117 protein-coding genes are annotated in these 108544 nt (G+C 71.0%); 49 read left to right on the top strand and 68 right to left on the bottom strand.

Annotated elements, in window-relative coordinates; genetic code table 11:
• Positions 1-92: 92 nt before the first annotated feature.
• From AB0M73_RS25305 to AB0M73_RS25355, 11 genes are all read right to left on the bottom strand, one after another.
• Positions 93-884 carry an ESX secretion-associated protein EspG gene (locus tag AB0M73_RS25305; RefSeq protein ID WP_363894828.1) on the bottom strand — a complete coding sequence of 264 codons (792 nt, stop codon included), beginning with the start codon at positions 882-884 and terminating at the stop codon, positions 93-95.
• 7 nt (positions 885-891) lie between these two features.
• Positions 892-2373 (bottom strand): PPE domain-containing protein, encoded by a 1482-nt coding sequence (locus AB0M73_RS25310; RefSeq protein WP_363894831.1) that lies wholly within the window; start codon positions 2371-2373, stop codon positions 892-894.
• A 19-nt stretch (positions 2374-2392) separates the two neighbouring features.
• Positions 2393-2932 carry a DUF3558 family protein gene (locus AB0M73_RS25315; RefSeq protein WP_084580006.1) on the bottom strand — a complete coding sequence of 180 codons (540 nt, stop codon included), beginning with the start codon at positions 2930-2932 and terminating at the stop codon, positions 2393-2395.
• Positions 2933-2934: 2 nt separating this feature from the next.
• Positions 2935-3366: a hypothetical protein gene (locus AB0M73_RS25320; RefSeq protein ID WP_363894835.1), complete on the bottom strand. Its 432-nt coding sequence runs from the start codon at positions 3364-3366 to the stop codon at positions 2935-2937.
• 194 nt (positions 3367-3560) lie between these two features.
• Positions 3561-5042: an amino acid permease gene (locus AB0M73_RS25325; RefSeq protein WP_363894838.1), complete on the bottom strand. Its 1482-nt coding sequence runs from the start codon at positions 5040-5042 to the stop codon at positions 3561-3563.
• A 47-nt stretch (positions 5043-5089) separates the two neighbouring features.
• On the bottom strand, positions 5090-6004 hold the full coding sequence (locus tag AB0M73_RS25330; RefSeq protein ID WP_363894841.1) for a cation diffusion facilitator family transporter: 915 nt from the start codon (positions 6002-6004) through the stop codon (positions 5090-5092).
• 11 nt (positions 6005-6015) lie between these two features.
• The gene (gene manA / locus AB0M73_RS25335; protein ID WP_363894844.1) at positions 6016-7248 is read right to left on the bottom strand and encodes a mannose-6-phosphate isomerase, class I; all 1233 of its coding nucleotides are present in this window, start codon (positions 7246-7248) and stop codon (positions 6016-6018) included.
• A gap of 14 nt (positions 7249-7262) precedes the next feature.
• A complete protein-coding gene (locus AB0M73_RS25340) occupies positions 7263-8339 on the bottom strand; it encodes a hypothetical protein (protein WP_363894847.1) in 1077 nt (358 codons plus the stop codon).
• A gap of 6 nt (positions 8340-8345) precedes the next feature.
• On the bottom strand, positions 8346-8552 hold the full coding sequence (locus AB0M73_RS25345; protein WP_363894850.1) for a Trm112 family protein: 207 nt from the start codon (positions 8550-8552) through the stop codon (positions 8346-8348).
• A 25-nt stretch (positions 8553-8577) separates the two neighbouring features.
• A complete protein-coding gene (locus AB0M73_RS25350) occupies positions 8578-9927 on the bottom strand; it encodes a phosphomannomutase/phosphoglucomutase (protein WP_363894853.1) in 1350 nt (449 codons plus the stop codon).
• Positions 9928-9976: 49 nt separating this feature from the next.
• Positions 9977-10348: a DUF3499 domain-containing protein gene (locus AB0M73_RS25355; RefSeq protein ID WP_363894856.1), complete on the bottom strand. Its 372-nt coding sequence runs from the start codon at positions 10346-10348 to the stop codon at positions 9977-9979.
• Positions 10349-10433: 85 nt separating this feature from the next.
• On the opposite strand from AB0M73_RS25355, the gene AB0M73_RS25360 reads away from it, so the two are divergent.
• Positions 10434-10901 (top strand): metallopeptidase family protein, encoded by a 468-nt coding sequence (locus AB0M73_RS25360; RefSeq protein WP_363895103.1) that lies wholly within the window; start codon positions 10434-10436, stop codon positions 10899-10901.
• A gap of 53 nt (positions 10902-10954) precedes the next feature.
• Here AB0M73_RS25360 and AB0M73_RS25365 read toward each other — a convergent pair whose 3' ends face one another.
• Both AB0M73_RS25365 and AB0M73_RS25370 read right to left on the bottom strand, forming a co-directional pair.
• The gene (locus tag AB0M73_RS25365) at positions 10955-14254 is read right to left on the bottom strand and encodes a glycosyltransferase (RefSeq protein WP_363894859.1); all 3300 of its coding nucleotides are present in this window, start codon (positions 14252-14254) and stop codon (positions 10955-10957) included.
• Positions 14255-14332: 78 nt separating this feature from the next.
• Positions 14333-14581: a WhiB family transcriptional regulator gene (locus AB0M73_RS25370; protein ID WP_198047821.1), complete on the bottom strand. Its 249-nt coding sequence runs from the start codon at positions 14579-14581 to the stop codon at positions 14333-14335.
• 321 nt (positions 14582-14902) lie between these two features.
• Between AB0M73_RS25370 and AB0M73_RS25375 the strand changes: the two genes are divergently transcribed.
• The gene (locus AB0M73_RS25375) at positions 14903-15676 is read left to right on the top strand and encodes a site-2 protease family protein (protein ID WP_157494890.1); all 774 of its coding nucleotides are present in this window, start codon (positions 14903-14905) and stop codon (positions 15674-15676) included.
• A gap of 34 nt (positions 15677-15710) precedes the next feature.
• Positions 15711-16676, top strand: a complete 966-nt coding sequence (cofD, locus tag AB0M73_RS25380; protein ID WP_363894863.1) for a 2-phospho-L-lactate transferase — start codon at positions 15711-15713, stop codon at positions 16674-16676.
• A gap of 59 nt (positions 16677-16735) precedes the next feature.
• Here the strand turns inward: cofD and AB0M73_RS25385 are convergent, their stop codons facing one another.
• Together AB0M73_RS25385 and AB0M73_RS25390 are read right to left on the bottom strand one after the other, a co-directional pair.
• Positions 16736-17593: a heme-binding protein gene (locus tag AB0M73_RS25385; RefSeq protein WP_363894866.1), complete on the bottom strand. Its 858-nt coding sequence runs from the start codon at positions 17591-17593 to the stop codon at positions 16736-16738.
• Positions 17594-17596: 3 nt separating this feature from the next.
• On the bottom strand, positions 17597-18079 hold the full coding sequence (locus tag AB0M73_RS25390; RefSeq protein WP_363894869.1) for a hypothetical protein: 483 nt from the start codon (positions 18077-18079) through the stop codon (positions 17597-17599).
• 247 nt (positions 18080-18326) lie between these two features.
• Between AB0M73_RS25390 and AB0M73_RS25395 the strand changes: the two genes are divergently transcribed.
• Both AB0M73_RS25395 and AB0M73_RS25400 read left to right on the top strand, forming a co-directional pair.
• A complete protein-coding gene (locus tag AB0M73_RS25395; RefSeq protein ID WP_363894872.1) occupies positions 18327-19667 on the top strand; it encodes a coenzyme F420-0:L-glutamate ligase in 1341 nt (446 codons plus the stop codon).
• Positions 19668-19740: 73 nt separating this feature from the next.
• The gene (locus tag AB0M73_RS25400; protein ID WP_363894875.1) at positions 19741-20280 is read left to right on the top strand and encodes an NUDIX hydrolase; all 540 of its coding nucleotides are present in this window, start codon (positions 19741-19743) and stop codon (positions 20278-20280) included.
• Here the strand turns inward: AB0M73_RS25400 and AB0M73_RS25405 are convergent.
• From AB0M73_RS25405 to AB0M73_RS25420, 4 genes are read right to left on the bottom strand one after another with little or no spacing between them, the layout of a single operon-like run.
• Entirely contained in the window at positions 20277-21158 is an 882-nt protein-coding gene (locus tag AB0M73_RS25405) for a DNA-3-methyladenine glycosylase 2 family protein (RefSeq protein ID WP_363894878.1), read from the bottom strand. The two genes, AB0M73_RS25400 and AB0M73_RS25405, sit on opposite strands and share 4 nt — an antisense overlap.
• Positions 21146-21742 carry a DUF4276 family protein gene (locus AB0M73_RS25410; RefSeq protein ID WP_363894881.1) on the bottom strand — a complete coding sequence of 199 codons (597 nt, stop codon included), beginning with the start codon at positions 21740-21742 and terminating at the stop codon, positions 21146-21148. Before AB0M73_RS25410 ends, AB0M73_RS25405 begins: the two co-directional genes overlap by 13 nt.
• The gene (locus AB0M73_RS25415; protein WP_363894884.1) at positions 21739-22824 is read right to left on the bottom strand and encodes an AAA family ATPase; all 1086 of its coding nucleotides are present in this window, start codon (positions 22822-22824) and stop codon (positions 21739-21741) included. Before AB0M73_RS25415 ends, AB0M73_RS25410 begins: the two co-directional genes overlap by 4 nt.
• Before the next feature lie 2 nt (positions 22825-22826).
• The gene (locus tag AB0M73_RS25420; protein WP_363894887.1) at positions 22827-23921 is read right to left on the bottom strand and encodes an NDP-sugar synthase; all 1095 of its coding nucleotides are present in this window, start codon (positions 23919-23921) and stop codon (positions 22827-22829) included.
• Between the two features lie 117 nt (positions 23922-24038).
• On the opposite strand from AB0M73_RS25420, the gene AB0M73_RS25425 reads away from it, so the two are divergent.
• On the top strand, positions 24039-24644 hold the full coding sequence (locus tag AB0M73_RS25425; protein ID WP_363894890.1) for a hypothetical protein: 606 nt from the start codon (positions 24039-24041) through the stop codon (positions 24642-24644).
• Here the strand turns inward: AB0M73_RS25425 and AB0M73_RS25430 are convergent.
• The 3 genes from AB0M73_RS25430 to AB0M73_RS25440 all read right to left on the bottom strand — a co-directional run bounded on the left by AB0M73_RS25430 (position 24610) and on the right by AB0M73_RS25440 (position 27821).
• Positions 24610-25503 carry a glycosyltransferase family 2 protein gene (locus AB0M73_RS25430; protein WP_363894893.1) on the bottom strand — a complete coding sequence of 298 codons (894 nt, stop codon included), beginning with the start codon at positions 25501-25503 and terminating at the stop codon, positions 24610-24612. The two genes, AB0M73_RS25425 and AB0M73_RS25430, sit on opposite strands and share 35 nt — an antisense overlap.
• An 11-nt stretch (positions 25504-25514) precedes the next feature.
• Complete coding sequence (locus AB0M73_RS25435) at positions 25515-26648, bottom strand: glycosyltransferase family 1 protein (protein ID WP_363895106.1); 1134 nt, start codon at positions 26646-26648, stop codon at positions 25515-25517.
• A 66-nt stretch (positions 26649-26714) separates the two neighbouring features.
• A complete protein-coding gene (locus tag AB0M73_RS25440; protein WP_363894896.1) occupies positions 26715-27821 on the bottom strand; it encodes a glycosyltransferase family 1 protein in 1107 nt (368 codons plus the stop codon).
• Between the two features lie 30 nt (positions 27822-27851).
• Between AB0M73_RS25440 and AB0M73_RS25445 the strand changes: the two genes are divergently transcribed.
• The gene (locus tag AB0M73_RS25445; RefSeq protein WP_363894899.1) at positions 27852-28757 is read left to right on the top strand and encodes a glycosyltransferase family 2 protein; all 906 of its coding nucleotides are present in this window, start codon (positions 27852-27854) and stop codon (positions 28755-28757) included.
• Here AB0M73_RS25445 and AB0M73_RS25450 read toward each other — a convergent pair.
• Together AB0M73_RS25450 and AB0M73_RS25455 are read right to left on the bottom strand one after the other, a co-directional pair.
• A complete protein-coding gene (locus tag AB0M73_RS25450; RefSeq protein ID WP_363894902.1) occupies positions 28754-29665 on the bottom strand; it encodes an alpha/beta hydrolase in 912 nt (303 codons plus the stop codon). The two genes, AB0M73_RS25445 and AB0M73_RS25450, sit on opposite strands and share 4 nt — an antisense overlap.
• Positions 29662-30075 carry a hypothetical protein gene (locus AB0M73_RS25455; RefSeq protein ID WP_363894905.1) on the bottom strand — a complete coding sequence of 138 codons (414 nt, stop codon included), beginning with the start codon at positions 30073-30075 and terminating at the stop codon, positions 29662-29664. Before AB0M73_RS25455 ends, AB0M73_RS25450 begins: the two co-directional genes overlap by 4 nt.
• Before the next feature lie 151 nt (positions 30076-30226).
• On the opposite strand from AB0M73_RS25455, the gene AB0M73_RS25460 reads away from it, so the two are divergent.
• On the top strand, positions 30227-32716 hold the full coding sequence (locus tag AB0M73_RS25460; protein WP_363894908.1) for a glycosyltransferase: 2490 nt from the start codon (positions 30227-30229) through the stop codon (positions 32714-32716).
• Entirely contained in the window at positions 32709-33794 is a 1086-nt protein-coding gene (locus AB0M73_RS25465; RefSeq protein WP_363894911.1) for a glycosyltransferase family 1 protein, read from the top strand. The genes AB0M73_RS25460 and AB0M73_RS25465 overlap by 8 nt, the downstream gene beginning before the upstream one ends.
• Positions 33795-33868: 74 nt before the next feature.
• Here the strand turns inward: AB0M73_RS25465 and rfbD are convergent, their stop codons facing one another.
• Positions 33869-34777: a dTDP-4-dehydrorhamnose reductase gene (gene rfbD, locus AB0M73_RS25470; RefSeq protein WP_363894914.1), complete on the bottom strand. Its 909-nt coding sequence runs from the start codon at positions 34775-34777 to the stop codon at positions 33869-33871.
• Between the two features lie 4 nt (positions 34778-34781).
• On the bottom strand, positions 34782-35774 hold the full coding sequence (rfbB, locus tag AB0M73_RS25475; RefSeq protein ID WP_043721929.1) for a dTDP-glucose 4,6-dehydratase: 993 nt from the start codon (positions 35772-35774) through the stop codon (positions 34782-34784).
• A gap of 160 nt (positions 35775-35934) precedes the next feature.
• Here rfbB and AB0M73_RS25480 point away from each other — a divergent pair, with 160 nt between their 5' ends.
• The 3 genes from AB0M73_RS25480 to AB0M73_RS25490 are packed head-to-tail and all read left to right on the top strand — an operon-like array spanning position 35935 to position 39346.
• Positions 35935-37464: an LCP family protein gene (locus AB0M73_RS25480; RefSeq protein ID WP_363894918.1), complete on the top strand. Its 1530-nt coding sequence runs from the start codon at positions 35935-35937 to the stop codon at positions 37462-37464.
• Between the two features lie 9 nt (positions 37465-37473).
• A complete protein-coding gene (locus AB0M73_RS25485; protein ID WP_363894920.1) occupies positions 37474-38625 on the top strand; it encodes an LCP family protein in 1152 nt (383 codons plus the stop codon).
• 10 nt (positions 38626-38635) lie between these two features.
• Positions 38636-39346, top strand: coding sequence for a TIGR03089 family protein (locus tag AB0M73_RS25490; protein WP_363894923.1), 711 nt, complete (start codon positions 38636-38638; stop codon positions 39344-39346).
• A 7-nt stretch (positions 39347-39353) separates the two neighbouring features.
• On the opposite strand, the gene AB0M73_RS25495 is transcribed toward AB0M73_RS25490, so the two are convergent.
• A complete protein-coding gene (locus AB0M73_RS25495) occupies positions 39354-39785 on the bottom strand; it encodes a DoxX family protein (protein WP_363894926.1) in 432 nt (143 codons plus the stop codon).
• A gap of 179 nt (positions 39786-39964) precedes the next feature.
• Between AB0M73_RS25495 and AB0M73_RS25500 the strand changes: the two genes are divergently transcribed.
• Entirely contained in the window at positions 39965-40648 is a 684-nt protein-coding gene (locus AB0M73_RS25500; protein WP_363894929.1) for a hypothetical protein, read from the top strand.
• Positions 40649-40832: 184 nt separating this feature from the next.
• On the opposite strand, the gene AB0M73_RS25505 is transcribed toward AB0M73_RS25500, so the two are convergent.
• The 8 genes from AB0M73_RS25505 to AB0M73_RS25540 all read right to left on the bottom strand — a co-directional run bounded on the left by AB0M73_RS25505 (position 40833) and on the right by AB0M73_RS25540 (position 47582).
• Positions 40833-41996 carry an acyl-CoA dehydrogenase gene (locus AB0M73_RS25505; RefSeq protein ID WP_043721923.1) on the bottom strand — a complete coding sequence of 388 codons (1164 nt, stop codon included), beginning with the start codon at positions 41994-41996 and terminating at the stop codon, positions 40833-40835.
• Between the two features lie 54 nt (positions 41997-42050).
• Positions 42051-42536 (bottom strand): 5-(carboxyamino)imidazole ribonucleotide mutase, encoded by a 486-nt coding sequence (gene purE / locus AB0M73_RS25510; protein WP_043731280.1) that lies wholly within the window; start codon positions 42534-42536, stop codon positions 42051-42053.
• Positions 42537-42559: 23 nt separating this feature from the next.
• Entirely contained in the window at positions 42560-43753 is a 1194-nt protein-coding gene (locus tag AB0M73_RS25515) for a 5-(carboxyamino)imidazole ribonucleotide synthase (RefSeq protein WP_363894932.1), read from the bottom strand.
• Between the two features lie 7 nt (positions 43754-43760).
• A complete protein-coding gene (locus AB0M73_RS25520) occupies positions 43761-44672 on the bottom strand; it encodes a hypothetical protein (protein WP_363894935.1) in 912 nt (303 codons plus the stop codon).
• Entirely contained in the window at positions 44669-45529 is an 861-nt protein-coding gene (locus AB0M73_RS25525) for a hypothetical protein (RefSeq protein ID WP_363894938.1), read from the bottom strand. Before AB0M73_RS25525 ends, AB0M73_RS25520 begins: the two co-directional genes overlap by 4 nt.
• Positions 45526-46362, bottom strand: a complete 837-nt coding sequence (locus tag AB0M73_RS25530) for an ABC transporter ATP-binding protein (protein ID WP_363894941.1) — start codon at positions 46360-46362, stop codon at positions 45526-45528. Before AB0M73_RS25530 ends, AB0M73_RS25525 begins: the two co-directional genes overlap by 4 nt.
• On the bottom strand, positions 46359-46745 hold the full coding sequence (locus AB0M73_RS25535) for a GntR family transcriptional regulator (protein WP_363894944.1): 387 nt from the start codon (positions 46743-46745) through the stop codon (positions 46359-46361). Before AB0M73_RS25535 ends, AB0M73_RS25530 begins: the two co-directional genes overlap by 4 nt.
• 165 nt (positions 46746-46910) lie before the next feature.
• Positions 46911-47582: a GGDEF domain-containing protein gene (locus AB0M73_RS25540; protein ID WP_363894947.1), complete on the bottom strand. Its 672-nt coding sequence runs from the start codon at positions 47580-47582 to the stop codon at positions 46911-46913.
• Between the two features lie 321 nt (positions 47583-47903).
• Between AB0M73_RS25540 and AB0M73_RS25545 the strand changes: the two genes are divergently transcribed.
• From AB0M73_RS25545 to AB0M73_RS25555, 3 genes are all read left to right on the top strand, one after another.
• Positions 47904-50078 (top strand): sigma-70 family RNA polymerase sigma factor, encoded by a 2175-nt coding sequence (locus tag AB0M73_RS25545; RefSeq protein WP_363894949.1) that lies wholly within the window; start codon positions 47904-47906, stop codon positions 50076-50078.
• Positions 50079-50257: 179 nt separating this feature from the next.
• Positions 50258-50752, top strand: coding sequence for a GtrA family protein (locus AB0M73_RS25550; RefSeq protein WP_363895109.1), 495 nt, complete (start codon positions 50258-50260; stop codon positions 50750-50752).
• 48 nt (positions 50753-50800) lie between these two features.
• Positions 50801-51310, top strand: coding sequence for a GtrA family protein (locus tag AB0M73_RS25555; RefSeq protein WP_052395621.1), 510 nt, complete (start codon positions 50801-50803; stop codon positions 51308-51310).
• A gap of 94 nt (positions 51311-51404) precedes the next feature.
• Here the strand turns inward: AB0M73_RS25555 and AB0M73_RS25560 are convergent, their stop codons facing one another.
• The 3 genes from AB0M73_RS25560 to AB0M73_RS25570 form a co-directional block, all read right to left on the bottom strand.
• The gene (locus AB0M73_RS25560) at positions 51405-51995 is read right to left on the bottom strand and encodes a hypothetical protein (RefSeq protein ID WP_363894953.1); all 591 of its coding nucleotides are present in this window, start codon (positions 51993-51995) and stop codon (positions 51405-51407) included.
• A gap of 107 nt (positions 51996-52102) precedes the next feature.
• Positions 52103-53383 (bottom strand): ATP-binding protein, encoded by a 1281-nt coding sequence (locus AB0M73_RS25565; RefSeq protein WP_363894956.1) that lies wholly within the window; start codon positions 53381-53383, stop codon positions 52103-52105.
• A 4-nt stretch (positions 53384-53387) separates the two neighbouring features.
• Complete coding sequence (locus AB0M73_RS25570) at positions 53388-54062, bottom strand: response regulator transcription factor (RefSeq protein WP_043721904.1); 675 nt, start codon at positions 54060-54062, stop codon at positions 53388-53390.
• A gap of 32 nt (positions 54063-54094) precedes the next feature.
• On the opposite strand from AB0M73_RS25570, the gene hisN reads away from it, so the two are divergent.
• Complete coding sequence (gene hisN / locus AB0M73_RS25575) at positions 54095-54877, top strand: histidinol-phosphatase (RefSeq protein WP_363894960.1); 783 nt, start codon at positions 54095-54097, stop codon at positions 54875-54877.
• On the opposite strand, the gene AB0M73_RS25580 is transcribed toward hisN, so the two are convergent.
• The 4 genes from AB0M73_RS25580 to AB0M73_RS25595 are packed head-to-tail and all read right to left on the bottom strand — an operon-like array spanning position 54874 to position 58124.
• Complete coding sequence (locus tag AB0M73_RS25580) at positions 54874-55197, bottom strand: hypothetical protein (protein WP_363894963.1); 324 nt, start codon at positions 55195-55197, stop codon at positions 54874-54876. The two genes, hisN and AB0M73_RS25580, sit on opposite strands and share 4 nt — an antisense overlap.
• Positions 55194-57350, bottom strand: a complete 2157-nt coding sequence (locus AB0M73_RS25585; protein WP_363894966.1) for a glycohydrolase toxin TNT-related protein — start codon at positions 57348-57350, stop codon at positions 55194-55196. The genes AB0M73_RS25580 and AB0M73_RS25585 overlap by 4 nt, the downstream gene beginning before the upstream one ends.
• 16 nt (positions 57351-57366) lie before the next feature.
• Positions 57367-57678 carry a hypothetical protein gene (locus tag AB0M73_RS25590; RefSeq protein ID WP_052395618.1) on the bottom strand — a complete coding sequence of 104 codons (312 nt, stop codon included), beginning with the start codon at positions 57676-57678 and terminating at the stop codon, positions 57367-57369.
• A complete protein-coding gene (locus AB0M73_RS25595) occupies positions 57675-58124 on the bottom strand; it encodes a YbaB/EbfC family nucleoid-associated protein (RefSeq protein ID WP_363894969.1) in 450 nt (149 codons plus the stop codon). Before AB0M73_RS25595 ends, AB0M73_RS25590 begins: the two co-directional genes overlap by 4 nt.
• 87 nt (positions 58125-58211) lie before the next feature.
• On the opposite strand from AB0M73_RS25595, the gene AB0M73_RS25600 reads away from it, so the two are divergent.
• Both AB0M73_RS25600 and AB0M73_RS25605 read left to right on the top strand, forming a co-directional pair.
• Complete coding sequence (locus tag AB0M73_RS25600; protein ID WP_043721894.1) at positions 58212-58649, top strand: MaoC family dehydratase; 438 nt, start codon at positions 58212-58214, stop codon at positions 58647-58649.
• An 85-nt stretch (positions 58650-58734) separates the two neighbouring features.
• Positions 58735-59910 carry a serine hydrolase domain-containing protein gene (locus AB0M73_RS25605; RefSeq protein ID WP_363894973.1) on the top strand — a complete coding sequence of 392 codons (1176 nt, stop codon included), beginning with the start codon at positions 58735-58737 and terminating at the stop codon, positions 59908-59910.
• Here AB0M73_RS25605 and AB0M73_RS25610 read toward each other — a convergent pair.
• The 7 genes from AB0M73_RS25610 to AB0M73_RS25640 form a co-directional block, all read right to left on the bottom strand.
• Positions 59891-60487 (bottom strand): adenosylcobinamide amidohydrolase, encoded by a 597-nt coding sequence (locus AB0M73_RS25610; protein WP_363894976.1) that lies wholly within the window; start codon positions 60485-60487, stop codon positions 59891-59893. The genes AB0M73_RS25605 and AB0M73_RS25610 overlap by 20 nt on opposite strands.
• Complete coding sequence (locus AB0M73_RS25615; RefSeq protein WP_363894979.1) at positions 60484-61080, bottom strand: GNAT family N-acetyltransferase; 597 nt, start codon at positions 61078-61080, stop codon at positions 60484-60486. The genes AB0M73_RS25610 and AB0M73_RS25615 overlap by 4 nt, the downstream gene beginning before the upstream one ends.
• Positions 61077-62006 carry a hydroxymethylglutaryl-CoA lyase gene (locus AB0M73_RS25620; RefSeq protein WP_363894982.1) on the bottom strand — a complete coding sequence of 310 codons (930 nt, stop codon included), beginning with the start codon at positions 62004-62006 and terminating at the stop codon, positions 61077-61079. The genes AB0M73_RS25615 and AB0M73_RS25620 overlap by 4 nt, the downstream gene beginning before the upstream one ends.
• Positions 62003-62527: a PH domain-containing protein gene (locus AB0M73_RS25625; protein ID WP_363894985.1), complete on the bottom strand. Its 525-nt coding sequence runs from the start codon at positions 62525-62527 to the stop codon at positions 62003-62005. The genes AB0M73_RS25620 and AB0M73_RS25625 overlap by 4 nt, the downstream gene beginning before the upstream one ends.
• Positions 62528-62571: 44 nt before the next feature.
• Complete coding sequence (locus AB0M73_RS25630) at positions 62572-63378, bottom strand: biotin--[acetyl-CoA-carboxylase] ligase (RefSeq protein ID WP_363894988.1); 807 nt, start codon at positions 63376-63378, stop codon at positions 62572-62574.
• Between the two features lie 73 nt (positions 63379-63451).
• On the bottom strand, positions 63452-63913 hold the full coding sequence (locus AB0M73_RS25635) for a hypothetical protein (RefSeq protein WP_363894991.1): 462 nt from the start codon (positions 63911-63913) through the stop codon (positions 63452-63454).
• Between the two features lie 27 nt (positions 63914-63940).
• Complete coding sequence (locus AB0M73_RS25640) at positions 63941-64564, bottom strand: hypothetical protein (RefSeq protein WP_043721879.1); 624 nt, start codon at positions 64562-64564, stop codon at positions 63941-63943.
• 187 nt (positions 64565-64751) lie between these two features.
• Between AB0M73_RS25640 and AB0M73_RS25645 the strand changes: the two genes are divergently transcribed.
• From AB0M73_RS25645 to AB0M73_RS25665, 5 genes are read left to right on the top strand one after another with little or no spacing between them, the layout of a single operon-like run.
• Positions 64752-65159 (top strand): hypothetical protein, encoded by a 408-nt coding sequence (locus tag AB0M73_RS25645; RefSeq protein ID WP_363894995.1) that lies wholly within the window; start codon positions 64752-64754, stop codon positions 65157-65159.
• Between the two features lie 54 nt (positions 65160-65213).
• Positions 65214-66851, top strand: coding sequence for an acyl-CoA carboxylase subunit beta (locus tag AB0M73_RS25650; RefSeq protein ID WP_363894998.1), 1638 nt, complete (start codon positions 65214-65216; stop codon positions 66849-66851).
• Entirely contained in the window at positions 66848-67051 is a 204-nt protein-coding gene (locus AB0M73_RS25655) for an acyl-CoA carboxylase subunit epsilon (protein ID WP_363895001.1), read from the top strand. Before AB0M73_RS25650 ends, AB0M73_RS25655 begins: the two co-directional genes overlap by 4 nt.
• 59 nt (positions 67052-67110) lie before the next feature.
• Positions 67111-68940 (top strand): Xaa-Pro dipeptidyl-peptidase, encoded by a 1830-nt coding sequence (locus AB0M73_RS25660; protein ID WP_363895004.1) that lies wholly within the window; start codon positions 67111-67113, stop codon positions 68938-68940.
• 53 nt (positions 68941-68993) lie between these two features.
• Positions 68994-69626, top strand: coding sequence for a nucleoside triphosphate pyrophosphatase (locus AB0M73_RS25665; protein ID WP_363895007.1), 633 nt, complete (start codon positions 68994-68996; stop codon positions 69624-69626).
• On the opposite strand, the gene AB0M73_RS25670 is transcribed toward AB0M73_RS25665, so the two are convergent.
• On the bottom strand, positions 69621-70322 hold the full coding sequence (locus AB0M73_RS25670; RefSeq protein WP_363895010.1) for a hypothetical protein: 702 nt from the start codon (positions 70320-70322) through the stop codon (positions 69621-69623). The genes AB0M73_RS25665 and AB0M73_RS25670 overlap by 6 nt on opposite strands.
• Positions 70323-70490: 168 nt before the next feature.
• Here AB0M73_RS25670 and AB0M73_RS25675 point away from each other — a divergent pair, with 168 nt between their 5' ends.
• The 9 genes from AB0M73_RS25675 to AB0M73_RS25715 all read left to right on the top strand — a co-directional run bounded on the left by AB0M73_RS25675 (position 70491) and on the right by AB0M73_RS25715 (position 76221).
• Positions 70491-72278 carry an acetyl/propionyl/methylcrotonyl-CoA carboxylase subunit alpha gene (locus tag AB0M73_RS25675; RefSeq protein ID WP_363895013.1) on the top strand — a complete coding sequence of 596 codons (1788 nt, stop codon included), beginning with the start codon at positions 70491-70493 and terminating at the stop codon, positions 72276-72278.
• Positions 72279-72328: 50 nt separating this feature from the next.
• Positions 72329-72862 (top strand): DUF1707 domain-containing protein, encoded by a 534-nt coding sequence (locus AB0M73_RS25680; RefSeq protein WP_043721865.1) that lies wholly within the window; start codon positions 72329-72331, stop codon positions 72860-72862.
• A gap of 16 nt (positions 72863-72878) precedes the next feature.
• A complete protein-coding gene (locus tag AB0M73_RS25685) occupies positions 72879-73118 on the top strand; it encodes a hypothetical protein (RefSeq protein ID WP_043731262.1) in 240 nt (79 codons plus the stop codon).
• A 10-nt stretch (positions 73119-73128) separates the two neighbouring features.
• Complete coding sequence (locus tag AB0M73_RS25690; RefSeq protein WP_363895016.1) at positions 73129-73650, top strand: GNAT family N-acetyltransferase; 522 nt, start codon at positions 73129-73131, stop codon at positions 73648-73650.
• Between the two features lie 6 nt (positions 73651-73656).
• Positions 73657-74241 carry a DUF3558 domain-containing protein gene (locus tag AB0M73_RS25695; RefSeq protein WP_363895019.1) on the top strand — a complete coding sequence of 195 codons (585 nt, stop codon included), beginning with the start codon at positions 73657-73659 and terminating at the stop codon, positions 74239-74241.
• Between the two features lie 121 nt (positions 74242-74362).
• Positions 74363-74725, top strand: coding sequence for a hypothetical protein (locus AB0M73_RS25700; RefSeq protein WP_043721864.1), 363 nt, complete (start codon positions 74363-74365; stop codon positions 74723-74725).
• A complete protein-coding gene (locus tag AB0M73_RS25705; RefSeq protein ID WP_052395613.1) occupies positions 74725-75288 on the top strand; it encodes a PPE domain-containing protein in 564 nt (187 codons plus the stop codon). The genes AB0M73_RS25700 and AB0M73_RS25705 overlap by 1 nt, the downstream gene beginning before the upstream one ends.
• A gap of 2 nt (positions 75289-75290) precedes the next feature.
• Entirely contained in the window at positions 75291-76064 is a 774-nt protein-coding gene (locus AB0M73_RS25710) for an ESX secretion-associated protein EspG (protein WP_363895023.1), read from the top strand.
• Between the two features lie 16 nt (positions 76065-76080).
• Positions 76081-76221 (top strand): type II toxin-antitoxin system Phd/YefM family antitoxin, encoded by a 141-nt coding sequence (locus tag AB0M73_RS25715; protein ID WP_363895026.1) that lies wholly within the window; start codon positions 76081-76083, stop codon positions 76219-76221.
• 200 nt (positions 76222-76421) lie between these two features.
• Here AB0M73_RS25715 and AB0M73_RS25720 read toward each other — a convergent pair whose 3' ends face one another.
• Positions 76422-78110 carry a glycerol-3-phosphate dehydrogenase/oxidase gene (locus tag AB0M73_RS25720; RefSeq protein ID WP_363895112.1) on the bottom strand — a complete coding sequence of 563 codons (1689 nt, stop codon included), beginning with the start codon at positions 78108-78110 and terminating at the stop codon, positions 76422-76424.
• A 239-nt stretch (positions 78111-78349) separates the two neighbouring features.
• Here AB0M73_RS25720 and AB0M73_RS25725 point away from each other — a divergent pair, with 239 nt between their 5' ends.
• Entirely contained in the window at positions 78350-79096 is a 747-nt protein-coding gene (locus tag AB0M73_RS25725; RefSeq protein ID WP_363895029.1) for an MIP/aquaporin family protein, read from the top strand.
• Between the two features lie 31 nt (positions 79097-79127).
• Complete coding sequence (glpK, locus tag AB0M73_RS25730; protein ID WP_363895032.1) at positions 79128-80630, top strand: glycerol kinase GlpK; 1503 nt, start codon at positions 79128-79130, stop codon at positions 80628-80630.
• Positions 80631-80679: 49 nt separating this feature from the next.
• Here the strand turns inward: glpK and AB0M73_RS25735 are convergent, their stop codons facing one another.
• From AB0M73_RS25735 to AB0M73_RS25745, 3 genes are all read right to left on the bottom strand, one after another.
• The gene (locus tag AB0M73_RS25735; protein ID WP_363895034.1) at positions 80680-81285 is read right to left on the bottom strand and encodes a class F sortase; all 606 of its coding nucleotides are present in this window, start codon (positions 81283-81285) and stop codon (positions 80680-80682) included.
• A 156-nt stretch (positions 81286-81441) separates the two neighbouring features.
• Positions 81442-82194 (bottom strand): hypothetical protein, encoded by a 753-nt coding sequence (locus AB0M73_RS25740; RefSeq protein WP_363895037.1) that lies wholly within the window; start codon positions 82192-82194, stop codon positions 81442-81444.
• A gap of 109 nt (positions 82195-82303) precedes the next feature.
• Positions 82304-83707, bottom strand: a complete 1404-nt coding sequence (locus tag AB0M73_RS25745; protein ID WP_363895040.1) for an NAD(P)H-quinone dehydrogenase — start codon at positions 83705-83707, stop codon at positions 82304-82306.
• A gap of 108 nt (positions 83708-83815) precedes the next feature.
• Here AB0M73_RS25745 and AB0M73_RS25750 point away from each other — a divergent pair, with 108 nt between their 5' ends.
• Positions 83816-84265, top strand: a complete 450-nt coding sequence (locus tag AB0M73_RS25750) for a gamma-glutamylcyclotransferase family protein (RefSeq protein WP_043721856.1) — start codon at positions 83816-83818, stop codon at positions 84263-84265.
• A gap of 43 nt (positions 84266-84308) precedes the next feature.
• Here the strand turns inward: AB0M73_RS25750 and AB0M73_RS25755 are convergent, their stop codons facing one another.
• From AB0M73_RS25755 to AB0M73_RS25780, 6 genes are all read right to left on the bottom strand, one after another.
• Positions 84309-85208, bottom strand: coding sequence for a DUF559 domain-containing protein (locus tag AB0M73_RS25755; protein ID WP_363895044.1), 900 nt, complete (start codon positions 85206-85208; stop codon positions 84309-84311).
• Between the two features lie 127 nt (positions 85209-85335).
• Positions 85336-86628, bottom strand: coding sequence for a M20 family metallopeptidase (locus AB0M73_RS25760; protein ID WP_363895047.1), 1293 nt, complete (start codon positions 86626-86628; stop codon positions 85336-85338).
• A complete protein-coding gene (locus AB0M73_RS25765) occupies positions 86625-87818 on the bottom strand; it encodes a M20 family metallopeptidase (protein WP_363895050.1) in 1194 nt (397 codons plus the stop codon). Before AB0M73_RS25765 ends, AB0M73_RS25760 begins: the two co-directional genes overlap by 4 nt.
• 189 nt (positions 87819-88007) lie before the next feature.
• The gene (locus tag AB0M73_RS25770) at positions 88008-88241 is read right to left on the bottom strand and encodes a hypothetical protein (protein ID WP_363895053.1); all 234 of its coding nucleotides are present in this window, start codon (positions 88239-88241) and stop codon (positions 88008-88010) included.
• A gap of 20 nt (positions 88242-88261) precedes the next feature.
• Positions 88262-89665, bottom strand: a complete 1404-nt coding sequence (gene xylB, locus AB0M73_RS25775) for a xylulokinase (RefSeq protein WP_363895056.1) — start codon at positions 89663-89665, stop codon at positions 88262-88264.
• Between the two features lie 40 nt (positions 89666-89705).
• On the bottom strand, positions 89706-90359 hold the full coding sequence (locus tag AB0M73_RS25780; RefSeq protein WP_363895059.1) for a GPP34 family phosphoprotein: 654 nt from the start codon (positions 90357-90359) through the stop codon (positions 89706-89708).
• Between the two features lie 89 nt (positions 90360-90448).
• Here AB0M73_RS25780 and AB0M73_RS25785 point away from each other — a divergent pair, with 89 nt between their 5' ends.
• The 5 genes from AB0M73_RS25785 to AB0M73_RS25805 all read left to right on the top strand — a co-directional run bounded on the left by AB0M73_RS25785 (position 90449) and on the right by AB0M73_RS25805 (position 96820).
• Positions 90449-91891 carry an APC family permease gene (locus AB0M73_RS25785; RefSeq protein WP_363895062.1) on the top strand — a complete coding sequence of 481 codons (1443 nt, stop codon included), beginning with the start codon at positions 90449-90451 and terminating at the stop codon, positions 91889-91891.
• On the top strand, positions 91891-92475 hold the full coding sequence (locus AB0M73_RS25790; RefSeq protein ID WP_363895065.1) for a GNAT family N-acetyltransferase: 585 nt from the start codon (positions 91891-91893) through the stop codon (positions 92473-92475). Before AB0M73_RS25785 ends, AB0M73_RS25790 begins: the two co-directional genes overlap by 1 nt.
• Positions 92476-92544: 69 nt before the next feature.
• A complete protein-coding gene (locus AB0M73_RS25795; RefSeq protein ID WP_363895067.1) occupies positions 92545-94260 on the top strand; it encodes a serine/threonine-protein kinase in 1716 nt (571 codons plus the stop codon).
• Positions 94261-94281: 21 nt separating this feature from the next.
• Positions 94282-95097 (top strand): purine-nucleoside phosphorylase, encoded by an 816-nt coding sequence (locus tag AB0M73_RS25800; protein ID WP_363895070.1) that lies wholly within the window; start codon positions 94282-94284, stop codon positions 95095-95097.
• Positions 95098-95170: 73 nt separating this feature from the next.
• A complete protein-coding gene (locus tag AB0M73_RS25805) occupies positions 95171-96820 on the top strand; it encodes a phospho-sugar mutase (protein ID WP_363895072.1) in 1650 nt (549 codons plus the stop codon).
• A 37-nt stretch (positions 96821-96857) separates the two neighbouring features.
• Here the strand turns inward: AB0M73_RS25805 and AB0M73_RS25810 are convergent, their stop codons facing one another.
• A complete protein-coding gene (locus tag AB0M73_RS25810; protein ID WP_043721837.1) occupies positions 96858-97190 on the bottom strand; it encodes a hypothetical protein in 333 nt (110 codons plus the stop codon).
• A 236-nt stretch (positions 97191-97426) separates the two neighbouring features.
• Between AB0M73_RS25810 and AB0M73_RS25815 the strand changes: the two genes are divergently transcribed.
• The gene (locus AB0M73_RS25815) at positions 97427-97879 is read left to right on the top strand and encodes an NAD(P)H-dependent oxidoreductase (protein ID WP_363895075.1); all 453 of its coding nucleotides are present in this window, start codon (positions 97427-97429) and stop codon (positions 97877-97879) included.
• Between the two features lie 42 nt (positions 97880-97921).
• Here AB0M73_RS25815 and AB0M73_RS25820 read toward each other — a convergent pair whose 3' ends face one another.
• From AB0M73_RS25820 to AB0M73_RS25830, 3 genes are read right to left on the bottom strand one after another with little or no spacing between them, the layout of a single operon-like run.
• Positions 97922-98905: an aldo/keto reductase gene (locus tag AB0M73_RS25820; RefSeq protein ID WP_363895078.1), complete on the bottom strand. Its 984-nt coding sequence runs from the start codon at positions 98903-98905 to the stop codon at positions 97922-97924.
• Positions 98906-98916: 11 nt separating this feature from the next.
• Positions 98917-99834 carry an aldo/keto reductase gene (locus tag AB0M73_RS25825; RefSeq protein WP_363895115.1) on the bottom strand — a complete coding sequence of 306 codons (918 nt, stop codon included), beginning with the start codon at positions 99832-99834 and terminating at the stop codon, positions 98917-98919.
• 44 nt (positions 99835-99878) lie between these two features.
• A complete protein-coding gene (locus AB0M73_RS25830) occupies positions 99879-100277 on the bottom strand; it encodes a MerR family transcriptional regulator (protein ID WP_043721829.1) in 399 nt (132 codons plus the stop codon).
• A 100-nt stretch (positions 100278-100377) separates the two neighbouring features.
• On the opposite strand from AB0M73_RS25830, the gene AB0M73_RS25835 reads away from it, so the two are divergent.
• Positions 100378-100959 (top strand): DinB family protein, encoded by a 582-nt coding sequence (locus AB0M73_RS25835; RefSeq protein ID WP_363895081.1) that lies wholly within the window; start codon positions 100378-100380, stop codon positions 100957-100959.
• Here the strand turns inward: AB0M73_RS25835 and AB0M73_RS25840 are convergent.
• The 3 genes from AB0M73_RS25840 to AB0M73_RS25850 are packed head-to-tail and all read right to left on the bottom strand — an operon-like array spanning position 100922 to position 102013.
• Positions 100922-101302, bottom strand: a complete 381-nt coding sequence (locus tag AB0M73_RS25840) for a Fic family protein (RefSeq protein WP_043721825.1) — start codon at positions 101300-101302, stop codon at positions 100922-100924. The genes AB0M73_RS25835 and AB0M73_RS25840 overlap by 38 nt on opposite strands.
• Before the next feature lies 1 nt (position 101303).
• Positions 101304-101504, bottom strand: coding sequence for a CopG family transcriptional regulator (locus AB0M73_RS25845; protein ID WP_232241498.1), 201 nt, complete (start codon positions 101502-101504; stop codon positions 101304-101306).
• Between the two features lie 29 nt (positions 101505-101533).
• Entirely contained in the window at positions 101534-102013 is a 480-nt protein-coding gene (locus AB0M73_RS25850; RefSeq protein ID WP_363895085.1) for a DUF4188 domain-containing protein, read from the bottom strand.
• Between the two features lie 63 nt (positions 102014-102076).
• Between AB0M73_RS25850 and AB0M73_RS25855 the strand changes: the two genes are divergently transcribed.
• Positions 102077-102712 carry a TetR-like C-terminal domain-containing protein gene (locus AB0M73_RS25855; protein WP_052395609.1) on the top strand — a complete coding sequence of 212 codons (636 nt, stop codon included), beginning with the start codon at positions 102077-102079 and terminating at the stop codon, positions 102710-102712.
• Between the two features lie 122 nt (positions 102713-102834).
• Here AB0M73_RS25855 and upp read toward each other — a convergent pair whose 3' ends face one another.
• A complete protein-coding gene (gene upp, locus AB0M73_RS25860) occupies positions 102835-103458 on the bottom strand; it encodes a uracil phosphoribosyltransferase (RefSeq protein ID WP_363895088.1) in 624 nt (207 codons plus the stop codon).
• A 131-nt stretch (positions 103459-103589) separates the two neighbouring features.
• Between upp and efeU the strand changes: the two genes are divergently transcribed.
• From efeU to AB0M73_RS25885, 5 genes are all read left to right on the top strand, one after another.
• Positions 103590-104426: an iron uptake transporter permease EfeU gene (efeU, locus tag AB0M73_RS25865; RefSeq protein ID WP_052395608.1), complete on the top strand. Its 837-nt coding sequence runs from the start codon at positions 103590-103592 to the stop codon at positions 104424-104426.
• Complete coding sequence (efeO, locus tag AB0M73_RS25870) at positions 104423-105580, top strand: iron uptake system protein EfeO (RefSeq protein WP_363895092.1); 1158 nt, start codon at positions 104423-104425, stop codon at positions 105578-105580. The genes efeU and efeO overlap by 4 nt, the downstream gene beginning before the upstream one ends.
• The gene (gene efeB, locus AB0M73_RS25875; RefSeq protein WP_363895095.1) at positions 105577-106776 is read left to right on the top strand and encodes an iron uptake transporter deferrochelatase/peroxidase subunit; all 1200 of its coding nucleotides are present in this window, start codon (positions 105577-105579) and stop codon (positions 106774-106776) included. Before efeO ends, efeB begins: the two co-directional genes overlap by 4 nt.
• Before the next feature lie 194 nt (positions 106777-106970).
• The gene (locus AB0M73_RS25880; RefSeq protein ID WP_363895098.1) at positions 106971-107594 is read left to right on the top strand and encodes a DUF1707 domain-containing protein; all 624 of its coding nucleotides are present in this window, start codon (positions 106971-106973) and stop codon (positions 107592-107594) included.
• Between the two features lie 218 nt (positions 107595-107812).
• Positions 107813-108088, top strand: a complete 276-nt coding sequence (locus AB0M73_RS25885) for a CU044_2847 family protein (RefSeq protein WP_363895101.1) — start codon at positions 107813-107815, stop codon at positions 108086-108088.
• The last annotated feature ends 456 nt before the right edge of the window (positions 108089-108544 follow it).

Consider the following 108544-nt stretch of genomic DNA (forward strand, 5'->3'; position numbering starts at 1 on the left):
CGCGTTCGTCGTCAGTGAGCACGATCGGGACCGCTACCGGGTAAGGCATAGATCTCGTGTACCCACTGACAACGAACTAACAACTCAGGACACTAACGCAGGTTGTGCAGCCGCTGGCCGATGGCGTTCGCGTCGGCCGGCTGCACGACCACGCGCTCGCCCCCGTAGTCCTGCTCGTGCACCATCAGGTACCGGCCGTCGTCCACGTTGTCGAACCAGCGCAGCACGCCCGAACGGACCTTGCGGCCCTGCTGGTCGCGGAACATCGCGCCCAGCTCGCCCGCGCGCAGGTGCCGGGCCTGGGTCAGCTGCTCCACCGCCTGCCGCTCACGGCCCGCACGGTCGTAGCCCTGATGCGACGCCACCATCACCCCACCGTCGTAGTCGTCCTGGCGGGGCTGGTCGCGCTGCGCCACCGGCACCGACAGCGCCGGATGGCGGCCCGGCGGCGCCGGCGGGAGCTCCGCCACCACCGCCGGCACCATCGCCTCCGACGGGATGTCCGCCAGCAGCACGTCTCCGCCCGTGTGCTCGCTGTCCCCCGGCAGCTGCACCGCCAGCGTCGCCCGATGCCCCGTGCGGGCCGCGATCGTGCGCACCGGCGACACCGCCGCCGGCTCCAGCGGCAGCCACACCGAGTCCAGCAGATAGTCGTTGCGCACCAACGCCGTCAGCGCGTCCGCGAGCTCCGGGTCCAGGTCGTCGCCCCTGGTCATGCCCATCTGCCTCAGCTCCTGCGCCGCCCGGCGGCGCAGGTGCGAGCGTTCCACGTCATCCTGGCCGTGCGAGCGGACCTGGAAGGGGAACGGCAGTTCGCCCACGCCCAGGCCTTCCCACACGAAGTCGAACTGCAGCGGCGTCAGCCGCCAGCGCACGCTCTGCATCGGTCCGTCAGCCGCCGATCACCGGCGGGACCGTCGGCGGCAGGTCGCCCACGATGTCGTTCGCGTTGTCGTCGTTGACCAGGTAGGCGGCGGACTTGTGTTCCTTGTCCTCCTCCTTCTTGCCTCCCCGGCCTCCGCCGCCCATGCCGCCCGCTCCCGACGCGCCCGCGGCCCCAGGCCGTCCGCCCATGGCCCCGCCGCGCATCGCGCCTTCTTCCTCCGCGCCGAAGCCCGAGGTCGCTCCCGCGCCCGCCCGCGCACCGGCGCCCGACGTCGCCCCGGAGCCGAAGCCCTTCGCGCCGCCCGAGCCGAAGCCTCCGCCCGCGCCGCCTCCGCCGTAGCCGCTTCCACCGCCGCCACCGAAGCCCGAGCCCATCGGCGGCGTGAATCCCCCGCCGCCGCCTCCTTGGCCTCCGCCGCGGCCGCCCCCGCCCTGCCCCGGATAGCCCGGGTAGTTCGGCACGTTGCCGTCCCCGTCCGTGCCCACCGGCCAGTTCGAGCTCTGCGTCGTCGTGCCCGTCGGCGGCCGGTGGTAGTTCGGGTTGTTCGGATCTTGCGTCGGGTCGTACGTCGGCGGCCGATCCGGCGGCAGCTGCGGCGGGTTCTGCTGCTGGCTGTTCTGGTGGTTCGGATTCCCCACCTGGTTCGGGTTGTACTGCGTGTGCCCCACGGGCGGCGGATGTCCCCCCGGCGGCGGTGGCGGCGGCTTCGGCGGCCACTCCGAGATCGGCGGCGGGGGCGGCGGGGGCGGCGGCTGCGTCGGATCCGTCGGCCCGGTGAAGGCCGGCATCGAGTTCGCCGCGTTCATGTAGTTCGGCGAATACACCGAACTCATCACCCGAACCGCCTGCTCCTTCGCCTCCTGCTGCTCCTGATGCTGCGCATAGGCGCTGGCCCCGGCCCCGAACGGCCCGCCCAGGATCCCGCTCACAGCGGCCTTGCCCCAGCTGAAGTCCTTCGGCGGCGGCACGGTCGACTTCACCTGGTCCGCCGTCGCCGACACCGACTGCGCCTGCGCCCCGGTGGCCTGCATCTGGTTCCCGAAGTCCTTGCTCCAGTCCACGATGCCCTTCGGCGCCGCCAGTGCCGCATCACCCGCAGCACCCGTCCAGTTCCCGTTCAGGGCGCTGTTGATCGCCGTGTTGAACGTGTCGGTGCTGGTCTGCAGATCCTTGCCCAGCTGGATCCAGTCGTTCCCGTGGGTGCCGATGGCCGCCGGATCAAGACCGTCCGAGACCTTCTTGATCTGGTCGTGGCCCATCGAGTTCCAGTTGGTCTGCTTGGTGATCCCGGCCGGGTCGTAGCCACCACCGGCCTGCTGCTCCAACTGCGAGGCGCGCCGGTTGTACTCGTTGCGCTGCTGGCTCCCCCGCTGGTTGGCCTGGTCACGCTTCTGCTGGTCGGACTCGCTCTGCGACGGCCCGTCGATGCCCAGCACCGACGCGCCCGCGTCCTCGACCTTGTTCCAGGCGTCCCCGATCCAACTCATGTCCCCGCTCCCCCTACTACTACTTCGGCAGCTTCGGCTCGACAACCTGAGCGATCTTCAGCACGTCCCCGCACGGATCCCCGGACTTGTCATTGATCACACCGACACGGACGGTCCCGGACCCCACCGCCATGACCTGCGAGCACTCGGTGTTGGACGTGGAGATCTGCGTCTGGGCGCCCTTGCGACCGTTCACGCTGTTCTTGGTGAACTTGACAAAGGTGTCGGCACGCTCCGCGAAGGAGTCGACGGAGTCCTTGGACTTCCCGACATTGATACCCCGCGTCAGACTGTCCGGATACCCAAGATAAGCACATCCGGTTTCATCAGACGTGTTGTTCGGTGCGCCCTGCGTCTCCACGTTGTACTGCTTCAACTGGTCCGTCGTCAGCAACGTGCACGGGTCAACCTTGTCCAACGCGGCACTGGATCCAGCGCCTTGAGAGGAACTGGCGCCGGTCGGCTCGGCCTGTCCCTGTGTCGGCTGCCCGTTGCACGCGGACAGTGACACCACAGCAAGAAGCACGATTCCGAGACCGGAAACGCCACGAACGAGCATTGTCACATCTTTCCCTTGAACGCCTGCGCGTTGGACTGATCAGTCTCGTGATACATCTTGCCCGCGGCCTCGTACGTCTGGGCCATGTTTTCCATTATCTCGGCGGCCTTGCCGAACAGGTCGTATGCCGAGTTCTGCCCGCCCTGCGCCTTTTCACTGAAGGTGGTCCGCAGCGCGGACCCCTCGACGCAATCACCCGTCTTCATGCTCCGCGCGTATTGAGAGAGCACCTGGGCTCGGTTCTGGAGCAGCCCGAACTTGTTCTTCTGGTCGCGGCAGGCCTTGGCGGCGTTGGTCGCGGCGTCGGGCGTGATCGAGACCTGGCCGGAGTCGACGGCGCCCTTCAGGTTCACGTAGTTCTGCTCCATCGCGGCGATACCGACGGCCGCACCCGCGAAGCCCTCGGCCCCTCCGCCACCCTCCGGCGCCAGCATGGCCCACCCTCCCGCTCGTCAGACTTCAACCCAGCACGGTACCTGAGACGGTAGGACCGAGCGACCGGTTCCGATCAGTCGGTCGGGCCCGTTGTCGATCACCCGAACGGCCCTGGTTCGCCCGGGCGTCCGGGCCCGGGACGCAGCCGTCGAAGGGGGAATTCCAGTACCCAATTCGAGGCGGAATGGGGGAGTCAGACCTTGGAGGAGGGGGCGAGGGTGGATTTCCGGATGCCGTAGGCGAAGTAGATGGCAACGCCGATGGCCATCCAGATGACGAAGCGGAGCCAGGTGAAGACGGCGAGGTTGAGCATGAGCCAGATGCAGGCGAGGACGGCCAGGACAGGGACCACGGGAACGAGGGGGGTGCGGAAGCCGCGGGGGAGGTCGGGGCGGGTGCGGCGCAGGACGATGACGCCGAGGGAGACGAGGACGAAGGCGAAGAGGGTGCCCACGTTGACCATCTCCTCCAGGTCGCCGGAGGGGAAGAAGCCGCCGGTGATGACCACGGCGATGACGACGAGGACGGTGGAGCGGACGGGAGTGCCGTTGCGGCCGGTCCTGGCGAGGCCCCGGGGGATGAGACCGTCGCGGGACATGGCGAACAGGACGCGGGTCTGGCCGAGGAGCAGGACCATGACGACGGTGGTGAGACCGGCCAGGGCGCCGATGGCGATGATGGCGGCGGCCCAGTGCACACCGTTGTCGGCGAAGGCGGTGGCGAGGGTCTTCTTGACGCCGTCGGCGCCGGTGGCGAGCTTGGCGTACGGCTCCATGCCGGTGACGACGAGGGACACGGCGACGTAGAGGACCGTGACGATGGCGAGGGAGCCGAGGATGCCTCGGGGGACGTCCCGCTGGGGGTTGCGGGTCTCCTCCGCGGTGGTGGCGACGATGTCGAAGCCGATGAAGGCGAAGAACAGCACGGAGGCGGCGGCCAACAGGCCGAAGACGCCGAAGGAGCTGGATCCGCCGCCGGCGATCAGGGAGAAGAGGGACTGGTTCAGGGAGCCGGAGGAGGACTGCTGCGAGGGCGGCACGAAGGGCGTGTAGTTGGCGGTGTTGATGTAGCCGATGCCGACGATGATCACCAGCAGCACGACGGCGACCTTGACGGCGGTGATGACCTGGCTGAACCGGGACGACAGCTTGGTGCCGACGGCCAGCAGGGTGCCCAGCACGAGCACGATCAACACGGTGCCCCAGTCGAAGTCGACGGGACCCAACGACACGACGGTCGGCACGGTGAGGCCGAGCAGCCCGAGAACCTGGGCCAGGTAGGCGGACCAGCCCTTGGCGACGACGGCGGCGGCGAGGGCGAACTCGAGGACGAGGTCCCAGCCGATGATCCACGCGACGAACTCGCCGAAGGTGGCGTAGGAGAAGGTGTAGGCGGACCCGGCCACGGGCACGGTCGAGGCGAACTCGGCGTAGCAGAGGGCGGCCAGGCCGCACGCGATGGCGGCGATGATGAACGACAGCACCACGGACGGCCCGGCGACGTTGCCGGCGGTGCTGGCGGTCACGGTGAAGATGCCGGCGCCGATCACCACGGCCACGCCGAACACGGTCAGGTCCCAAGCGGTGAGATCCTTGCGGAGCTTGGTGTCCGGCTCGTCGGTGTCGGCGATCGACTGCTCGATCGACTTGGTCCGCCACAGGCCGTTGCCCGCCATACGCCCTCCCAGTGCGTCGACGCCGTCGTCGATGAACCAGACAAACCCTACCGAGGTGTGCGGTCCAGGTCGGGTTCCAGATAGATGAGTCGGGCCGCGGGGACGGCGGATCGCACCCGGATCTCGGCCTCGTCGATGGAACGGGCGACCTCGACCAGCGACTCGGTGCCGGAGAAGGCGATCTTGGCGGCGACCAGGATCTCCTCCGGCCCCAGGTACTGGGTGCGGATGTGGATCACCCGCTCCACGTTGCCGGCCTCCAGCTGCCGCACGATGGTCCTCAGCGTCTCCGGCGAGGCGCCCTCGCCGATGAGCAGGCTCTTCATCTCGATGATCAGCACGATGGCGATGAGCCCGAGCAGCGCGCCGATGGCGATGGTGGCGATGCCGTCCCACACGGGATCGCCGGTCACGAGCGACAGCACGACGCCGAGCAGGGCGAAGACCAGGCCGAACAGGGCGCCGGTGTCCTCCAGCAGCACGATGGGCAGTTCGGGCACCTTGGCCTGCCGGATGAACTGCCACCAGCTGGCACTGCCGCGCAGCTCCCGCGACTCGGCCATGGCGGTGCGGAAGCTGTAGCCCTCCAGCAGCACGGCCAGCGCGAGGATGACGATCGCGACGATCGGGTTGTCCAGCGGTTCGGGGGCCTCCACCTTGTGGATGCCCTCGTACATCGCGAACAGGGCGCCGAGGGTGAACAGCAGCAGCGCCACGACGAACGAGTAGAAGTACCGGTCACGGCCGTAGCCGAACGGGTGCTCGGCGTCGGCCTTGCGCTGCGAGGTGCGCTTGCCGAGCAGCAGCAGCCCCTGGTTGGCGGTGTCGGCGACCGAGTGCACGCCCTCGGCGAGCATCGACGACGACCCCGTCACGGCGAATCCGACGAACTTCGCGACCGCGATGCCGGCGTTGGCGCTCAGCGCGGCGACAATGGCCTTGGTACCGCCCCCTGCTGACATGGGACAAAACCCTAGTTGTTGGGCGAATCGACCCCGGCAGTGGCCCGGAACACCGAGGCCGGCCGGTCCAGCGGCGCGACCTCGACGGCCGGGTCGGCGGCGGCCAGCCAGGCGGACTCGCCCCGCCGCAGCGGCAGCTCGACGCCGTCGGCTCGGCGAAGCGTGACGGCCCCCTCGACGCAGATCAGCACCTGGGGACCGTCGTGGTCGATCCGCACCGGGGCATCGCCAGAGGCCCACTGGAGCCGGGACAGCTCGAACTCGGCCGCGGGCGTCGGGTAGACGAAAAGGTGCGGGGCGACCTCGTCCCCTGTCTGCACCGGCATCTGCCCGTACGAGAAGTCCAGCACCCGCAGCAGCTCGGGCACGTCGACGTGCTTGGGGGTGAGCCCACAGCGCAGCACGTTGTCGGAGTTGGCCAGGATCTCGATGCCGGTGCCCCGCAGGTAGGCGTGCGGGTTTCCGGCCGGCAGGTAGATCGCCTCGCCCGGCTGGAGCACGATCCGGTTGAGCAGCACGGCGGCCAGCACACCGGCGTCGCCCGGGTAGGCCTCGCCGAGCTCCAGCACGGTCCGGCACTCCAGGTCGAACTCGCCGTGCTCCTTGACCTGCCGGACGCACGAGTCGAACAGCTGCGGCAGCAGCTGGTCCAGGGCCTGCTGGGGCAGCGTGATCCACGTGGTGAACAGCGCGCGCAGGCCGTCGGCGTCGGGCTGCCCGGCCAGCAGCTCGGTGTAGTGGGTCAGCCCCGGCGTATCGAGGCTGCGCAGGAGCCGCACGGTGCGGTCGGGGTCGGCGAAGCCGGCCAGCGCGTGGAACTCGGTCAGCGCGCAGATGAGCTCGGGCTTGGCCGTGGGGTCCGGGTAGTTGCGGTTCTTGGCGTCGCGGGGGATGCCGGCGGCCTCCTCGCGGGCATAGCCCTCGGCGGCCTGCTCGGCGGAGGGATGGGCCTGCAGGCTCAGCGGCTCGTCGGCGGCCAGCACCTTGAGCAGGAACGGCAGCCGGCCACCCCAGCGCGCGGCTAGCGCGGGCCCGAGCTGGCCGTCCGGGTCGACGGCGAGCACGTCGAGCAGGGAACGCTCGTCACCGTCCGGCTCGACCAGCCGCGACGGCCCGCCGGGGTGTGCTCCCATCCACAGCTCGGCCTCGGGGTGCGGCGCCGGGACGGGCTTTCCGAGCAGCTCGGCGATCGCGGTGCGCGAGCCCCAGGCGTAGGGACGCACCGCGTTGTGCAGCAACTCCACTCGTCGTCACTCCCTCATACGGCGGCCGAGGCGAAATAGCCGGGGCCACCGATGGTGCCGGCCGCGAGCCCCAGGTAGAGGGCGGCCAGCTCGAAACGCAGGGCAAGCACGGCGGCGCAGGTGGCGTCGCCACCAGTGACCTCGTCGAGCCGGATCACGTCGGCGCCGGCGAGGGTCGCCTCGGCCGCGCGGCGGGTCGCCTCGGCGGCGTCACCACGGCCGACGGCCAGCAGCAGCACCCGAGGTTGGGTGGGCTGCTCGTCGTCCGGGTCGGCGAACAGGTCGTTCCCGGAGCTGGACTGCACGGCGGCGCGATGCAGGGCCGCACGGCCGATGGCCTGCTGGTAGCCGGCCACGTCGCTGACCACGCCGGCGTGGCTGGCCAGCACGAACGCGGCGTGCCAGGCGACGGCGGTGGCCGCCGGGTCCAGGCCCCACAGCAGCGGGGTGCGGTCGGCGACGCGTAGCGCCAGGCTCTTGGCCGGGTTGACGAAGGACTCGTGCATGGGGTGGTCACGCTCGGCCTCGCGGTCGAGCTCGTCGGCCAGCTCCGGGATGTCGGTCCGCAGCAGTCCCAGCGCCCCGACGACCACCAGGCCGGCGGTCAGGGCCCGGGCGAAGCCGAACCCGGTCGGCACGGGCACCCGCGGCGGCAGCAGCACGCCGCGACCGGCGGCCGCCGCGGCCACGGGACCGTCCGGCGGGGCCGTCACGATCACGCGCGCGCCGCGCCGGGTCGCCCGGTCGAGGGACTCGGCCAGCACCACGTCGCCGGGATCGTCGGTGTGGGCGATGACCAGGTCGAGGGCGCCGATCCAGCTCGGCACGGCCTCGGCCAGCACCACGGGCACCGGGCAGGCCGTGGTCAGCAGCGCCGCCAGCAGCTGGGACGCGGCCACGCCGATGCCCGGTCGGGTCACCAGCACCAGGGCTCGCGGCCGGTCCTCGGCCAGCCGCCCGACGCCCGCTTCCTCGGCGGCCTCGGCGATCGCGCGCACCTGCGCGCCGGCCATCGCCGAGGCGCGCAGCAGGCCGCCGGTGTCGGTGTCGGCCAGCCGCGACGGGTCGTCGAGCAGGGTGTCGTCGAGCACGTCAGCTCACCCGGCCAGGCCGCCCGGCGGCGGCACCGCCTCGTCCAGCAGCAGCACCGGGATGCCGTCCTGGACGGGGTAGCCGCGTCCGCACTCGGTGCAGGTCAGCATGTCCGCGTCGGCGTCGTCCGGGGTGCCGGTGCGCAGCGGCGCGTGGTCGGGCGACGGGCAGCGCAGGATCTCCAGCAGCTGCGGGTCGAGCTGGACGGCCATCGGGTTCCTCCCTAGCGAAGAAGTCTCAGCGCCGGACGATGGCCAGCACCTCGTCGCGCAGCGCGGCGACCGCGCCCGCGTCGGGTGCCTCCACGTTCAACCGCAGCAGCGGCTCCGTGTTGGAGGCGCGCAGGTTGAACCAGCGGCCGTCGCCGAGGTCGACGGTCATGCCGTCCAGCTCGTCGAAGGTCACGCCGTCGCGGCCGGCATAGGCGGCGCGCACCGCCTCGGTGGACGCGGCCTGATCGGCCACGGTCGAGTTGATCTCGCCGGACGCCGCGTACCGGCTGAACTGCGCGGTCAGCTCGGCCAGCGGCCGGTCCTGCTCGCCCAGCGCGGCCAGCACGTGCATCGCGGCCAGCATGCCGGTGTCGGCCCGCCAGAAGTCGCGGAAGTAGTAGTGGGCGGAGTGCTCGCCGCCGAAGATGGCGTCGGTCTCGGCCATGCGCTGCTTGATGAACGAGTGCCCGACGCGGGTGCGCACCGGCTTGCCGCCGTGCTCCTCGACGATCTCCGGCACGCAGCGCGAGGTGATCAGGTTGTGGATGATCGTGGCGCCCGGGTCCTTGGCCAGCTCGCGGGTGGCGACCAGCGCCGTCACCGCGCTCGGCGAGACCGGGTCGCCGGCGGCGTCCACCACGAAGCAGCGGTCGGCGTCGCCGTCGAAGGCCAGCCCGGCGTCCGCGCCCACCTCGACGACCTTGCGCTGCAGATCGACCAGGTTGGCCGGGTCCAGCGGGTTGGCCTCGTGGTTGGGGAAGTTGCCGTCCAGCTCGAAGTACATCGGGACGACCTCGATCGGCAGCCCGGCGAACACCTCGGGCACCGTGTAGCCGCCCATGCCGTTGCCGGCGTCCACGGCGATCTTCAGCGGCCGGATGCCGCTCAGGTCGACCAGTCCGCGCAGGTAGTCGGCGTAGTCGGCGAGCATGTTGCGCTCGCTCACGCTGCCGTGGCGGCCGTCCACCGGCGGCACGCCCTGCTGGGCCCACTCGCGGATCTCGGCCAGGCCGCTGTCCTGCCCGACCGGCGCCGCGCCGGCCCGGCACAGCTTGATGCCGTTGTACTTGGCCGGGTTGTGGCTGGCGGTGAACATCGCGCCGGGCAGCTGGAGCTTGCCGGAGGCGAAGTAGAGCATGTCGGTGCTGGCCAGGCCGATGGACACCACGTCGACGCCCTGGCTGGTGACACCGGCGGCGAAGGCCGCGGACAGCTCGGGCGAGGAGTCGCGCATGTCGTGCCCGATCACCACGGACGGGCCGCCGACGAGCTTGGCGAACGCCGCGCCCAGCGCACGGGTGACGGCGGCGTCCAGCTGCTCGCCGACCACCCCACGGATGTCGTAGGCCTTGACGATCGCAGACAGGTCGGGCACGCCTTCTCCCGGGTAGCTCGGATGGGTCGATGCCAGCCTACCGGCGCGTTCAGTCCTCGATCGGGTCGGGCAACACCCGCAGGTGGCCCCGTCGATGGGCCCCCATCGGGTCGATCCGGGTCGGGTCGACCTGGTCCACCGGTCGGTCGGCCCGGCCGGCCTCCCGCACCGCCTCCGCCAGGGCCGTCAGGTCGTCGACCGACGGCTCGGGAGCGGCGAACTCACCCTCATGCCTGACGACCTCCCAGCCGCGGGGCACCGTGAGCCGCATGGCGTGCTCCTCGCACAGGTCGTAACTGTGCGGTTCGGAGTAGGTGGCCAGGGGTCCGACGACCGCGGTGGAGTCCGCATAGGCGTAGGTGAGCGTGGCGACTGCCGGGTTCGTACACCCGGTTCGCGAGCACCGCCTCACGCTCCGCACGATCGCTGACGATAGCGCTTCCCACACTTGGCGGCGTGCAGGCACGCGGGTGACACGCCTCCGCGTACGCTGACTGGCCGTGGTGATGGCCAAAGGATCCAGGCGTCAGGGACGCCGCAGTCGCGACCGGCACGGCCGTGGCCTGCGCGGACCGCTCTATCCGGCGACGCTCCCGGCGGCGCGCAGCCGGGCCGAGCGGTTCGACGCGCTCGTGATCGAGGCGCTCGAGCCGATCGAGGCGCGCTGGCGGACCGAGTTGACCCAGTTGGATGTCGCGGTCGACGACGTGCCGGAGGTGCATGTCGGCCCGGACGACGAGCTGAGCTGGGAGGACGGGGTCGTCGACGACGGCAACGTGCCGCTGGCCCGGCTGGTGCCGGCCGGGGTGGACCGACGCGGAGTGCCCACCCGGGCCCGCATCGTGCTGTACCGCCGACCGCTGGAGGCGCGGGCCAAGGACGGGGCGGATCTCGCCGATCTTGTGCACGATGTGCTGGTCGAGCAGATCGCCAGCTACCTGGGCCTCGACCCGGACGTCATCGACGGGGATTAAGAACTTCCTGAATTCGCGGCCCGGTGTGCCTGAAACCGTGTTTCGGTGTGCCGCTAAGCGGGACTCGCGGGGGTTGATTTGCGGCTGGGGAGGGCGGTGAGGGCTGTGAACAGGAGGAAGGCGGCCTGGACGAGGAGTAGGAAGCTGCGCAGGGTGCCGGACTGGTCGACGGTGACGTCGGAGGCGGTGGTGGGCACGGGCACGGCGATCAGGTGCCCCCAGGCCCGCACGGCGGCCACCTGACGGCCGTCGACGGTGGCCCGCCAGCCGGGCTCGTCCTCGGCGGCCAGCACCAGCAGCCGCCCGCTGGGCCCGTCGGAGACGCGGACGGCGACGTCGGGCGGCGAGGCGTCGACCGGCGCGAGGCCGGGCGCTCCGAGCTCGGTCGGCGGCGTGCCGCCGGTGACGGCCTTCTGGGCCTGCTGCGGAGCCAGCAGCACCACGTGGCTGTTGGCCAGCTGCACGCGCACGACCGGCCGGCCGTCGGACATCGGCGGCGACGCGGAGGCCAGGTCGCCGACGGCGTCGTGCAGCCGCCCGGCGGCCTCGGCGTCGGGAAGCACGACGTAGCTGACGCCGTCGACCGCGAGCTGGGCGACGGCGGCCTTGGCGGCGTCGTGATCGGAACCGATCAGCTCGTTGCCGATCCTGGCCAGCCGCTCGGCCGCCCCGGGCACCGGCACGAGGTCGTCGTCGCCGAAGCCGGCGAGGCCGCCGGCGGTCAGCCGGGTGGGTCGTCCGCCATTGGCCAGTTCCAGCACCGTCTCGCCGGTCGTGGCCAGCTCGTGGGAGATCGCCGGCACGAACCGCGGATCGCCCCCGGCCCGCAGCGGACCCTGGCGGCCGGCGATCAGCGCGCTGGCGGCCAGCAGCCCGACCACCATCACGGCGGCGCTGATCGACGCGAACCGCAGGTGCGGGATCACCCACACCACCGGGGCCGGCACGCAGGCGCCGAGCACGATCAGCAGCAGGCCGGCGCCGAGCACGAGCATCGGCGCGCCGGTCCAGATCTGGTGGCTCCACAGGAACCCGACCACAACCATGCCGCCGAGGGCGACCGTCATCCCGGGCAGCACGTTTCGGTTCGCGCGCAGCACCGCCGCGCTCACGGCGGCCACCACGACGAACACCCCGACCACCGGCAGGGCCCCTGGGCCACCCGGGTCAAGGGTGACGATCCGGGTCAGCGCCTCCGGGGCGTCCGGCAGCCGCGCGCCGATGCCGTGCAGCAGAACATCGGGGTGCTGCAACACAACCGCCGGCCACGGCAGCAGCAAAGCCAAGGGCAGCAACACGATTCCGAACAGCGCGAGCACCCGGCGGTGGCCCGGCACCGCCACGAAGCCGATCAGGATTCCCACCAGGACCAGCAGATGGGTCAGCGGCGAGAAGGCGCCGACCACCGCGAGACCGATGGAGGTGCTGGCCACGGTGGCCACCCACGTGCCGGGGGCGTTGCCCCGCAACAAAGTTGCCGCGCCGGCCAGCACGAGTGGCAGCAGCAGGTGCACCATCACGACGTCCAGCCGGCCCTGCGACACCGCGGTCGCGGCGGCCGGCAGCAGGGCGTACGTGGCGGCGACGAGCGCGCGAATCGGCCTGGCGACACGCATCCGCCGCGTCGCCAGGTACGCCGAGACGCCGGCCAGCGGGAGGTCGCCGAACAGCAGCACGGCCACCGCGGCCTTCGGACCGCCGAGCACCGCGCCGAGACTTCCCAGCACTGCCAACGCGGCCGGGGCCGGGGCGGCGGTACCGCCGGCGACCGGATGCCATGTCGCGAGGTACGCCGACCAGGTCGCCGCGAGGTCGCGCACCGGCAGCAGCCGGCCGCCGACCAGATCCGTGCCGAGCCGTCCCGCGTTGACGACCACGCCGAGCAGCGAGAGCGCGACGAGCATCCACAGCGCCGGCGACAGCAGCAGCTGCCGGATGACCTCGCCGCGATCGACCTCGACGATCATGAGGTGGGCCAGCGGGTTCGGCTCCTCCTCGTCGCGACGGCGCGGCGACGGCCGTGGGCGCGGGCTCGGTCGCAGCCCCGCCGGCGCCTGGGCCGCGACCGGCACGACCACCGCCGCCGGGCGCCGCAGACCGGCCGGGCCACGCTGCGCGCCACGCAGGGCGCCGGCCGGCAGGCCCTGTGGTCCGACGGGAAGCTTGGCGTTGCGGGCGTCCTCGGGATCCAGCCACGCCGACGGCGGCGCTTCCGCCGACGGCAGTCGGCCGAGCACCGCGTCGGCCTGGACGCGGCGGCGGACCAGCAGGGCCAGGCCGCTACGGAACGTGTTGCGCAACCGCGTGAGCCGGCTGGTGAACAATCCGCGCACACTTTTTTGCCCGGCGACAGAAATCCGCCGACGATCTGCCCGAGCGGACAGCAGGCGGCCCCGGCCGCTCACCAGGTAGCGGATCACGCCGATCTCCGCCCGCGCGTCCGAGCCCCGCCGCAGCAGCAGAAATCCCCAGGCCCTCAGCAGACACAGCAGTATCAGCCGGGGAAGTCCGATCAGGAACGAGAAAAGCGCGCAGTTGACCAGGAAGGTGCGCACGCCGTGGGCCCGTTCCACGCCGCGCAGGAACGGCCCGGGCGGCGCGGCCAGCGCGTCGAGACGGCGCTCGCCGATGCTGGCGGCGCGCACGTGTCGCAGCCGAGCCGTCGGCACGGACAACACCAGGCTACCCGCTTTGTTTGCCCGCCAACCGAAATCGAGATCGTCGGCCAGCATGGGCAGCGCCGGGTCGTAGCCGCCGAGCCGCTCCCACAGGTCGCGGGCGATCAGCGAGCCGGCCGAGCTCACCGCCAGGGATTCGGTGCTCTGCTCGAAAAACCGGGGCTGGGCGCTCTCCAGCGTGGAGATGCCGGTCTGCCGATGACCGGATGAGTCCGTGGAGACCCCGGCCGACACCACGATGTTCGGGTCGTTCCAGTCGAGACACAGCGGCCCGAGCACGCCCGCGGCCGGCGACATCTCGGCCGCGGCCAGCAGATCGGCCAGGCAGTCGGGCTCCGGCGCGCTGTCGTCGTGCAGCAGCCACAGCCAGCGGCCGGGGTCGCCCCAGCGCTGCACGGCGTGGTCCACGGCGGCCCGGATCGCGTCGCCGTAACCGGTTCCACGCGGCAGTGTGAGCACACCGTCCAGCACCGGCTTGGCGCCGGATGCCGCCTCCGCCAACAACTTCGGCGTCCGGTCACGGGATCCGGTGTCCACCGCGATCACGTGCCGAGGGCGCGGCATCGAGCGCCGCAGCGCGGACAAGGCCAGCCGCAGCCACGGCTCGCCGTCATGGCACACGAGCACCGCGAGCACCGGCGCCGTGCGCAGGACCGGCTGGGCCTTACCGGGCAACTGGCCACTCCCATCGTCGGCGCGTCGAGCACACCGTACGACTGATCATCGGGCCAGCTGCCCGGCGGGTTGAGCCTGCTACGCGGGCCTCTTCTTCAACTTCCGGCGCTCCCGTTCGGACAGCCCGCCCCAGATGCCGAAGCGCTCGTCATGGGCCAGTGCGTACTCGAGACACTCCGAGCGCACCTCGCAGCCCTGACAGATCCGCTTGGCCTCGCGGGTGGAGCCGCCCTTCTCGGGGAAGAACGCCTCGGGATCGGTCTGCGCGCACAGGGCGCGCTCCTGCCACTCCTGCTCTTCGTCCTCGTCGAACACCCCGTCCAGCACCGTGAAATCCCTCTCACCGGATTCCAGCAGGCTGAACTCGCGCGCGGACGCGCCGATGCCGACGATCTCGGCCGCTTCCACGACGCGGCCTCCTTCTATTTCCATGTCCGTCCGCCTCCTCGCCTTCCGCACTCCCCGGTTGGCGGACACCACCCACCGCCCCCTCGACGGTGAATGACACCAATGTGATTACACCCGTGTCGTTGCAAGGGGTCAAGCGAAGTACTTACGTCGGGGGACACCGTCACGCAGGGCGAACAGGCGTTGCCACCTGGTCATACCGGACGCGGTCACCCACCGCCACCGGGCACACTGGTGACTGTGAACCGATCATCGGTGCGACCGAGCCCCCTGTTCCTCGGCCTGCTGGGCATGACAGTCATCGGTGCGGTGCTGTGCGCGCTGCCGACGGCCACCCAGGTGTACAGCAACAGCTGGCTGCTCACCGTGGGCGTCGTGCTCTTCGTCATCGGCGGCTGGGTTGTTTCCCTGTGCCTGCACGAGTTCGGCCACGCGATCGTGGCCTTCCGCGGCGGCGACCACGAGGTCGCGGCACGCGGCTACCTCACCCTCGACCCCCGCCGCTACACCGATCCAGTGATGAGCATCCTGCTGCCCCTGATCTATCTGATCATCGGAGGTATCCCGCTGCCGGGCGGGGCCGTGCTCATCAATCACTGGGCGCTGCGGTCGAAACCTGTGGAATCTCTGGTCTCCTTCGCCGGCCCCCTGTTCAACCTGCTGATCGGCCTCGTGCTCAACGTGGTCGTGCTGGCCGCGCCGCTGCCGGCCGGCCTGCAGATCGCCTTCTCCTACCTGGCCTTCCTGCAGGTGTTCACCTTCTTCTTCAACATCCTGCCGGTCCCGGGATTCGACGGCTTCGGCGTGATCGCGCCATGGCTGTCGCGCGAGGCGCAGGCCGTCGCGGTGCGGGTGCGACCGTGGGCGCCGCTGGTGTTGTTCGCCTTGATCATCGCGGTGCGTCCGGTGAGCGCCGTGTTCTTCACCATCGGCCGCGCGCTGTTCGGCCTGGTCGGTGGTGACATGGATCTCGCGAGCCTCGGCGACTACTTCTTCCGCTTCTGGTCTCGCTGAAGGTTCACCCGCAAGCGTGAAAGGATTGCGCCCTGTGAAGGTCGTGGTGTTGGTCGGTGGTGTCGGTGGGGCGCGGTTCCTGCTCGGCGTGAAGAGGGCGCTGCCCGAAGGGGCAGAGATCACCGCATTGGTGAACACAGGCGACGATGTGTGGCTGCACGGCCTGCGCATCTGCCCGGACCTGGACACCTGCATGTACACGCTCGGCGGTGGCATCGACACCGAGCGCGGATGGGGCCTGTCCGGGGAGACCTGGCGGGTCAAGGAGGAGCTGGCCGCCTACGGGGCCGAGGCGCCGTGGTTCGGGCTGGGCGACCGGGACATCGCCACGCACCTGGTGCGGACCCGCATGCTGCGCGCCGGATATCCGCTGTCCGCGGTCACGGAGGCGCTGAGCGCGCGCTGGGAGCCCGGCGTGCGGCTGCTGCCGATGACCGACGACCAGGTGGAGACGCACGTCGTGGTGGACGTGCCGGGCTCGGAGGACGAGCGGCGCGCGATCCACTTCCAGGAGTGGTGGATCCGGTACCACGCCGAGCTGCCGGCGCACTCGATCGTGCCGATCGGCGCGGACGAGGCCAAGCCGGCGCCGGGCGTGCTGGAGGCCATCGCCGGCGCGGACGCGGTGCTGTTCGCGCCGTCCAATCCCGTGGTCAGCGTCGGCACCGTGCTGTCGATCCCGGGCGTCCGCGAGGCCATTCGCGCCACGTCGGCCGGCGTGGTCGGCGTCTCGCCGATCATCGGCAACGCCCCGGTGCGGGGCATGGCCGACGCCTGCCTGACCGCGATCGGCGTGGAGACCAGCGCCGAGGCCGTCGGCCGGCACTACGGCTCGCGCAAGGCGGACGGCGTGCTGGACGGCTGGCTGATCGCGCCGGAGGACAAGGCGTCCGTGGACGGCGTCTCCGTGCGCAACGTGCCGCTGCTGATGTCCGATGTGGACGCCACCGCCGACATGGTCCGCGCCGCGTTGGACCTGGCGGGCGTGTCCCTGGGGTGACGTGACCGTGCGCGGCGGCCCCGGTGTCGATCTTCTGGCGAGCCGCCGCGCACGGACGTCTACTGCTTGACCAGCGTGGCCACCTGGATGTGCGGCCAGTTGATGCCCAGGAAGTCGAGCGTCACCTGCTGGGTGTACTGGAGCTGCATGAACGTGCTGCCGTCGTCGGACTGCACCTTCTCGATCCAGAAGATCGCGCTCATGGCCACCGCGTTGGCGTTCTTCACGACGAACGGGATGTTCTGGATGCCGCCGGTGACCCCGCCGACATTGGTGGTGGTGCTGATGATCAGCACCGTGGTCTCGACGATCTTCTGCTTGCTGATCGCCTCGGTCAGCACCACGTTCGGATTGGCGATCGCCCCGGCGTCGATGCCGGGCGGCAGCGGCGTCGTGGTGAACGGGTCCAGATAGGCGCCGGTCAGCTTCTGGCCGGCGTTGGGGCCGGTGGAGAACGTCGGCGTGGAATCGACCGGGTCGATCAGCGGCGGCCCCTCCACGGTCAGCGACGAGCCCTGCGCCAGCAGCGCGTCGCCGTGCGGAATGGTGGCCATGCGGACCACGCTGGCCGGCGCGGCCGGATCGGTGGTCGCCGGAATGTTCAGCCACATCCCCGGTTCCAGGTGCAGCGCCCCGTTGGTCGCCGCGTCGCTGACCTGCTGGAGATAGTGCACGCCCAGGAAGAAGATGTCGTCCTGGCCGCTGCCCCGGTTCGGGATCGGCGAGCCGATCGGCGTGAACGACAACGTCTCCCTGGTCGCGTTGAGCTCCAGGAAGAACGGCTTGTTGTCGTGCTGGTCGGGCCTCGAGATCAGGTTGAAGCCATTGCCGACCCAGGTGCCCGGCAACTCCAGCAGCGGACCCAGGTCGGGCCCGGTCTGGGCGACGGGCGCACTCGCCCGGAAAACAGTAGCCATTGTTCACAACCCCCGTGTGTTGGCGCGTACCCGCGCCATGACGACAAAGCAGGCGGCGAGCAGAATGATGTCCTTCAGCACGTACTGACCGGCCAGCGTCGGCGCGTGGTCCGGCCCGCTGAACAACTCCGCCGGAAACAGCAGCAGCGGCGACAGAATCGCGATCGCCCACGCCGTGAGCGGATACACGAGCAGCCGCAGCCCCCGGCCGGTGATCAGCGACAGGCCGAGCAGACACTCGACCGTGGCCAGCGCCGGCAGCGCCACCTGGTCCGGGACCAGGCCGAACGTCAGGATCCGGTTGGCGTGCAGGACCAGGTCCTGGGCCGGGCTGATCCCCGAGAAATACTTCAGAAAACCGAATCCGAAGATCACCAGGCCCAGCGTGATACGGAGCAGCGGAAAGCTGTACCGGTCCAGCCAGCCGTCCACCCTCACCCGCCGCGGCGACGGCCCCGGTTTTGTCGCACTACGAAGTTCCCCCATCGGAATTCCCCCTTGTCCCCCGACACCAGACAAGACGTGCGAGGGAACCTCACAGATGCACTTCGTCGCCCTCTTCACACTTTCGTGCACTTCGTGGCGAGCGTGCCGACCGGCGAGTACACTGCTTTCTTTTCGCCAACCACCGCGGATGTGGGCAGCGCCTCGGGTGGGGGCGCGCGAGGGCGTGGCAGGATACGGCCGTGAGCATCGCTGGCGTATTACACGATCACCGAGCCGGGAGCCGACGTTGACCGATCACGCCGAGGGTTCCGTCGAGCTGCTGCCGGTGCCCGGGCTGCCCGAGTTCCGTCCCGGCGACGACCTGACCGCGGCCGTCGCCTCGGCCGCGCCGTGGCTGCGCGACGGGGACGTCCTGGTGGTCACCAGCAAGATCGTGTCCAAAGTGGAGGGTCAGCTGGTGCCCGCGCCGGACGACCTCGCCGAGCGCGAGGCCCGGCGGCGGGAGCTGGTGGTCTCCGAGTCGGTGCGGGTGCTCGCCCGCGTGAAGAACACGCTGATCACGCAGAACCGGCTGGGCATCGTGCAGGCCGCGTCGGGCGTGGACAACTCCAACGTGTCGCAGGCCGAGATCGCGCTGCTGCCGCTCGACCCGGACGCCTCGGCCCGCAAGCTGCGGTCGGAGCTGCGCGACCGGCTCGGGGTCGACGTGGCCGTGGTCATCACCGACACCATGGGCCGGGCCTGGCGGGTCGGGCAGACCGACGCCGCGATCGGCGCCGCCGGGCTGCCGGTGATCCGCAGCTACGCCGGCGAGGTCGACAACCAGGGCAACGAGCTCGTGGTCACCGAGGTCGCCATCGCCGACGAGATCGCCGCCGCCGGAGACCTGGTCAAGGGCAAGCTCGGCGCGGTGCCGGTCGCCGTGGTGCGCGGACTGTCCTTGACGGACAACGGATCCAGCGCGCGTGACCTCAACCGTCCGGTCGAGGAAGACCTGTTCCGCCTGGGCACCAACGAGTCCATCGCGCAGGGGCGGCGGGAAGCCGTGCTGCTGCGGCGTTCCGTGCGCACCTTCTCCGGCGAGCCGGTGGACTCCGACGTGCTGCGGCGGGCCATCGGCGTCGGTCTGACCGCGCCGGCCCCGCATCACACCCATCCCGTGCGGTTCGTGTGGGTCCGGGACCGGGCTCGGCGGACCAAGCTGCTGGAGGCCATGCGCGACCAGTGGCGGGCCGATCTCCGGGCCGACGGCTGGGACGAGGCCCGCATCGAGCGTCGCGTCGCCCGTGGCGACCTGCTGTGGGGCGCCACCGAGCTGGTGCTGCCGTTCATGGTCATGGACGGCGCGCACGACTACCCCGACCCGGCGCGGCAGGTCGCCGAGCGCACCATGTTCACCGTGGCCGGTGGGGCCGCCGTGCAGGGCCTGCTGGTCGCCCTGGCCGCCGAGGACCTGGCTTCGTGCTGGGTGTCGTCGACCATCTTCTGCCCCGACATCGTGCGGGCCGTGCTGGACGTGCCGGCCGACTGGTCCCCGCTCGGCGCCGTCGCCGTCGGGCATCCGGCCGACGGTGTCGCCGGGCCTCGCCCGCCCGCGCCGACCGAACTGGGATTGGTGGAGCTGTGACCGAGCTTGCGAGGGCACCATTCAACACAGCGAGCCGGGTCGCAGACCCGCCGAGCGCTAGCGAGGTGGGCCTGTGAACCTCCATGCCGACGCCGTGTCGACGTTGACCCGGTGGCAGACCGCCTCGGAGCCGCAGGAGGCTTTGCGGCAGGCGTTCCTGGGCTTCCTGGCCGCCCGCGAGGACGCCTGCCGGCGATCGTGCGAGCCCGGGCACATCACCGCCTCCGCCCTCGTGCTCGACGCCACCGCGGAGAACGTGCTGCTGACCCTGCACCCTCGGGTCGGGCGGTGGCTCCAGCTCGGCGGCCACTGCGAGCCTTCCGACGCCACCCTGGTCGACGCCGCCCTGCGCGAGGCCACCGAGGAGTCCGGGATCCGGGGCCTGCGCATCGAGCCCACGCCCCTGCACGTCGACGTGCACGGCATCACCTGCTCGCTCGGCAAGCCCACCCGGCACTTCGACGTCCGGTTCCTCGTGCGGGCCCCCGTCGGCGCCAAGCCCGTGCGCAGCGCCGAGTCCGTCGACCTCCAGTGGTGGCCCGTCGAGGCGCTGCCGTCCAACGTCGACACCGTGCCCGAGCTCGTCGACCTGGCCCTGTCCCGCTACCGCTAGATGGCCCGGTAGTCCCTGGCTGAGAAACGCGGGGCGAACCTGGGCTTCCTGAACCCCGACGCCTCGATGTAACGGACCGCGCGCTGGCGGTGCGGCCGGTACGGCTCAAGCACTTCGAGCATGCCGTCGTCGTCCAGCGCGTGGCCCACCAGGGCCCAGCCCACCACGCTCGGGATGTGGAAGTCCCCCACGCTCACCTCGTCCGGGTCTCCCCAGACGCGCTGCGCCACCTCCGCCGTCGTCCACACCCCGATGCCCGGGATCAGCCGCAGCTTCTCCTTGCTCGTCAAGGCATGCGCGGCCGCCGCCGCGTTCAACAGGGTCCGTCGGCGCTGCCCGTCCACCCCCGCCTTGTGCCACTCCCAGTCCTTCACCGCCAGGATCGCCCTCGGCGTCGGCGGCACCCTCATCCCCAGCGGCGCCGGCCCCGGCGCCGTCGCCCCGTGCCTACGACACAGATCCCGCCAGGACCTCCGCGCCTCGTAGCCCGTGACCTTCTGCTCCAGGATCGCCGGCACCAGGCTGTCCCACACCCGCCCCGTCTTCCCCAGCCGCAGCCCCGGATTCCGCCGCTTGGTCTCCCGGATCAGCTCGTGGTGCGCCTCGAACCCCTCCGGCTCGTCCTCGGCCCCCAGCAGCCTCGGCACCCCGTCCAGGAGTTCCTCCGCCCCTTGCCCCCACGCCTGCGCCACCACCGCGCCGTCCCGCCTCGCCAGCCGCAGCGACCCCGGCCCCTGGGCGCCGTTCCCCGTCAGCCACACCGCCCCGTCCGCCCCGACCTGGAACGCCGGATCCCCCGCCCCACGCCGCAACGGCCCCACCACCGCGCCGATGTCCAGCGGGTAGTCGGGCGTCCAGCGCCGGGTCAGAGGCTCCACGGTGGCGGATCCACCTCCAGCAACCCTTGCAGGGCACTGATCAGCCGTCGAAACGACCGGCTGTTCCGCCAGGTGGTTTCCAGGTCGATCAGGCTGGAGAACTTCGTCTGGTGCAGGGTTTCGTGATACGTCTCCAGCATCACCTTCGCCAACCGCTCCTTGGCACCACGCGGTAGTTCGGGATCCCCGTCGAAGCTCGCGTCGTCACCCACCGATGCATGCGATCGAAGCGACGGCAGCGAGGCCAGGAACCACGCCTCGAACTCACGGTTCGCGAACACCAACTCCGTGCTGGCAAACGTTGCCCGCGCTGTCTCGTCCAAGGATTCCCGCAGCCGGCAAGGGCAGTCGTCGTCCGCGTCGAAAAGGACAACCACGCCACCGGCGCCGGACACCGCCGCCGATGCCGCCATGACCACCTCGGCGAGTCGCCCCGGATCAGCCAGTTTCGACCTCGGCACCCGGAATGGCTGGGCGACATTCATCGGCCAGTTCAGCTCCCAGCCGATCCTCCGAAGCAGGACGGGAAACGCCTTCGCGTCGCCGTGCCCCTCGACGACCGGTGCGATCACCGGGAGGGTCACTCGTCCACCTTCGGCTGGAGCTGGTCGGTCCGCAGCAGCTCGCCGGCCGTGAAGAGGGACCCGTCGAGCGCCCGCTCGCCCACCGGACCGAGCGGGCCGACGATCGTCCGGTCGTTGACGAACCGCACGGCCACGATCTCCGACCGCTTGATGCCCGGCACTTCGAGCAGATCAGAGCTGTGGCTGGTCACCAGCACCTGACGGCGGTCGGAGGCATCGCGCAGCGCGTCCATCAACACCCCGACAGCGGCCGGATGCAGCGCCAACTCGGGTTCCTCGATGCCGACGACACCAGTGCCGGAGAACAGCGCGGTCAGCACACCGGTCGCGCGGAGCGTGCCATCCGACATCGACGTCGCCTCGAACTCACGCAACTGCCCACTGGCCGGAAGGTTCTGCCGGAATCGCAGTGTCTCGAAGGAATCGACGCGCCGGCCGTCGACTCCGAGCAGGTCCGGCACCACGAGCCCAAGGTAGTCCTCGATCCGCTGTTTGTCGGCCGGTTCGAGCAGCGCGAGAATATGAGCAATGTTCGACCCGTCGCCAAGCAACTCGGACAAGTCGTCGGACTTGCGAGGCCGGACCATTTCGCCGGGGCTCGGCCGGAATGTCCGGTAGCTACGCAGACTCCGCAGGACGCCGAGACCGAACTTGCTCCTACGGGCATGGCTGTCCAGAGAAAGCTGGAGTTCCTGCCAGTCAGGGGGCAAAAGCGATGTTCGCGCTTGACCGAGCTTTCCGCTGACCAGTCCTTCTCGCAGAGTCGCGTATCCGTTTCCGGCCACCCGCCCGACGGTGAAGTCGTAGGCACCGGGCGTTCCGTCAAGCGTGAAGTCGATGATGACGCTGAAGGATTCGGAATCCAGGTACGTCAGCGTCGACATGCCGCCGCGCTCCCGGATGGCGTTCTCCAGGTTGGTGTTGAGGGCATCGGCCACGAACTGGAGGGCGTCGAGAAAATTGCTCTTGCCGGAGCCGTTGGGGCCTACGAGCAGGGTGAGCGGGCCGAGTTCGACATCACACGACTCGACGCTCTTGTAGTTGCGGAGGCGGACCCGCGTGATGTCGAACCGGGGGGCCATGGCTAGGCGTCCGTGGAGAAGCGGACGGCGGTGTCGGGGAGGTGGATGCCGGGCCAGACGCGGGCGCCGTGGAGGAGCTCGTTGTGGGAGCCGACGACGGCGTCGTCGCCGATGACGACGTCGCGCAGGGTGGTGTGGGAGCCGATGACGGCACGGGCGCCGATGAGGGAGCTGGAGACGGTGGCGCCGGCGCGGATGACGGAGCCGTCGAACAGGACGGAGCCGTCGACGACGGCGCCGGCCTCGACGACGCAGCCGGCGCCGATGGTGGAGCCGCCGGTGATCTTGGCCGAGGGGTCGACGACGGCGCCGGGCAGGACGATGGCCTCGCCGGGAGCACCGGGGAGCGCCGCCGAGGGGGCGATGCCACGGACGAGGTCGGCGGAGCCCTGGACGAAAGCGCCGGGGGTGCCGAGGTCGAGCCAGTACGAGGAGTCGACGTGGCCCTGGAGACGGTGGCCGGAGGCCAACAGGTCGGGGAAGGTCTCCCGCTCGACGGAGACGCGACGACCGGTGGGAATGGTCATCAGGGCCTCGCGCCGGAAGACGTAGCAGCCGGCGTTGATCTGGTCGGTCGGCGGGTTCTCGGTCTTCTCCAGGAACGCGGTGACCCGGCCGTCGGCGTCGGTGGGCACGCAGCCGAAGGCCCGGGGATCGGGAACCTTCACGAGGTGCAGGGTGACGTCGGCGTTGTTGTCACGGTGCGTTCCCACGACACCGGCCAGGTCGACGCCGGAGAGGATGTCGCCGTTGAAGACCATGACGTCGTTCTCACGCAGCCGGTCGCCGACGTTGCGGATGCCGCCGCCGGTGTCGAGGGGCTCGGACTCGACGACGTACTCCAGCTCCAGCCCGAGGCGGGAGCCGTCGCCGAAGTACTCGGCGAACACCTCGGCCTTGTACGAGGTGCCGAGGACGACGTGGGTGATGCCGACGGCCCGGATCCGGGACAGCAGGTGCGTCAGGAACGGCACCCCCGCGGTGGGCAGCATGGGCTTGGGCGCCGACAGTGTCAGCGGACGGAGTCTGGTGCCCTTGCCGCCGACGAGCACAACGGCGTCGACCCCACTGACCTGCTGTCCGACGCTGGACGACATGCCGGGTTTCCTCCTCCACTGACGCGGGTGCGACCGAGGGAATACTCTTGCACGTGGCGGATCGACCGGGCATCGGACCCGGTGGCCGGCACGCCGGACTAGGGAAGAGGTCGGGAGATGGACCCCCGCGACCGGGCCGACGCAGCACTCGCCCGCGCCAGTGCCCGAAACCGGTGGGCGGTGACGCCGGACAACGCGACGTCGCCGATGGATGCCAAGCCCACGGTGCAGATTCCGCGGGTGGTGGTGAACGCGGCCGATCCCCGCGAGCAGGATCCGGACACGACGATCACGCTGCCCAGCGCGGTCGCGGCGGGGAAGGTCCCGGTGCCGCCCCAACAGCAGGGCCAGGTCCACCAGTCGCAGCCGCTCCCGCACGTCCAACAGACGCAGCAGGTCCCGGCGGCGCAGCAGTCGCAGCCGCTCCCCACGGTCCAGCAGTCCCAGCCGTTGCCGTACGTCCAGCAGTCGCAGCCGCTGCCTCACGTCCAGCAGTCCCAGCCACTGCCTCACGTGCAGCAGTCGCAGCCACTGCCCCACGTCCAGCCGACCCAGCAGCTGCACCCGCAGCAGGGTCAACAGCAGCAGGGTCAGCGGCCGGACTCGGAGCAGCCGACCAAGCAGCTGCCGGGCATCATCCCGACGACCCCGCAGAACCAGGGCCGCCGCATGTCGCTGACCGACCGCCTCAGTGGGGCGCTGCCGGAGACCGACCAGCCCTGAGCTCCAGTTTCAGCCGCAGCGCGAGACCGGCCCGGATGGCCAGCCGCAGCGGCGCGGCCCACGGCCCGCGGTTGCGCTCGGACAGGTACTTGTACGCGCTGGTGTGGTGCGCGGCCAGCATCCGCTCGGAGGCCCGCGCGGTGGCGTGGCCGCCGAGGTGCACGACCTCGGCCGACGGCACGTACACGTTGAGCCAGCCGGCGCGGCCGAGCCGGTCGCCGAGGTCGACGTCCTCGAAGTACATGAAGTAGCTGGAGTCGAAGCCGTCGACGGAGTCGAACGCGGTGCGGCGCATCAGCAGGCACGACCCGGAAAGCCAGCCGGCGGGGCGCTCGGTGACGGAGGTGGCCTGCTGCCGGTACTCGCGGGTCCACGGGTTGCCGGGCCACACCTTGCCGAACACGGCGTGCCCGAGCCCCTTGCCGATCGACGGCAGCAGTCGGGCGGACGGGTAGACGACGCCGTCGGGCTCGCGGATCAGCGGACCGAAGGAGCCGCCACGGGGCCACCGTGAGGCGGCCTCGATGAGCGTGTCGAGGGAGCCGGCGCCCCACTCGATGTCCGGGTTCACGACGGCGACCCAGCCGACGTCGTCGGGCAGCTCGGCCACGCCCCGGTTGGCGGCGCCGCCGTAGCCGATGTTGCCGCCGGTGCGCACGAGGCGGACCTCGTCCCGCTCGGCGGCGGCCTTCTCGGGCGCGCCGTCGGTGGAGCCGTTGTCCGCGAGGATCACGGTGACGGTGCGCGTGCTGGCCTTGGCCAGCGTGTCGAGGAACCGGTCGAGCACCTCACCGGGCGAGTAGGTGATGGTCACGACCGCTACTTCGTCGCCGTAGGTCTTCGGCTCGGGCTGCGTCACGCCGGATGAGACTAGTGGCGGGCGCGGCGGGCGAGCACAGCCGCCCGCCCGTAGGCCTCCCGGTGCAGGGTGGCGGACGCCGTCCACGAGAACTCCTTGGCCCGCAGCTGGGCCGCCGCGGCCAGGGTGGACCGCCGCGCGGGGTCGTCGAGCAGCTCGGTGAGCCCGGCGGCGATGTCGCCCGCGCCGACGCCGCAGTACGCCACGGTGTCGCCGCCGACTTCCGGCAGGCTGAGCCGCCGCGTGGTGAGCACGCACGCGCCGCTGGCCATGGCCTCCAGCACCGGCAACCCGAAGCCCTCGCCGAGGCTGGGGTAGGCCACGACGACCGCGCCGCCGAGGAAGCCGGACAGCTGTTCGAACGGCAGGTAGCCGGCACGGATGACGCGAATGCGGTGCGGCACGGCGTCGAGGGCGCTCTCCACCTGCGTGTCCCAGCCCGGCTGCCCGGCGAGCACGAGAGCGGGCGGGTCCGTGCGCCCCTGGCCGGCGCGGGCGAAGCCACGGATGAGCGCGGGCACGTTCTTGCGCGGCTCCAGCGCGCCGAGGAACGCCACGTACGGGGTGTCCTGGAGGTTGAGGGCCTTGCGCACGGCCGTGACCTCCTCGGGCGACGGCGGATGGAACCGCTCGCCCTCCACGCCGTGGTGCGCGACCTGCAACAGGCGACGGTCGGCGTTGGCCACGCGCGTGAGCTCGTTGGCGGTCGCACGGCTGGGCACGATGCACACGGTGGCGCGGGCCAGCGACGCACGCGTCCACGCGCGGAAGAAGCGGGCCTTCACCGAGGAGTGCAGCGACGGGTCGGTGAAGAAGGTGGCGTCGTGCAGCGTGACGACGGAGCCGACGGGGCTGGTCATGGGCATCGTGTAGTGCGGCGAGTGCACGACGTCGACCCCGAGCGCCCGCGCGAGCCGAGGCAGGCCGCTCTGCTCCCACACCAACCGCGCGGTACGCGCGGCGACGGACTCGGGCGCGGGCACGATCCGAGCGCGCGGCGCCAACAGCCCGTAGAGGGCGGCGTCACGTGGCTGGCAGACGACGCTCAGTCTGGCGCCGTCGGCGTCCAACGCGGCCGTCAGCGAGTCGACGTACCGTCCGACGCCGCCACGGTCGGCCGGCACGGCGGTGGCATCGATCAGCACGCTGGGGTCGAGATGGGGCACCGGAGCAGGGTACGGCGGCCCGGATGGTCATTGCCGACGAATGGACTAACCGAGCGTGCCCAGTCCCAGGTGCACGCCCCAGACCGCCTCGGCGGCCGCGCGCCAGGTAAATCCCGCCGCCCGGGCCCGTCCACGGGCGACGGCGGCCCGAGCGGCCGCCGGGTCGTCGACTACCGTACGCAACGCCGCGACCAGCGAGTTCGGGTCGCCACGGCGGGCGACGAAGCCGGCACCGTCGGCCACCTCGACCAGGGCCGGGGCGTCCGAGTGGACCACCGGCACGCCCACGGCCATGGCCTCCAGCAGGGGCATGCCGAAGCCCTCGGCCAGGCTCGGGGCGGCCAGCACGGTGGCCCGGCGCAGCACGACGGCCAGCTCGGCGTCGGTCAACGGACCCAGAGATCTCACCCGTTCGGAGGAAACGTCGACCTGGCCCCAGCCGGTCGCGCCGACCAGCAGCACGGGCAGGTCGGGCGCTTCAGGCAGCCCCATGGCGGCGATCAGCACGTCGATGCCCTTGCGAGGCTCCAGGGTGCCGACCGCGAGCACGTACCGCGGCGGCAGCGCGAGCCGCTGGGCCACGGCGTCGGCGGCAGTGTTGTCAGAGGCGTCCGCCGGCTCCACGGCGAGCGCGTCGGGGACGCCGTGCCCGATCACATGCACGTTCGCGGAGCCGGAGGCGTGCTCGGCCAGCTCCTTGGCCACGGCCTCGGTCGGCACGACGACCGCACCGGCCTTGTGCATGAGCCTCGACACCATCGTGCGGTGCCACTGCGCGCCGTGCGGCGTGAGCGTCTCCGGGTGCGTCCACGGCACGGCGTCGTGCACCGTAGCCACGAGCGTGCGCCCGCGCTTCACGACCGTCGGCGACAGCGGGGTCGGTGCGTGCACGGCGTCGCCACCGGGCCACAGCGGCACACCGCGCTGCCACAGGCGGGCCAGAATCGGCCGTGGCACCGGCAGCATGCGCGGCCCCTCGACGCCCTCTATCCGCGCCGCTGAGGGGTCCGCGCAGCGCGCCACGACGCCCGTGACGGTCCAGCCGTCGGGGGCGGTCGCGGCCAGCGCGGCGGTGAGTTCCCTGGTGTAGCGGCCGGTGCCGCCGGGCACAGGCGCGAGCAGCTGATCGGTCAGCACCACGAGTTCGGGCACGCCCAAGGGTGACATGTACCGTCTGCGGCCGTGGCTGAAGCCCGTTCGACCGTCGTGGTGGTGACCTGGCGCGGCCGGGCGCACATCCGTGAGTGCCTGGACGCGCTGGCCGCGCAGGACCGCGTCGCGAAGGTGCTGGTCGTGGACAACGCCTCCGACGACGGCACGGCCGACCTGCTGACCGGTCACGATGTGCTGCGGCTGCCGCGCAATCGTGGCTACGCGGGGGCGCTGGCGACGGCGCTGCCGCGCGTGGACACGGAGTTCGTGGCGTGGCTCAATGATGACGCCGCGCCGGTGTCATCGTGGATCGCCACGCTGGAGGACGCGCTTGACCGCCACGGTGATGCCGCGGCGGTCACGTCGTCTCTGGAGCTGCCGGACGGCTCCGTGCAGTCGGTGGGCGTGCGGTTGACGGCCGACGGTCACGGCGCCGACACCGCCCTGGCTGGACGCGAGGTGTTCGGCTTCTGCGGCGGCGCTGTGCTGATGCGCATGGCGGCGCTGCGGTCGGTCGGAGGCGTGCCGGCGGGCTTCTTCTGCTACTACGAGGACACCGACACGTCGTGGCGGCTGCGGCTACGCGGCTGGCGGGTAATTTCCGTGCCGGCGCGGGTGGTGCACCGGCACGGGGCGAGCAGTCGACTCGGCTCCTCGAAGTTCCACCACTGGAACGAGCGCAACCGCCTGCTGATGCTCGTGCGCTGCGCCCCGCTCCTGGTGGCGCTGGAGCAGCTGGCCCGGTTCGTGGCGATCACGGCGGCACTGCCGTTCCGGAAGCCCTTGCCGGCGCAGAACTTCCGGATGTCGCTGCGGTTGGGCGTGCTGGCCGACGTCGTCTGGCGGCTGCCGGCGGCCCTGGTGGCCCGGGCCCGGATCTCCGCCACGGCAAGGGTTCGCCGTCGCGAGCTGTGGCGCACCTGGGCCGGCCGCTAGCGCAGCGAATCCAGGATCGCCGCCACCTCGACCGCCTTGGTCATCACGCCGAAGTGCGAGGCCGCCACGTCGTGCACGTCGAACCGGCCGGCGTCGCTGATCATCCGGTCCTGCAACGCCAGTGGGATCGCCCGGTCCTGCGTGAACCGCACGTAGGTGCGCGGCACCCGGCCGCCGGTCGACGGCTGGAGCGAGCAGTCGGACAGGCTCACCCCGTACGGCTCGTCCGGCTGCAACCCGCCGATCGCCGCCCGCAGCTGCGCGTCCGTGCCGTCCGCCATGTAGGCCTCACGCAGCATCGCCAGCACGACCGGATCGTTGGTACGCCAGTTGAACCGGTTGGCCAGCACTACCGCGCCGTCGGCGGTCGGCGGGAACTTCAGCATCAGGCTGTCGGCGTTTTCCTTGCTCTGGAACGCTTCCGCCACCGTCTTGAGCACGGTGCAGCAGTACCCGGACACGTACACCGCCCGCCGCACCAGATGCGGGACGGCGTTGCACACCGCGCTGACCGTCGCCCCACCGAGGCTGTGCCCGACCAGAATCGCCGGACCGATCCGCCGCAGCACCGACACCACCCGGTTCACGTTGTCCTGCAACGAGATCCCGGCGATCGGCGACACCTCCGTGGTCATGGCGTGGAGGTCCTGCGGGGCCTGGAACCACATGGGGAAGAAGCCCTCCGCGCCATGCCCTGGTAAGTCCACTGCCATCGCCACGCGTCCACGCTGCACCAGCTCCCCCACCAGCTGGAGGTAGGCGCCGCCGCTGCCGTGCGAGCCGTGCACGATCAGCAGCGGCGGCTTCCCGTGATCCGTCGCGGCCGACGCCGAAGGCGAGGTCAGCACGCCAGCGCCGGCCGCGGCGGTCACGCCAGCGGCCAGGCCGAGCAACTTCCGGCGGTTCACGCCGCCACCTTCTTGGCGAACAGGCTGCGGACCGACGGCTGCATCGCGGCGACGAACAGGCCCACCAGCACGAGGGCCTGGGCACCCATCAGCGTCTCCATCCACAGCGGGAACTGGCCGGTGCTGATGGCGTAGGCCAGGCCCAGGGAGCCGACCACGGCGATGACCACCACGCGGATGTACATGGCGCGGCTGCCGGCGCGCAGCTTGCGGGCGATGCCGATGTAGATCAGCGACACCAGGGACACCGCCACCGGGCGGATCCAGGTTGTGTTCTCGAACACGCTGTAGGCCTCCGCGCTGCCATGCGCCTGATAGGCGACCAGCTGGGCGTAGAAGACGAAGGTCAGCGCGGCCTGGAGCAGCGCGAGTCCGAGATTCACGTACAGCAGGTTGATCACCCTGGTCATGACCCCTCCTTTGCTTGGTTGAGCCGCTTCTTGCTCGACTGAGCAAAACATAGCTCGTGCGAGCATGAGGGAGCAATCGGGGTTTACCCTGATCTCGGCGCGCACAGGTCCGTAGTGCAGGCTTATGTCTCACGTACGAAGGGAGACAAGCGTGTCGGAGGGGGTAACCCAGCCGTCGGTGTCGGTTGTCGTCGTCAACTACCGCGGCGTCGAGGACACCCTGACCTGCCTGCGCGCGCTGCGCACGGAGCTGGAATACCCGGCCGACCGCCTCCAGCTGGTCTGCGTCGACAACAACTCCGGCGACGGCAGCGCCGAACGCCTGTGTGACGAGCCCGGCGTGACGTTCGTCCAGGCCCCCGACAACCTCGGCTTCGCCGGCGGCTGCAACCTCGGCGTCCAGCACGCGACCGGCGAGGTGCTGGCCTTCCTCAACAACGACGCCCGCCCGCACGCCGACTGGGTCGCCGCCGCGGTGGAGACGCTGCGCGCGCAGCCGACCGTCGGCGCGGTGGCCAGCAAGGTGCTGGACTGGGAGGGCAAGCTGATCGACTTCGTCGACGGCGGCCTGACCTGGTTCGGCATGGGCTACAAGCGGTTCGCCGGCCAGCCCGACGACGGCAGCCACGACGTGGCCCGCGACGTGCTGTTCGGCACCGGCTCGGCGCTGTTCGTGCGGGCCGACCTGTTCCGCGCGCTGGGCGGCTTCGACGAGCGCTTCTTCATGTTCTACGAGGACGTGGACCTGGGCTGGCGGCTGAACCTGCGCGGCTGGCGGGTCCGCTACGAGCCGCGGTCGGTGGCCTACCACCGCCACCACGCCTCGATGTCCGACGTGGACACTTCGCGTGAGTACTTCCTGTTGGAGCGCAACGCTCTCGCGGCGATGTACAAGAACCTCTCGGACGAGACGCTGGCCAGGGCGATGCCGGCCGCGATGGCGCTGGCCGTCCGCCGGGCCACGGCTCGCGGCGACATCGACGCCACCCAGCTGGAGATCACCAAGCGACCGGCCGACCGCGCACAGGACGCGGAACCCGTTGCCGTGCCCAGGGAAACGCTCGCCGGCCTGCTGGCCATCGACCAGTTCGTGGAGCTGCTGCCCGCGCTGGCCGAGTCCCGCAAGGTCGAGCAGGCCGCCCGCGTGCGCACCGACAAGGACCTGGTTCCGTTGATGCGCAAGGCAATGGAGCCGGCCTACCCGCTGCCGCGCTACCTCGCCGCGCACGAGGCGCTGGTCGACGCGTTCGGCCTTGACGAGCCGTTCGGCCGGCCCCGGCGGGTGCTGGTGATCACCGGCGACGCGCTGTCCGAGCAGATGGCCGGCCCGGCCATCCGGGCCTGGCACATGGCCGAGACCCTGGCCGGCGAGCACGATGTGCGGCTGGTCTCCACCAACAAGCGCTGCGACCCGCCGGCCGCGCCCTTCCCCGTCGCCCAGTCCACCGTGCGCGGCCTGCTCGATCACGTCGACTGGGCCGACGTGATCGTGTTGCAGGGCCACGTGCTGGAGATGGTGCAGAGCCTCAAGCACCCGCGCTCACCCAAGATCGTCGTCTGCGACGTCTACGACCCGATGCACCTGGAACTGCTGGAGCAGGCCAAGGGCGGCAACGACGAGAAGCGGGCCCGCGACGTTGTCGGCGTCACGGCCGTGCTCAACAACCAGCTCAAGCGGGGCGACTTCTTCCTGTGCGCCTCCGACCGGCAGCGCCACTTCTGGCTCGGCCACCTGGCCGCGCTGGGCCGGCTCACCCCGCAGGTCTACGACGCCGACCCGACCACCCGCTCGCTGATCGCCGAGGTCCCGTTCGGGCTGCCGGCCAAGCCCGCGCAGCGCACCGCGCCGGCGATCAAGGGCGTGGTCGGCGGAATCTCCCAGCAGGACAAGGTGATCGTCTGGGGTGGCGGGGTCTACAACTGGTTCGACCCGCTGACCCTGGTGCACGCCGTCGACCGGCTGCGGGCCCGGCACGACAACGTGCGGCTGTTCTTCCTGGGCATGCGCCACCCCAATCCGGAGGTGCCCGACATGGGCATCGCCGGCCGCACCCGCAGCCTCGCCGCCCGGCTCGGCCTGGTCGGCACGCACGTGTTCTTCAACGAGCAATGGGTGCCCTACGCCGACCGGCAGAACTGGCTGCTGGACGGCGACTGCGGCGTGACCACGCACTTCGAGCACGTGGAGACCACGTTCGCGTTCCGCACCCGGGTGCTGGACTACCTGTGGGCCGGGCTGCCGATCGTCACCACCGACGGCGACTCCTTCGCCGATCTCATCAGGCGGGAACGGCTCGGCGTGGTGGTGTCGCCGGAGGATCCGGCTGAACTGTCCGAGGCCCTGGAACGTGTGCTCTACGACGAGGAGTTCGCGGACGGGTGTCGGGAGCGGATAGCGGTGGTGCGGGAGCGGTACACGTGGGATGTGGTGTTGGCGCCGCTGGTGGAGTTCTGCCGCGCGCCGCGACCGGCCGCCGACCGGCTCGTCGCCGCCGGTCCGCTGGTGCGGGAGGAGCCGCTGGGCGCGGTCGGCACGCTGCGTAGGGACATCGGGCTGGTGCGGGAGTACCTGAACGCGGGCGGGCCGGTCGAGCTGGCTCGCCGCGCGGCCGGCCGAGTGATCCGGTTGACCCGTGGCTGACCGACTGAAGGTGCTGCTGGACGGCACGCCGCTGCTCGGACAGCGCACCGGGATCGGCCGCTACACCTCGGCGCTGGCCGAGGAGCTCGCCTCCATGCCGGACGAGGTGGACGTGCGTGCCGTGGCGTACACCTTCCGCGGCTGGCGCGGGCTGCGATCCGTGCTGCCGCACGGGGTTCGGGCCCGGGGCATGCCCGTGTCGGCGCGACTGCTGCGCAAGAGCTGGCTCAGGTCCTCCTTCCCGCCGGTGGAGATCTACGCCGGGCTCGCGGACGTGGTGCACGGCACCAACTTCGTGCTGCCGCCCGCGTTGATCGCCGGCGGCGTGATGACCGTGCACGACCTGGATTTTCTCGACGCCGTCGACGAGTTGCCGCCCAGCGACCGCGAACTCCCCGAGCTGGTGCGGAAATGCGCCCGCCGGGCCGCCGTCGTGTGCACGCCCACGCAGGCCGTCGCCAACGTCGTCACCGAGCGCCTCGGCGTGCAGGCCGATCGGATTGTCGTGACACCCCTTGGTGTCGACCCCGCCTGGTTCGCCGCCCGGCCGCCGAGCGACTCCCTCCAGACCCGCTTGAAGCTGCCCTCCGAGTACCTGCTTTTTGTCGGCGCCGACGGTCCTCGCAAGGGTCTGCCGACCCTGCTGGCGGCCCACGCCGCCACTCCGTCGCTGCCCCCGCTGCTCCTGGTCGGCCCCGGGCACCACGCCGACGGGGACCGGGTGCGGACCACCGGCTACCTGTCCGATGTGGACCTTCGCAGCGTCGTCGCCGGCGCCGCCGCCCTGGTCCTGCCGTCCCGGGACGAGGGCTTCGGGCTGCCGGTGCTGGAAGCCTTGGCCTGCAACGTGCCCGTGGTGTGCTCCGACGTGCCGGCCCTGCGCGAGGTCGCCGGCGACCAGGCCCACCTCGTGCCGGTCGGCGACTCCGAGGCCCTGTCCGCCGCCCTGGTCACGGCGCTGGAGGACCCCCCGTCCCCCGACGTGTCGGCCGCCCGCCGCACCCACGCCTCCGCCTTCACCTGGCGAAACTGCGCCGAGCGCACCCTCACCGCCTACCGCCGGGCCGCCCACCGCTGACCCCCTTTATGCAGGGAAGGACGCCTTACCCTCGTTGAACGCGGGTAAGGCGTCCTTCCCTGCATAACGGCAAATCAGGGGCGGAGCTGGGGGCCGGAGGTGGCGAAGGCGGCGGCGAGGGCCTCGCGCCACGGGCGCAGCGGGGTGAGGCCGGCGGCGGCCCAAGCGGCGCCGGACAGGACCGAGTACGCGGGCCGGGGCGCCGGGCGGGGGAAGTCGGCCGTGGTGCAGGGCTGCACCCGGGCCGGGTCCGCGCCGAGCTCCTCGAAGATGGCCTGGGTGAAGCCGAACCAGGTGGTCTCGCCGGCGTTGGTGCCGTGCAGCACCCGCTGCGACGGCGCGTTGTCGCCGACGACGGCCGACGCCAGCTCCAGCAGGCCGGCCGCGAGGTCGGCGGACCAGGTCGGCGAGCCGCGCTGATCGTCCACGACGGACAGCGTCTCCCGCTGCCCCTCCAGCCTGGCCATGGTCTTGACGAAGTTGCCGCCGGTCGCGCCGTACACCCACGCGGTGCGGATCACCCACGTCTGCTCGCCGGCCCCGAGCACTTCCTGCTCGCCGGCCAGCTTGCTCTTGCCGTACACCGACTTCGGCCCGGTGGGGTCGCCCGGCTCGTACGGCCGCGTGCCGTCGCCCGGGAACACGTAGTCGGTGGACACGTGCAGCATCGGCACGCCGTTGGCCACCGCCGCCTTGGCCAGCTGCCCGGCCCCGGTGGCGTTGATGGCGTAGGCCCGCTCCGGCTCGCCCTCGGCCGCGTCCACGGCGGTGTGCGCGGAGGCGTTGACCAGCACCGGCTTCAAGCCGGCGTCCCGCGCCGCGAGGGCGAAGGAGGACACGGCGTCGTCGACCGCGCCGACGTCGGTGACGTCGAGCTCGGCCGAGCCGGGGGCATGCAGCAGCCCGACCCGGTCGGCCAGCGCCGCCAGGTCACTGCCCAGCTGGCCACGGCCGCCGGGCACCAGCAGGGCGAGGCGGGTCACCGGCTCAGCCCGTCGGCAGGGCGGCGCGGGCCTTGAGCGGCTCCCACCAGGCGCGGTTCTCGCGGTACCAGGCCACCACGTCGGCCAGGCCCTGCTCGAACGGCACCTGCGGGGCGTAGCCCAGCTCGGTGGAGATCTTGGTGATGTCCACCGAGTAGCGGCGGTCGTGGCCCTTGCGGTCGGCCACGTGCTCCACGTAGCTCCAGTCGCGGCCGGTGGCCTCGATGAGCTGCTCGGTGAGCTCCTTGTTGGTCAGCTCGGTGCCGCCGCCGATGTTGTAGATCTCCCCCGCGCGGCCGGACTCGGCCACCAGCTGGATGCCCCGGCAGTGGTCGTCGACGTGCAGCCAGTCGCGCACGTTGAGGCCGTCGCCGTACAGCGGCACCTTCTTGCCGTCGATCAGGTTGGTGACGAACAGCGGGATGACCTTCTCCGGGAAGTGGTACGGCCCGTAGTTGTTCGAGCACCGCGTGATGCAGACCGGCAGGCCGTGCGTGCGGTGGTAGGAGCGGGCGATCAGGTCGGAGCCGGCCTTGGCCGCGGAGTACGGCGAGTTCGGCTCCAGCGGGAACGTCTCGGGCCAGGAGCCCTCGTCGATGGTGCCGTACACCTCGTCGGTGGAGATGTGCACGAACTTGCCGACGCCGGCCTCCAGCGCGCCCTGCAGCAGGGTCTGCGTGCCCAGCACGTTGGTCAGCACGAAGTCGGCCGAGCCCAGGATGGAGCGGTCGACGTGCGACTCGGCGGCGAAGTGGACCACCACGTCGGTGCCGGCCATCAGCTTGCCGACCAGCTCCGCGTCGCAGATGTCGCCGCGGACGAACCGCAGTCGCGGGCTGTCGGCGACGGGGGCGAGGTTCGCCTCGTTGCCGGCGTAGGTCAGCTTGTCCAGCACGACGACCTCGGCGTCGGCGTAGGCCGGGTACTGGCCGCCGAGCACCTTGCGCACGTAGTTGGACCCGATGAAGCCGGCCCCGCCTGTGACCAGGATTCGCATGCCGCCCACAGTACAAGGGGCCGACCGGAGGCCATGAGGAGGTACGTCTCAGTAGCTAAGAATCTTTGCATCTGTGATACATACACCCGTCCGTGGGCGGTTCACGGCGAGCCGACGCAGGTCCGGCTACTGTCGATCTCCGGCGTTGGGGAGGATCACGATGCGTGAGCCGGCGGACAGATCGCGCGCGGCAACGGCCGGAAAGATCACCGGCCGGACCCTCGTCGCACTGTTGTCCACGGTCGTGCTGGCCGCCAGCGGCTACGGCTGGGTCGAGGTCGACAAGGTCCGCAACGGCATCACCACCACCGACGTGTTCGGGTCGCGCCAGCCGCTGGCCGGCTCGGCCACGACCACCACGGCCGTGCCCGGACTGGACGGCCCGCAGGACATCCTCGTCGTCGGCCTGGACAGCCGCACCGACGCCCAGGGCAACCCGCTGCCGCAGGCCGTGCTCGACCAGCTGCACGCCGGTTCCAACGACGGCGAGCTCAACACCGACACCATGATCCTGCTGCACATCCCGGCCGACGGCCGCAGCGCGGTGGCGATCTCCTTCCCCCGCGACTCGTACGTGCAGCTGGCCGGCGGCTACGGCAAGCACAAGCTCAACTCGGCCTACGCCTACGCCCGCAACGACGCCTACTCGGACCTGTCGGCCCAGGGCGTGAAGGGCGCGGACCTGGAGCAGCAGGCCGCGGTGGCCGGCCGCAAGAACCTGATCAAGACCGTCGAGGACCTCACCGGCGGCGCGGTCACGATCAACCGCTACGCCGAGGTCAACCTGGCCAGCTTCTACGAGATCAGCCAGGCCATCGGCGGCGTCACGGTGTGCCTGAACCAGCCGGTCAAGGAGTACCGCTCCGGCATCGACCTGCCGGCCGGGCAGCAGGTGATCAGCGGCGGGCAGGCGCTGGCCTTCGTCCGGCAGCGCTACGACCTGCCGCGCGGCGACCTGGACCGGATCGTGCGGCAGCAGGCCTTCCTGTCCGGCATGGTGCAGAAGGTGCTGTCGGCCGACACGCTGGTCAATCCGTCCAAGCTCAACGCGCTGATCGAGGCGATCAAGAAGTCGGTGGTCATCAGCTCCGGCTGGGACCTGCTGACGTTCATGCAGCAGCTGCAGGGCATCGTCGGCGGCAGCGTGCGCTTCGAGACCATTCCCACCGGGCAGAACGTGATCTCCGCGGAGGGCCAGTCCGTCACCGTGGTCGACCCGGATTCGGTGCGTGACTTCGTGACGAGCCTGATCGGCACCGGCGGGTCGTCGAAGACCACCACCTCCGGCACGGCCGCCACCACCCCCGGCAACGACCGGATCACTGTGGACATGCGCGACGGCGCGGGCGCCCCCAATCTCGGGGCCTCCGTGCTGGACGAGCTGGTGCGCGACGGTTTCCGCCGCGGCGAGAGCCTGACCATCGCCACCGTGCCCACCTCGGCCGTGCACTACGGCCCGGGCGCGTCCGCCGACGCCGACAAGGTCGCGTCCGCGCTGGGCGGAAAGGTCGTCACCGAGCCGGATTCCGCGGTGCCGGCCGGACACATCCGGGTGTATTTGGGCCAGGACTACACCGGTCCCGGGGCGCAGGGTTTCGGCATGGCGCCCAGGTACGTGATCCCGACGACAGCCGTCACCACCCCCACCAGTCCGTCGATTACCGCCGGGGGCGTGCCCTGCGTCAACTAGTGTGACCGTATGGGCAGCCGTGGACGCAAGATCGCGCTGATGTGCGGTCGCACGTCCGTCGCGCTCGCGTCCGCCTTGGTACTGGCCGCGGCGGCGGTCGCCCGCAACGCGCATGACCAAGTGCAGCAAGGCATGACCACGACGCCGGTGCTGTCGCAGGTCGCCACGGCCACCAACGCGCCGCCCAAGGACGACGGCGCCACCGACATCCTGCTCGTCGGCGACGACCGGCGGACCGATCTCCAGGGCAATCCGCTGCCCGCCTACATCCTGCGTCAGCTGCGCACCGAGGCCAACGACGGTTTCAGCACCGACACGCTGATCCTGTTGCGCATTCCCAAGGACGGCAGCAAAAGCTACGCGGTGTCGATCCCACGTGACACCGAGGTGCCGATCGAGGGCTACCGCACCGACAAGATCAATTCCGCCTACGGGGCGGTGAAATACCTTACGGCGCAACGGTTGCGGGCGGCCGGCGAGCACGACGAGGCCAAGGTCGAGCGGGATTCCGACGCCGTCGGGCGGCAGGCGCTGGTGACCAGCGTCCAGCAGCTGACCGGGCTGACCGTCGACCACTACGCCGAGGTCAGCCTGTACGGCTTCTACCTGCTCAGCCAGGCCATCGGCGGCGTGCCCGTGTGCCTGCTGCACGCGACCAGCGATCCCAACTCCGGGGCCAGTTTCCGGGCCGGCGCGCAGAACGTGTCCGGCGGCAACGCGCTGTCGTTCGTGCGGCAGCGGGAGAACCTGCCGCACGGTGACCTGGACCGGATCGTGCGGCAGCAGGTGTTCCTGGCCTCGGCGGCCAAAAAGGTGCTGTCGGCCGGCACGCTGCTCGACCCCGACCGGATGGGCGCGCTGACCGCCGCCGTGCAGAAGTCGGTGGTGATCGACCAGGGCTGGGACGTGCTGGGCTTCGTGCAGCAGGCGCAGAGCCTCACCGGCGGCAACGTCGAGTTCGTGACGATCCCGGTGGTCAATTCCAACGGCCGCAACGAGCGCGGGCAGAGCGTCGTGGTCGTCGACCGCGACGCCGTGCAGCGCTTCGTCGCCGGGTTGGCGTCCGGTTCGCCGTCCGGTTTCGCCGCCCGTGGGCCGGTGCGGTTGAACGCCGCCGAGCCCGCTCCGATCACCGTCAACGGGACCCGCTGCGTGAACTAGGCTGGCGGACATGAGCGTCACAGAACGGCTGTTCGCCCCGCTGCTGTCGATGCCGGCCAAGCCGCTGGTCACCCACTATGACGACGCGCTCGGCAGCCGGATCGAGCTGTCCCGGGCGACCGTGGCCAACTGGGCGGCCAAGACCGCGAACTGGCTGCGGGACGAGCTGGACGTCGAGGTCGGCAGCCGCGTTTCCGTTGACCTGCCGGCACATTGGCAGACCATTGGCGTCCTGCTCGGCGCATGGTGGTGCGGGGCTCACATCGTCGGCTCGTCCGAGGGCGCCACCGTCGCCTTCGTCGGCCCGGAGGGTTCCGCCCCCGGCGCCGCGGAGGTGGCCGCTGTCGCACTGGATCCCTTGGGGCGTGGCCTTTCCAGCGACGGGCTCGACGTCGCTCTGGACTACCTCGTCGAGTCCCGCATCTTCGGCGACGACTTCATCGCGTACGACAAGGTCTCCGGCGATGCCCCGGCCTTCCATGGCTCCACCGTGGACGAACTCGTCGCCGCGGCCGCCGATCGTGCTGCCGCACTGGGGATCGGCCCCGAGGACCGCGTGCTGTCCACTCTGGACTGGTCTACTTCGGACGGCCTGGTCGACGGCCTGCTGTCGGTGCTGTCGGCCGGCGCCTCGCTCGTGCAGTGCAGCAACCTCGATGTCGCCGCCCTGCCCAAGCGTCGCGAGTCCGAGCGCACCACGATCGACCTGATCAAGCAGTAGCAGCCGGTCAGGCCGCGGCCGGCTCCAGCGTGACGGCGTCCTTCTCCTTGGCACGGAACAAGAACCGGTCCAGGCTGTAGGCGCCGCCCGCGAAGCCGGCCAGCAGGCCGCCCACCAGCAGCACCAGCTCCAGCTGGCCGCCGCCCGGCGCGATCAGCGCGCCCGACGTGCCGAAGATGTACGCCCCGGCCATGTCGATGGCGATGAGCAGGCCCACCACCGGCAGCGCGATGCCGACGATCAGCGCCGCACCGCCGACCAGCTCCACCGTCGCCGCGAAGACCGCCGAGACGCTCGGCAGCGGCACTCCCATCTTGACGAAGCTGGCGCTGGTGCCGGCGATGCCGTAGTCGAAGAACTTCTGCCAGCCGTGCATGATCAGCACGATTCCGACGGCGACGCGGGCCAGCAGTCCGGCGATGTTGCGCCCGTGTTCCACAGTGGACTCCTTACGAGTTGGTGACGACCCCTCGTAGCCAGGACACCAGCGTCGTCGCCACCCTTGCAACGTTCAGCCGATGACTCTGATGAACCTTCAAGGGCGCGCTGAGTGAACACCGAGCGGCTCGAATTCTCCGAAACGCCCCGTCAATGGCGACTCGTACCTACCATCGAGCCATGCTGGACGAGATGATCGGCGGCTGTTTGGGCAGCCTGATCGGCGACCTGCTCGCCACTCGCCTGGAGCGCCGCCGCGCCCGGCGCCGCCAGGTGCGGTTCGTCACCGGCGCGGGCGCGCGCATGCACTGCGCACTGCGCCGTCCCATCAGATCCGCGAGCTGGTCCCACGGCATGCTCACGATCTCGTCCACCCAGGCTGTGTGGCGTGCCCGCCTCAAACGCGGCGTGCCCATCACCCTGGTGCCCGCCACCACCAGCTTCCTCGCCCAGTACGCCGCCACCCCCGACCACGGCCTGTACACCACGATGCCGATGAGCATCGTCGTACTCAACGACGGCGGCCAACGCCTCGAACTGGCCGTGTTGGACGAGGACACTTCCCTGTTGCACAACCTGTTCGGGCCAGGCCGCCCAACCCCAGCGCCGGGCGCCACAGCGCCACGGCCACTCGGCCGGATGCAGCCGCCCCCAACTTGGGTCCGCGTACCACTCGGCCAGACGAAACCACCAGGCGCCCCGACACCTAGCCCGACTGGCCCGCCGCCCCTGCCACCACCCGGGCCGCAGCCACCAGGCACCCCGACACCGGACGCCCCGACAGCTAGGCCGTCTGGGCCGCCGCCCGAGGCACTCGGCCCGTCGTCAGCCCCGGACGGCCCGGCTCAACAAGCGCCGTCGTGATGTGCGGCAGCAGGTCCTTCGTCGTCGACGTCGCACACCCGGACTCCCGCACCACATGTGCCCTCGCGTCGACGTAATCCGGGAGGTTGCTGCGGCGTCGGTCCACAGTGCGTCGGCCCGTGTGAGCGGTGAAGCGACGCCCGCCCGGCCGTCCGGGACCGGGCAGGCGCCACGAACGGGTGGGTCAGCCGCGCAGGAGGGCGCGGGACATGACGACGCGCTGGATCTGGTTGGTGCCCTCGTAGATCTGGGTGATCTTGGCGTCGCGCATCATGCGCTCGACCGGGAAGTCACGGGTGTAGCCGGCGCCGCCGAAGAGCTGGACGGCGTCGGTGGTGACCTCCATGGCGACGTCGGAGGCGTAGCACTTGGCGGCGGCGGTGATGAAGCCGATGTTGGGCTCGCCCCGCTCGGCCTTGGCCGCGGCGACGTAGACCATGTGCCGGGCGGCCTCGATCTTCATCGCCATGTCGGCCAGCATGAACTGCACACCCTGGAAGTCGCCGATGGCCTTGCCGAACTGCTTGCGCTCCTTGACATAGCCGATGGCGGCCTCAAGCGCGCCCTGGGCGATGCCGACGGCCTGGGCGCCGATGGTGGGACGGGTGTGGTCGAGGGTCCGCAGCGCGGTCTTGAGGCCGGTGCCGGGCTCGCCGATGATCCGGTCGGCGGGAATGGAGCAGTCCTCGAAGTAGATCTCCCGCGTGGGCGAGCCCTTGATGCCGAGCTTGCGCTCCTTGGTGCCGACCGAGAAGCCGGGGTCGTCCTTGTGCACGACGAAGGCCGAGATGCCGTTGGACGGCTTGGCGGCGTCGGGGTCGGTCACGGCCATGACGGTGTACCAGGTGGACTCGCCGGCGTTGGTGATCCAGCACTTGGTGCCGTTGAGCACCCAGTGGTCGCCGTCGAGCCGGGCCCGGGTCTTCATGGACGCCGTGTCGCTGCCGGCCTCCCGCTCGCTCAGCGCGTAGGAGGCCATGGCCTCGCCGCTGGCGATCGAGGGCAGCACCTGGCGCTTGAGCTCGTCGGACGCGGCCAGGATGATCGGCATGGTGCCGAGCTTGTTCACGGCCGGGATCAGCGAGGACGAGGCGCAGACGCGGGCGACCTCCTCGATGACGATGCAGGTGGCGACCGAGTCGGCGCCCTGCCCGTCGTACTCCTCGGGCACGTGCACGGCGGCGAAGCCGGACTTGACCAGGGCGCCGAGCGCCTCGCGCGGGAACCGCTCCTGGTCGTCGACCTCGGCCGCGAACGGCGCGATCTCCTTGTCCGCCAGGGCACGGATCGCCTGTCGCAGCTCCTCGTGCTCCTCGGCCAACTGGTAGGTGCCGAAGTCGGGGTTCACCGCACGCCTCCTGTTACCAACGAGTAGCAACGTTGCTGACAGGCATGTTAGCGGTCATTCACCTAGCTGCGCCTGTGCCTTGCGTCGCAGCGCGTCGTCCTTCTCCAGCACGAGCTGCTCCAGGTCGGCCTGGAACCTGGCCATCCGGGCCTGCAGCGCGGGGTCGGCGGCGGCCAGGATCCGCACCGCGAGCAGGCCGGCGTTGCGCGCGCCGCCCACGGACACGGTGGCCACGGGCACTCCGGCCGGCATCTGCACGATGGACAGCAGCGAGTCCATCCCATCGAGGTACTTCAGCGGCACGGGCACGCCGATCACCGGCAGCACGGTCGCGGAGGCGACCATGCCGGGCAGGTGCGCGGCGCCGCCGGCGCCGGCGATGACCACCCGGAGACCACGGCCCGCGGCGTCGCGGGCGTAGTCGAGCATGCGCTGCGGCGTCCGGTGCGCGGACACGACGCTGACCTCGTAGGGCACGTCGAACTCGGCCAGCGCCTGCGTCGCGGCCTCCATGACGGGCCAGTCCGAGTCGCTGCCCATGATCACGCCAACCAGCGCCACCGCTACTTACCTCCGTGGATGTCGTACCCGTCGGCCCACTCGGCCTCGGCCAGCCAGCCGGCGGCCAGCGTGGCCCGCCGCCGGCACTCGGTCATGTCGTCGCCGAGCACGGTCACGTGCCCGACCTTGCGGCCCGGCCGCTCGGCCTTCCCGTACATGTGGACGTGCACGTCCCGGAACCGCGCGAACAGGTGGTGCAGCCGCTCGTCCACGCCCATCTTGGGGGCGGCGGCCGCGCCCAGCACGTTGGCCATCACCACGGCCGGGGCGACGTTGTCGGTCGCGCCCAGCGGGTAGTCCAGCACGGCCCGCAGGTGCTGCTCGAACTGCGAGGTCCGCGCGCCCTCGATGGTCCAGTGCCCGGAGTTGTGCGGGCGCATCGCCAGCTCGTTGACGAGCACGCCGTCACGGGTGTCGAACAGCTCGACGGCCAGCACGCCGACCACGCCGAGCGCGTCGGCGATGCGCAGGGCCAGCTCCTGGGCGACCTCGGACTCCTCGACCGGCACGTCCGGCGCGGGGGCCAGCACCTCGACGCAGATGCCGTCGGACTGCACGGTCTGCACCAGCGGCCAGGTCGCGCCCTGCCCGAACGGGGAGCGGGCGACCAGCGCGGCGAACTCCCGCCGCATCGGCACGCACTGCTCGACCAGCAGCGGCGTGCCGGCCTCCAGCAGCTCGGGCACCACGTTGTGGGCACTCTGCGGCTGGTTGAGCATCCACACGCCCCGGCCGTCGTAGCCGCCGCGCGCCGCCTTGAGCACGCACGGCCAGCCGTGCGCCGCGCCGAAGCTCAGCACGTCGCCGACCGAGTTGACCTCGGCGAACGGCGGGATCGGCAGCTCCAGCTCGGCCAGCTTGCGGCGCATCACCAGCTTGTCCTGGGCGTGCACCAGGGCGTCCGGCCCCGGAAACACCTTGACGCCCTCGGCCACCAGGACGCGCAGGTGCTCGGTCGGCACGTGCTCGTGGTCGAAGGTGAGCACGTCGCAGCCCTTGGCGAACTCGCGGAGCGCTTGGAGGTCCGTGTGATGGCCGAGCATGACGTCCGGCGTGACCAGCGGGGCCGGTTCGTCCGCGGTGACCGAGAGCACACGCAGTGCCTGGCCGAGCGGGATCGCGGCTTGGTGCGTCATCCTGGCGAGCTGGCCGCCGCCCACCATGCCGACGACGGGGAGACCGGTGCGAGAGTCCACGGGGTCGTCAGCCTACCCGTGTGGTGCGGCGCACTCGTGCCCAGGCCAGTCCGGCCAGTCCGAGGGTCAGCACCGCGTAGGCGATCACCTCCGCCCACTTGAGCGCGCCGAGCCGGTCGAACGGCTGGTAGTCGACGTAGCTGTGCTGCACGCCGTGCTCGGTCAGGCACTGCTGATCGCCGCAGACCACGGACGGCGTGATCGGGTTGCCGGCGGCGTCCAGGTAGCCGTTCGACACCTGACCCGCGCCGGACGGCAGGGCCGCGGCGTCCCCGATGCCCATGACCATCCGCTCCGCCGGCAGCCAACGCAGCACCGTGGTGGCGATGGCCAGCCGGACCACCACGAACAGGGCCAGCGTGGTGCCCATGGCCAGCAGCGTCCGGCGCAGCAGCACGCCGACCGCCGCGCCCAGGGCCAGCCCGAACAGCGCGTGCATGACCTGGATCGGCGGCCACAGCTCAAGCGTCTGGTACGGGCCGACGTTGCCCCACACGCCGCTCACCCGCATGGCCCCGACCAGCAGCCAGCTGACCGCCGCGAGCGGCACGGCCAGCAGCAGCGTCGCCCCGGTGAGCAGCGCGGCGCGGCTGCCGAGCCACCGCTCGGGCGACACGTCCTGGCCCCACGCGACGAGATAGGTGCGCTGCTCGTACTCGCGGGAGAGCATCGGCGCGCCCCAGAACACGGCGACCAGCCCGGCCAGCACCGGCGGCCCGTAGGTGAGCACGCTGTCGATGTGCCCCAACTGGCCACCGAGCGCGCCGGCCACGCCGATCCAGCAGTCGTGCTCACCGCATGCGGCGTTGAGCTCCTGCACGGACGACCAGAACGTGATCATCAGCAGCCCCAGCGCGACCACGAACACCGCCGCGCCGATCAGCGCGGCCCGGTGCTGACGCCAGGTGAGCCAGGTCATCGGCTGGTCTCCCGTCGGCGCAGCACCAGCCAGGCCGCCGCCAGCAGCGCCGCGGCGAGCACCGCGTAGCCGCCGAACTCGACGAGCCGCAGGTCGGTGAGCCGGTTCGCCGGCTGGATGTCGACGAACGAGCGCACGATGCCGTGCGCCACCAGGCACTGGTCCTGCGCGGCGATCACCGGATGCTCACCGACGCACACTGACTGCACGGCCGACGCCGCCAGCTCATTGCCGTCACGGTCGAGGTATCCGCCCGCCACGAACATCGCGTCCAGCGGCCGCACCTTGTCGAGCAGCCGCAGCGGCGGCAGCAGATGGGGCCGGGCGATCACGCCGACGTACAGCCGCAGCGCGGCGTAGCCGACGAGCGTGATTCCCATCGACAGCACCACGTTCCGCGTCAACACGCCGACGAGCACCCCGAGCGCGAACCCGGCGATCACGGTGGCCAACTGCAACGGCAGCCACAGGTCGTAATCGGGCGTGGCCTGGATTGCCGTGCCACGCATGCGATCCAGCGTCAGCCGCGCCACCACGTTCACGACGAACGTGAGCACCACTATCGGCAGCAGCAGGTGTGCCACGCGCAACGCCAACCACCGCGTCGCCGGGCGATCTCGGGACCACAGCACAAGGTGTGTGCGTTGCTCGTATTCACGCGCCACCAGCGGAGCGCCCCAGAACACCGCCACCACAACGGCAAAGGCCGGCGGGCCGAGCGTGAGGGCCACCCGCGCCCCGGTCATGGTGCCCGGGCCGTTGACGTTCAGGGTCAGCAGCACGGCCGCGGCGATCAGCACCAGCGCCGCGCCGACGAGCACCTTGACGCGCTCGATCCGCCACGTCAGCCAGGTCATGCCGCCACCGTCCAGCCGGCTGACAGCCGGGCCAGCACCACTTCCTCCAGCGTGGCCGGCCGAACCGTCCACGGCTCGTCCACGGGCGCGTCGCCCTGCAGCACGAACGTGGACTGGCCGCCGGCGTGGCTGGCCTGCACGATCCGGCCCGGCACCGGCGGTTCCGGCGACCGCGGCCCGGTGTACACGCGATGCTCGGCCAGCAGGTCGTCGACGTCGCCGGACATCAGCAGCGCGCCGTCCGCGAGCAGCAGCAGGTGATCGGCGACGCCGCTGAGCTCGGCCACCACGTGCGTGGACATCACCATCGTCATGCCGGTGTCCGCGACCTCGGTCAGCAGCTCGTTGATGACGGCGCGACGGGCCAACGGGTCCAGATCGGACAGTGGCTCGTCCAGCACCAGCAGCGAGGGCCGCGAGCCGACCGCCACCGCGAACGCCACCTGCGCCTGCTGCCCGCCGGACAACTTGCCGCACGGCCGGCCCGGCGGCACGTCGAAGCGGGTCAGCCAGTCGATCGCGCGCCCCTGGTCCCACTGGCGATTCAGCTTGGCGCCGAGGCGAAGCATGTCCAGCGGCGTGAAGTTGCGGTAGAGCGGCTTGTCCTGCGCCACGAACGCGACGCGGCCACCGAGGGGCAGCCGCACCTCGCCCTCGGTCGGCCGGAGCAGCCCGGCGATCATGGTGAGCAGCGTCGTCTTGCCGGCGCCGTTGGTGCCGACCAGCGCCGCCACCCGCCCCTCGGGCAGCTCGAACGAGCAGTCCCGCAGCGCCCATGTGGCGCGGTAGCGCTGGCCAAGCCCGTGGGCGGCCAGCGCGAGGCCGTCGGTCATTCCCTCTCCCTGTCCGGGTCCAGAGCGGTACGCAGCAGCGCGTACACGTCCTCGTCCTCCAACCCGGCCTGTCGGGCCCGGCTCAGCCACTCGGCCAGCTCCTCGTAGAGCCGGCCGAGCGCCTCGCGGTCGCCCGTGCCCAGGCCGGCCTTGACGAATGTGCCGGCGCCCTGCCGGGCCTCCACCAGCCCGGCGAACTCCAGCTCGCGATACGCCTTGAGCACCGTGTTCGGGTTCACCCCGCTGGTGGCGACCACCTCGCGGACCGCGGGCAGCCGGTCGCCCGGCGCCAGCCAGCCCAGCCGCAGCGCCTCACGCACCTGCTGCGCGATCTGGAGGTACGCCGGCAGGCCACTGCCCCGGTCCACCCGGAACTCGACCACGTCGCATCCCCTCGTGCCCGATATTGTGTCACTCGACTACCACACTAACACGCTTGGGCGCGCAGAAAACCCGGCTCGGCCGGGGGCCGAGCCGGGTCGGGGAGGTGCCAGGGACCACGCGACCGGACGTGACAGGGAGCTTGACGTCCGGTCGCGCGGGGGCTTTCAGCCGCCCAGGTGGGCGAGCAGCTCACCGGCCTCGAGATGGCACTCGGGCAGCATCTCCGGCCACACGCTGGGGGTTCCGACCTCGTGCAGGTGCGGGTCTACGGACAGTCTTCGGGCCAGTAACCAGCGCACTCTGGCCAAGCGGGTGTTCATCCGCCCGTCGCGACGGGCCAGCACACCCGCCACCGAGGGGCCGATCAGCGACACGGTCTCGCCGCCGGGGAAGACCTCGCGCAGCACCTGGGCCACCAGCACCATCGCCACCGACCGGGTCCAGCCCTCGACGGCGGACAGGTCGAGGCCGACCAGGAGCAGCACGTGGTCGTCGGCGGCGTCGTCGCGGTAGACCTCGCCGAGGCGGGTGCGCAGGTAGCAAGTGGTGGTCATGCCGGTCATGGCGTCGACGGCCTCGCGGGTGCCGAGCTGGTCGGCGGCGGCGTCGGCCCAACCGAGCGCGGTCGCCCGGAGCAGCTTGGACGGGGTGGCGTCGGGGTCCGGAGAGACCAACGCCTCCTTGGACGTGAGCACGGCGTGCAGCGCGGCCAGGTCGAGCAGCGTCTCGTCCAGACCGGCCCCGGACTTGGCCCGGGCCCGGCCGAGCGCCGGCGCGACCTCGATCAGGTCGGCCCCGGTCACCACCGCCGCGCACACCTCGTCGACCTCGGCCAACGCCCAGTCGCTCGGGAACGGCCACCCGGATGCCAGGCTCGCGGAGCGCCACCGGGACCGTAGTGTGCACAGCGCGTCACGGTGATCGTCTCGGCCGATCAGTGACGAGGCAGCAGAACGCGCAACCACTCGCTGCGCTCCTCTCTACTCCGGACGGGTCGAGGAGTCGACCCGATGTTGTGACGGTCCGCGAACCGGGGCATGACGCGGTTCCCCTCACCCGAATTGGTTGCCGGCGTGACGTCGGGCCCGGGATTCCGTCACACTGTGTCCCCTCAGCAGGGATGGAGGCGGGGACCGGTGGCAACAGCTCCTCTGAATGTGCCTGGTCCCAGCGACGCGGAACTGATCGACTCGGTCCGCAGCGGGAACACGCAGGCGTACGGCTCGCTGTACGAGCGGCACGTCGGCGCCGCCTACAACCTGGCCCGCCAGCTCACCCGTTCGACCGCCGAAGCGGACGATCTGGTGGCCGAGGCGTTCGCCAAGGTGCTGGACACGCTGCGAGACGGCCGCGGTCCCGACTCGGCGTTTCGCGCCTACCTGCTGACCGCCCTGCGGCACACGGCGTACGACAAGACGCGGCGGGACCGCAAGCTGGAGCTGGCCGAGGACGTCACCACGGTGGCCAGCCCCGAGGCCATCAGCGTGCAGTTCAAGGACACCGCGGTGTCCGGGCTGGAGCGCTCGCTCGCCGCGAAGGCGTTCGCCCGGCTGCCGGAGCGCTGGCAGGCCGTGCTGTGGCACACCGAGATCGAGGGCATGTCGCCCGCGGACGTCGCCCCGCTGCTGGGGCTGACCGCGAACGGCGTATCCGCGCTGGCGTACCGGGCGCGTGAGGGCCTGCGACAGGCGTACCTCCAGGTTCACCTCGCGGAGAGCACCGCCGACCGGTGCCGCGCGACCGTCGACCGCCTCGGCGCGTGGACGCGTGGCGGCCTGTCGAAGCGTGAGACGGCCCAGGTGGAGACGCACCTGGACGAGTGCGAGCGGTGCCGTGCCCTCGCCGCCGAGCTGGCCGATGTGAACGGCGCCCTGCGCGCGGTCATCGCGCCGCTGGTGCTGGGCGTCGGCGCCGCCGGCTACCTCGCCACCATCGGGGCCTCCACGGCAAAGGCCGCGACCGTGCTCGCCGCCGGCGCCGGCGCTGCTGGTGCGGGCGGCGCTGCCGGTGCTGCGAGCTCCGTGCCGCGTCAGATGATCGGCGTCGGGGCCTCCGCCGCCGCGCTGGTCGCGGTTGTCGTGCTGGCGTTGACGTCGGGGCAGAGCACGCCCACCATCGCCACCGCCTCGCCGCCGCCGGTGTCTCCCCCGACCGCGACGACCGCGCCGGTCTCACCGACTCAGCAGCCGCCGCCTCCGCCGCCGTCGTCGGCCACGTCGCCGCCGCCGTCCTCGACGACGCCAAGCAGCCCGTCGTCGCCGCCTCCGGTTGTTCCGCCGCCGACCACGACGACTCCCGCACCGAAGGCGGACCTGGTTCCGTCCGTCCCGGGGCAGCCGATCAGCCTCGTGCCGGGCGGGCCGTCCGTCGAGCTGCCGGTCACCGTGACCAACAACGGCAACGGGCCGTCCGACCCGGTCACAGCGACGCTGAACCTGCCGCCCGGCGTCACCGCCGCGCCCGGCGGCCCGCAGTCGTTCGCGGCCAGGGACCTGCTCGCCGCCGACGGCAGGCAGTCCATCAGCTGCACCGGCGGCACCGGCACCATCAGCTGCGCCACGGCCGCCGGGCTGGCGCCGGGCGAGACCGTGACCTTCCGGTTCCAGCTCAGCGCCGGGCTGGACGCCACCGGCGGCCAGATCACCGGCTCGATCATGGCCGGCACCGGCATGGCCATCCAGCTCACCGACGTGGTCGTGCAGGTCCGTCAGCTCGACGACCTGGACCTCACGGCGCAGGTGTGGCACCACGACTTCTGGTCGCCGCGGGTGGACGTGTCCGTGACCAACCGGAGCACGCACGCCGGCGCCGCCACCGTGACCGTGAACGCGCCGACGGACGGCTGGCTGTTCACGCTCGCTCCGTGCAAGCAGGACGGCGAGCAGATCAACTGCCGGTTCGACCTGGCGCGGGGGCAGACCACGCGGTTCAGCGTGTGGGTGTTCCGCTGGCACCACCGCGACGACGCCCTGGGGATCGCCGCGTCGCTGGGCAGCGCGCACAAGGTGATCAGCGTGCCGCTGAACTGCGACCCCGGTGGCGAACTGCCGCCGGTGCCGCTGCCGCCGGGCAACCCGGTGACGCCGACGACGTCCATGACGCTGCCGACGATCCCGACGACGACCACCAAGTCGCCGACGACCACCAAGCCGCCCACGCAGACGACCAAGCCGTCGCCGCCGCCGTCTCAGACCACCGTGCCGCCGCCTCAGACGACGACCACCACGCCGCCGCCGGAGACGACGAGCCCGTCATCCAGCACGCCGCCGCCTCCGCGCAGCGATCCCGGGCTGTGTCTGCCGCTGCTCGACCCACGGTGGCCGTACTGCTGACGGACGGGTCCGACAGCACGCCGACAGCCTGCCCAAACGGCCTCAATCGGGCACTGAGGGTGACCGGATGAACCCTCTCAGGCGGCTGTTCGTACACTGCGGTCGTGTCGTCCGTCGTGCGGTTCGTGTTCAGGTTCTTCCCGGCGCCTCTGCGCGCGTTGATCGTCAAGCACCGCGAGATGGTGCGCTTCGCCATCGTCGGCGGCACCACGTTCGTCATCACCAACGTGGTCTGGTACGGCCTCAAGCTGACCGTGCTGGACACCAAGCCGATCACCGCGCAGGCCATCGGCATCGTGGTCGCCACGATCGTGTCGTACGTGCTGAGCCGCGAGTGGTCCTTCCAGACCCGCGGCGGACGTGAGGGAGCCCACGAGGCCGCCCTGTTCTTCCTGGTCAGCGCCATCTGCGTGGGCATCAACCTGATGCCGACCCTGGTCTCCCGCTACGTGTTCGGGCTCCAGGCGCCGGCCGTCAGCCTGCCGGTGCAGGAGCTGTCCGACTTCTTCTTCGGCTCCATCGTCGGCACCCTGCTGGCCATGGTGTTCCGCTGGTGGGCGCTGAAGAAGTTCGTCTTCCCCGACGCCGACGTGCGCCCCGAGCGGGGCGGCGGCGTCGCGCACCTGCGTGCCGTCAAGGACGACGAGGACGGCCGGTCGTCGCAGGTGGCCTAGCCGGCCCTCGGGCGGACACCTGCGGTTTTCGTCCCTACACTCGGCGACGTGTCCCTAGGCGAAACCCTCATCAGGCGCGTGCCGGAGCCGTTCCGGTCCTTCGCGCTCAAGCACCGCGAGCTGGTGAAGTTCGCCGTGGTCGGCGGCACCTGCTTTGTCATCGACACGGCGATCTTCCTGGGGCTCAAGACCACCGTCCTGGCGACCCACCCGGTCACCGCGAAGATCATCGCCACGCTGATCGCCACCATCGTGTCGTACATCCTCAACCGCGAGTGGTCCTTCCGCACCCGCGGCGGCCGCGAACGCCCGCACGAGGCCGCCCTGTTCTTCCTGGTCAGCGGCGTCGGCGTGGCCCTCAACTCGGTGCCCCTGTGGGTGTCCCGCTACGTCCTGCTGCTCGACCACAACCACCTCACCCCCTTCGGCGTCCAGGTCGCCGACTTCGTCAGCGCCCAGATCGTCGGCACCCTGCTGGCCATGGCCTTCCGCTGGTGGGCCTTCAAGAAGTTCGTCTTCCCCGACGCCAACGCCCGCCCTCGGCTGGTGAAGGACTAGGGCGTTTGGGGTAGTCTGTCGGTGGGAGTTCGACGTCTTGGGCGTCGGGCGAGACGCAGAGCCAGGTGACCTGGGGCAGACCGGGAGCCTGGCTCTACGCATGTCCGCACCCGGTGTCGATGGCGATCTCATAGAGACACCCCTCCAACAGGGCGTGCGGAGCCTGCGCGCCGAGGCGGTGGCTGCGCACCACGCCGGCCACCACATCCGCCGCCCACAGCAGTGGCTCATTCGCGGCGAACTCGTGGTCGACCCGGAAATCCGCCGTCGCGGGTAGTGCGTACCTGGCGCCGGCGACCGTGCGGACGTCGCGTCGATTGAGTTCGCGTTCCCGCGCCTCCATGAGCAACCGGTCCACGCCCAGGCTGTGCAACTCGACCACCAGCCGCGTCAGACAGGCCGCGCGGGCGCGCTCCTGCCGCCGCTGCGGAACCGGCGTGCCGACCGTGACGACGTGGAAGCCGTCCACCGAGGCCAGGCGCTTGGCGGAGTCCTCCTGCTGCCGGGGATCCATCTCGTTCCAGTGCAGCTTGTGGGTCTTGCGAGAGCCACGCAGTTCCAGCATGACCTCGCGCACCTCATCGTGAATCGGCGGCGGGAAGACGGCGGCGGCGAGGACGTAGAAGCCGTGGACGGGGTCCTCCTGGAAGGACTCGTCCGCGAACGCGGTCAGGGCAACGGACACCCGATGAGGCTAAACGGAGTAACCGACAACATCTTTCGGGCCAATGTGCTCAAGGCCCTGCCCGAAACCGCATTTCGGTGTGCCGGAGAGCGGGACTCGCGGGGGTGTCAGCGGGGGCCGGGGTCGGCGCGCCAACCTACGCCGGCCAGGACGTCGTCGGGTTTGGGGACGGGGAGGAAGATCAGGAAGGTGGCGGGGCGGGGGGTGGCCAGCTGCATGCGGCCGCCGTCGGCGTCGACGAGGGCGCGGGCGAGGGCGAGGCCGACGCCGGTGGAGCCGTGGCCGGAGACGCCGCGTTCGAAGATGTGGCTGGCGAGCTCGTCGGGGACGCCGGAGCCGTTGTCGGTGACCTCGATGACGGCGGTGCCCTCGCCGGTGCGGGCGGTGAGGGTGACGGTGCCGCCGCCGTGCTGGAGGGCGTTGTCGAGCAGGACGCCGATGGCCTCGCGCAGGCGGGCGGGGGTGGCCCGGACGACGAGGGTGTCGGGCACCTTCATGCGCAGGAAGCGGCCGTCGGCCCGGAGGCGCTGACGCCACTCCTCGACGATGGTGGGCAGCTCGGTGGCGAGGTCGAGGGGCTCGGCGCCAAGGGCACGGGCGGCGCGGGCAGCGGCGAGGAGCTCGTCGAGGACCTCGGCCAAGCGGTCGGCCTGCTCAAGTGCGGCGCCGGCCTCGGCGGCGGTCTCCTGGTCGGGGTGCATGGCCAGGGCCTCCAACCGCAGCTGGAGGGCGGTGAGCCGGCTGCGCAGCTGGTGGGAGACGTCGCCGACGAGTTCACGCTCACGGGTGACGAGCTGCGCGAGGGCGGCAGCGGAGGTGTCGAGGGCCTCGGCGAGGGCGTCGAGCTCCTGCACGCCGTGGCGGCGGGCGTCGGGGCGGAAGTCGCCGGCGCCGAGGCGGGTTGCCCGCTCGGCGACGTGCTGGAGGGGCTCGGCGAGTCGCCGGGCGGTGAGGGTGGCGACGACGGTGCCGATGCTGACGGACAGCACGAGCAGCAGCAGCACCAGCCCGCCCTCGCTGAGCTGGGTGCTGCGCATGTCGCTGTCCGAGATGGACAGTTCGACGGTGCCGGCCGGCACGATGCTGGAGGACGCGGAGATCTGGCCGCCGCTGATGGGCGAGCGCAGGGTGCTGACCTTGCCGTCGGGGCCGGTCAGCTGCACGTAGGCCTGTTTCTGCACGGCGATCTCGATCGCCTTGAGGTCGAACGCCCGCGACTTGGCCCACTGCTCGTCGAGCAGGTCGGCGACGCGGGCGGCGTTCTCCTGCACCTGGGCCCGCGCGTTGCCCTCGACGAGCAGCACGGTCGTGTAGACCAGCGGGCCGCCCAGCGCGAGCCCGGTGACGGCGACCGCGAGCAGGATCGCCTGGAGGATCTTCTTGCGCATGCGGCTACTCGGAGTTGAAGCGGAACCCGACGCCGCGCACGGTGGCGATCCGGCGCTCGGCGGCCTTGGGCGAGCCGTCGCCCAGCTTCCGGCGCAGCCACGACATGTGCATGTCGAGGGTCTTGCTGCTCTTCAGCTCGGGCCCGCTCCAGACGTCGGAGAGAATGTCCTCCCTGGTCACGACCTGGCCGGCGTGCTGCATGAGCACCCGCAGCAGCTCGAACTCCTTGTTGGCCAGCTGGAGCTCACGCCCGTCCACGGTGACCCGCCGGGCGGCCAGGTCCATGCGCACGCCGTTGACCTCGACGGTGCCGGGGGCGCGGCGGCGCAGCAGGGCCCGGATCCGGGCCAGCAGCTCGGCCAGCCGGAACGGCTTGGCCACGTAGTCGTCGGCGCCGGCGTCGAGCCCGACCACGAAGTCGACCTCGTCGGCCCGGGCGGTCAGCATCAGCACCGGCACGCTGCGGCCGCCGGCACGCAGTCTCCGGCACACCTCCAGCCCGTCCATGCCGGGCAGCCCCAAGTCCAGCACGAGCAGGTCCACGCCGCCGGCGGTGGCCGCGTCCAGCGCGGCCGGCCCGTCCCCGACGACGTGCACGGCGTAACCCTCGCGGTTGAGGGCACGCGACAGCGGATCGGCGATCGCCGGATCGTCCTCGGCCAGCAGTACCACGCTCACGCGCTCAGCCTAGGCGTGACAACATCCAACCCGTGTCAACCTTTGGTGCTGACTTGGCGCTGGCCTTGCGCCTGGCGGATGCGGCCGATGCGATAACACTGTCCCGGTTCCGGGCTCGGGACCTGCGCGTAGAGCGCAAACCGGACCGAACGCCGGTGACCGACGCGGATATCGCCGTCGAGGACGCGGTGCGGGAGCTGCTCGCCACCGAGCGCCCGGACGACGCGATCCTGGGCGAGGAGCGCGGCGGCAGCGCCGGACCTGGGCGGACGTGGGTGCTGGACCCGATCGACGGCACCAAGAACTTCCTGCGCGGGGTGCCGGTCTGGGGCACGCTGATCGCGCTGGTGGTGGACGGCCTGCCGCAGGTCGGCCTGTGCAGCGCGCCGGCGCTGGGCCGCCGCTGGTGGGCGGCGGCGGGCGAGGGCGCGTGGACGTCGGACCCGCTGGCCGAGCCGCGAAAGATCTCCGTCTCGGGCGTGTCGGACCTGGCCGACGCCTATCTGACGACGACGGACCTCGGCGCGTGGACGAAATACCACTCGCGGGAGGCCTATCTGCGGCTGGCCGACGCCTGCTGGGAGAGCCGGGCGTTCGGCGACTTCTGGTCGCACTGCCTGGTCGCCGAGGGCGTGATGGACGTCGCCGCGGAGGCCATCGTCAATCCGTGGGACGTGGCGTTCGCGCAGATCCTGGTCACCGAGGCGGGCGGCCGCTTCACGGATCTGACGGGCAAGCCGGACTATTCGGCCGGCTCGGCGCTCAGCACGAACGGCGTTCTGCACGACGACGCGCTGCGGCTGCTGACCCGCTAGGCCGGAGTGGGCGGCGCCTGCTCAACAGCGGGCGCCGCCTCGGCCACGGCCGGCAGCACGCCGACGGCGCCTCGGGCGACCTGGGCCCAGGTCAGGCGGCCGAACAGGTAGTGGCACGCCACCTGCTCGTTGGTGAAGCGGGCCCAGTCGTAGCGATTGCCCTGCTCACGCCAGAACACCTCCCAGGTGACGGCGTTGTCCTCGCCGACGGGCTCCTCGCGCAGCAGGCACCAGGCGTTGTCGGCCTCGGTGCCGACGGAGATCACCTCGGCCGGCACGCCGACGGTCTCGAGCCACGTGGTGATCGACTCGACGTTCATGCGACAGCCTCCAGAAAGCCCAGCGCGACGAGGTCGGCGGCGGGATAGACGGACCGGTAGCGGACGCCGCCGCCGGTCTGGCCGAACCAGGCGGCGCTGATGGTCTGCCATATGGGCAGCGGGGCGAGCACCCGGTACCGGCGGTAGCCGGCGTCGAGGTGCTCGGGCGGCAGCGAGCGCTGGGTGAACGGGGTGCCCTCGGCGCCGAAGACGCGGCCCTCGGGCGTGCCGAAGCGATCGATGACCACGCCGGGTTCGAGCACCACGGCCTCGCCGGCGTCGCAGCCGCCCTCGGGGAACAGCTCGCCGGGCGGCCACGCGTACTCGGCGCGGCGGTCCTCGGCGCCGGCACGGACGAGGAACCGGCGGTCCCAGTCGCGTTCGTTCTCACCGCCGAGGGGGTCGTAGCCCTCGGCCAGCTCGTCGCCGTCACGCGGTTCGGGCGCGTCGGCACGCGTCGAGCCGAGGGCCTGGATGAGTCCGGAATCGGGGTGGTCGTGCGGCGGGAACCGCAGGCCGGCGGCGTAGTCGACCTCGGCCGCCGGCGGCGGCAGCTGGCGCGCGGGCCGTGAGCTCGGCGTGGGCATGTGCCCGATGGGGAACATGTAGACCAGGAACAGCCCGGGCGCGACGGTCGGCTTCCTCACCACGGGCTTGATCACGGCCGCGGCCGCGGCGCGATGGTCGTCGATGTAGACGCCGGAGACGTCGCCGGGACGCCGCGTCGTGTTCACGACGGCAGCGGCCCCGGCGGCGTTTCCGGGCTGCTGCGCATAGCCAGCACCGGCGCCGGACTGGCCGGCGCCGGGCTGACCAGCGACAACACCACCGGCGGCACCCCCAGCGCCGCCGGCGACCGAACCCCCGGCAGCAGGCCCGCCAGCCACCGGACCGCCCGGAACAGCACCACCGGGAGCGCCGGGCTGGATCACCGCGGGCTGCCCCGGAGCCCCGGGAACGCCGGGCTGACCGAAGGCCGGCGGCACGGTCCCTCGGGTCACCGGCATCCCCGGCGGCGGCGCACTCTGTGCCGGCCCCGAGCCGATGCTCGGCGAGTTGTCCGCGGCCGGCGGCGTCCAATAACCGCCCCCGCCACCGGTAGACGGCGGCTGGTAGGCGGGCGCCTCGGGCACCGGCGGCGGGGAGTAGACGGGCGCGGCGGCGGACTGCACGGTCGTCCCCTGCGGCGTGTGCGGCGGCGGCACGTGCACCGGGCCGGTCGGCGTGGGATCCGAGTAGACGGGCGGCGGCGAGTACCCGCCGCCATAGTTCGGAGCAGGCGTGGCGGCGTCGATGACGTGCCGCGGCACGGGCCCGGTCGGCGCGGCCGAGTTGTCCGGCGGCGGCGCCCCGGCCGGCCCGGTGTTGACCGGGAACTGTCCGGTCTTGATCGGGAACTGCCCGGTCGGCGAGTCGTCGGCCGATCCCGGCAGCATCGGCAGACCGGTCTTCGGGTCGATCACGTTGCCGGTGGTTTTGTCGACATAGTGACCGGTCGACGGGTCGTACTGCACCTGCGACGGGTCGACCTGGACGCCCGGCGTGATCGAGTCGACGTCCGGCAGCCCGGCGGACAACCCCAGCAGGCCGCCGTCCGGCCCGACCGTCTTGTCCTTGCCGGTGAGGGCCGCCGGAGCGTCGGCCGACACCACGGGCGCCGCCAGAACGGCGGGATTCACGTCGGAGGTCAGGGTGCCGAGAATGCCGTTGATGTCCGCCCCGGCCCCGGACAGCAGCGTGTTCAGGCCGGCCTTCGACACGTCACCGGGCGCGGCGTTGGCCGCCCCGGCGTGCTGCGACACGGCCGTCAGCTTGCGGACGATGTCCACCTTGGCCGCGCCGATCTTCTGCGCGGCCTGCTCCAGCCGGTCGGCGGCAGCCAGACAGCCCTTCACGGCCTGCGTGAACTTGGCGTTCTCGCCGTGCACGAACTTGCCCCAGAAGTCGTCGGCGGCGTCCGCGGCCTGGCCGCTCATCGCCCCGAACGCGTCGCTGGCGGTCCGGTCGGCGTCCTTGGCCAGCGTCGTCAGCTTGGTGGCCGCGGTGCGCCAGGCCTGGGCGGCGGCGCGCATCGCCGTCTCGTCGGCCTGCGGCCACTGCACGCCGACCTGCCCGGCGATCTCGGCCAGGTCGGCCGGCAGGGTGATCCCCATGACTGGTTGAGTCCCCTCAGTCCGAACGTCCGGTGGCGATGGCCGTGTCGACCGCCCGGTGGATGTGCGCGTGCTCGGTCAGCCGCCCGCCGACGTCCGTCAGCTGCCCCGGGAACGCCTTGACCAGCTCGAACGTCGCCTCGGCGGCCTCGGTGTAGCCGCGGGCGAAGCTCTGCCCGACCTGGTCGCTCCCCCAGCACTCGCCGGCCGCGGCCAGCGCGTCGGACAGCTCGGTGAAGATCGACTGCGCGGTGCCGGACAGGCCGTCGAGCTGCCCGGCCCGGTCCAGGACGCGGTCGACGTCGGTGCTGAAACCGCCGGTGTTCACGTGTGGCTCCCGTCGCTCAGCCAGTTGCGGTTCTCGAAGCTGTCGTCCTCACGAGACTTTCGCACGGGCCGCTCCGGCTCCTGCGCCAACTCCGACTCGCTGACGTCGGCCCGACCGGACAGCACGGCCTCCGGGTCGGCATCGGCCGGCAGCACCGGGGCCAGCTGCTCGTGCATGCGCTTGGTCGCCCCCGCGACCGCGACGTCGGTGGTGCGCACGATCAGCTCGGCCAGCTCCGACGGCCGCAGCCGCCGGTAGGCCTGTTCGTCGATGACCAGGTCGATCAGCGTGCCTCTGGGCCCGACCGTGACCGTGACCAGTTCGTCATGGCTGGTCGCGGTTTCGCGGATGGCGGCCATGCCCCGCTGCACCGCTACCAACTGCTCTCGACTGCGCCGGTAGTCGGCCATCAGCTGGTCGACTTCGCCCTGGTGGTCAACTGGCACGCCGATCCCTCCACGCTGGTGAGCACGTCAGTGCTTCGGACGCCCGTTCGCCCCGTTCGGTTCCACTCCATCGGGTAGGAATGAGCAGTGATCGCCTATGAGGACCTTCCCACCGGCCGTGTGATCGAGCTCGGCAGCGCCGTCGTCGACAAGGACGAGATGCTGGCCTTCGCCGCCCGCTTCGACCCGCAGCCGTTCCACCTGGACGAAGAGGCCGGCAGGAACTCCGTGCTGGGCGGCCTGTGCGCCTCCGGCTGGTTCACCATGAGCCTGTGGATGCGCGCGTACGTGGACCACGTGCTGGCCGACTCCACCTCGCAGGGCTCGCCCGGCGGCAAGGACCTGCTGTGGCCGGCCCCGGTTTTCCCCGGCGACAAACTGGACTTCTCGCTGGAAGTGCTGTCCGCTCGGCTGTCCAGGAGCCGGCCCAATCTGGGCTTGGTGGAGATCCGCGCCCAGGGCGACCGCGACGGGCAGCCGGTGCTGCGGTCCACGTTCACGGGCATGTTCGCCACCCGGCCCTGACGGGCACCCGTTGGTGCTTGAGCCGGTCGTGGTCACGTGATTGCGTTCGACACGGATGTCCACGACAGCTCTAGGGGGAGCGCCCATGCGTTGGCTGCATCTGGTCACGGCGGTGGCGGTGGCGGCGGGCACGGTGCTGTGTCCGCCGGAGCAGTCCCAACTCCAGCGGCTGGCCGACGAGTTGCTCAAGGCGGGGGCGCCGGGGGTGATCGTGCGCGTGGACGACGGGCACGGGCGGCCGGTGGAGATCGCGGAGCAGGCTGACTGGACGAAGCGGGACCATCGGCTGGACGCGGACGACGGCTTCCGGATGGGCTCCAACACCAAGACCATGATGTCGACGCTGGTGCTGCAACTGGTGGCGGCCGACCGGCTCGCGTTGACCGACCCGGTGGAGAAGTGGTTGCCGGGCCAGGTGCCCGACGGCGGCGCGATCACGCTGAAGATGCTGTTGCAGCACACCAGCGGGCTGTTCGACTACACGAACGACGAGCGGCTGCTGCCGTCGGTGCTGGGCAGGGACCCGCACCGGTGGACGTCGGAGGAGCTGCTGGCCATCGGGGTGTCGAACCCGCCGAAGTTCCCGCCGGGCACCAAGTGGGAGTACAGCAACACGAACTACGCGGCGATCGGCGCGGTGCTGGAGCGGGTCACCGGGCGCACGCTGGCCGACCTGGTGCGGGACCGCATCGCCCGGCCGCTGGGCCTCTCGCACACCTACTTCGCTGACGACGCAACGTGGTTCGGCCCGCACGTCCACGGCTACGAACCGGATGCCGCGCACATGCCGCAGGAGGTGCCGCCCGAGTTCCGGGATCTGGCCGGCCCCAGGCGTGACGGCCATGTGGACGTGTCGGGCAGCAGCCCGAGCTGGGGCGGCGCGGCCGGGGCGATCGTGTCGAACGCCGAGGACTGGTCGCGTTTCTACCACGCGTTGATGGGCGGAAAGCTGTTGCCGCCCAAGCAGTTGGCGCAGATGCGTGACACGGTGCCGGTGTTCCCGGACCAGCCGGACGGCCCGGGCTACGGGCTGGGCATCGACACCCTGAAGACGCCGTGCGGCACGGTGTGGCATCACGACGGCGGGCTCCCGGGCTATCTCAGCGCCAACTTCACCGACGCGGCCGGGGACCGCACTGCATCGGTGTTGATGTCGACGGAGTTCTTCAGCGAGTTCGACGCCGAGCCGCAACTGACGGCCGCCTACAAGGCGCTGGCCGACGCCGCGGTGTGCACGATGTTCAACGTAAGCCTGAGCTGACGGCCTCGTGCACGACACGGGCCAGCGCGGAACCGATCCGTGACCGGGGCCCACCATACGGTTCGGCGGGCCCGGAAGTGGGGCACAGCAGGACGATCGCGTCGGTGGCGGTGCCGGTGCCGTCGACGCCGGCCTCGAAAAGGGCCTGGGACTTGGCTTCCGTGACGGTGGCGACGGCGTTCACCAGCGCCGCCGGACCCAACCGGACCGGCAGCCGGCACACGGCGTTGATGGTGCCGATGCGCTCCCCGGCGACATCGGGCGCGCCGGCCCAGGTCGGCACGCTGACCCCGGTGGTGACCTCGGCGGTCACGCCGCGTTCGGTCACGGAGACGACCTTGCGCACGTCGACGGCGGTCAGCAGGCCGGTCCCGGGCCCGGTCAGCCGGAGCTCGGCCGCGATCTCGGCGACGTGCTGGTCGGGGTCGAGGCGGTCGTAGCCGTCCGGCACGGTCGCGTTGAGCACCCAGCCGCGCTCCCCGACGCCGCCGCCGAAGGGCGCGGAGGAGATGGTCAGCCGGGGTGGGTCGAAACGCCACACGAGCACGGGTAACGAGTCGACGTAGGCGACGATCACCGGAGTTCTCGGCGCACCAGGGCCCGTTTGATGCCGCGGCGGCCGATGAGCTCGAAGCCGGCGTCGAGGAACATCGACAGTGTCCCGTGGTAGAGGGTGCTGACCTGCTTGCGCTCCCCCTCGGTGTCTGTCGGGTAACCCTCGATGCACCGGGCCCCGTTCTCGGCCGCGTACGTCACGGCGGCGTCGAGCAGCGAGCGGGTGACGCCGGTGCCGCGGGCCGTGGCGACGACGAAGAAGCACGTCACCGACCACACGTCCGACAGGTCCTCACGGGGATCGGGCGGCGCGGCGACGGCGGACCGGTCCAGCCGGATGTGCGCCAGGCGGGGCGCGACGGCGGCCCAGCCGACAGCCCTGCCGCCGGCGTCCAGGGCCAGCAGCCCGACGGGCTCGCCGGCGCTGACGAGCTCCCCCAACGCTTCCCGGTTGGGCTCGCCCTTGTTGCGTTTGAAGTCGTTGGCCGTGCGCCGGAACCACATGCACCAGCAGCCGCTGGCGCCGCCCTGCGGCCCGAGCAGCTCCTGCAGCGCGGGCCAGTTCTCCTCGGTCAGGGCGACGACGGTGACGTCGAGGCCGGTGCCAGCACTCATCCGGCCAGTGCCCGCACGACCCGGGACGGGCTCGGCCGCCCCAGCCGCTCGGCCATCCACGCGCTGGTGCCGACCAGCTTGTCCAGGTCGACCCCGTGCTCGATGCCCAGGCCGTCCAGCATCCACACCAGGTCCTCGGTGGCGAGGTTGCCGGTCGCCGACTCGGCGTACGGGCAGCCGCCGAGGCCGCCGGCCGAGGAGTCCACTGTGGTCACGCCGCAACGCAGCGCGGCCAGGGTGTTGGACAGCGCCTGCCCGTAGGTGTCGTGGAAGTGCACGGCCAGGTTGTCGGTGGTCGGGAAGCCGCCGACGACCGCCTCGACCTGCCCCGGCGTGGCGACGCCGATGGTGTCGCCCAGCGACAGCTGCGAGCAGCCCATGTCCAGCAGCCGGGTTCCGACCGACACCACCTGGGCCGGCTCGACGTGCCCCTCCCAGGGGTCGCCGAAGCACATCGACACGTACGCCCGGACGTCCAGGCCCTCCTTGCGGGCCCGGGCGACGACCGGGTCGAACATGGCGAACTGCTCGTCCAGGGTGCGGTTGAGGTTCTTGGACGCGAAGGTCTCGGTGGCGCTGCCGAAGATCGCGATGTGCCGGACGCCGGCCGCGAGAGCGCGGTCGAGGCCGCGCTCGTTGGGCACCAGCACCGGATACGAGACGCCCTCACGTTGCTGGAGGCCGGCCAGCAGCTGCTCGGCGTCGGCCAGCTGCGGCACCCACTTCGGGTGCACGAAGCTGGTCGCCTCCAGCACCGACAGGCCGGCGTCGGCCAGCCGGTCCAGGAACTCCAGCTTCACGGCCACGTCGACCACGGACGACTCGTTCTGCAGGCCGTCGCGCGCGCCGACCTCCCAGATCGTCACCCGCTCCGGCAGGCCCTCGCCGCGCACCGTGCTGGGCAGGCCGACCGACCGGGCCGTCACCGCTCGCCCCGGCTGTGGCCCGGATGGAAGTCGTCGCTCGGGTCGTCGTTGATCTCCCGGTAGAGCAGCGAGTGCACGTACTCCACCTGGGGGATGTCGTCGAACTCCAGCGGCTCGTCCGAGGCCGACTCGATGATCAGCGTGCCCGCGCCGACCAGCCGGTCCAGCAGGCCGTGCCGGAACTGCACGCTGTTGATCCGGGACATCGGGATGTCGATGCCGGTGCGGGTGAGCACGCCCTCGCGCACCATCACCCGGTGGGTGGTGAGCACGAAGTGCGTGGTCCGCCAGCGGATGAGCGGGCCGAGCAGGATCCAGATGATCACGATGAGGGCGATCGCCCCGATCGCGATCCAGGCGTAGAGATGCCAGCTCTGGTTGCTGACCAGCGCCGCGAGGTAGGCGCCGGCGGCGACGGTGATCAGGAAGATCACGATCGGCCAGAACAGCATCTTCCAGTGCGGGTGCTTGTGGATCACGACGTGCTCGTCGTCGCCGAGCAGGTCGTCTGGATAGGCCACGGCGATTCCTCCCGAAGCTGGTGACGCCGCCACGGTACCGGTGGTCAGCCGGCGGCCGATCGGAGGTGCACCACGTCACCTGCGTGGACGCTGTGTCGGGACCCGTCGTCGGCCCGCACCACGAGCTGCCCGTCGGTGTCGATCTCCACCGCCGTGCCGACCAGCTCCCGGTCGCCGGGCAGCTCGATCCGCACCCGCAGGCCCAGCGTCGAGCAGTGCTGCCGGTACTCGGCGTGCAGGCCGGAGGCGATCGGGTCGCCCTGGTGCCCACGCCACGTGTCGTCGAGATCGACGAGGTGTTTCAGCAGTTCGACGGCGATTTCCGTACGGTCCGTGGTGGTCGCCCCCTGCTGCTCCAGGGACGTCGCCGGCAGGCCGCCCGCGCCCGGCGGGACGCCGTCCGGCAGGGCCGCCACGTTCAGGCCCATGCCCAGCACGATGGCCCCGTCGGCCTCGGCCAGCACCCCCGCGCACTTCGAGCCGTTGGCCAGCAGGTCGTTCGGCCACTTCAGGACGGCGTCGACGCCGATCCCGCGGGCCGTGCGGGCCAGGGCGATCCCGGCCAGCAGCGTGATCCACGGGATGCGGTGCGCCGGCACGGCCGGGCGGAGCAGGACGCTCACGTACAGGCCGGTGTAGGGGGGCGACACCCAGTTGCGGGCCCGGCGGCCCTGGCCCGCGGTCTGCTCCTCGGCGAACAGCACGGTCCGGTCCGCGCCGCCGGCCTGGGCCGCGGCGCGGAGGTCGGCGTTGGTGGAGCCGGTGCTCGCGACCACGTCGACCCGGGCGTACGGGCCGATCAACGCGGCCCGCACCCTGTCGACGTCGAGCGCTACCCGATCTGCGGTCACCGATCGAGCGTAGGCGATGGGCCGAAAGGGTATTTCCCCGGTCGGCGCCGACCGGGGAAATAGCGGGCCGGGGTCAGACCGCCGGCACCCAGCTCTGATCGGTCGGCAGCGGAATGTTTCCGTGCACGGCTCCGTGCTGGCCGTACACCGTGCCCGCATTCGGCCGGTGATGCCGCAGGACCGAGGAGAAAAGCTCGCTGAAGCTGCACGTGCCGTTCGGCGTGTCGGCCGATTCACAGGCCGAGATGTAGACGTTGCCGTAATAACCGGCCGGGAAGATGTTCTGCATGTTGTTCCACAGGTCGGCCGGATTCACCCAGAAAGCGTGGTGCTCGTCGCCGATCACCGGGCCGCCGTCGTCGCCGACCGCGGCCCCGTGGGCGATGACGAACAGGTTCTCCGAGACGCCCAGCGCGGGCACGGGGGTCGCGAAGACCGCGTGACAGGCGCCGTAGACCTGGGGATTGGCCGCCGACTGGGCCTGGCCCACGTGCAGCGTTCCGGCGTCGTCGTCGGTGCACACCGCGAGAATCATGACCACTCCTTTCGGCTGGCGCGCACGTCAGCTGGCGCGCACGGTCCAGTTGTTGCGGGCGTCGAGCACGGCGGTCATCGCGAAGGTCGAGTCGAACGGCACCTGGGCGGTGTTGCTGATCTCCTCGACGTCCAGCGCGACGCCCTGCTCGAAGGTGCCGGCCGCCACCCAGTAGGTGGGATGCGGCGTGAACACCAGGTTCTCGTTGGGCTGGGCCTGCACCGCGAACGTGCCGGACCCGGACATGCCGATGCCGACCGAGGCGGTGTCGGCCGGGATGTCGGCCAGCTCCCGGACGTACAGGCCGCCGCGCTGCGGGGTGCCCGCGGCCGCGCCGGGCTGGAACGTGAAGGCGCCCTGCTGGTAGTCGAACAGCACCTGGTTGGCGTTGGTGTCGCCGGGATCGGCCGGCCACGCCTGCGAGGCGCCGAACCGCACGCCCGGTTTCAGCACTCCCGTCTGCGACCAGACGAACGAGTAGTCGATCTGCCAGGTGAACACCTCCACCGTCGTCGGCCACAGCGGCACCGCCAGCCAGGCCAGCGACAGCGCGTCCCGCACGCCGAGATCCGGGCTGCGCTGATAGACGCAGAAATCCGCGAAGTGCGACGAATTGTTCACGACGGTGAGCGTGTACGTCGTTCCGGTCATTTGTAAAACCTCCCGATTAGCGACGGCCCCGAATTGGCCGCCCATCCAGTAGACGACCGGCGATGGCGGCCGTCAAGACCGCACGCCATCACTCTTTCGATCGAAAGGGAGTTCCCTTTCGGCCCAGTGGCGCAACAATTGACGCGAAGGGTCGCGCGTTTCATATTCACTAGACGGAGACGAAAAAGTGACGGAAGAATTCACGGGCAATCCGGCGGGCTGTGAGCGGTGCGGCGGGGCGCTGCGCCCCCGGTCGGTGGGCCGCCCGGCCCGGTACTGCTCGGTCCGCTGCCGGCAGCAGGCCTACCGGACCCGCAGACGCCAGGCCGAACGCCTGCTGTCGGGCACGCTGAGCAGGCAGGTCCACGACCTGGCCAGGCAGCTGGAGGACAACACCAGGCTGATCAGGATCCTGGTGCGCGGCTGGACCCCGCCCGACCAGGAGCCGAACCTGGCCGAGCTGGGCCACACCGCCCGGGAGCTGGCGGTCGCGCTGTGCCGGGTCTGCTCGCGGCTGGACGGCGGATCCGTCACCGCGTCGTCGGCCGACGAAATCGACGAGGATGCGGTGCCGCTGCCACGCCGGGGCACGTGACGTGGGCTACGTGTCAGTAACCTCCGGTTCCGGACCTGGTTAGAGTGCGTGCGCATGAGCAGTGCGACCGAGCCCGTGGGTGTGGCGTCGTCTGACGAGCCGGACATCCACACCACCGCCGGCAAGCTGGCCGACCTCTACCGCCGCAACGACGAGGCGGTGCACGCCGGCTCCGAGCGTGCCATCGAGAAGCAGCACGCCAAGGGCAAGCTCACCGCCCGGGAGCGGATCGACCTGCTGCTCGACCCCGGCTCGTTCACCGAGCTGGACGAGCACGCCCGGCACCGGTCGACCAACTTCGGCCAGGAGCGCAACCGCCCCTACGGCGACGGCGTGGTCACCGGCTACGGCACCGTCGACGGCCGGCGGGTGTGCGTGTTCAGCCAGGACGTGACCATCTTCGGCGGCTCGCTGGGCGAGGTCTACGGCGAGAAGATCGTCAAGATCATGGACCTGGCCATGAAGACCGGCAGCCCGATCGTCGGCATCAACGAGGGCGGCGGCGCGCGCATCCAGGAGGGCGTGGTCTCGCTCGGCCTGTACGGGGAGATCTTCCGCCGCAACACCCACGCCTCCGGCGTGATCCCGCAGATCTCGCTGATCATGGGCTCGGCCGCCGGCGGCCACGTCTACTCGCCGGCGCTGACCGACTTCACCGTCATGGTGGACAAGACCTCGCACATGTTCATCACCGGCCCGGACGTGATCAAGACCGTCACCGGCGAGGACGTGGGCTTCGAGGAGCTCGGCGGCGGCCGCACGCACAACACCAAGTCGGGCAACGCGCACTACCTGGGCAGCGACGAGCAGGACGCGATCGCCTACGTCAAGGAGCTGCTGTCCTACCTGCCGTCCAACAACCTCGCCGAGCCGCCGGTCTTCCCCGGCCTGGAGGAGGACGGCTCGGTGGCCGACGCGCTCAGCGACACCGACCGCGAGCTGGACACGCTGATCCCGGACTCGGCCAACCAGCCCTACGACATCCACGAGGTGATCTCCCGCGTCGTCGACGACGGCGAGTTCCTCGAGGTGCACCAGCTGTTCGCGCCCAACATCGTGGTCGGCTTCGGCCGGGTCGAGGGCCACGCGGTGGGCGTGGTGGCCAACCAGCCCACGCAGTTCGCCGGCTGCCTGGACATCGACGCCAGCGAGAAGGCCGCCCGCTTCGTGCGCACCTGCGACGCCTTCAACATCCCGGTGCTGACCTTCGTGGACGTGCCGGGCTTCCTGCCGGGCACCGACCAGGAGTGGAACGGCATCATCCGGCGCGGGGCCAAGCTGATCTACGCCTACGCCGAGGCCACGGTCCCGCTGGTCACTGTGATCACCCGCAAGGCCTACGGCGGCGCGTACGACGTGATGGGCTCCAAGCACCTCGGCGCGGACCTGAACCTGGCCTGGCCGACCGCGCAGATCGCGGTGATGGGCGCGCAGGGCGCGGCCAACATCGTGCACCGGCGCACCCTGGCCGAGGCCAAGGAGCGCGGCGAGGACGTGGAAGCGTTGCGCGCCAAGCTGATCCAGGAGTACGAGGACACGCTCTGCAACCCGTACGTGGCCGCCGAACGCGGATACGTCGACTCGGTGATCCCGCCCTCCTACACCCGCGGCTACATCGCCCGCGCGCTGCGCACGTTGCGCGAGAAGCGGGAAGCCCTGCCGCCCAAGAAGCATGGGAACATCCCCCTGTGAGCGCCGAGCAGCCGCTGCTGCGTGTCGTCCGGGGCAATCCGGACGACACGGAGCTGGCCGTGCTGACGGCGGTGGTGGCCGCCATCGCCGCCGCACCGGTCCAAACGGACGAACCCGTTGTGCCGTCCCGATGGGGCGCACCCCAGGTGCGCCGGCCCCTGCGGACGGGGCCCGGCGCGTGGCGGTACTCCTTCCGCTGACCTGAGACCCGTCTATCGGCTCTACTGGACGGCGACGGCCGGTTCGTAACGTCGTTCCGGTGAAGGTGACACGGTTATCCACCCTGCTGACCGTCCTGATCGCCGGGGTAACTCTGCTCGTCGCCCCGGCATCAGCCGGCGCCGCCCCGCACGACAGCGGCAGCCAGCCGACGTACAACTACGCCAACGCGATCCGTGAGACCGCGTGGGTCGACACCGGGTTGAAAGACCCGGCCGGCAAGGCGGTCCGGGTCGCCGCGGACATCATCCGGCCGTCCGAGCTGACCGCCAACGTGCCGGTGATCATGGATGCCAGCCCGTACTACGCCTGCTGCGGGCGTGGCAACGAGAGCCAGCTCAAGACCTACGACTCGGCCGGCAAGCCGGTGCAGTTCCCGCTGTACTACGACAACTACTTCGTGCCGCGCGGCTACGCCATCGTGCTGGTCGACCTGGCCGGCACCAACCGGTCCAACGGCTGCGTGGACATCGGCGGCCCGTCGGACATCGGCTCGGCCAAGGCGGTGATCGACTGGCTCAACGGGCGCAGGACCGGGTACACCTCGGCCTCCGGGTCGACCACCGTGAAGGCCGGTTGGACCAGCGGCAACGTCGGCATGATCGGCAAGTCGTGGGACGGCACCATCGCCAACGGCGTGGCTGCCACCGGGGTCGCCGGGCTCAAGACGATCGTGCCGATCTCGGCCATCTCCTCCTGGTACGACTACTACCGGGCCAACGGCGCGGACCTGGCCGCCGGCCAGCCGTCCGGGCTGTCGACGCTGGTGGAGACCTCGGCCGCGCAGAGCGGCTGCCGCAGCGTGCAGTCGGCCATCGACGCCGGCTCGCCGACCAACGGCAACTACACGTCCTGGTGGGACCAGCGCAACTACTACGCGCAGGCCGCCAACGTGCACGCCAGCGTGTTCGTCGCGCACGGCATGGAGGACGACAACGTCAAGCCCATCAACTTCGGGCAGTGGTGGGACGCGCTGGCCGCGCACGGCGTCGAGCGCAAGATCTGGCTGTCGCAGACCAGCCACGTCGACCCGTTCGACTACCGCCGCGCCCAGTGGGTGGACACCCTGCACCAGTGGTTCGACCACTACCTGATGGGCGTGGACAACGGCATCCAGAACGGCCCGCAGCTGTCGGTCGAGCGCACCCCGGACAACTGGGTCGACGCGGCCCAGTTCCCCGAGGCGTCCGCCGCGTCGGGCCTGAAGCTGAGCGCCACCACCACGAACGGCCTCGGCAAGCTCGGCAGCACCGCGCCCAAGGCCGGCGCCGTCGAGTCGTTCACCGACAACCCGAGCCTGAGCGAGACCGACTGGGCCACCAACCCGGACACGGCCAACGGCGCCCGGGTCGTGTTCAGCAGCGGCACACTGGCCAACCCGGTGACGGTGTCCGGCACCAGCACGATCACCGTGACGGCCTCGTCCTCGGCCAGCAGCGGCCAGGTGTCGGCGGTGCTCGTCGACCTCGGGCCCGAGACCGTGCGCGACTTCGCCGGGCAGGAGGAGGGCATCACCACGCTGACCACCAAGTCCTGCTTCGGTTCCGGCACCACCGGCGACACCGGCTGCTTCCTGGACACCCAGGCCGACACCGTCAGCACCAACGCCCAGGTGATCTCCCGCGGCTGGGCCGATCTCGGCCACTACGCGTCGCTCAACAGCAAGGCCACGCTGACGCCGGGCAAGTCGTACACGATGACGTTCAAGCTGGCCCCGACCGACCACCAGCTGGCGGCCGGGCACCGGCTGGCGCTGATCGTGGGCGGCACCGACAACGGCTGGATCAACGCCGGCAGCGCCAAGCCGAAGATCACCCTGGACCTGACCAGGACCGCCATCCAGGTCCCGTTGGTGGGCTCGCTGCCGTAGGAGCCCCCGGGCCACGGGCGGTGTCGGCCGCCCGTGGCCTAGGGTTCGCAGCCGTGCGACTCGTGCTCGGCTCCCAGTCCCCCGCCCGCCTCGCCGTGCTGCGTTCCGCCGGCATCGACCCCGTGGTCCGGGTGTCCGGTGTGGACGAGGACGCGGTGGCGGCCGCGCTGACCGATCCCCGACCGGCCGAACTCGTCACGGCGCTGGCCGAGGCCAAGGCCCACGCCGTGGTCGAGGCGCTGGCCGGCGAGCCGCCCACAGAGCTTCTTGAAGAGGCAGTGGTGATCGGCTGCGACTCGATGCTGTCCATCAACGGCCGCATGGTCGGCAAGCCCGGCACGCCCGAGGTGGCGCGGGCCCGCTGGCAGGAGATGGCCGGCAAGACCGGCGAACTGCTCACCGGGCACGTGATTCTGCGGCTGTCCCAAGGCGTTGTCGACCGCACGGCATCGGGCACGGAGACCACCACGGTCCGTTTCGGCACGCCCAGCGACCGTGAGCTCGACGCCTACATCGCCACCGGGGAGCCGCTGGCCGTGGCCGGCGGCTTCACCCTGGACGGCATGGGCGGCTGGTTCGTGGACGGCATCGACGGCGACCACTCCAGCGTGATCGGCATCAGCCTGCCGCTGACCCGGCGGCTGCTGGCCGAGGTGGGCGTCAGCGTGATCGACCTGTGGTCATGACGGGCACTCGATCAGCTGCATCGGCTGGGGGGTGACGACCGGCCAGCCCGGCACCTGCTGCGAGCTGGCATAGCTGTTGGTGCAGCCGATCTCCTCGCCCGTGGCCTGGAAGACGGCCACCGCGACCTTCGTGCAGGAGGCGGGCATGTTGCCGCCGCAGCGGCTCTGCGTCGTGACCACGTCGGGGATCGCGTCGCCGTCGACGTCGCGCAGCGCCAGGTAGCCGGCGTCCGAGCTGAACGGGGGCTGCGTCTGCCGCCAGGTGCCGCGGTCGTCGGTGAAGACCTCGCCGATCAGGTCGTCGCCGTCCTTGCCCTGGAGCAGGCAGACCGAGGTCTTGCCCTCCTCGCACGTGATCGCCTTCGCGTCCACGGTGGCGATCTGCGAGCTGAACAGGACCGCGCCGCGCTCGGAGGTGATGCGCAGCCGGGCGTCGTGGCCCTTGCCGTCGGCCAGCAGGTCCACGGTCTCCTTGAACTGGGGCATCGACACGCTGGTCAGCTTCACGCACGGCGTCTCGCCGCACAGCTGCACCGGCCCGGTCGGGGCCGTCGGCGCGGTCGGCTGGGTGCCGGTGGACGGCGTCGCCGCGGCGTCACGGAGCTGCCGCATGACCACCGTGGTGCCGATGGCGGCGACCAGCACCAACACCGCGGCCACCACCGCGATGTACACCGGCCTCGACGCCCTGCTCACGCGCCGGTCCTCCTTCCCGTCTCGACCGCTCCAGCATGAGTCTGCACGTCAACCCGGGTCCGGCGCTCGTCGTGTCGTGAGCATGGTCTCCTCCCGCGCCGGGTTACTCGTCCGTAGACTGCTGCGAAACGCGCGCGTTCCGCTGGAAGTCGTACGAGGAGGTATGGCGTGCCAGAGTCGGCCGCAGACCTGGGACCCGTCACGCTGCACAAGGTCCTGGTCGCCAACCGGGGTGAGATCGCCGTGCGGGTGATCCGCGCCTGCCGTGACGCCGGCCTGGCCAGCGTCGCCGTGTACGCGGACCCCGACCGGGACGCGCCGTTCGCGCGGATGGCCGACGAGGCCTTCGCCCTCGGCGGCTCCACACCGGGCGAGAGCTACCTGGTCATCGACAAGCTGCTGGACGTGGCCAAACGGTCCGGCGCCGACGCCGTGCACCCGGGCTACGGCTTCCTGTCTGAGAATGCCGACTTCGCCCAGGCCGTGCTGGACGCCGGGCTGATCTGGATCGGCCCCTCCCCGCAGTCCATCCGCGACCTCGGCGACAAGGTCACCGCGCGGCACATCGCCATGCGCGCCGGGGCCCCGTTGGTGCCCGGCACCAAGGACCCGGTGAACGGTCCCGACGAGATCGTCGCGTTCGCCGAGGAACACGGGCTGCCGGTGGCGATCAAGGCCGCCTTCGGCGGCGGCGGCCGCGGCCTGAAGGTCGCCCGCACGCTGGAGGAGATCCCCGAGCTGTTCGACTCCGCGGTCCGCGAGGCCGTGTCAGCGTTCGGGCGCGGGGAGTGCTTCGTCGAGCGCTACCTGGACAAGCCGCGTCACGTCGAGGCCCAGGTCGTGGCGGACAAGCACGGCAACGTCATCGTCGTCGGCACGCGCGACTGCTCGTTGCAGCGCCGGCACCAGAAGCTGGTCGAGGAGGCCCCGGCCCCGTTCCTCACCGACGACCAGCGGGCCCGGATCCACTCGTCGGCCAAGGCGATCTGCGCCGAGGCCGGCTACTACGGCGCCGGCACGGTCGAGTACCTGGTCGGCCTGGACGGGTCGATCTCCTTCCTGGAGGTCAACACCCGCCTGCAGGTGGAGCACCCGGTCAGCGAGGAGACCTCCGGCATCGACCTGGTGCTGGAGCAGTTCCGCATCGCCGCCAACGAGAAGCTGCGCTTCACCGAGGACCCGACCCCGCGCGGTCACTCGATCGAGTTCCGCATCAACGGCGAGGACGCCGGCCGCAACTTCCTGCCGGCCCCCGGCCTGGTCGCCACGTTCGTCGAGCCGTCCGGTCCCGGCGTCCGCGTGGACGCCGGCGTGCGGTCCGGCGACGTGATCGGCGGGCAGTTCGACTCGTTGCTGGCCAAGCTGATCGTCACCGGCGAGACCCGCGAGCAGGCGCTGGCCCGGGCCCGCCGCGCGTTGGACGAGATGGTCGTCGAGGGCATGGCCACCGTGCTGCCCTTCCACCGTGCGGTCGTGCGGGATCCGGCGTTCACCGCCGAGGACGGCTTCACCGTGCACACCCGGTGGATCGAGACCGAGTTCGACAACACCATCCCGCCCTTCACCGACCCGGCCGTGGCCGAGGAGGAAGAGGGCTCGCGGCAGACCGTGGTGGTCGAGGTCGGCGGGCGTCGGCTGGAGGTGTCGCTGCCGTCCACCTTGTCCGTCGGCACGGCCGCCCCCGCCGCCGCGAAGGCCAAGCCGCGCAAGCGGGCGGGCAAGAGCTCGGCGGCTGTCTCCGGCGACGCCGTGGCCGCGCCGATGCAGGGCACCATCGTCAAGGTCGCCGTGGCCGACGGCCAGACGGTCGAGGCCGGTGAGCTGCTGGTCGTGCTGGAAGCCATGAAGATGGAGAACCCGGTGACCGCGCACAAGGCCGGCACCGTGACCGGGCTGGCCGCCACTCCGGGCGAAACGGTCACGCAGGGCTCCGTGCTGCTGGAGATCAAGGACTAACTGACGGATGTCATGACGGGGGACCGTTGGTGCGCCGTACGATTGGCGACGTGAACGAGTCCCCCGAAATGCGGATCGGTGACACCGAACGCGAGCAGGCGCTCGCCGCGCTCGGGGAACACATGAGCGCCGGTCGGCTGACCATCGACGAGTACGGCGAGCGGTCGGCCAAGGTGACGGCCGCCCGCACCCGCGGCGAGCTGCTGGAGCTGTTCACCGACCTGCCCGACCCCAAGCCGGGGGCCGTGCCCCGGCCGCAATCGGCGGCCACCACCGCGCAGCTGCCGGTCACGGCGCCCGAGGCCAAGGTGGAGAAGCGCAGCAACGCGCCGCGCATCTCCATGGCGGCGATCGCCGCCGCCAGCTGGCCGGTGTGCATCGCGATCGGCCTGCTCACCGAGAAGTGGATCGTGATGGCGATCCCGTTCCTGCTGAGCTGGTTCATCGGCTCGCTGTTCGGCGGCCGTGGCCACCACGACGACCGCGACCACGGCCGTCGCGAGCGCGACCGTTTCCGCGAGGAGCGCCGCGCCATGCACGACGACATCCACCGCCGCCGCCGGGAACTGCGTGGACGCGACTAGGTCCACAGTGGACGGCATGCTCATCGTGCTGCCCGACCGCGAGGACGCCGAGCGGGTCGCCGGCGAGCTGGCCGAGCTGGGCTGGCTGCCGTGCGCCGTGCACAAGGAGCTGTTGGCCGGCGAGGACGACGCCGAGGACGCCGACTGGCTGATCGAGCTGGCCACTGCCCCGGACGGCACGCCCGCGAGCGGCCACGAGGAGTATCTGGCGGGACTGGCCGACCTGGCCGACGGGTTCGTGACCAGCATCAACTAGGTTGGCCGCCGTGGAACCGGTCGAGATCAACGCCGGCAGGTACTACCTGCGGCAGCTGCGCGCCGACGACCGGATCGACGACCGGCCGTCGATCCTGGACGCGTTCACCGATCCCATCAGCCGCCGCTGGATCAGCCACCGGATCCTCGATCTGGCCGGGGCCGGCGACTATGTGGCGCTGCGCGCCCAACAGTGGGCCGACGACGAGCGCTGCTCGTGGGCCGTGGCCGACCAGAACAGCGGGGAGCTGCTGGGCGAGGTCGGGTTGAAGGACCTGAACCTCGACGGCGGCACGGCCGCCGCCGCGTGCTGGGCCGCGCCGCGGCACCGCAACCGCGGCGTCGTCAGCGAGGGACTGGCCGCCGCCCTGCGGTTCGGCGCCGGCGCGCTGGGCCTGACCCGGGTCGAGTACCTGTTCCAGGACGGCAACGAGCCGTCCCGGCGGGTCGCCGAGAAATGCGGCTTCGGCCACCACCGGACCATCGACCAGTGCGGGTCCAAGGTTCACGTGTGGACCCTGTCGCTAGTCTGACCGGCCATGCGACTCGCGCTGCTCCTGCTGTGCGCGGCCGTGGCCCTCGCGGGCTGCTCCGTGTACCCGCTGTCCGAGGCCAGCCAGACGCAGTCCTCGGCGCCGCCCGCGCCGACCACGACGACGACCAGCCTCACGCTGCCGCCGCGGCCGCGGGAGATCCCGCTGGACAAGGTCAACCCGTGCACCATCCTGACCAAGGACCAGCGGGCGCAGCTGAGCCTGGACACCACGCCCGCCCCGTACAACGACACCGAGCTCAAGGCACGGGCGTGCACCATGCGGGGGACCTACAGCGGCCAGGTCGCGCGGCTCGCGCTGGTCACCGAAGAGGGCGCCGAGCTGTGGATCTCCGACGAGGCCCAGAACACCGCCAAGGTGACCACCGTCGTCGGCTTCCCCGCGCTGGAGATCCGCACGCCCGGCTTGGACACGCTCTGTAACGTCGAGGTGGACGTGGCCCAGGGTGAATTCCTCGACGTGCTCTTCCGTGACGGCGGCAACGCCACCCCGCTCGCCCAAGATGATCTTTGTCTTGGCGCGCAACGGGTCGCGGAGGCGGCCATGGCCAGCCTGTCCGGCGGCCACTGATGGCGGATTGACAGGCCCGGCGGGGTGGATGTCACCCTGGCCACTGCCCACCGTCACGCAGTGTCGCTAGGATGCGCTGGGTCGCTAGAGTGTGCTGGCGCCCGACACCCGGAGGTCACTCGTGCCGCAGCGGACCACGACCCCCGACCCGGCCGCGGTCGCCGCCGGCGGGTTCCGGGTGGACCCGGCGGCCATGCCCGCCCTGCGCCGGACGTTCACCGCCGCGCTGGTCAAGCTGGACAAACAGATCGAGATGGCCGTCTCCGACGTGCGGATCCGGCCCTGGGCTGGCGACCCCGTCAGCCAGCAGGCCGCCGACGACATCAACGACCACACCCTCGGCGTCGACTCCGCGCTGGACGCCCTGCTGCGCTACCAGCGCCAGCTCAAGGGCGCGCTGGACGCGTTGAGCGAGGTCGAGCAGGGCTATCACACCGTCGAGCAGGACAACACCCTGCTCATCCAGCAGCAGGGCGGCTGCTGATGCCGGCCGACGTCCGCTGGCGCGGCTACACGCACCAGGAGCTCTACGACGCCATCAACTCCGGGCCCGGCGCGGCCGCGTCCGCCCACCCGGCCGCGTGCTGGGGCGGGATCTCCGGCGCGCTGCACGAGATCAGCGGCGACCTGAGCGCCGCCATCGGCGCCACCGCCCAGCACTGGCACGGGGCCGCCTCCGACTCCGCCCTGCACGGCATCGCGCAGCTGGCCCGGTGGGCCGCCGACGCCCACACCAGCGCCGAATCCGTGCGCACCAGCACCGAAGCGCAGGCCGACTACGTCATGCGCGCGCGGGCCGACATGCCGATGCCGGTCAAGGCGCCCGACCCCGGGCCGTCCGGCTGGCTCGGGGACCTGGTGTCGCTGTTCGTCGGACAGATCGACGCCGAGATCATCGAGTCCGCCCAGGACGCCGCCGCGACCAGGGCGTTCGAGGTGATGAGCACGTACGAGACCAACACCGCGGCCAACACCGCCTCGCTGCGGGCCTTCGACCCCGTGCCCGTCGTGACCGGTCCCGTCGTGCCGAGCCAGCGCGGGTACTGACTTTGCTCACCCTGTCCGAGCTGGAGTTCGACGTGCTCTGGGAGCACCTCCGGCTGGCCGAGATGCCGCTCGCGATCAAGGTCGCCTCCCCCGGCAAGACCCACGTCGAGCGCGAGGTCGTCGCCAAGACCGTGTGGGACGCCCTGGCCGAGCGTGGGCTGGTCGGCGGCGCCCTCGGCATCGATCAGGACCTGGTCGACCTGCTCGGCCTGTTGGACGGCGCCGACTACGAGCTGGACGCCCGGCTCTGGCTCGACGGCGGCGTGCGGGCCCTGATCGCCGCCAAGGGCCACGACGCCGTGCTGGCGCGGCTGTCCGACGGGCGGCTGAGCCTGAGCCCCGTCGACATCGACGCGCTGCCTCGGGCCGCCCTGTCCCTGCTGCCCGAGCTGGCCGCCGGTCCCGGGCACTCCATCACCGTGCCCAGCGCCGAACTCGACGCCGCCGCCGCCGAAGCCGAGACCGCCGACGAGCTCGCGTGGATCCTCCGCGACCATGGCGTGTCCCCCGGCGAGGCCGACGAGCTCGCCGCCATGGTCGGCAACGTCCGCCGCCGCGGCCAGTTCGGCGCTGCCGCCCGCGACCGCTACGGCCGCCGCCACCGCCCCGACCGCGTCATCGGCTTCTTCGACACCCCCCGCGGCCGCTACGTCCAGCTCCGCCGGGCCAAACCCGGCGGCGTCGCCTGGAGCACCGTCGCCCCCGCCGACGAACGCCGCCTCGGCCAGCACATCACCGACCTGTTGAACGACGCCGTCCAGCTCACCTTCGCCTGACCTGTGGCTTCCGGTGGTGATCGTCTCGCTTGACGACTACCAGTCGCTCAAGGAGACGGCATACCTGCTTCGCAGCCCGGAGAACGCACGGCGACTGATCACCGCGACCGAGCGTCTCGAATCCGGCGGCGGCGAACACCACACGTTGGCCGACTGAAGCTGGTCCGAGATGAGCTGGCGTGGGTGGACTACGTCTGGTGGCAGTTGACGAGATCCACATCGCCGCCTGCCGGCACCACTACGAGCGGCCGTAGTCGCTACGTGAGTGGCTCATTTCGCATTTTCGCCTTACGTGAGTGGCTCAGGTGCGCCCTGAAGGAAAATGAGCCACTCACGTAGCGAAAAAGAGAGGGGGCGTCAGCTGACGGGGTCGCGGAGGTCGCGGGCTTCGGGGGCGCTGATGCGGCGGGCGTCGGCGGCCTCGTCGTTGGGCTCGGACTGGGAGTCCCGCTCGGCCTGCACGCGGGCGGTGTAGACCTCGACCTCACGGGCGATGCGCGCCTCGTCCCAGCCCAGGACGCCGCCCATCAGCCGGGCGACCTGGTCCGCGCAGTCCACGCCGCGGTGCGGGTACTCGATGGAGATGCGAGTCCGCCGGGTGAGGGCGTCCTCCAGGTGCAGCGCCCCCTCGTGCGAGGCGGCGTAGACGATCTCCACCTGGAGGTAGTCGGGCGCGGCCGGCAGGGGGCGCAGCAGGTCGGGATCGCCGTCGGCGACGGCCAGGACCTCGTGCACCATCGAGCCGTAGCGGTCGAGCAGGTGCCGCACGCGGTACGGGTGCAGCCCGTGCCGGGTGGCGAGCTGGTCGGCCTGGTTGACCAGGGCGTAGTAGCCGTCGGCGCCGAGCAGCGGCACCTTGTCGGTGATGGACGGCTGCAACCGTCCGGTCAGGTCGGCCCCGGCCGCGTCGACGGCGTCGGCGGCCATCACGCGGTACGTCGTGTACTTGCCGCCGGCGATGGCCACCAGACCGGGCGAGACCCGGGCGACGGCGTGCTCGCGGGACAGCTTGGACGTGGACTCGTTCTCCCCGGCCAGCAGTGGCCGCAGGCCGGCGTACACGCCCTCGATGTCGTCGTGCGTGAGCGGCGTGGCCAGCACGGTGTTGACGTGGCCGAGGATGTAGTCGATGTCGGCCTTGGTGGCGGCCGGGTGCGCGAGGTCGAGGTTCCAGTCGGTGTCGGTGGTGCCGACGATCCAGTGGTTGCGCCACGGGATCACGAACAGCACGGACTTCTCGGTGCGCAGGATGAGCCCGGATTCGGCGACGATCCGGTCCCGCGGCACGACGATGTGCACGCCCTTGCTGGCCCGCACGCGGAACCGGCCGCGGCTGCCGGACAGGCGCTGCAGCTCGTCGGTCCACACGCCGGTGCAGTTGATCACGGCGTTGGCCTTGACCTCGGTCTCCCGCCCGTCCTCGGCGTCACGCACCTGCACGCCGGAGATGCGGTCGGCCTCCCGCAGGAAGCCCACAACCTGGGTGGAGGTCCGCACCACGGCCCCGTAGTGGGCGGCGGTGCGGCCGACGGTCATGGTGTGGCGGGCGTCGTCGGCCTGCGCGTCGTAGTAGCGAATGCCGCCGATCAGCGCGGACCGCTTCAGCGCCGGGAACATGCGCAGCGCGCCAGCCCGGGTCAGGTGCTTCTGCCCCGGCACCGAGCTGGCGCCGCCCATGGTGTCGTACATGAGCAGGCCGGCCGCCGTGTACGGGCGCTCCCAGACGCGGTGGCTGAGCGGGTAGAGAAAACTGACCGGCTTGACCAGATGCGGGGCGATCCGGGTGAGCATCAGCTCCCGCTCACGCAGCGCCTCGCGCACCAGGCCGAACTCCAGCTGCTCCAGGTAGCGCAGGCCGCCGTGGAACAGCTTGCTGGACCGGCTGGACGTGCCCGACGCCAGGTCACGGGCCTCGACCAGCGCCACCCGCAGGCCACGGGTGGCCGCGTCGAGCGCGGTGCCGACGCCGACCACACCGCCGCCGATCACCACGATGTCGAAGGTCTCCGAACCCAGGCGCTGCCAGTCACGTTCCCGTTCCGGCACACCGAGCCGGCCGGTCTCCGCCGAGCCGCGTGTCGGGGTCTGCGAGGCTGCTGCTGGTTTCCGGGTGGCCACGCCACTCGCCTCCCGCCTGTTTGACTGCCTGGGTTCCGACGGATCATCACGCTACCGGCTGCGGGCCTCCGGCGGGCAGTGGAGCCGTCCCGCCATGGACAGGGCCGGTACCCCTCAGTAACGTCCGGACTCCCGTTCCAACGGCGTCGACGGGCGTGGAGGTGTGTATGGGCTATGGCGCGATCTTCGTCTGGGAGACGATCGGCACCGCGCTGCTGATCCTGCTGGGCACCGGTGTGGTGGCCAACGCGGTGCTGAAGAACACCAACGGCAACAACGGCGGCACGTTGTTCATCAACGTCGGCTGGGGTTTCGCGGTGTTCACCGGCGCGAGTGTCGCCAATCCGAGTGGTGCTCACCTGAATCCGGCGGTGACCCTCGGACTGGCCATCGCCAAGAAGGTCAGCTGGGACAAGGTCCCCTTCTACTTCGCCGGCGAGATGGCCGGCGCGATCATCGGCGCGATGCTGTGCTGGGCGACCTACAAGCTCCAGTTCGACCGGCACGACGAGCCGCAGAACACGCTGGGCATCTTCTCCACCGCGCCGCGCATCCCCGGCGTGCTGTGGAACCTGGTCACCGAGATCATCGGCACCTTCGTGCTGCTGATCTGGATCCTGGAGAGCCCGACGGTCAAGGCCGGCAGCGACGGCGTCCCGCAGTTCGGCAACTCGGCGCTGGGCTACGCCGGCGTCGCCTTCGTGGTGCTGGTCATCGGCACCTCGCTCGGCGGGCCGACCGGCTACGCCATCAACCCCGCCCGCGACCTGGGCCCGCGCCTGGCGTACGCGTTCCTGATGCCGATCAAGGGCAAGGGCGACGGCAACTGGGGCTATTCCTGGGTGCCGGTCGTCGGCCCGCTGGTCGGCGGCTCGCTCGCGGCGCTGCTCGCGCTGGTCCTGCCCGCTTCCTGACGTCTCGCGACAGTCCGTGAAAGGCGAATTCATGTCCTCCTATGTGGCCGCCATCGACCAGGGCACGACGTCCACCCGCTGCATGATCTTCGACCACTCGGGCCGGGTGGTCGCGGTCGACCAGAAGGAGCACCGGCAGATCTTCCCCAAGGCCGGCTGGGTCGAGCACGACCCGGAAGAAGTGTGGGCCAACACCAGAGAGGTCGCCGCCGGCGCCGTGGCCAAGGCCGACCTGCACGTCACCGACATCGCCGCGGTCGGCATCACCAATCAGCGCGAGACCGCCGTGGTGTGGGACCGGACCACCGGCAAGCCCGTGTACAACGCCATCGTCTGGCAGGACACCCGGACCCAGGCCATCGTCGACTCGCTGGCCGGCGACGTCGGGGCCGACCGGTACAAGGCCAAGGTCGGCCTGCCGCTGGCCACCTACTTCTCCGGACCCAAGATCCGCTGGATCCTCGACAACGTCGAGGGCGCCCGGGCCAAGGCCGAGGCCGGCGACCTGATCTTCGGCAACATGGACACCTGGGTGCTGTGGAACATGACCGGCGGCGTCGACGGCGGCGTGCACGTCACCGACCCGACCAACGCCTCCCGGACCATGCTGATGGACCTGGAGACCCTGGCCTGGGACGCCTCGATCGCCGCCGACATGGGCATCCCGCTGTCGATGCTGCCCGAGATCCGGTCCTCCTCCGAGGAGTACGGCCACGTCCGCGAGCGCGGGGCCCTGGCCGGCGTGCCCATCGCCGGCATCCTCGGCGACCAGCAGGCCGCCACCTTCGGGCAGGCCTGCCTGTCCCCCGGCGAGGCCAAGAACACCTACGGCACCGGCAACTTCGTGCTGCTCAACACCGGCACCGAGAAGGTGCTCAGCGAGAACGGGCTGCTCACCACCGTCTGCTACAAGATCGGCTCCAACGACACGGTGTACGCGCTGGAGGGCTCCATCGCCGTCACCGGCTCGCTGGTGCAGTGGATCCGCGACAACCTCGGCATGATCAGCACCGCCGCCGAGATCGAGGAGCACGCCCGTTCCGTCGAGGACAACGGGGGCTGCTACTTCGTGCCCGCATTCTCGGGACTGTTCGCCCCGTACTGGCGCTCCGATGCCCGCGGCGCCATCGTCGGCCTCACCCGCTTCGTCAACCGAGGCCACCTCGCCCGCGCCGTGCTGGAGGCCACCGCCTTCCAGACGCGTGAGGTCATCGACGCCATGAACGCCGACTCCGGCGTGCCCCTGACGTCGTTGAAGGTCGACGGCGGCATGGTCGTCAACGAGCTACTCATGCAGTTCCAGTCCGACATCCTCGGCGTCCCGGTCATCCGCCCCGTCGTCGCCGAGACCACCGCGCTGGGCGCCGCCTACGCCGCCGGCCTGGCCGTCGGCTTCTGGAAGAGCGAGGACGACATCCGGCAGAACTGGGCCAAGGACAAGGAGTGGACCCCGTCCATGGACGAGGACCGCCGCGCCTCGGAGTACGCCAACTGGAAGAAGGCCGTCACCAAGACCTTCGACTGGGTGGAGTGACAGCACGAAGGGGCCGGTCCTTCAGGACCGGCCCCATCGTGGTCGCCGCTCAGGCCTTGTCCAGCGTCGCGAACATGATGATGTTGTCCACGTAGCTGTGGGCCTTGGTGTCGAACGCCCCGCCGCAGGTGATGACCCGCAGGTCGGCGGTGGAGGTGTCGCCGTAGACGGCGTCGGTGGGGAAGGCGTCCTTGCTGTCCTTCTCCACCTTCTGCACGGTGAAGTGGGCCGTGCTGCCGTCCTGGCGGCCGACGGTGATCTTGTCGCCGGCGGCCAGCTCGTGCAGGCGGAAGAAGATGCCGGCCTGCTTGTTGCCGTCAACGTGGCCGAGGATGACCGCCGGGCCGATCTCGCCCGGCGTGGGGCCGAGCTTGTACCAGCCGGCCTGCATCGGGGCGCTGACCGGCGGCACCTCGACGGTCTTGTCGGGGTTGAGCCCCAGCTGGACCAGCGAGGAATGCGCGCCGATCTTGGGGATGTCCACCGACACCGGGGTCGAGGCCGCCATCGACGGCGACGCGGGGGCCTCGGCGCCGGCGGCGCTGGTCGAGGTCGTGACCGGCGTAGGCGCAGGTCCGGCCGCCGGCGGCTGGGCGCCGCAGCCGGCCGTGAGCAGGCCCGCGAGAAGCAGCAGGCCGACGAGTGTCTTCTTCACCATCACTCCTGATGTTGGTCGCGCCGCCGTGGATTTCGTGCACCCCTGCAAAACGAAAGCCGCGACGGCGCGACCGGTGATGGGCTAGCCATCACCGACCGGACGTAAACCGGCCCTGGGCAGGTTGCCTGACAGGCGGAAATTGTGCTCGGGATGTCACACGAACAGCGTCGCCGCGCCGCCGCCACCGGTCTGCGGGGCGCCGACCGGCTTCACGACGGCCTTGCCCGGCACCTTGAAGGTGGTGCTCACGGTCTTGTCGCCGCAGGTCATCGTCAGCTTGTAGGCGCCGGCCACGATGCCGGGCTTCAGCGTCGCGGCCGCGTTGACGTTAGTCTCCGTGTCGGCCCCGCGGATGTACTGGTAGTCGCCGAAGGTGAGCGCGGACGAGGAGAACACACCCTTGCCCCCGGGACAGTTGCCGTAGGCGACGTTGTGCCCGGCGGTCTGATAGACGTTCACCGCGTCGAGCTTCTCGGCGGTCGCGGCGTTGAGCTGCACGGTGAGCTTGCCCTGCGGCTCGGCCGGCGGGGCCGGCGTGGTGGTGGTCGTGGTCGAGGCGGCCGGCACCGTGAAGCTGGCCGAGCCCGAGCCGTTCTGGCAGTCCACCGACAGCGAGTAGGTGCCGGGCGCGACGCCGGGCTTCACCGTCGCGGTCGCCGACATGGTGATGTAGAAGTGGTTGGACTGGTTGTAGTGGTAATCGCTGAACGTCAGCTCCGACGACACGAAGTGGCCCTCGCCCGGGCAGTGGCCGGACGCCGTGTTGGCGCCGGTGAGCTGGTAGACGTTCGTGGTCGCGCCGTCGTTGAGCTGCGTCGCCGAGTAGTCGGTGGCGAAGGCCGCCGGCGCGACGGCGAGCAGAGCGGTGGCGGCGACAGCGCCGCCGATGATGGTCTTGACAAACATGGCTGGGATCCCCCCGTGCTTTCCGACTCGAACGACAACAAGACGTCGCCCCATCGGGTCTAGTTGCCCCTGACCAGGGGCAACCTTTTCGGGATTTCGAGCGTTGCGCTCAGTCCAGGTCGTCGTGCCGCATCAGCTGGCGGCCGGCGTCGGTGATCGAGCCCGACAGCGACGGGTACACCGAGAACGTGTGGGCCAGGTGCTCGACGGTGAGCTGGTTCTGCACGGCCAGCGCGATCGGCAGGATCAGCTCGCTGGCCGACGGGGCCACCACCACGCCGCCGATGACCACGCCGGTCGCCGGGCGGCAGAACAGCTTCACGAAGCCCCGCCGCAGGCCCTCCATCTTGGCCCGCGGGTTGGTGGCCAGCGGCAGCATGATCGTGCGGGCCGGCACCTCGCCGGAGTCGATCGCCTGCTGGCTGATGCCGACGGTGGCGATCTCCGGGTTGGTGAACACGTTCGCGGCCACGGTCTTGAGGCGGATCGGCTGCACGCCCTCGCCCAGCGCGTGCCACATGGCGATGCGGCCCTGCATGGCGGCGACCGAGGCCAGCATCAGCACGCCGGTGCAGTCGCCGGCCGCATACACGCCGCTGACCGAGGTGCGGGACACCCGGTCGACCGGGATGAAGCCGCCCTTGCCGGCGTCGATGCCGATCCGGTCCAGGCCGATGTCGGCCGTGTTGGGCACGGAGCCGACGGTCATCAGGGCGTGGCTTCCCTCGACCGTGCGACCGTCCTCCAGGTAGACCTTGACGCCCTTCTCGGTGCGCTCCACTCGAGAGGCGCGGCCGTGCTTGGCCATCTCGCTGCCGCGCTCGGTGAAGACGTCCTCCAGCACGGCCGCCGCGTCGGCGTCCTCGTGCGGCAGCACGCGGTCCCGGCTGGACACCAGCGTGACCTTGACGCCGATCTCGGTGTAGGCCGAGGCGAACTCGGCGCCGGTGACGCCGGAACCGATGACGATCAGGTGCTCGGGCAGCTCGGTGAGGTCGTAGATCTGCCGCCAGTCCAGGATGCGCTCGCCGTCGGGCACCGCGCCCGGCAGCACCCGCGGCGTGGCGCCGGTGGCGATCAACACCACATCGGCCGGCAGCACCTCGGTGCCGCCGTCGGAGGTGTGGGCGATGACACGGTGCTGGGCCAGACCCGTCGCGTCGTCGCAGAAGCGGGCGGTGCCGGTGATGATGCGCACGCCCTCGCGCTGTAGCTTGGCCCGCACGTCCGCGGACTGGGCCAGCGCCAGGCCCTTCACCCGTCCGTGCACGACCGGGACGTCCACGGCCGCTTCCGAGTTCTCGGTGCGTATGCCCAGCTCACCGGCGTTGCGGAAGGCGGAGCGGGCACCGGCGGAGGCGATGTAGGTCTTGGACGGCACGCAGTCGTAGAGCACGCAGGCGCCGCCGAGGCCGTCCCGTTCGACCACGGTCACGTCGGCCCCGTGCGGCGCGGCGACCAGCGCCGCCTCGTAGCCGGCCGGGCCACCGCCCATGATCACGATCCGGGTCACCGGGCTCCTCCAAGCAGACCTGTACGCGGGCGTCTAGAACTTACATCCTCACGCGCCGAGTGCTCGGCGTCCCGACTCCTGATCACATCGGTCGCTAGGCTGTCGGTCGTGCCGCTCTACGCCGCGTACGGCTCCAACATGGATCCGAACCAGATGATGGAGCGAGCCCCGCATTCCCCGATGGCGGGGACCGGGTGGCTCGCCGGTTGGCGCCTGTCGTTCGGCGGCGAGGATCTCGGCTGGGAGGGCTCGCTGGCGACCATCGTCGAAGAGCCCGACTCGCAGGTCTTCGTCGTCCTCTACGACGTCAGCCCCCGTGACGAGGCCCGCCTGGATCGGTGGGAGGGCTCGCTCGGCCTGTACAAGAAGATCAGGCTGCGGGCCCAGACCCTCGAGGGCACCGTCGTCGCCTGGCTCTACGTCCTCGACGCCTACGAGGGCGGTCTCCCCTCCGCCCGCTACCTCGGCGTGGTGGCCGACGCCGCCGAAGCCGCCGGCGCCCCCGACGACTACGTCAACGACCTGAGAACCAAACCCTGCCGAGGCATAACCGGCTAACCACCCCCGCGAGTCACGCTCTCGGGCACACCGAATGTAGGTTTCAGGCAGTCAGCCTGCGGGCCCGCAATGCCTCGCGCACCGCGCCGACCAGCCGCGACGGGGCCATGAGGTCGTCGATCGTGGCATGAATGACGATCCAGCCCCGAGCGGCGAGGTCTTCGTCGCGCCTGCGGTCCTGATCATGACGCTCGGCGTGCGCCGCATAGCCGTCGTATTCGACAGCGATCCGAAACTCGGGCCAGGCGAAGTCGAGGCGGTAGAGCTCGCGGCCATCGATCGTGGTAATCGAATGCTGCGGGGTCGGCACGGGCAGCTCGCGGTCATAGAACATCAGCAGCAGCTGGCTCTCGAAGGGCGATTCCGGCAATCCGGTCGCCAGATCGAACATCACTCGCGCCTGCCTGGTGCCTCGAATATCCGCGCGGGCGCTGATCGCCCGGAGCACGGCATCGCGAAACCCGGGCCGCTGCGCGGTGGGCAGGGCGGCCAGCATTTGATCGGCGCAGGCCAGCGCGGTCGGACGGCGCGCGCGGCACAACAAATCGGCGAGGACCTGTTCAGGGGCGAGCAGCCGCAGTCCATCGATTTCTGTGATGTCATCCTCGGTGAAGGTCCCGTTGTGCACCACAACACCCGGAGCCCGCTCAATGCGCCGCGCATAGGGCACCAGAATGTCGATCGGCGCGAAATCAGCAGCGGTGCAGCCATACATTCGGGCTGCGGTGTGTCTGGTCAGCACAGCGCGTTCGCCGGCGAGCAGCAGTGCGGCAGCGGCACGCGTGCGCAGTTGAGTTGTCACTTCCCGACGCAACAGCACCTGTCGGTGAAAGGTGACCAGTTGACCCTGCCTGACCGCGGCGCGGATCGCGTAGCGGCCGAAGGCGGCGATGAGGTCACGCCGCCGGTAGGCACCGTGGAGTCCGTTCGGTAGCTCAATCATGGATCCACGGTGCCCCGGCAGCGCAGTGCCCGGAAGCCCATTCCACAGACTGTGGATAACTCCCGCGAACTGTGGATAACTGCCCGAAACCTACATTCGGTGTGCCTGAGAGCGTGACTCGCGGGGGTTAGGCGAGGGCGGTTAGGGCGGCGTGGACCATTACGCGGACGCCTACCAGGAGGGCGCGTTCGTCCAGGATGAAGGTGGGTTGGTGGAGGTCGTACTGGCGGTCCTGGCCGGACCAGACGCCGAGGCGGGCGAAGGAGCCGGAGATGTGCTCCAGGTACCAGCCGAAGTCCTCGCCGCCGGACGACTGCTCGGTGCCGGCCAGGGCGTCCTCGCCCAGGGCGGCCTCGATGCCGGCGCGCAGCACCGCGGTGCTCTCGGCCTCGTTGACCACCGGCGGCACGCCCCGGCGGTGCTCCAGCTCGAAGCCGACGCCGGTGGGCCACAGCAGGGACTGCACGAGGTCCTTGACCAGCGGCTCCAGCTCGTTCCACACGTGGTGGTCACCGGTACGCAGGGTGCCGCGCAGCATGCCGTCCTGGGGCACGGCGTTGGCGGCCTGGCCGGCGTGCACGGCGCCCCACGTCAGCACGGTCCCGGACCGGGGGTCGACCCGCCGGTTGAGCAAGGCGGGCAGGCCGGTGATGACAGTGCCGAGGGCGTGCACCAGGTCGGCGGTCAGGTGCGGCCGGGAGGTGTGCCCACCGGGCGAGGTGAGGCGCAGCTCCAGCATGTCGGCGGCGGAGGTGATGGCGCCGACGCGGGTGCCGACGCGGCCGACCTCCAGCCGGGGGTCGCAGTGCAGGCCGAAGATCCGGTCGACGCCCTCCAGGGCGCCGGCGGCGATGACGTCCAGCGCGCCGCCGGGCATGGCCTCCTCGGCCGGCTGGAAGATCAGCCGCACCCGGCCGGGCAGCTCCGGCGCGGAGGCCAGGGCCATCGCCGCGCCGAGCAGCACGGCCGTGTGGGCGTCATGCCCGCAGGCGTGGCAGGCGCCCTCGTTGGTGGACGAGAACGGCAGGCCGGTGTTCTCGGTCAGCGGCAGCGCGTCGATGTCCGCACGCAGCGCCACGCAGCGCTCGCCGGAGCCGATGTCGCAGATCAGGCCGGTGCCACCGGGCAGGATCTCGGGGTGCAGGCCCACGGACCGGAGCACGCCGGCGATCAGCTCCGTCGTCTCGTGTTCCTGCCGGGACACCTCAGGGTGGGCATGGATGTGCCGTCGCCAGGCCACGACGTCGGCCGCTCCCGATGTCAGCCACTCGTCGAGCCAGGCCGGGCCGCGCCCGGCGCCCATGTCCACCACGTCGGACATGCTGACCCCGGAATCGGTGATCAGCACGTCGGACGCCTCGTCGTGCCGGCGGCCGTCGCCCTCCATGGGCAGTTCGGGCCGCGAATCCAGCACGGTCACGCCGCACCTCCAGCGCGTGCCACGCGGTGTCCAGCGCCGGTCAGCAACCGCTCCCGCTGTGCGGGGTCGGTCGCCGCGGCCACCGCCGTCCACGCCAGGGCGAGCGCGCCGTCCAGCACGGCTCGGTCCCCGGTCGGCGTGGCGCAGGCGGCGGCGAACTCCGGCTGGTGGTTCACCGCGTCTCCGCAGTCGATCGATATTGACGGGTGGATACCGGGCAGCGCTCGGGTGACGTTGCCCATGTCGGTGCTGCCGGTCAGGCGGAGCAGCTCGTCTTCGTGACTCATCGGCGCGCGGCCGAGTTCCGTCACGGCCTCGCGGTACGCGGAGGCCAGCCAAGGGTCGGGCGCCAGCTCGGTGTACTCCGCCGAGATCGCCCTGACCTCGTGCGTGCACCCGGTGCCGACGGCGCCGGCGGTGAAGCAGCCCTGGATCCGGTGGACCAGGCGCTCAAGGGATTCGTGGTCGGCCGCGCGCAGGTAGAACTGGCCGGCGGCCGTCGCGGGAACGATGTTCGGGGCGGCCCCGCCGTGCGTGACTATGCCGTGCACCATCTGCTTGGGCTCCAAGTGCTGCCTGGCCAGGCCGATCGCGACCTGCGCGATGGTCAGCGCGTCGGCCGCGTTCACGCCCAGCTCGGGGGCGGCGGCGGCGTGCGAGGCCCGGCCGGAGTACTCGACCTCCAGGTCGACGATGGCCAGCGACGGCGAGGCGACCGCCTCCCACGGCGCCGGGTGCACCATCATCGCCAGCCCGACGCCGTCGAACACTCCGTGTTCCAACAGTTGGACCTTGCCGCCGCCGGATTCCTCAGCAGGGGTGCCCACCAGTTTGACCGTCACACCTAGATCGTCCGCCACATCGCGCAGCGCGATGGCGGCTCCGGTCGACGCGGCGGCGATGATGTTATGTCCACAGGCGTGGCCGACCTCGGGCAGCGCGTCGTACTCGGCGCACAGGCCGACGACCAGGTCGCCGGAGCCGTAGGTGGCGGTGAACGCGGTCTCGAGGCCGGCGACGCCCCGCTCGACCTGGAAGCCCTCGCGCTCGGCCAGATCGGCGACCTTGGCGGCGCTGCGGTGCTCCCGATAGGCCAGTTCAGGCTCGGCGTGAATGCTCCGGGAGAGTCCCACGAGGGCGTCCGCGTACCGCTCAACGGATGAACGGCAGGTCGCCTTGGGGTGGCTCACCCTGTTCATCCTGCACCAAGCGTGCTGGGGGCTCGCTCGACTTTCGCCCTTCCAGGGCCAGCCGGCAGCGATGTTGCGACGAACGGCGCAACCGACCCGCGGAAGTTATGCCTGGCTGTAACGGAAGCCCGCTGATGATCATGAAATCGGCGGCAGACGGTCAACTGTCCCACATGGTGAGACAGAGGATCAGCTGGCCTTCTGGCGCTTCTTGCGCACCCGGCGGCCGTACCAGACGATCGCGAACAGCACGACGACCACCACGAAGATGATCACGCGCTGGCGGGCGTCGTCGCCGAGGCTCTGGTTCTGCGGCGGGTTGAGCGACGGTCCGGGCGGCGGTGTGGTGGTCTGCGCCCAGGCCGGGCCCGCGAACAGCACGCCGAACACCAGCACGGTGACGAACGCAGTCACCCGGGCCATGAACCGCCTCCTCCTGTTGATCACAAGCCTACGTGGCCGTGGATCTGGGCGACAGCCGCCGTGTAGGCGGTGCGCACCGCCGCGCCGCCCTCACTCCGCCCGATCGCCTCGGCCCGCATCGACCACTCGGGCGGTTCCTCCGCGCCGGACAGAGCCCACGCGGCCTGCCGTGCCGCGCCCAACGCCACGTATTCGGCGGGCTCGGGAACCTCCACCGGCGCATCGAACAGGCCGGACGCGACCGCCTGCACAGCGGCCGACCGCGCGGCGCCGCCGATCAACAGCACCCGTCGCGCCTGCACTCCGACCCGTCGCAGCTCGGCCAGCCCGTCGGCCAGGCCGCAGAGCATGCCCTCGACCGCCGACCGGGCCAGGTTCTCCGGCGTGAGGTTGCCGCGCCGGATGCCGGTCAGGGTGCCCGAAGCATCCGGCAGATTCGGCGTGCGCTCCCCGTCGAGATAGGGCACGAAGACCAGGCCGCCCGATCCGGGTTCGGCCCGCAGGGCCAGCTCGTCGAGGCCGGCGAGGTCGGTGCCCAGCAGCGCGGCGGTCGTGGTCAGCACCCGCGCGGCGTTGAGCGTGCAGACCAGCGGCAGGTAGCGGCCGGTCGCGTCGCAGAAGCCGGCGACGAAGCCGGTCGGGTCGGCCGTGCCCTCCTCCGTGACGGCGAAGACCGTGCCGGAGGTGCCGAGCGAGACGACGACATCGCCCGGTCCGGCGTTGAGGGCCAGGGCAGCGCCCATGTTGTCGCCCGTGCCGGCGGCGACCAGAACACCGTCGGCCGTACGTCCGGTGACCTCGGCCGGCCCGAGCAGCCGGGGCAGCCTGGGCGTGCGGCCGCCGAAGGCCTCGGAGAGCAGGTCGGGCAGCCATTCGCCGGTACGAGGCGAGAAGTAGCCGGTGCCGGACGCGTCGCCACGGTCGGTCGCCGGCTCCGTGCCCGGCTCGGCCAGCGCCCAACTCACCCAGTCGTGCGGCAGCATCACGCGGTCGACCCGGTCCGCGGCGGCCGGCTCGTGCTCGGCCAGCCAGGCCAGCTTGGTCACGGTGAAGCTGGGCACCGGGACCGAGCCGGTCAGCTCGGCCAACCGGTCGGCACCGTGCTTCGCGACGAACTGCTCGGTTTCCGCCGCCGACCTGGTGTCGTTCCACAGCAGCGCCGGCCGCACCGGCTCGCCGTCGGCGTCCACGGTGACCATGCCGTGCTGCTGGCCGGCGACCGCGATCGCGGCGATCGGCTCCGACACACCGGCCCGCGCCTCGGCGATCGCCCGGTCGCAGGCGACCTGCCAGGCCCGGGGATCGACCTCGGTGCCGTCCGGGTGCGGCTGCCGGCCCTCGCCCACGACACGGCCCGTCTCGGCCACGACCACCAGCGCTTTTGTCGACTGCGTCGACGAGTCGACACCGATCACCAAGGTCACGGCGTCGATCCAACCGGAGCGACGGGCCGTGCGGAAGGCTTCAGCGCCGCTCGCCGCCGTAGACCGAGGCCGCGATCGCCGACTCCACCGCGGCCAGCACCTCGGTTGCCGCCGGCGGCATCGGCTTGGCGGCGCGGTCCAGCCACGCCCGCAGCATCCGTCGGTCCAGCTGCGGTTCGCACAGGTCGTCCAGGCCCAGGTGCCAGGCCAGCAGCGCCAGGCTCACGTTGTAGACGTCCGGTTTGCCCGGCCCCAGCACCGCAGCCCGGATCTCGGCCCGGCCGCCGGCCGCCACCAGCAGGTCGACCGGCGGATAGCGGTGCGTGCGGCGCAGGAGGCTCCGCTCGGCGATCGGCGTGATCAGACCGGCGTCGGCGAGTTGGGCGACGACCTTGTCCACGACCACCGGCCGCAGGTGGTCGATCCACTCCCGCACCGGGTATCCGGTCGGCTCGGCGGCGATCTCGGCCAGCACTTCGGCGGATGCCCGGTCGCCGCGCGCGGCCTTTCCCGTGGCCTCGGGACAGCCGTCGTTGACCGATATCCGCCCGGTGAACAATAGGTCGCAGATAATTGCGCCCGACAAACATATTTCCAGCGACGCCCGCGCCACCTGGGCTTTTCCCGTGAACTCGTCGTGCGCGAGGAAGAACAGCGCCTCCGCAAGGGGCAGCCGGGAGTTCGTGTGGGCCACGTGCCGGAAACGTAGCCGCTGCGGGAAGCGGTGTCGAATGGCTAGGGTTGCCCGGAAATGGTGGGACGACTCCTGGGGGAGTAACAAAGGTGGCCACTCGTACGCCGCTGCGTGAACGCGGCCTCGCCCGACCTCGTCTCGGTGTCGTGCAAATTCTGTTCTTCGTCGTCGCCGCGTCCGGCCCGCTGTACGCGATCGCCGGCGGCGTCACCGCGACCTATGCGGTGACCGGTGTCGTCGGCGTGCCGCTGTCCTTCGTGCTGCTGGCGCCGGTGCTCGCGCTGTTCGCCGTCGGCTACGCGGCCATGAGCCGGTACATCACCGGCGCGGGCGCGTTCTATCCGTACGTGGTGAACGGCCTGGGCCGGCCCGCCGGCGTGGCGATCTCGTTCGTGGCGCTCGTCGCCTACAACGCGATCCAGATCAGCGTGTACGGCCTGTTCGGCTGGTCGCTGTCGAACTGGATCAACCCGCTGCTCGGGCTGGACACGCCGTGGTGGCTGTGGGGTCTGGCGATCGCGCTGGTCATCGGCGTGCTCGGCGTGCTTCGCGTGGACATCAACGCCAAGGTGCTGGGCGTTGTCCTCGTGCTGGAGTGCGCGGTGATCGTCGTGACCGACATCGCGCTGCTCGGCTCGCCCGCAGGCGGCGGTGCGCCGTCACTTGCGCCGCTCGCGCCGAGCAGCCTGTTCACGACCGGTGTCGGCGCGGTTTTCGCCTTCTCCGTCGCCGTGTTCACGGGCTTCGAGGGCGCGGCCTCGTACAGCGAGGAAGTGCGGGATCCCCGGCGGACCGTGGCCCGCGCGACCTACCTCGCGGTGGCCCTGACCGCAGTGCTGTACACCCTGTCCGCACTGGCCATGGCCGACGCCGCCGGTCCCGCCAACGTCGTCGGCGCCGCCCAGGCCCAGGGGCCCGGCCTGTTGTTCGGGCTCAACGCGCAACGGCTCGGCAGCCTGTTCTCGGACGTCTCTTATGTCCTTTTCCTCACGAGCCAATTCGCGTCGCTGCTCAGCTTCCACAACTCGATCGCCCGCTACTTCTTCGCTTTGGGCCGCGAAGGCGTGCTGCCCGAGGCTTTGGCGCGCACCAATCGCCGCACCGGCGCGCCCGCCGCCGGGTCCGGATTGCAGACCGCGCTGGGCCTGATCGTGGTGGCCGTGTTCGCCATCGCCGGCCGGGACCCGTTCACCGAATTGTTCGGCTGGCTCGGCACGATGGCCTCGACCGGCGTCGTTTTCGTGCTGGCCGCGGTGTCCGTGTCGGTCATCGGCTTCTTCCGCAAACGGGAACACGACGAGCCCGCGTGGCGGCACACCATCGCGCCGGCGCTGGCCGCCGTGGCTCTGCTGGTGATCCTGGTGCTCATTCTCTGGAACTTCGACGTGCTTCTCGGCACCGCCGGGAATTCGCCGCTGCGCTGGATCCTGCCCGGCATCCTGCTGCTGGCCGCCGTGATCGGCCTCGTGCGCGGCTCGATCCTGCGCCGCCGCAAGCCCGAGGTCTACGCCGGCATCGGGAAGGTGGAGTGATGGACGACGTCGTCCGCCCCGCCTCACGGTCCGAAGTGGACATCGTGGCGCGCATCCTGTCCGAGTCCTTCCAGGACGATCCGGTCAACGCCTGGGTGTTTCCCGGCGACGAGCACCGGCGCTCGGCGCATCCCGTGTTCTTCAAGGCCTTCACCGAGGCCGCCTTCGCCGACGGCGAGGTGTACCTGGCCCATGACCACTCCGCCGCGTCGCTCTGGTTCCGCAGCGAGGGCGGCGAGAGTCCCGAGGAGTTCCTGGACCGGTTCGCCGCCCTCGACGCCGAGGACTTCGCCCGCCTTGTCGCCGTCACCGAGTTGCTCGGCGCCCACATGAGCCCCGAGCCGCACCTGCACTGGCAGTTCTGTGGCGTTGTGCCCACGTCCCAGCGTCATGGCCTCGGCAGTGCCATCGCGCGCCAGCATTTCCGGCGGATCGACGCCGAGGGCATCCCTTGTGCCGGCGAGGCCAGCAATCCCGACAGCGCCCGGTTGTGGCGTCGGCACGGTTTCGTCGACGCCGGCGAGCCGTTCGGTCTGCCCGGCGGGCCGCGGTTCTTCCCGATCTGGCGGGAGCCCCGGGGCTGACGCCGGGGGGCCGACAACACCCGGGGGTCTGCGAAAACCGGGCGGACGCGACTCGTGGAGAATGGCCGCATGTCCACGCCGGAAACTCCACCGCCCGCCCGGTCCCGCGTGATCGCCGGCCGGTACCGGCTCGAACACGTGCTGGGCAACGGGTCGATGGGCACGGTGTGGGCGGCCTATGACGAGTTCCTCCAGCGCAAGGTGGCGGTCAAGGAGGTGCTGCTCCCGCCGGGCATCCCGGCGGGAGAGGCGGACGCGCTGCGGGAGCGGACGCTGCGGGAGGCGCGGGCGATCGCGGTGCTGTCGCACCCCAACGTGGTGACGCTGCACGACATCGCCCGGCATGACGGCGAGCCGTTCGTGGTGATGGAGCTGGTGCCCTCGCGCAGCCTGGCGGAGGTGGTGCGCCAGCAGGGCCCGTTGAACACGCAGCAGACGGCGGCGGTGGCCGACGCGGTGGCGGCGGGCCTGGAGGCGGCGCACCGGGCCGGCATCACGCACCGTGACGTGAAGCCGGGCAACGTGCTGGTCGGGGACAGCGGCCAGATCAAGCTGACGGACTTCGGCATCGCCCGCAACGTCGCCGAGAACACGATGACCAGCACGGGCATCATGCTGGGCTCGCCGGCCTACATCGCGCCGGAGGTGGCCTCGGGCCAGGAGGTGACGACGGCGGCGGACCTGTGGAGCCTGGGGGCGACGCTGTTCGCGGTGGTGGAGGGCGTGCCGCCGTACGACGCGGACGACGACCCGCTGGCCACGGTGACCGAGGTGGTGCACGGCGACGTGCCGACGCCGACCTCGGCCGGCCCGCTGGAGCCGGTGATCACGGGCCTGATGGTGAAGGACCCGGATTCGCGCATGACGCTGGCCGAGATGCGCCGGCGGCTGCGCCCGTTGCTGCCGGAGCCGGGCACCGTGCTGTTCCCGGTGCCGCACGCGGACACCCCGCCGGTGACGCCGCCGAAGCGCCGCTCGCTGTCCCAGCAGTTCGCGCCGCCGAAGGCCCCGGCCCCGCCGACCGACACTCCGCTGGCCAGCGACCCGGGCCCGCTGCCGTTCATGGTGACCAACCCGGCGGCGCCCGCGGTCTCACCGACGCCGGCCCCGAAGCGGCGGCGGCGGCGCGGCAAGGTCGCCACGGCGGTGCTGGCGCTGGTCGCGGCGGCGATCGTGGTGGTGTCCATGGCCGGCGGGTTTGTCCTCACCCGCTACCTCGGCGGCCAGGTGCTGCTGCCGACGGCGGTGGCGTTCGGCAGCACGCCGAGCTCGATGCCCACCTCGACCACCGTGTCCAAGGTGCCGACGACCCGGATCCACGCGAAGGCGATCGTGAAGGTCGGCGACGGCGCCAGCGACTTCGCGGTGGACGTGCCCAACGACTGGCAACAGTTCACCCAGAACCGGCCGGCCACCGACTCGCTGCCGGCCCGGGCCCAGGTGTTCTTCCTCAGCAAGGACGGCACCCAGGAGCTGTCCGTGCAGCACTTCACCAACTTCCCCAGGCCGGGCGCCTACCTGGACGCGGTCCGGGCGCTGCCCAACGTCAACGTGTCGCCGGTGCAGCCGGCGTCGGTGCCCGGCTTCACCAACGGCCAGCTGCTCGACTACAAGCAGGACACCGGTGGCTCGCTGCTGCCGCAGACGGTCGCGGCCACGCTGGTGAAGGGCAACGACCTGTGGGTCGTGGCGGTGAAGGGCACGACCGGCGGCAACAGCAACGCCGACGCCTCGGCCCGCAACCTGTTCAACCAGATCTACCCGCAGTTCGAGGTCACCGGCTGAGGGTGTTTTAGGCTCGCCGGTGTGACCGGTATCAGCGAAGACTCCATTTCCCCCGACGCGCTGGCGACGGCCGCGGCGGCGGCGCTCGTCGAGCGCACCGGCGTCGACCAGCACGACGTCGCCGTCGTCCTCGGCTCCGGCTGGCGACCGGCGGCCGACGTGATCGGCGCGGCCGAGCACGAGGTGCCGATGTCGGAGCTGCCGGGATTCCGCGCGCCGACCGCGGTCGGGCACGGCGGCACGATCCGTTCGCTGAAGCTGGGCGACAACCGCGTCCTGGTGATGCTCGGCCGGACCCACCTGTACGAGGGCTTCGGCATCGACCCGGTGGTGCACAACGTGCGCACCGCCACCGCGGCCGGCGCCCGCACCGTGATCCTGACCAACGCGGCCGGCGGCCTACGGCAGGGCATGACCGTCGGCCAGCCGGTGCTGATCAGCGACCACCTGAACCTGACGGCCCGCTCGCCGCTGGTCGGGGCTCGTTTCGTGGACCTGACCGACCTCTACTCGGCCCGGCTGCGCGACGTGGCCAGGACGATCCGCCCCGATCTTGAGGACGGCGTGTACGCGGCGCTGCCCGGCCCGCACTTCGAGACGCCGGCCGAGATCCGGATGCTGCGCACGATGGGCGCGGACCTGGTCGGCATGTCGACGGCGCTGGAGGCGATCGCCGCCCGCGCGGCCGGCGCCGAGGTGTTCGGCCTGTCGCTCGTGACGAACCTGGCTGCCGGCATCACGGGCGAGCCGCTCAACCACGAAGAGGTGCTGGAGGCCGGTCGGCTGGCCGCCACCGACATGGGCACCCTGCTGCGTGACCTGGTGACCAAGGCGTGAGCGAGCTTGCGAGCGAACCATTCAACGCAGAGCGTCCGCGAACGCGGACACCGAGCGCCAGCGAGGTGCCGCAGTGAGCCTGGCGCCGTCTGCTCGTGACGCTGCGTTCCGGTGGATCGCCGACGACCCCGACCCGGCCACACGGGCCGAGCTCCAGGGCGTCGTGGCCAAGGCGATGGCCGGTGACCAGGGAGCGATCGACGAGCTGGCCGACCGGATGTCAGGGCCGCTGACCTTCGGCACCGCCGGGCTGCGTGGCCCGGTGCGAGCCGGTGCGAACGGCATGAACGAGGCCGTGGTGGTGCGGACGACCGCTGGCCTGGCGGACTGGTTGCGGCGCAACGGTCATGGCGGCGGCGTGGTCGTTGTCGGCCGGGACGCGCGGCACGGATCGGAGCAGTTCCACCGGGCCGTCGCGGGCGTGCTGACGGCCGCCGGGTTCGACGTGCGGGTTCTGGACCGGCCGCTGCCGACGCCGGTGACGGCGTTCCTGGTGCGGCAGCTGAACGCGGTCGCCGGCGTGCAGATCACGGCGTCGCACAACCCGCCCGCGGACAACGGCTACAAGCTGTACATCGAGCACGGCGCCCAGATCGTGCCGCCGACCGACCGCCAGATCGAGGCCGCGATCGCCCAGGTGCCGGCCGCCGTGTCGGTGCCGCGCGCCGAGACCTGGACCACCGTCACGGAGGCCGAGGTCGGCCAGTACGTGACGCGGGCGGCGAGCCTGCCGGTCGGCGGCGTCCGAGAGCTGCGGGTGGCCGCGACGCCGATGCACGGTGTCGGGGCCGTCACGCTGGCCGAGGTGCTGACCGCCGCCGGCTTCACCGACGTGCACTTCGTCACGCAGCAGCAGGATCCGGACGCCGACTTCCCGACGGTCTCGTTCCCGAACCCGGAGGAGCCCGGCGCGACGGACCTGCTGCTGGCCCTGGCCGCCGAGGTCGACGCCGACCTGGCGATCGCCCTGGACCCGGACGCCGACCGGTGCGCGCTGGGCGTCCGCGACCGCGACGGCTCGTGGCGCATGCTGCGCGGCGACGAGACGGGTGTGCTGCTCGGCGAGCACATTCTGTCCACAATGGACTCCACTGACGCCTTGGTGGCGACCACCATCGTGTCGTCCTCTTTGCTGTCCAAGGTCGCGGCCGCGCGCGGCGCCCGCTACGACGAGACGCTGACCGGCTTCAAGTGGCTCGTGCGGGCCGGGGACGGCGCCGGAACCGGTCTCGTCTACGCGTACGAAGAGGCGCTCGGGCACTGCGTCGACCCGGACTACGTGCGGGACAAGGACGGCATCTCAGCCGCGGTGCTGGCCTGCGACCTGGCCGCCGGGCTGAAGGCCGAGGGCCGCTCGCTGCTGGACGTGCTGGACGACCTGGCCGCCGCCCACGGCTGGCACCTGACCGACCAGGTTTCGCTGCGGGTGACCGATCTGGGCCGCATCGGCGAGCTGATGGCCAAGCTGCGCACCGATCCGCCGACGGCGCTGGCGGGCGTTTCGGTGACTGCCGAGGATCTCCGGCCGCGAGCCGACGTGCTGGCGCTGCGCGGCGAGGGGGTGCGGGTGTTGATCCGGCCCTCCGGCACTGAGCCGAAGCTCAAGGCGTACCTGGAGAGCGTGGAACCGGTGCCGGACAGGAACGGGCTGGCCGCCGCGCGGGAGCGGGCCGTGGCCCGGCTGGCCGCGCTGCGCGGCGAGGTGGCTGCCCTGTTCGAATAAGGCGCTGTTCGAATAAGGCGCTGTTCGAGTAGGCGGCTCAGGCGGCCGCGATGACCAGCGAGACCACCGCGATCGCCAGGAAACCGCCGGCCAGCAGGTAGGGCAGGTTGCCCGGTCCCGACACCGGTCGGGGCCGGTCTTCCGTCATGCCCGCGACGGCCGCGCGGCCGAACGCGTAGGCGATGGTGCTCAGGCACAGTCCGAAGGCGAGCAGGACCGTGTTGGCCGAGTAGGGGGTGTGGTCGATGCCGGGCCACAGCGACAGGACCACCAGGGGTGCACCGATCAGGCCGATGCCTACGGCGAGCCAGCCCGCGTAGATGACACGCTTGCGCCGGCTGCCGGACAGGAGAGTAGTTGTGACGTCCACAGTTCTTCCATCTATACCAGCATTTCCTCTCTGTGAGACGGCCGGGGTGGCGGTGCGGTTGCCTGTTTCGGGCTCCGTTTTTCCTTGACCCGCCGGCACATCCGTGCGCCACACTGCGTCACCCGATCGCACACGCCCCGCCGGAATCGTGCTGGCAGCCCGGTTTTCGCCCGGTTCGGCGACTACGCACCGTCGACCGGTTGCGCTCCCGGCGGCCGCTCGGCATCGTCCTACCGGTGCCCCGACTGCTGATCGTGCACCACACTCCGTCGCCGAACCTGCAGGCGATGTTCGAGTCGACTGTGGCCGGAGCCACAACCCCGGAGATCGAGGGCGTCGAGGTCGTCCGCAAACCGGCGCTGGCCGCCACCGCCGTCGACGTCCTCGAAGCAGACGGCCTGATCCTGGGCACGCCCGCCTCTTTGGGCTATATGTCCGGCGCGCTGAAGGTGTTCTTCGACCTCGTCTACTACCCGTGCCTCGACGCGACGCAGGGCCGCCCCTACGGCCTGTACGTGCACGGCAACAGCGACATGTCCGGGGCCGTGCGCAGCGTGGAGGGCATCACCAAGGGCCTCGGCTGGAACCGCGTCGCCGAGCACGTGCTGGTCACCGCGACGCCGTCCAAGGACGACCTCCGGGCGTGCTGGGAGCTCGGCGCGACCGTGGCCGCCGGCCTGATGGCGTGACAAAGCCGCCGACCCCCCGACGGCCGGCGGCTTTGTGTGGAGCTACTTGCTGAGGGAGCGCATGCCCGCCTCGGGGTAGCGCGCGCCGGCGACCGCGTCGAGCGGAACGGCGGCCTCGATGGCGGCGAGGTCGTCGGCCGTGAGCTCCAGCTCGGCGGCGGCGACGTTCTCCTCCAGGTACTTGATCCGCTTCGTGCCGGGGATCGGCACCACGTCGTGGCCCCGGTGCTGCACCCAGGCCAGGGCGAGCTGGCCGGGAGTGACGCCGCGCTCGGCGGCGACGGCCTTCAGCGCCTCGACGATGGCCAGGTTCTTGGCGAGGTTCTCCTCGCTGAACCGCGGCTGGCCGGAGCGGAAGTCGCCGTCGCCGAAGTTGTCGGTGGCGGTGAAGCGGCCGGTGAGGAAGCCGCGGCCCAGCGGCGAGTAGGCCACGATGCCCACGCCCAGCTCACGGCACACCGGGACGATCTCGTCCTCGATGTCCCGCGACCACAGCGACCACTCGGTCTGTAGCGCGGCGATCGGGTGCACGGCGACCGCGCGGCGGATCGTCTCCGGGCCGGCCTCGGACAGGCCCAGGTGGCGGACCTTGCCGGCCTGCACCAGCTCGGCCATCGCCCCGACGGTCTCCTCGATCGGCACGCTCGGGTCGACGCGGTGCTGGTAGTAGAGGTCGATGTGGTCCACACCGAGCCGGGCCAGCGACTTGTCGACGGCCGTGCGCACGTAGGCCGCGTCGCCGCGGACACCCCGCACGCTCGGGTCGTCGGCATCGCGGACGAAACCGAACTTGGTGGCCAGCACGACCTGGTCGCGGCGGTCCTTGAGGGCCCGCCCGACCAGCTCCTCGTTGGCGCCGAAGCCGTACATGTCGGCGGTGTCGAGCAGGGTGACGCCGAGGTCGATCGCGCGGTGGACGGTCGCGATCGACTCGGTGTCGTCGCCCTGTCCGTAGAACTCGCTCATCCCCATGCAACCGAGGCCCTGAGCGGACACCTCGAGGTCGCCGAGCTTGCGCGATTCCATCTGTCTCCTTCTCAGCGTCCTACGAGCTTCTGCATTTCGGGGCGGTACCGGTCGCCGGCGACCGCGTCCACGGTGCCGGCGATGGCCGCCAGGTCGTCGGCCGTGAGCTCCAGCTCGGCGGCGGCGACGTTCTCTTCGAGGTACTTGCGGCGCTTGGTGCCCGGGATCGGCACCACGTCGTCGCCCTGGTGCTGGACCCAGGCCAGGGCCAGCTGGCCGGCCGTGACGCCGCGCTCCGCAGCAAGGGTGTTGAGCCGCTGCACGATTGCGAGGTTGCGGTCGAAGTTCTCGCCCTCGAACCGCGGTAGGCTGCGGCGCATGTCGTCCGCGGCCAGGGTCTCGACCGAGGTCACGCTGCCGGTCAGGAAACCACGGCCGAGCGGAGAGAACGGCACGATGCCGATGCCCAGCTCGCGGCAGGTCGGCCGGACCTCCGCCTCGATGTCCCTGGTCCACAGCGACCATTCGCTCTGCAGCGCCGTGATCGGGTGCACGGCGTGGGCGCGGCGGATCGTCTCCGCGCCGGCCTCCGACATCCCCAGGAATCGGACCTTGCCGGCCTGCACCAGCTCGGCCATCGCCCCGATCGTCTCCTCGATCGGCACGTTCTCGTCCACGCGGTGCTGGTAGTAGAGGTCGATGTGGTCCACGCCGAGCCGGGCCAGCGAGCGGTCCACCGCCTCGTGCACGTAGGCACGGTCGCCGCGGACCGCGGGCCCACCGCCGTCGCCCGGCACGAACCCGAACTTCGTCGCGATCGCCACCTGGTCACGGCGTCCCTTGAGGGCCCGTCCCACCAGCTCCTCGTTCGCGCCCCGGCCGTACTGGTCGGCCGTGTCGAACAGGGTCACGCCCAGCTCGACGGCCCGGTGGATGGTGGCCACCGACTCGGCCTCGTCGCCCTGGCCGTAGGACTGGCTCATGCCCATGCAGCCGAGGCCCTGCGGGCCGACCTCCAGCTGGCCGAGCCGCCTCACGCCGACACCTCCTGCACCAGGGTCTGGCCGGCCAGCTTGGCCTCGACCTCGGCGTAGTTGGTGATCTTGTAGTCGAGGATGGCCAGGCACGCCTGCAGTTCGGCGATGCGCTGCCGGACGTCGGTCCGGTGGTCGTGCAGCAGCTGCTTGCGACGGCCGGCGGTGGCCAGCCCCTTGTGCCGGAGCTGGGCGTACTCCCGCATCATCCGGATCGGCATGCCGGTGGTGCGCAGCTTGGTGAGGAACTCCAGCCAGCTGAGGTCCTCGTCCGAGTACGAGCGACGTCCCCCTGAGTCCCGGGCCGGCGGATCGACCAGCCCGATTCGTTCGTAGTAGCGGAGGGTGTCGATGGACAACCCGCTTCGTTCCGCTGCCTGGGCGATCGAGTAAGTCACGACACCGACCGTAGAAGCTGGAGTGCACTCCAGGTCAAGCGCAAAGGCCCGACCGGGTGCCGCAAACGTTTGCTGGTCCGATTGTGGCAGGCTCGGATCCGTGATCGACGAATTCGCGAAGGAGTATCTGCACGGCGACCTGCGCGAGGTCCGGGCGGAGCTGCTCGGCAAGCTGGACGGACTGGGCGAATACGACATCCGGCGGCCACTGACCGTGACCGGGACCAACCTGCTCGGCCTGGTCAAGCATCTGACGCTGTCGGAGGCCCGGTACTTCGGCGAGGTGTTCGGCCGGCCGTGTCCGGACCCCATGCCGAGGTGGGACGACCTCGCGGAGCGCGGCAGGGACATGTGGGCGACCGAGCACGAGACCCGTGGGGAGATCGTCGACCGCTACCGGCGCGTGTGCGCGCATTCGGACGCGACGATCGACGCCCTGGCCGTGGACGCCGCCGGGCACGTGCCGTGGTGGCCGCGGCCGGACGTGATGCTGTTCAACGTCCTGGTCCACATGCTCACCGAGACGAGCCGGCACGCCGGACACGCGGACATCCTGCGCGAGCAGCTCGACGGCGTGACGGCGGCCCCGCGGCGGGACGCGGCGTTCTGGCAGGAGCGGCGGGCGGAGATAGAGCGAGCGGCGGTCAGGTTTTCGGCAGGGACCAGTTCTCGAACCGAGTAGCCAGGTCCGTGACGTCGAGGCGGCCGTGGGCGACGGCGCGGACGACGCCGAGGGCCTCGTCCTCGTCGGCGTCGATCCACCAGCCGTTGATGTCACAGAGGGCAACGGCGGCGACCCAGCCCAGACGCCAGTTGCCCTCGGCCAGCGGCCGGGTGCGGACCACGGAGTGCAGGACGGCGGCGGCCTTGAGCCACAGGGTGTTGTAGGCCTCCACGCCGAGCACGGTGGCGCGGGGACGGTAGGCGGCGGAGTCGAGCAGCCCGAGATCGCGGACCACCAGGTCGCCGCCGGTGACGGCGGTGGCCAGCACCAGAAGGTCGCCGGCGTCGAGGTACTCGGTCAACTCAGGCGGAACCGAGCCGTTCGAGCAGGCCCTGGTACCGGGGCAGGACCCGGCCGAGCACCTCGCCCAGCTGCTCCTCCTTCTGCAGCCGGGCCCAGCGCTCGGCCAGCGCGAGCCGCATGATCTCCTGCTTGGAGCGCCCCTCGGCCGCCGCCAGCGCGTCGAGCTGGCGGTTCTCCTCTTCGCTCAACCGCAGAGTCATCGCCACGCGGCCACGGTACCAATCTGGTATCAGGCGGGTCCAGCGGTGGCCAGGCGCTTGCGCGAGCTGTTGCTGTCCTTGGTGATCTGCTCGTGCGTGAAGGCCGCGCCGAGGCCGAAGGCCGGCATGTTGGCGTAGACGACATCGGCCTGCCCCGGCTTCACGACGTAGGTCTCGTGCCAGACGCCGACGGTGCCGTCGGCGCCGACGGCCCGGTTGTAGGCCTTCCACGCCTCCAGGTGCGGCGCCTCCTTGGCCGCGGCGAAGTTGATCAGGTCCTCGGCGCTGCGCCAGTACGACATCAGGATCGTGGTGCGCCCGAACCACGAGTGCCCGCCGAGAAAGCCCAGCTCGGGGTGCTTGCCGAGGTGCACGAGCATGCGCGGCATGGCCGAGGCCACCGGCAGCCACTTGTCCACCCGCCACGGCTTGTTGACGCGCATGCCGATCAGGAAGACCGCGCCCCCCTCGGCCGGCAGCCGTCCCGTCCATCGTCCGTCGAACACCATCTCTGACCCCTCCCCGTGAATTGTGACGCCGTTATAAAACACCGTTTCGGATACACTCGTCAAGTGCCACGACCGAAGACCCACGACGAGGCCCTGCGCGGCCGGCTGCTGACCTGCGCGGCGGAACTGATCTCCCTGGACGGGGTGGACGCGCTGAGCCTGCGCAAGCTGGCGGCCGACGTGAACACGTCGACGACGGCGGTGTACTCGCTGTTCGGCGGCAAGCCCGGCCTGATCAGAACCGTCTACCTGGAGGCGTTCGAGGGCTTCTCGCGGGAGCTGCGGGAGACGCCGGTCTCCGACGATCCGGCCGAGGACCTGATCCAGCTCGGCCTGGCCTATCGCCGGTACGCGCTGGCCCAGCCCCACCTCTATGCGCTGCTGTTCACCGACGCCGCGCGGGCGCACATCAACCAGGACGTGCTGCTGGCCGAGGTGTCGGGCTCGGCCTTCCGCGTGCTGCGCGACACCGTGCTGCGGGGCGTCGACCGAGGCGTTTTCGTCGACGAGAACCCGGACCTCATCGCGATGGCCGCCTGGGGCATCGTGCACGGGCTGTCATCACTGGAGCTACAGGGGAATCTGCCGCCACGGGAGCTGATGGACCCGGCCTTCGAGCGGGCGGTCCGTGCGCACGTCGACGGCTGGCGCCGGGTCCGCGGACACGAAACGAGGCCCGGGGAAGTGGCCGCCACGTGACCTCCCCGGGCCTCGCCCTTCGAATAATGTGGTCCAGACCACCTTTCGTCAAGGTCTAGACCAGTGCGGACACTCGAAAGACGCAGCCGGAAAACTGGCAACCGTTAGATGTAAAGCTTTTCTCAGACTGCCCCGTACTGACGGTCGCCGGCGTCGCCGAGACCCGGCACGATGAAGCCGGACTCGTTGAGCCGCTCGTCGATGCTCGCCGTCACGATCCGCACCGGCAGGCCGGACTCCTCCAGCCGGCGAATGCCCTCGGGCGCGGCCAGGGCGCACACGGCGGTGACGTCGGTGGCGCCACGCTCGGTGAGCAGATTGATCGTGTGGACCATGGACCCGCCGGTGGCCAGCATCGGGTCGAGCACCAGCACCGGCCGGCCGGCCAGCGACTCGGGCAGCGACTCCATGTACGGCGTCGGCTGGAGGGTCTGCTCGTCGCGGGCCAACCCGACGAAGCCCATCTGGGCGTCGGGAATGAGCTTGTGCGCCTGGTCGGCCATGCCCAGGCCGGCCCGCAGCACCGGCACGAGCAGCGGCGGGTTGCTCAGCCGGTAGCCGTCGGTGCGGGCGACGGGCGTGTGGATCCGCTCGGTGGCCACGGGGGCCTCCCGGGTCGCCTCGTAGACGAGCATCACAGTCAGCTCATGCAGGGCGGCCCGGAACGCGGCGCTGTCGGTGCGCGCGTCCCGCATGGTGGTCAGGCGGGCCCTGGCCAGCGGGTGATCGACGACGAGGACGTCCATGGGCGGTCACGTTAGCCGCCGGATGTCCGGCTTTCGCGTGACGGGTCCCCCATCTGGTTGACAGTGCGCCACGGGCTGTTTTAGATAGCCTCGCCTTACCTACAGGTTAGGCACGCCTATTGGGAGACCTGATGCTGCCCACGTTCGTGATCGGACTGCGCGAAGGCCTGGAGGCCTCGCTGATCGTCGGGATCATCGCCGCGTTCCTGGCCCAACAGGGCCGCAAGGACACGCTGCGGCAGGTCTGGATCGGCGTCGGCATCGCGGTGGCGCTGTGCGTCGTCATCGGCGTCACCCTCCGGATCGTCTCCCAGGAGCTGCCGCAGCAGGGCCAGGAAGGCCTGGAGACCGTGGTCGGCGCGCTGGCCGTGGTCATGGTCACGTACATGGTGCTGTGGATGGCCAAGCACTCCCGCGGCCTGAAGAAGGAACTCGAGGGCGCCGCCGCCAGCGCGCTGGCCCAGGGCTCCACCATGGCGCTGGTCGTCATGGCGTTCCTGGCGGTGCTGCGCGAAGGCTTCGAGACGGCGGTGTTCCTGCTGGCGCTGACCCAGGCCAGCGGCAACGCCACGCTGTCGTTCCTCGGCGCGCTGCTGGGCATCCTGGTCGCCGCGGCCATCGGATACGGCATCTACAAGGGCGGCGTGCGGCTCAACCTGAGCCGGTTCTTCCGCATCACCGGCATCGTCCTGGTGATCGTCGCCGCCGGCCTGGTGATGTCCACGCTGCACACGGCGTTCGAGGCGCACTGGCTCACGTTCGGCCAGGAGCGGGCGCTGAACCTGTCGTGGCTGGTGGTGCAGGGAACCCCGCTGTACTCGCTGTTCAGCGGCGTGCTGGGCGTGCAGCCCTACCCGACGGTGATCGAGCTGACGGGCTGGCTGGTCTACGCCGTCCCGATGCTCGCGTACGTGTTGTGGCCGAGGACGGCCGCGAAGAAGAAGCTGATTGGAGCGAGCAACCCGTGAGAAGCACCATCGGCCTGACCGCGATCGCGGCGGCGGCGACCCTGGCCCTCACCGCCTGTGGGGGCAGCAGCACCAGCGGAAGCGCCCCGCAGAACAACGCGCCCGCAGGCGAAGGTGGCGACGTCACGGTGGCGATCACGGCCGACGGCTGCCAGCCGACGCCCTCGTCGATCTCCAGCGGCACGGTGAACTTCAAGGTGTCCAACAAGGACGCGGGCGCCGTCACCGAGGCCGAGCTGATGTCCGGCACGCAGATGCTGGGCGAGCAGGAGAACCTCACGCCCGGTCTCGACGGCGGCTTCTCCCTGGAGCTGGCCAAGGGCGACTACCAGATCTACTGCCCCGGGGCCAAGCAGGAGAAGTGGGACTTCCACGTGACCGGCCAGGCCAGCAAGTCGTGGAAGGACAACCCGGCGCTGGTCACGGCGACCACCGACTACGGCAAGTGGGTCCTGGACCAGGTCAACCAGCTGGTCACCAGCACGCAGACCTTCGCCGACGCGGTCAAGGCCGGCGACATCGCCAAGGCCGGCGTCGCCTACGGCCCGGCCCGCGTGTTCTACGAGAAGGTCGAGCCGGTCGCGGAGATCTGGGGCGACCTCGACAAGAACATCGACGGCCGCGCCGACGACTTCGACAACCCCGCCGACTTCAAGGGCTTCCACAGGATCGAGCAGGCCGTCTTCGAGGCCAAGAAGCTCGACGGCATGGGCCCGGTGGCCGACGAGCTCGTCGCCAACGTGACCAAGCTGCAGCAGCTGGTGGCCAAGGCGGGCTACCAGCCGGCCGAGATCGCCAACGGCGCCACCGAGCTGGTCGACGAGATCCAGAAGTCCAAGGTCACCGGCGAGGAGGAGCGGTACTCGCACATCGACCTGGTGGACTTCAAGGGCAACCTGGACGGCTCCATGGAGGCCTTCAGCGTGCTGCTGCCGGCGTTGCAGCGCAATGCGCCCGATGTGGCCAAGACGGTGCAGGACCGGGCCGCGGCGGTGTCGGCGGCGCTCAAGCCGTACGAGCAGAGCCCCGGCTACCTCAACACCGGCTACGTCGACTACTCGACGGTGACCAAGGACCAGCAGAAGGTGTTGTCCCAGGCCGTGAACGCGTTGGGTGAGGCGATGTCGCAGGTGGCCGGGAAGGTCGCGCAGTGACGCCGAGCCTGTCCCGCCGCCGACTGTTCTCCGGGTTGGGCGCGGTCGGCATCGGCGGTCTCGTCGCGGCCGACGCCACGGCGACGTCGGCCAGCGCGGCCAACGCCACCCAGGTGGTGCCGTTCAACGCCGAGCACCAGGCCGGAATCACCACGCCGCAACAGGATCGGCTCACGTTCGCGGCCTTCGACGTGATCACCAAGGACCGTGACGAGCTGGTCCGCGTGCTGAAGACGTGGACCGCCGCGGCCGAGGCGATGACCAAGGGCGACCTGGTGCCGGGCGGCGCGGCCGACCTCCAGGCGCCGCCGGCCGACACCGGCGAGGCCGACGGTCTCAAGCCCGGCAACCTGACCGTGACGATCGGCTTCGGCACGTCGCTGTTCGACGACCGGTTCGGGCTGGCGGCCAAGAGGCCGAAGGCGTTGGCACCGCTGCCGAAACTCGTGCCGGAAGACCTGGATCCCGCCTACACCAACGGTGATCTGTGCATCCAGGCCTGCGCCGACGACCCGCAGGTGACCTTCCACGCGGTGCGCAACCTGGCCCGGCTCGGGGCGGGAACCGTTGTGCTGCGGTGGATGCAGCTCGGATTCGGCCGCACGGCGTCGACCTCCAGCGCGCAGGCGACACCGCGCAACCTCATGGGCTTCAAGGACGGCACCCGCAACCTGCGCTCGGAGCAGACCGACCTGATCGACCAGAACGTGTGGGTGGGCCAGGAAACCGACCAGGAGTGGCTGCGCGGCGGCAGCTACCTGGTGGCGCGGCGGATCCGGATGTACATCGAGACCTGGGACCGTGACTACCTGGGCGACCAGCAGAAGGTGTTCGGGCGCTACAAGACCAGCGGCGCCCCGCTGGGCGGCGCCGAGGAGTTCGACACGCCCAACCTCGGCAGCACCGACATCCCCGACGACGCCCACATCCGGCTCGCCTCGCCCGAGCACAACGGCGGCATTCACCTGCTGCGCCGGGGTTACTCGTTCACCGACGGCACCGACGCCACCGGGAACCTGTTGGGGGGCCTGTTCTTCATCGCCTTCATGAAGGACCCCAAGCAGTTCGTGACCGTGCAGAAGGCGTTGGCCGCCGACGCGCTCAACGAGTACATCCAGCACATCGGCAGCGGGCTGTTCGCGTGCCCGCCCGGGGTCACGCCGGGACAGTTCTGGGGACAGGGCCTGTTCACGTAGCGTTCCCGCGGTTCCCGGCGATGTTCACGTCGTCAGGAGCGGTCTCGGGAGGCGGTGCGGCATGGCGGATTCGGGCTGCGTCGGGGTGCCGTGCCGATGTTGGGCGTGCACCCTGCGCCGGTCACGGCGGCCGGTGCCGCGCCGGCCGCCCAACGGGCCTGCGCGGGGGTAGGTCGGGGCTCTAGGCTTTCGACGTGAGCGAGCAGCCTGACCCCATGTCCATGCGGGCCTCGGACGCCGACCGTGAGCGGGTGGCGCAGGTGCTGCACAAGGCGATGGCCGACGGTCGGCTGACCGTGAGCGAGCTGGACGAGCGGCTGGCCGGGCTGTACAAGGCCAAGACCTTCGGCGAGCTGGTGCCGTTCACCCGTGACCTGCCGGACGCGCCCGTGCCCATGCCGGTGGTGCCGGCCGTGGGCGGCCAGCTGTCGCCGATGGTCGGCGGCTCGGCCACGTCGACGGCGTCCATGGCGATCATGAGCCAGACCGTGCGCAGTGGCGACTGGGTCGTGCCGGCGCACTACACCGCGTCGGCGTTCATGGGCGAGGTGAAGCTGGACCTGCGGGACGCCGGCTTCGAGGCCGCCGAGTGCACCATCACCGCCACCGCGATCATGGGCGCGATCCGGATCATCGTGCCGCCGGACCTGACCGTGCGCATCGACGGCATCGGCTTCATGGGCGAGTTCAAGCGCGCTGCCGACGGCCCCGGCGTCCCCGGCTCCCCCGTGCTCCGCATCACCGGCCTCGCCCTGATGGCCGAAGTCTCCGTCAAACGCCGCCCCCGCAAACCCAACCCCCGCCAACTGGACCGCTGAAAACCGCGAGTCCCGCTCTCGGGCACCCGTGTGTCGACTTCCGACACCCCCGCGAGTCCCGCCCAGCGTCACACCGAAACCCGTTCCCCGGCATCCCACCGAATCACGGTTTCGGCACGCCTGTCCCTCAATGGCGGGACACCAGGCGTTTTCACCCGCCTGGCCGGCGATCCCGGATCTAACCTGTGGCGAACATCGGGTCAACTCCAGGAGTCGTCATGGTGAACGTGGTGGCTTTGACGCTGGACGACGGCGACAACGTGCTGGTCGAGGTGGACGGGTCGCTCGACCGCTCCGGCAACCTCGTCACCGAGGCCGGCGGCGCGCTGCGCGAGGCGGTGGAGAAGGTCCGGCCGACACTCCAGGCCGCGCTGGCCAACCTCCGCAACGGCGCCGAGCCGCCGAGCGACGTGACCATCCAGTTCGGCTTCACGGTCACGGGCGGCACCGCCTCGGAGGCCCGCTGCACCATCACGGCGAACTGGGTCCCGTAGCCGAACCCACGTTCCCCAACCGGTTTCATGGTTGCCCGAGAGCGGGACTCGCGGTGTGCCGGAAACCGTGTTTCGGTGTGACGCTGGGCGGGACAGTGAGGATGTAGATGGTGGTCCTCCCGACCCGGTCTGACCCCGAGCGGGACCGGCGTGATGCCTTGCGCGAGATCTGTCGTCCGGACCCGGAGGACCACCAGCTCACCAAGCCGGGCGTCCGTGACCTCATAGGAGCCTGTTAGCCGCAGGCCACCCATCACTGTCCTGTCCGCCCGCCCGGCTGGCGCGCCATCCCAGCCCGTGTCCAGCGAACAGGAACGACACCACCAGCATGCCAAACACCCACAAGACCCCTGCCCACAAGACCCCTGCCCGCAAGACCAACGCCCCGACCCAACAGATCACCCCGATCGGGAACATCACCGGCGGCGTCGACACCCACCGCGACTTCCACGTCGC

The organism is Kutzneria sp. NPDC051319 (assembly GCF_040682195.1).
Taxonomy (GTDB): Bacteria; Actinomycetota; Actinomycetes; order Mycobacteriales; family Pseudonocardiaceae; genus Kutzneria.

Bases quoted from the DNA above. Each gene is read 5' to 3' on its own strand.
- AB0M73_RS25305 (WP_363894828.1), bottom strand. From the start codon at position 884: ATGCAGAGCGTGCGCTGGCGGCTGACGCCGCTGCAGTTCGACTTCGTG.
- AB0M73_RS25310 (WP_363894831.1), bottom strand. From the start codon at position 2,373: ATGAGTTGGATCGGGGACGCCTGGAACAAGGTCGAGGACGCGGGCGCG.
- AB0M73_RS25315 (WP_084580006.1), bottom strand. From the start codon at position 2,932: ATGCTCGTTCGTGGCGTTTCCGGTCTCGGAATCGTGCTTCTTGCTGTG.
- AB0M73_RS25320 (WP_363894835.1), bottom strand. From the start codon at position 3,366: ATGCTGGCGCCGGAGGGTGGCGGAGGGGCCGAGGGCTTCGCGGGTGCG.
- AB0M73_RS25325 (WP_363894838.1), bottom strand. From the start codon at position 5,042: ATGGCGGGCAACGGCCTGTGGCGGACCAAGTCGATCGAGCAGTCGATC.
- AB0M73_RS25330 (WP_363894841.1), bottom strand. From the start codon at position 6,004: ATGTCAGCAGGGGGCGGTACCAAGGCCATTGTCGCCGCGCTGAGCGCC.
- AB0M73_RS25345 (WP_363894850.1), bottom strand. From the start codon at position 8,552: ATGGCCGTCCAGCTCGACCCGCAGCTGCTGGAGATCCTGCGCTGCCCG.
- AB0M73_RS25360 (WP_363895103.1), top strand. From the start codon at position 10,434: ATGGCCAAAGGATCCAGGCGTCAGGGACGCCGCAGTCGCGACCGGCAC.
- AB0M73_RS25385 (WP_363894866.1), bottom strand. From the start codon at position 17,593: ATGGCTACTGTTTTCCGGGCGAGTGCGCCCGTCGCCCAGACCGGGCCC.
- AB0M73_RS25390 (WP_363894869.1), bottom strand. From the start codon at position 18,079: ATGGGGGAACTTCGTAGTGCGACAAAACCGGGGCCGTCGCCGCGGCGG.
- AB0M73_RS25415 (WP_363894884.1), bottom strand. From the start codon at position 22,824: ATGGCCCCCCGGTTCGACATCACGCGGGTCCGCCTCCGCAACTACAAG.
- AB0M73_RS25420 (WP_363894887.1), bottom strand. From the start codon at position 23,921: ATGTCGTCCAGCGTCGGACAGCAGGTCAGTGGGGTCGACGCCGTTGTG.
- AB0M73_RS25425 (WP_363894890.1), top strand. From the start codon at position 24,039: ATGGACCCCCGCGACCGGGCCGACGCAGCACTCGCCCGCGCCAGTGCC.
- AB0M73_RS25455 (WP_363894905.1), bottom strand. From the start codon at position 30,075: ATGACCAGGGTGATCAACCTGCTGTACGTGAATCTCGGACTCGCGCTG.
- rfbB (WP_043721929.1), bottom strand. From the start codon at position 35,774: ATGCGAATCCTGGTCACAGGCGGGGCCGGCTTCATCGGGTCCAACTAC.
- AB0M73_RS25480 (WP_363894918.1), top strand. From the start codon at position 35,935: ATGCGTGAGCCGGCGGACAGATCGCGCGCGGCAACGGCCGGAAAGATC.
- AB0M73_RS25485 (WP_363894920.1), top strand. From the start codon at position 37,474: ATGGGCAGCCGTGGACGCAAGATCGCGCTGATGTGCGGTCGCACGTCC.
- AB0M73_RS25490 (WP_363894923.1), top strand. From the start codon at position 38,636: ATGAGCGTCACAGAACGGCTGTTCGCCCCGCTGCTGTCGATGCCGGCC.
- AB0M73_RS25500 (WP_363894929.1), top strand. From the start codon at position 39,965: ATGCTGGACGAGATGATCGGCGGCTGTTTGGGCAGCCTGATCGGCGAC.
- purE (WP_043731280.1), bottom strand. From the start codon at position 42,536: ATGGGCAGCGACTCGGACTGGCCCGTCATGGAGGCCGCGACGCAGGCG.
- AB0M73_RS25520 (WP_363894935.1), bottom strand. From the start codon at position 44,672: ATGACCTGGCTCACCTGGCGTCAGCACCGGGCCGCGCTGATCGGCGCG.
- AB0M73_RS25525 (WP_363894938.1), bottom strand. From the start codon at position 45,529: ATGACCTGGCTGACGTGGCGGATCGAGCGCGTCAAGGTGCTCGTCGGC.
- AB0M73_RS25530 (WP_363894941.1), bottom strand. From the start codon at position 46,362: ATGACCGACGGCCTCGCGCTGGCCGCCCACGGGCTTGGCCAGCGCTAC.
- AB0M73_RS25550 (WP_363895109.1), top strand. From the start codon at position 50,258: ATGGTGCGCTTCGCCATCGTCGGCGGCACCACGTTCGTCATCACCAAC.
- AB0M73_RS25565 (WP_363894956.1), bottom strand. From the start codon at position 53,383: ATGCGCAAGAAGATCCTCCAGGCGATCCTGCTCGCGGTCGCCGTCACC.
- AB0M73_RS25580 (WP_363894963.1), bottom strand. From the start codon at position 55,197: ATGAACGTCGAGTCGATCACCACGTGGCTCGAGACCGTCGGCGTGCCG.
- AB0M73_RS25585 (WP_363894966.1), bottom strand. From the start codon at position 57,350: ATGGGGATCACCCTGCCGGCCGACCTGGCCGAGATCGCCGGGCAGGTC.
- AB0M73_RS25605 (WP_363894973.1), top strand. From the start codon at position 58,735: ATGCGTTGGCTGCATCTGGTCACGGCGGTGGCGGTGGCGGCGGGCACG.
- AB0M73_RS25615 (WP_363894979.1), bottom strand. From the start codon at position 61,080: ATGAGTGCTGGCACCGGCCTCGACGTCACCGTCGTCGCCCTGACCGAG.
- AB0M73_RS25635 (WP_363894991.1), bottom strand. From the start codon at position 63,913: ATGATTCTCGCGGTGTGCACCGACGACGACGCCGGAACGCTGCACGTG.
- AB0M73_RS25640 (WP_043721879.1), bottom strand. From the start codon at position 64,564: ATGACCGGAACGACGTACACGCTCACCGTCGTGAACAATTCGTCGCAC.
- AB0M73_RS25650 (WP_363894998.1), top strand. From the start codon at position 65,214: ATGAGCAGTGCGACCGAGCCCGTGGGTGTGGCGTCGTCTGACGAGCCG.
- AB0M73_RS25685 (WP_043731262.1), top strand. From the start codon at position 72,879: ATGCTCATCGTGCTGCCCGACCGCGAGGACGCCGAGCGGGTCGCCGGC.
- AB0M73_RS25695 (WP_363895019.1), top strand. From the start codon at position 73,657: ATGCGACTCGCGCTGCTCCTGCTGTGCGCGGCCGTGGCCCTCGCGGGC.
- AB0M73_RS25705 (WP_052395613.1), top strand. From the start codon at position 74,725: ATGCCGGCCGACGTCCGCTGGCGCGGCTACACGCACCAGGAGCTCTAC.
- AB0M73_RS25725 (WP_363895029.1), top strand. From the start codon at position 78,350: ATGGGCTATGGCGCGATCTTCGTCTGGGAGACGATCGGCACCGCGCTG.
- glpK (WP_363895032.1), top strand. From the start codon at position 79,128: ATGTCCTCCTATGTGGCCGCCATCGACCAGGGCACGACGTCCACCCGC.
- AB0M73_RS25740 (WP_363895037.1), bottom strand. From the start codon at position 82,194: ATGTTTGTCAAGACCATCATCGGCGGCGCTGTCGCCGCCACCGCTCTG.
- AB0M73_RS25755 (WP_363895044.1), bottom strand. From the start codon at position 85,208: ATGATTGAGCTACCGAACGGACTCCACGGTGCCTACCGGCGGCGTGAC.
- AB0M73_RS25770 (WP_363895053.1), bottom strand. From the start codon at position 88,241: ATGGCCCGGGTGACTGCGTTCGTCACCGTGCTGGTGTTCGGCGTGCTG.
- AB0M73_RS25790 (WP_363895065.1), top strand. From the start codon at position 91,891: ATGGACGACGTCGTCCGCCCCGCCTCACGGTCCGAAGTGGACATCGTG.
- AB0M73_RS25795 (WP_363895067.1), top strand. From the start codon at position 92,545: ATGTCCACGCCGGAAACTCCACCGCCCGCCCGGTCCCGCGTGATCGCC.
- AB0M73_RS25820 (WP_363895078.1), bottom strand. From the start codon at position 98,905: ATGGAATCGCGCAAGCTCGGCGACCTCGAGGTGTCCGCTCAGGGCCTC.
- AB0M73_RS25825 (WP_363895115.1), bottom strand. From the start codon at position 99,834: ATGGGCATGAGCCAGTCCTACGGCCAGGGCGACGAGGCCGAGTCGGTG.
- AB0M73_RS25845 (WP_232241498.1), bottom strand. From the start codon at position 101,504: ATGACTCTGCGGTTGAGCGAAGAGGAGAACCGCCAGCTCGACGCGCTG.
- AB0M73_RS25850 (WP_363895085.1), bottom strand. From the start codon at position 102,013: ATGGTGTTCGACGGACGATGGACGGGACGGCTGCCGGCCGAGGGGGGC.
- upp (WP_363895088.1), bottom strand. From the start codon at position 103,458: ATGGACGTCCTCGTCGTCGATCACCCGCTGGCCAGGGCCCGCCTGACC.
- efeU (WP_052395608.1), top strand. From the start codon at position 103,590: ATGCTGCCCACGTTCGTGATCGGACTGCGCGAAGGCCTGGAGGCCTCG.
- AB0M73_RS25885 (WP_363895101.1), top strand. From the start codon at position 107,813: ATGGTGAACGTGGTGGCTTTGACGCTGGACGACGGCGACAACGTGCTG.